96 protein-coding genes, 1 tRNA gene and 1 riboswitch (2 of these 98 only partly in view) are annotated in these 115,343 nt (G+C 39.1%); of the genes, 65 read left to right on the top strand and 32 right to left on the bottom strand.

The features are described from left to right. The 6 genes from argH to H5092_RS01130 form a co-directional block, all read left to right on the top strand. Nucleotides 1-1,653 carry the 3' portion of an argininosuccinate lyase gene (argH, locus tag H5092_RS01155; RefSeq protein WP_149602222.1) on the top strand. Its footprint begins 213 nt before the window's first position, so 1,653 of the gene's 1,866 nt are visible here — the last part of the coding sequence; its start codon lies off the left edge, out of view; its stop codon occupies nt 1,651-1,653. Nucleotides 1,654-1,912: 259 nt separating this feature from the next. Continuing rightward, nucleotides 1,913-2,110: a hypothetical protein gene (locus H5092_RS01150; RefSeq protein ID WP_182732748.1), complete on the top strand. Its 198-nt coding sequence runs from the start codon at nt 1,913-1,915 to the stop codon at nt 2,108-2,110. 16 nt (nt 2,111-2,126) lie between these two features. Then, on the top strand, nt 2,127-2,660 hold the full coding sequence (locus H5092_RS01145; RefSeq protein ID WP_182732747.1) for a hypothetical protein: 534 nt from the start codon (nt 2,127-2,129) through the stop codon (nt 2,658-2,660). Nucleotides 2,661-3,624: 964 nt separating this feature from the next. Next, nucleotides 3,625-4,149, top strand: a complete 525-nt coding sequence (locus H5092_RS01140) for a hypothetical protein (RefSeq protein WP_182695710.1) — start codon at nt 3,625-3,627, stop codon at nt 4,147-4,149. A gap of 503 nt (nt 4,150-4,652) precedes the next feature. Beyond that, on the top strand, nt 4,653-5,180 hold the full coding sequence (locus H5092_RS01135; RefSeq protein WP_182732746.1) for a hypothetical protein: 528 nt from the start codon (nt 4,653-4,655) through the stop codon (nt 5,178-5,180). A gap of 1 nt (nt 5,181) precedes the next feature. Continuing rightward, nucleotides 5,182-5,700 carry a hypothetical protein gene (locus H5092_RS01130; RefSeq protein ID WP_182732745.1) on the top strand — a complete coding sequence of 173 codons (519 nt, stop codon included), beginning with the start codon at nt 5,182-5,184 and terminating at the stop codon, nt 5,698-5,700. A gap of 32 nt (nt 5,701-5,732) precedes the next feature. On the opposite strand, the gene coaD is transcribed toward H5092_RS01130, so the two are convergent. Then, a complete protein-coding gene (gene coaD, locus H5092_RS01125) occupies nt 5,733-6,224 on the bottom strand; it encodes a pantetheine-phosphate adenylyltransferase (RefSeq protein WP_182716086.1) in 492 nt (163 codons plus the stop codon). Between the two features lie 198 nt (nt 6,225-6,422). Between coaD and H5092_RS01120 the strand changes: the two genes are divergently transcribed. Together H5092_RS01120 and thiI are read left to right on the top strand one after the other, a co-directional pair. Then, nucleotides 6,423-7,088: a TetR/AcrR family transcriptional regulator gene (locus H5092_RS01120; protein ID WP_165744837.1), complete on the top strand. Its 666-nt coding sequence runs from the start codon at nt 6,423-6,425 to the stop codon at nt 7,086-7,088. Between the two features lie 375 nt (nt 7,089-7,463). After that, nucleotides 7,464-8,921 carry a tRNA uracil 4-sulfurtransferase ThiI gene (thiI, locus tag H5092_RS01115; protein ID WP_024595947.1) on the top strand — a complete coding sequence of 486 codons (1,458 nt, stop codon included), beginning with the start codon at nt 7,464-7,466 and terminating at the stop codon, nt 8,919-8,921. A 25-nt stretch (nt 8,922-8,946) separates the two neighbouring features. Here thiI and H5092_RS01110 read toward each other — a convergent pair whose 3' ends face one another. Then, the gene (locus H5092_RS01110; protein ID WP_182732744.1) at nt 8,947-9,849 is read right to left on the bottom strand and encodes a ketopantoate reductase family protein; all 903 of its coding nucleotides are present in this window, start codon (nt 9,847-9,849) and stop codon (nt 8,947-8,949) included. Beyond that, on the bottom strand, nt 9,842-10,195 hold the full coding sequence (locus tag H5092_RS01105; protein ID WP_002958754.1) for a VanZ family protein: 354 nt from the start codon (nt 10,193-10,195) through the stop codon (nt 9,842-9,844). Before H5092_RS01105 ends, H5092_RS01110 begins: the two co-directional genes overlap by 8 nt. A gap of 152 nt (nt 10,196-10,347) precedes the next feature. Between H5092_RS01105 and H5092_RS01100 the strand changes: the two genes are divergently transcribed. The 3 genes from H5092_RS01100 to H5092_RS01090 all read left to right on the top strand — a co-directional run bounded on the left by H5092_RS01100 (nt 10,348) and on the right by H5092_RS01090 (nt 13,915). Next, nucleotides 10,348-10,830: a YajQ family cyclic di-GMP-binding protein gene (locus H5092_RS01100; protein WP_002958753.1), complete on the top strand. Its 483-nt coding sequence runs from the start codon at nt 10,348-10,350 to the stop codon at nt 10,828-10,830. Nucleotides 10,831-11,018: 188 nt separating this feature from the next. After that, nucleotides 11,019-11,813 (top strand): hypothetical protein, encoded by a 795-nt coding sequence (locus tag H5092_RS01095; RefSeq protein ID WP_024595949.1) that lies wholly within the window; start codon nt 11,019-11,021, stop codon nt 11,811-11,813. A 54-nt stretch (nt 11,814-11,867) separates the two neighbouring features. After that, nucleotides 11,868-12,052, top strand: a riboswitch (cobalamin riboswitch). Between the two features lie 36 nt (nt 12,053-12,088). Further along, nucleotides 12,089-13,915 (top strand): TonB-dependent receptor domain-containing protein, encoded by a 1,827-nt coding sequence (locus H5092_RS01090; protein ID WP_182732743.1) that lies wholly within the window; start codon nt 12,089-12,091, stop codon nt 13,913-13,915. A 77-nt stretch (nt 13,916-13,992) separates the two neighbouring features. On the opposite strand, the gene msrA is transcribed toward H5092_RS01090, so the two are convergent. The 3 genes from msrA to H5092_RS01075 all read right to left on the bottom strand — a co-directional run bounded on the left by msrA (nt 13,993) and on the right by H5092_RS01075 (nt 18,769). Beyond that, nucleotides 13,993-14,529 carry a peptide-methionine (S)-S-oxide reductase MsrA gene (msrA, locus tag H5092_RS01085; RefSeq protein ID WP_182732742.1) on the bottom strand — a complete coding sequence of 179 codons (537 nt, stop codon included), beginning with the start codon at nt 14,527-14,529 and terminating at the stop codon, nt 13,993-13,995. Between the two features lie 85 nt (nt 14,530-14,614). Then, on the bottom strand, nt 14,615-17,713 hold the full coding sequence (locus H5092_RS01080) for an efflux RND transporter permease subunit (protein WP_024603401.1): 3,099 nt from the start codon (nt 17,711-17,713) through the stop codon (nt 14,615-14,617). Nucleotides 17,714-17,716: 3 nt separating this feature from the next. Continuing rightward, nucleotides 17,717-18,769, bottom strand: a complete 1,053-nt coding sequence (locus tag H5092_RS01075; RefSeq protein ID WP_002958748.1) for an efflux RND transporter periplasmic adaptor subunit — start codon at nt 18,767-18,769, stop codon at nt 17,717-17,719. Between the two features lie 246 nt (nt 18,770-19,015). Between H5092_RS01075 and H5092_RS01070 the strand changes: the two genes are divergently transcribed. The 6 genes from H5092_RS01070 (at nt 19,016) to H5092_RS01045 (ending at nt 24,460) form a co-directional block, all read left to right on the top strand. After that, a complete protein-coding gene (locus H5092_RS01070; RefSeq protein WP_024596874.1) occupies nt 19,016-19,720 on the top strand; it encodes a DUF2982 domain-containing protein in 705 nt (234 codons plus the stop codon). A gap of 22 nt (nt 19,721-19,742) precedes the next feature. After that, nucleotides 19,743-20,075, top strand: coding sequence for a hypothetical protein (locus H5092_RS01065; protein WP_024596875.1), 333 nt, complete (start codon nt 19,743-19,745; stop codon nt 20,073-20,075). Between the two features lie 69 nt (nt 20,076-20,144). Further along, nucleotides 20,145-21,794, top strand: coding sequence for a DUF1566 domain-containing protein (locus tag H5092_RS01060; RefSeq protein WP_182732741.1), 1,650 nt, complete (start codon nt 20,145-20,147; stop codon nt 21,792-21,794). A 9-nt stretch (nt 21,795-21,803) separates the two neighbouring features. After that, entirely contained in the window at nt 21,804-22,322 is a 519-nt protein-coding gene (locus tag H5092_RS01055) for a DUF1566 domain-containing protein (protein WP_024596877.1), read from the top strand. Between the two features lie 165 nt (nt 22,323-22,487). Further along, nucleotides 22,488-23,405: an ExeA family protein gene (locus H5092_RS01050; RefSeq protein WP_024596878.1), complete on the top strand. Its 918-nt coding sequence runs from the start codon at nt 22,488-22,490 to the stop codon at nt 23,403-23,405. A gap of 11 nt (nt 23,406-23,416) precedes the next feature. Next, entirely contained in the window at nt 23,417-24,460 is a 1,044-nt protein-coding gene (locus H5092_RS01045) for a general secretion pathway protein GspB (protein ID WP_182716091.1), read from the top strand. 53 nt (nt 24,461-24,513) lie between these two features. Here H5092_RS01045 and H5092_RS01040 read toward each other — a convergent pair whose 3' ends face one another. Next, a complete protein-coding gene (locus H5092_RS01040) occupies nt 24,514-25,707 on the bottom strand; it encodes an HD-GYP domain-containing protein (RefSeq protein ID WP_182732740.1) in 1,194 nt (397 codons plus the stop codon). Between the two features lie 118 nt (nt 25,708-25,825). Further along, the gene (gene putA, locus H5092_RS01035; protein ID WP_024596881.1) at nt 25,826-29,629 is read right to left on the bottom strand and encodes a bifunctional proline dehydrogenase/L-glutamate gamma-semialdehyde dehydrogenase PutA; all 3,804 of its coding nucleotides are present in this window, start codon (nt 29,627-29,629) and stop codon (nt 25,826-25,828) included. 168 nt (nt 29,630-29,797) lie between these two features. Between putA and H5092_RS01030 the strand changes: the two genes are divergently transcribed. After that, nucleotides 29,798-30,280, top strand: a complete 483-nt coding sequence (locus H5092_RS01030; protein ID WP_024596882.1) for a winged helix-turn-helix transcriptional regulator — start codon at nt 29,798-29,800, stop codon at nt 30,278-30,280. Between the two features lie 80 nt (nt 30,281-30,360). On the opposite strand, the gene H5092_RS01025 is transcribed toward H5092_RS01030, so the two are convergent. The 7 genes from H5092_RS01025 to H5092_RS00995 all read right to left on the bottom strand — a co-directional run bounded on the left by H5092_RS01025 (nt 30,361) and on the right by H5092_RS00995 (nt 38,191). Further along, nucleotides 30,361-31,350, bottom strand: coding sequence for a sensor domain-containing diguanylate cyclase (locus tag H5092_RS01025; protein ID WP_165723570.1), 990 nt, complete (start codon nt 31,348-31,350; stop codon nt 30,361-30,363). Nucleotides 31,351-31,534: 184 nt separating this feature from the next. Continuing rightward, nucleotides 31,535-31,915, bottom strand: coding sequence for a DP-EP family protein (locus tag H5092_RS01020; protein ID WP_165723569.1), 381 nt, complete (start codon nt 31,913-31,915; stop codon nt 31,535-31,537). Between the two features lie 20 nt (nt 31,916-31,935). Then, nucleotides 31,936-35,190, bottom strand: coding sequence for a winged helix-turn-helix domain-containing protein (locus H5092_RS01015; RefSeq protein WP_182732739.1), 3,255 nt, complete (start codon nt 35,188-35,190; stop codon nt 31,936-31,938). A gap of 167 nt (nt 35,191-35,357) precedes the next feature. Then, nucleotides 35,358-36,194: a mechanosensitive ion channel family protein gene (locus H5092_RS01010; protein WP_002958733.1), complete on the bottom strand. Its 837-nt coding sequence runs from the start codon at nt 36,192-36,194 to the stop codon at nt 35,358-35,360. Between the two features lie 38 nt (nt 36,195-36,232). After that, nucleotides 36,233-36,976 (bottom strand): LrgB family protein, encoded by a 744-nt coding sequence (locus tag H5092_RS01005; protein WP_182720282.1) that lies wholly within the window; start codon nt 36,974-36,976, stop codon nt 36,233-36,235. Then, nucleotides 36,969-37,322 (bottom strand): CidA/LrgA family protein, encoded by a 354-nt coding sequence (locus H5092_RS01000; protein WP_010553207.1) that lies wholly within the window; start codon nt 37,320-37,322, stop codon nt 36,969-36,971. The genes H5092_RS01005 and H5092_RS01000 overlap by 8 nt, the downstream gene beginning before the upstream one ends. A gap of 71 nt (nt 37,323-37,393) precedes the next feature. Continuing rightward, complete coding sequence (locus H5092_RS00995) at nt 37,394-38,191, bottom strand: crotonase/enoyl-CoA hydratase family protein (RefSeq protein ID WP_182732738.1); 798 nt, start codon at nt 38,189-38,191, stop codon at nt 37,394-37,396. A 367-nt stretch (nt 38,192-38,558) separates the two neighbouring features. Between H5092_RS00995 and H5092_RS00990 the strand changes: the two genes are divergently transcribed. Genes H5092_RS00990 through H5092_RS00980 form a run of 3 tightly spaced genes read left to right on the top strand, consistent with a single transcriptional unit; the run spans nt 38,559 to nt 40,242 of the window. Further along, nucleotides 38,559-38,879: an HI1450 family dsDNA-mimic protein gene (locus tag H5092_RS00990; RefSeq protein ID WP_002958729.1), complete on the top strand. Its 321-nt coding sequence runs from the start codon at nt 38,559-38,561 to the stop codon at nt 38,877-38,879. Between the two features lie 42 nt (nt 38,880-38,921). Further along, nucleotides 38,922-39,734 carry a DUF481 domain-containing protein gene (locus tag H5092_RS00985; protein ID WP_024597159.1) on the top strand — a complete coding sequence of 271 codons (813 nt, stop codon included), beginning with the start codon at nt 38,922-38,924 and terminating at the stop codon, nt 39,732-39,734. A 25-nt stretch (nt 39,735-39,759) separates the two neighbouring features. Next, complete coding sequence (locus H5092_RS00980) at nt 39,760-40,242, top strand: hypothetical protein (RefSeq protein WP_002958727.1); 483 nt, start codon at nt 39,760-39,762, stop codon at nt 40,240-40,242. A 42-nt stretch (nt 40,243-40,284) separates the two neighbouring features. Here the strand turns inward: H5092_RS00980 and H5092_RS00975 are convergent, their stop codons facing one another. Beyond that, nucleotides 40,285-40,770 (bottom strand): peptidylprolyl isomerase, encoded by a 486-nt coding sequence (locus H5092_RS00975; RefSeq protein WP_002958726.1) that lies wholly within the window; start codon nt 40,768-40,770, stop codon nt 40,285-40,287. 12 nt (nt 40,771-40,782) lie between these two features. Next, nucleotides 40,783-41,694, bottom strand: a complete 912-nt coding sequence (locus H5092_RS00970) for a folate-binding protein YgfZ (RefSeq protein WP_002958725.1) — start codon at nt 41,692-41,694, stop codon at nt 40,783-40,785. 164 nt (nt 41,695-41,858) lie between these two features. On the opposite strand from H5092_RS00970, the gene H5092_RS00965 reads away from it, so the two are divergent. After that, nucleotides 41,859-42,110 (top strand): succinate dehydrogenase assembly factor 2, encoded by a 252-nt coding sequence (locus H5092_RS00965; RefSeq protein WP_182732737.1) that lies wholly within the window; start codon nt 41,859-41,861, stop codon nt 42,108-42,110. 55 nt (nt 42,111-42,165) lie between these two features. Further along, complete coding sequence (locus H5092_RS20565; RefSeq protein WP_024597157.1) at nt 42,166-42,522, top strand: hypothetical protein; 357 nt, start codon at nt 42,166-42,168, stop codon at nt 42,520-42,522. Here the strand turns inward: H5092_RS20565 and nadB are convergent. Next, on the bottom strand, nt 42,497-44,107 hold the full coding sequence (gene nadB, locus H5092_RS00960; RefSeq protein WP_154903488.1) for an L-aspartate oxidase: 1,611 nt from the start codon (nt 44,105-44,107) through the stop codon (nt 42,497-42,499). The genes H5092_RS20565 and nadB overlap by 26 nt on opposite strands. 245 nt (nt 44,108-44,352) lie before the next feature. Here nadB and rpoE point away from each other — a divergent pair, with 245 nt between their 5' ends. The 10 genes from rpoE (at nt 44,353) to pdxJ (ending at nt 53,062) form a co-directional block, all read left to right on the top strand. Next, nucleotides 44,353-44,934: an RNA polymerase sigma factor RpoE gene (rpoE, locus tag H5092_RS00955; RefSeq protein WP_002958721.1), complete on the top strand. Its 582-nt coding sequence runs from the start codon at nt 44,353-44,355 to the stop codon at nt 44,932-44,934. Nucleotide 44,935: 1 nt separating this feature from the next. Next, nucleotides 44,936-45,553, top strand: coding sequence for a sigma-E factor negative regulatory protein (locus H5092_RS00950; protein ID WP_002958720.1), 618 nt, complete (start codon nt 44,936-44,938; stop codon nt 45,551-45,553). 4 nt (nt 45,554-45,557) lie between these two features. Beyond that, nucleotides 45,558-46,508, top strand: a complete 951-nt coding sequence (locus H5092_RS00945; protein WP_024594972.1) for a MucB/RseB C-terminal domain-containing protein — start codon at nt 45,558-45,560, stop codon at nt 46,506-46,508. Between the two features lie 20 nt (nt 46,509-46,528). Beyond that, nucleotides 46,529-46,978: a SoxR reducing system RseC family protein gene (locus H5092_RS00940; RefSeq protein WP_182732736.1), complete on the top strand. Its 450-nt coding sequence runs from the start codon at nt 46,529-46,531 to the stop codon at nt 46,976-46,978. Nucleotides 46,979-47,253: 275 nt separating this feature from the next. Beyond that, complete coding sequence (lepA, locus tag H5092_RS00935; protein ID WP_002958717.1) at nt 47,254-49,041, top strand: translation elongation factor 4; 1,788 nt, start codon at nt 47,254-47,256, stop codon at nt 49,039-49,041. Nucleotides 49,042-49,057: 16 nt separating this feature from the next. Next, nucleotides 49,058-49,993, top strand: coding sequence for a signal peptidase I (gene lepB / locus H5092_RS00930; RefSeq protein ID WP_182711521.1), 936 nt, complete (start codon nt 49,058-49,060; stop codon nt 49,991-49,993). 2 nt (nt 49,994-49,995) lie between these two features. Further along, complete coding sequence (gene rnc / locus H5092_RS00925) at nt 49,996-50,673, top strand: ribonuclease III (protein WP_002958715.1); 678 nt, start codon at nt 49,996-49,998, stop codon at nt 50,671-50,673. Next, nucleotides 50,663-51,595: a GTPase Era gene (gene era, locus H5092_RS00920; RefSeq protein WP_002958714.1), complete on the top strand. Its 933-nt coding sequence runs from the start codon at nt 50,663-50,665 to the stop codon at nt 51,593-51,595. Before rnc ends, era begins: the two co-directional genes overlap by 11 nt. A gap of 20 nt (nt 51,596-51,615) precedes the next feature. Then, nucleotides 51,616-52,308, top strand: a complete 693-nt coding sequence (gene recO, locus H5092_RS00915; RefSeq protein ID WP_002958713.1) for a DNA repair protein RecO — start codon at nt 51,616-51,618, stop codon at nt 52,306-52,308. A 22-nt stretch (nt 52,309-52,330) separates the two neighbouring features. Beyond that, nucleotides 52,331-53,062: a pyridoxine 5'-phosphate synthase gene (gene pdxJ, locus H5092_RS00910; protein WP_002958712.1), complete on the top strand. Its 732-nt coding sequence runs from the start codon at nt 52,331-52,333 to the stop codon at nt 53,060-53,062. Between the two features lie 81 nt (nt 53,063-53,143). On the opposite strand, the gene barA is transcribed toward pdxJ, so the two are convergent. Then, a complete protein-coding gene (gene barA / locus H5092_RS00905; protein ID WP_182696100.1) occupies nt 53,144-55,918 on the bottom strand; it encodes a two-component sensor histidine kinase BarA in 2,775 nt (924 codons plus the stop codon). A gap of 109 nt (nt 55,919-56,027) precedes the next feature. Here barA and rlmD point away from each other — a divergent pair, with 109 nt between their 5' ends. The 5 genes from rlmD (at nt 56,028) to eno (ending at nt 63,526) form a co-directional block, all read left to right on the top strand. Beyond that, nucleotides 56,028-57,353, top strand: coding sequence for a 23S rRNA (uracil(1939)-C(5))-methyltransferase RlmD (gene rlmD / locus H5092_RS00900; RefSeq protein WP_182711524.1), 1,326 nt, complete (start codon nt 56,028-56,030; stop codon nt 57,351-57,353). 8 nt (nt 57,354-57,361) lie between these two features. After that, nucleotides 57,362-59,518 carry a GTP diphosphokinase gene (relA, locus tag H5092_RS00895; protein ID WP_182732735.1) on the top strand — a complete coding sequence of 719 codons (2,157 nt, stop codon included), beginning with the start codon at nt 57,362-57,364 and terminating at the stop codon, nt 59,516-59,518. A 2-nt stretch (nt 59,519-59,520) separates the two neighbouring features. Continuing rightward, a complete protein-coding gene (mazG, locus tag H5092_RS00890; RefSeq protein ID WP_182732734.1) occupies nt 59,521-60,318 on the top strand; it encodes a nucleoside triphosphate pyrophosphohydrolase in 798 nt (265 codons plus the stop codon). A gap of 162 nt (nt 60,319-60,480) precedes the next feature. Then, nucleotides 60,481-62,115: a CTP synthase gene (locus H5092_RS00885; RefSeq protein WP_033020682.1), complete on the top strand. Its 1,635-nt coding sequence runs from the start codon at nt 60,481-60,483 to the stop codon at nt 62,113-62,115. Nucleotides 62,116-62,227: 112 nt separating this feature from the next. Then, nucleotides 62,228-63,526, top strand: coding sequence for a phosphopyruvate hydratase (gene eno, locus H5092_RS00880; protein WP_002958706.1), 1,299 nt, complete (start codon nt 62,228-62,230; stop codon nt 63,524-63,526). 193 nt (nt 63,527-63,719) lie between these two features. Here the strand turns inward: eno and mutH are convergent, their stop codons facing one another. Continuing rightward, nucleotides 63,720-64,391, bottom strand: a complete 672-nt coding sequence (gene mutH, locus H5092_RS00875) for a DNA mismatch repair endonuclease MutH (protein ID WP_165723564.1) — start codon at nt 64,389-64,391, stop codon at nt 63,720-63,722. A 530-nt stretch (nt 64,392-64,921) separates the two neighbouring features. On the opposite strand from mutH, the gene rppH reads away from it, so the two are divergent. The 17 genes from rppH to H5092_RS00790 all read left to right on the top strand — a co-directional run bounded on the left by rppH (nt 64,922) and on the right by H5092_RS00790 (nt 81,320). Beyond that, entirely contained in the window at nt 64,922-65,440 is a 519-nt protein-coding gene (rppH, locus tag H5092_RS00870) for an RNA pyrophosphohydrolase (RefSeq protein ID WP_002958704.1), read from the top strand. Between the two features lie 30 nt (nt 65,441-65,470). Continuing rightward, entirely contained in the window at nt 65,471-67,735 is a 2,265-nt protein-coding gene (gene ptsP, locus H5092_RS00865; RefSeq protein ID WP_182732733.1) for a phosphoenolpyruvate--protein phosphotransferase, read from the top strand. A 90-nt stretch (nt 67,736-67,825) separates the two neighbouring features. Beyond that, nucleotides 67,826-68,635 carry a sulfite exporter TauE/SafE family protein gene (locus H5092_RS00860; RefSeq protein ID WP_182732732.1) on the top strand — a complete coding sequence of 270 codons (810 nt, stop codon included), beginning with the start codon at nt 67,826-67,828 and terminating at the stop codon, nt 68,633-68,635. A 13-nt stretch (nt 68,636-68,648) separates the two neighbouring features. Continuing rightward, nucleotides 68,649-69,452 (top strand): prolipoprotein diacylglyceryl transferase, encoded by an 804-nt coding sequence (lgt, locus tag H5092_RS00855; RefSeq protein ID WP_002958701.1) that lies wholly within the window; start codon nt 68,649-68,651, stop codon nt 69,450-69,452. 13 nt (nt 69,453-69,465) lie between these two features. Next, on the top strand, nt 69,466-70,317 hold the full coding sequence (locus tag H5092_RS00850; protein ID WP_182716104.1) for a thymidylate synthase: 852 nt from the start codon (nt 69,466-69,468) through the stop codon (nt 70,315-70,317). Nucleotides 70,318-70,340: 23 nt separating this feature from the next. After that, complete coding sequence (gene galU / locus H5092_RS00845) at nt 70,341-71,219, top strand: UTP--glucose-1-phosphate uridylyltransferase GalU (protein WP_002958699.1); 879 nt, start codon at nt 70,341-70,343, stop codon at nt 71,217-71,219. Between the two features lie 698 nt (nt 71,220-71,917). Continuing rightward, on the top strand, nt 71,918-72,601 hold the full coding sequence (locus H5092_RS00840; protein ID WP_024594911.1) for an SPOR domain-containing protein: 684 nt from the start codon (nt 71,918-71,920) through the stop codon (nt 72,599-72,601). Nucleotides 72,602-72,970: 369 nt separating this feature from the next. After that, a complete protein-coding gene (locus H5092_RS00835; RefSeq protein WP_182720294.1) occupies nt 72,971-73,525 on the top strand; it encodes an SPOR domain-containing protein in 555 nt (184 codons plus the stop codon). Between the two features lie 115 nt (nt 73,526-73,640). After that, a complete protein-coding gene (locus H5092_RS00830) occupies nt 73,641-74,243 on the top strand; it encodes a DUF4402 domain-containing protein (RefSeq protein WP_170071817.1) in 603 nt (200 codons plus the stop codon). A gap of 3 nt (nt 74,244-74,246) precedes the next feature. Then, nucleotides 74,247-74,729: a DUF4402 domain-containing protein gene (locus H5092_RS00825; RefSeq protein ID WP_182694323.1), complete on the top strand. Its 483-nt coding sequence runs from the start codon at nt 74,247-74,249 to the stop codon at nt 74,727-74,729. A gap of 9 nt (nt 74,730-74,738) precedes the next feature. Next, nucleotides 74,739-75,569 (top strand): molecular chaperone, encoded by an 831-nt coding sequence (locus H5092_RS00820; protein WP_182694324.1) that lies wholly within the window; start codon nt 74,739-74,741, stop codon nt 75,567-75,569. Between the two features lie 34 nt (nt 75,570-75,603). Next, nucleotides 75,604-78,501, top strand: coding sequence for a hypothetical protein (locus tag H5092_RS00815; RefSeq protein WP_220492427.1), 2,898 nt, complete (start codon nt 75,604-75,606; stop codon nt 78,499-78,501). Beyond that, a complete protein-coding gene (locus tag H5092_RS00810) occupies nt 78,470-79,141 on the top strand; it encodes an SPOR domain-containing protein (protein ID WP_310736000.1) in 672 nt (223 codons plus the stop codon). The genes H5092_RS00815 and H5092_RS00810 overlap by 32 nt, the downstream gene beginning before the upstream one ends. A gap of 56 nt (nt 79,142-79,197) precedes the next feature. Next, nucleotides 79,198-79,791 (top strand): FlgO family outer membrane protein, encoded by a 594-nt coding sequence (locus tag H5092_RS00805; protein WP_182732731.1) that lies wholly within the window; start codon nt 79,198-79,200, stop codon nt 79,789-79,791. A gap of 13 nt (nt 79,792-79,804) precedes the next feature. Further along, nucleotides 79,805-80,497 carry a FlgO family outer membrane protein gene (locus tag H5092_RS00800; RefSeq protein WP_024589981.1) on the top strand — a complete coding sequence of 231 codons (693 nt, stop codon included), beginning with the start codon at nt 79,805-79,807 and terminating at the stop codon, nt 80,495-80,497. Between the two features lie 7 nt (nt 80,498-80,504). Continuing rightward, complete coding sequence (locus tag H5092_RS00795) at nt 80,505-81,173, top strand: FlgO family outer membrane protein (RefSeq protein ID WP_182732730.1); 669 nt, start codon at nt 80,505-80,507, stop codon at nt 81,171-81,173. Between the two features lie 72 nt (nt 81,174-81,245). Next, nucleotides 81,246-81,320 (top strand) — tRNA-Arg (locus H5092_RS00790). 77 nt (nt 81,321-81,397) lie between these two features. Here the strand turns inward: H5092_RS00790 and H5092_RS00785 are convergent. The 4 genes from H5092_RS00785 to H5092_RS00770 form a co-directional block, all read right to left on the bottom strand. Continuing rightward, nucleotides 81,398-81,991, bottom strand: coding sequence for a DUF4303 domain-containing protein (locus H5092_RS00785; protein ID WP_024598731.1), 594 nt, complete (start codon nt 81,989-81,991; stop codon nt 81,398-81,400). A gap of 120 nt (nt 81,992-82,111) precedes the next feature. Continuing rightward, nucleotides 82,112-83,044, bottom strand: coding sequence for an exopolyphosphatase (locus H5092_RS00780; protein WP_182711531.1), 933 nt, complete (start codon nt 83,042-83,044; stop codon nt 82,112-82,114). Nucleotides 83,045-83,189: 145 nt separating this feature from the next. After that, entirely contained in the window at nt 83,190-84,638 is a 1,449-nt protein-coding gene (locus H5092_RS00775) for a dihydrolipoyl dehydrogenase (RefSeq protein ID WP_182732729.1), read from the bottom strand. An 81-nt stretch (nt 84,639-84,719) separates the two neighbouring features. After that, a complete protein-coding gene (locus H5092_RS00770; protein ID WP_182692706.1) occupies nt 84,720-85,448 on the bottom strand; it encodes a glutathione peroxidase in 729 nt (242 codons plus the stop codon). 113 nt (nt 85,449-85,561) lie between these two features. On the opposite strand from H5092_RS00770, the gene H5092_RS00765 reads away from it, so the two are divergent. Then, complete coding sequence (locus H5092_RS00765; protein WP_024595781.1) at nt 85,562-86,464, top strand: LysR substrate-binding domain-containing protein; 903 nt, start codon at nt 85,562-85,564, stop codon at nt 86,462-86,464. Here H5092_RS00765 and H5092_RS00760 read toward each other — a convergent pair. Continuing rightward, a complete protein-coding gene (locus H5092_RS00760; protein ID WP_182696555.1) occupies nt 86,448-87,641 on the bottom strand; it encodes a flagellar assembly protein FlgT in 1,194 nt (397 codons plus the stop codon). The genes H5092_RS00765 and H5092_RS00760 overlap by 17 nt on opposite strands. A gap of 140 nt (nt 87,642-87,781) precedes the next feature. On the opposite strand from H5092_RS00760, the gene H5092_RS00755 reads away from it, so the two are divergent. The 3 genes from H5092_RS00755 to H5092_RS00745 all read left to right on the top strand — a co-directional run bounded on the left by H5092_RS00755 (nt 87,782) and on the right by H5092_RS00745 (nt 91,032). Next, nucleotides 87,782-88,240: an LPP20 family lipoprotein gene (locus H5092_RS00755; protein ID WP_024593173.1), complete on the top strand. Its 459-nt coding sequence runs from the start codon at nt 87,782-87,784 to the stop codon at nt 88,238-88,240. 129 nt (nt 88,241-88,369) lie between these two features. Continuing rightward, complete coding sequence (locus tag H5092_RS00750; RefSeq protein ID WP_182692702.1) at nt 88,370-89,077, top strand: transglutaminase-like cysteine peptidase; 708 nt, start codon at nt 88,370-88,372, stop codon at nt 89,075-89,077. After that, nucleotides 89,077-91,032 carry a LapD/MoxY N-terminal periplasmic domain-containing protein gene (locus H5092_RS00745; RefSeq protein ID WP_182732728.1) on the top strand — a complete coding sequence of 652 codons (1,956 nt, stop codon included), beginning with the start codon at nt 89,077-89,079 and terminating at the stop codon, nt 91,030-91,032. Before H5092_RS00750 ends, H5092_RS00745 begins: the two co-directional genes overlap by 1 nt. A 19-nt stretch (nt 91,033-91,051) precedes the next feature. On the opposite strand, the gene H5092_RS00740 is transcribed toward H5092_RS00745, so the two are convergent. The 4 genes from H5092_RS00740 to H5092_RS00725 form a co-directional block, all read right to left on the bottom strand. Beyond that, complete coding sequence (locus H5092_RS00740) at nt 91,052-91,639, bottom strand: response regulator transcription factor (protein WP_138488691.1); 588 nt, start codon at nt 91,637-91,639, stop codon at nt 91,052-91,054. 22 nt (nt 91,640-91,661) lie between these two features. Then, nucleotides 91,662-93,083: an HlyD family type I secretion periplasmic adaptor subunit gene (locus tag H5092_RS00735; RefSeq protein ID WP_182693280.1), complete on the bottom strand. Its 1,422-nt coding sequence runs from the start codon at nt 93,081-93,083 to the stop codon at nt 91,662-91,664. After that, nucleotides 93,080-95,218 carry a type I secretion system permease/ATPase gene (locus H5092_RS00730; protein ID WP_182732727.1) on the bottom strand — a complete coding sequence of 713 codons (2,139 nt, stop codon included), beginning with the start codon at nt 95,216-95,218 and terminating at the stop codon, nt 93,080-93,082. The genes H5092_RS00735 and H5092_RS00730 overlap by 4 nt, the downstream gene beginning before the upstream one ends. Before the next feature lie 108 nt (nt 95,219-95,326). Further along, nucleotides 95,327-97,303, bottom strand: a complete 1,977-nt coding sequence (locus H5092_RS00725) for a TolC family outer membrane protein (protein WP_182732726.1) — start codon at nt 97,301-97,303, stop codon at nt 95,327-95,329. 240 nt (nt 97,304-97,543) lie between these two features. On the opposite strand from H5092_RS00725, the gene H5092_RS00720 reads away from it, so the two are divergent. Continuing rightward, nucleotides 97,544-110,791 carry an Ig-like domain-containing protein gene (locus H5092_RS00720; protein ID WP_182732725.1) on the top strand — a complete coding sequence of 4,416 codons (13,248 nt, stop codon included), beginning with the start codon at nt 97,544-97,546 and terminating at the stop codon, nt 110,789-110,791. Between the two features lie 91 nt (nt 110,792-110,882). Here the strand turns inward: H5092_RS00720 and flgN are convergent, their stop codons facing one another. The 3 genes from flgN to flgA all read right to left on the bottom strand — a co-directional run bounded on the left by flgN (nt 110,883) and on the right by flgA (nt 112,411). Beyond that, nucleotides 110,883-111,314 (bottom strand): flagellar protein FlgN, encoded by a 432-nt coding sequence (gene flgN / locus H5092_RS00715; RefSeq protein ID WP_182732724.1) that lies wholly within the window; start codon nt 111,312-111,314, stop codon nt 110,883-110,885. Then, on the bottom strand, nt 111,307-111,627 hold the full coding sequence (flgM, locus tag H5092_RS00710; protein ID WP_002959436.1) for a flagellar biosynthesis anti-sigma factor FlgM: 321 nt from the start codon (nt 111,625-111,627) through the stop codon (nt 111,307-111,309). The genes flgN and flgM overlap by 8 nt, the downstream gene beginning before the upstream one ends. Before the next feature lie 76 nt (nt 111,628-111,703). Next, nucleotides 111,704-112,411, bottom strand: coding sequence for a flagellar basal body P-ring formation chaperone FlgA (gene flgA / locus H5092_RS00705; RefSeq protein WP_007581857.1), 708 nt, complete (start codon nt 112,409-112,411; stop codon nt 111,704-111,706). A gap of 140 nt (nt 112,412-112,551) precedes the next feature. Here flgA and H5092_RS00700 point away from each other — a divergent pair, with 140 nt between their 5' ends. The 5 genes from H5092_RS00700 to H5092_RS00680 all read left to right on the top strand — a co-directional run. Then, complete coding sequence (locus tag H5092_RS00700; RefSeq protein WP_182732723.1) at nt 112,552-113,484, top strand: chemotaxis protein CheV; 933 nt, start codon at nt 112,552-112,554, stop codon at nt 113,482-113,484. 20 nt (nt 113,485-113,504) lie between these two features. After that, nucleotides 113,505-114,335, top strand: a complete 831-nt coding sequence (locus tag H5092_RS00695) for a protein-glutamate O-methyltransferase CheR (protein ID WP_138488696.1) — start codon at nt 113,505-113,507, stop codon at nt 114,333-114,335. A 145-nt stretch (nt 114,336-114,480) separates the two neighbouring features. Then, nucleotides 114,481-114,888, top strand: coding sequence for a flagellar basal body rod protein FlgB (gene flgB / locus H5092_RS00690; RefSeq protein ID WP_002959431.1), 408 nt, complete (start codon nt 114,481-114,483; stop codon nt 114,886-114,888). Between the two features lie 5 nt (nt 114,889-114,893). Then, nucleotides 114,894-115,325: a flagellar basal body rod protein FlgC gene (flgC, locus tag H5092_RS00685; RefSeq protein WP_002959429.1), complete on the top strand. Its 432-nt coding sequence runs from the start codon at nt 114,894-114,896 to the stop codon at nt 115,323-115,325. Nucleotides 115,326-115,338: 13 nt separating this feature from the next. Further along, nucleotides 115,339-115,343: the beginning of a flagellar hook assembly protein FlgD gene (locus H5092_RS00680; RefSeq protein ID WP_002959427.1), read on the top strand. Its footprint extends 676 nt past the window's final position; the window shows 5 of its 681 coding nt (coding positions 1-5); the start codon lies at nt 115,339-115,341; its stop codon lies beyond the right edge, outside the window.

The raw sequence follows: 115,343 nt of genomic DNA, 5'->3' as shown, positions 1-115,343 counted from the left end.
GATCCACAATCAGTTGCTACTTCAGGTGCAGAAGACATTCATTCACATGTTGAAGCTGCTCTAATTGAAAAAGTAGGTGATTTAGCTAAAAAATTACATACAGGCCGAAGCCGTAATGACCAAGTTGCCACCGATTTTAGACTATGGTGCCGTGATACAGCCGATCATTTACTAGATGCCATTGCACAGCTAAAAGGCGAGTTTGTAGCGCTTGCAGAGCGTGAGCTTGGCACAATATTACCAGGTTACACGCATTTACAGCGCGCACAACCAGTATTGTTTAGCCACTGGTGTATGGCGTATGTAGAAATGCTAGAGCGCGATGAAAGCCGCCTGCAAGATGCTAAAGCGCGCATGAATTTTTGCCCATTAGGCAGTGGTGCATTAGCTGGTACAGCTTATCCGATTGATCGCCAAGCATTAGCCCACGGATTAGGTTTTACAGCGGCTACAAAAAATAGCCTTGATGGCGTATCTGATCGTGACTTCGTGTTAGATCTTTTAAGTTGTGCGTCTATTTCGATGATTCACTTATCTCGTATGTCTGAAGATCTGATTTTTTATAATTCGGGTGAAGCCGGATTTATAGAGCTTGCTGATAACGTCACGTCAGGCTCATCGCTCATGCCTCAGAAAAAAAATCCTGATGCACTCGAGCTTATTCGCGGTAAAACCGGACGTGTATTTGGTGCATTTAGCGCTATGATGATGACATTAAAGGCACTGCCACTTGCATACAATAAAGATATGCAAGAAGACAAAGAAGGCCTGTTTGACGCTATGCCAACATGGCTTGCATGTATTCATATGGCGCAAGCATGTATTAAAGGCGTAAAAGTAAATGGCGATAAAACGTTAGCAGCGGCAAAAGGCGGCCACGCTAATGCCACCGAGCTTGCTGATTACTTAGTTGCTAAAGGTGTGCCATTCAGAGAAGGGCATCACATTGTGGGTGTACTTGTACAGCTTGCGATTAGCGAAGGTAAAACGCTTGAGGAGCTATCACTTGAGCAGTACAAATCAGTAAACACTGTATTTGAAGACGATGTTTACCCAGTACTTGAAATTGATGCGTGTATAAAAGCGCGTCAAGCGCTTGGGGGGACGTCTATTGAGCAAGTAACTAATGCTGTTAAAGAAGCCAAAAAAAAACAGCAAATAACGGTACGTGATGCAAATTTAGATGATGTAGAGGCAATAGCCACACTTATACAGCATTGGGCAACGGTAGGCGAAAACCTACCTCGTGCAAAAAGCGATATGGTGCACTCTATTAACGAGTTTGCAGTTACTGAAATAAATGGAAAAGTGTCGGGCTGTGCATCGTTATACATTTACGATACCGGCCTTGCTGAAATACGCTCATTGGGTATAGACCCAAAAAGTAAAGTGACGGGGCAGGGTAGACAGCTTGTAGAGCACCTACTTGCTAAAGCCAAAAAATTGGCACTTAACCGAGTTATTGTATTGACCCGTGTACCCGATTTTTTTGAACAACAACGTTTTACTTTTTGTAGCAAAGACTCTTTGCCTGAAAAAGTAATGAAAGATTGTGAACTTTGCCTTCGTAAAGAAAATTGTGACGAAGTAGCAATGGAATATATTTTGAAGCTAAGTACACGTGCGGAGATCCCGTGTAAATACGTAGCTTAAACTCCCTGGATACAAAAAACGTACGGTTATCCCTGTGCGTTTTTTTATATTTGCAGTAAACTGGTCGGAGTTGTTTGGTTGGGTTATATTTTTTGAGTGAATTTTAATGTGTCAAAAAAAGTTGGCACATTGATTGCTATGTATAAGATAGGTAGCAAAATAGCTATCACTGCTTAAAACAGGTAATGCATTTATCTACATAATAATGTGGTTAAAAGTTGCACCAAATATAATTAAAACTTTTACAAGGATCAATCACATGCAAGTTTCAGCTAATAGCCAATTACAAATGCAAGCATACAACAAAACACAACAATTAAAGCCTGCAATGGAACAAACTGCTAGCCCTAAAACCCTGCAATCTGATACAGTAAGCTTCTCTCAAGATGGTATGAAAGCTGCGAGTGCTGATTTACAACGTAATGGCGCACCCATCATTGTAGTTAAACCAAGATGATAATTTAAGGTTTTAAATGTTGTTAACTGAGTTTTTTGGGTTGTTCTCTTTGTCAGCTTTTTTGATGTGGGGATTTTTAATGGCATTCCTTTTTAATGTTTTTGTATACACATTAGATGTCAAAAGAAAAACAACTCTATTACTCAGTTCGTTTATAATGATGGTATCTTATACTTTATCAGATTTAGTCTTTACATGGTTATCCATAAAAAACTCAATATACTTAGATTGGGCTATTTATGATATCGTCACCATTTTAGCTCTAATATTTGCCCATAAAGCCATAAGGATAACAACACCATCCTTTTTATATTTAGTTACTGGATTATCGATAAATTCAACCTTCTTTTTTTGCATGTATTTAGATATATATATATTAAAAAATAAAGAACCATGGCTTTTTTGGGAAGTTTATACATATACAGTGAACTTTATAGATCTAGTTATGATTGTTGTATTAATTATCGATAGAGACTTTCTCGGTCTTCATAAATTAAAAAATAAAACTATCAACTACTTCAAGTCAAACGATACCAACAAAGTAACCTAGCTCAAATGTACGTTACTGAACCCCTAATGGTTTATGTACAAGCCTTCACTCAGTGGGGCTTTTTAATGGCCTTTCTGTATTGTTTGACCTCTACGATAAATAAAGAAAATAAGTCTCCTGTTTATTTATCTGCGCTTATGCTCTGCTCATATGTTTCTAGTGGTTATATAGACTTATTAGAAGGTTTATATTTAAACTCGATGCTCTACGATTTTGTTACTATTTTAGCTTTATTAATTTTAGAGTACTTTAAAGTACTTCACCGCTCTATGGCTTTTCACTTCATCATCTTTGCGTTAATAATAAATGCTGTGCTTACCTTAATATTACATTACGATCTATACGTCTTGTATAACTATGAGCCTTGGTGGTATTGGAGTGTTTATTCTGTTGGTGTAAATATGTTCGATGTTTTAATGATTCTGTCACTAGTATTCAACAAAAATCTCAAAAATAATGGATAATATTCTAGTTAATCCAGCCATTTCTTTTTACATAGGTGCATTTGTACAGTGGGGCTTTTTAATGGCTTTTTTGTACTCATTAGTTATAAGTATTAACAAACCTAGAAAAGAAGCTGTATGGTTATCATTTGTTATGTCAATTTCTTACTCCTCAAGCCTGTTTATAGATATACAACACATATCGTATCTTCAGCTCTTTTTGTTTGATATAACAACTATTTTCGCCATTATTATTTTAAGGTTGTTCATTATTGAAAATCTTATATCGATCTACTTGTTGTTAGGGTTGATTATAAACTCATCATTATTTCTTGGTATGTATATAGATGTGTCAGTTTTTAATAATTACGAACCTTGGTGGTTTTGGTTTTTTTATTCAATTGTTGTTAATTTAGCCGACTTTATGATGCTAGCTATATTTTTTATAAACAAAGATTTTTTAGCTTTAGCTGCAATTAAAATATGGTTCCACAATAGTATTATGAAAAGGAATAGAAGTAGTGGCTGATATACTTTGGGGTCTGGTAGATTTAGGATACAACGTAGCAATACTATTTACATGGTTCTTCCTAATCGCATTTTTATATAATCTATCAGCGAGTATTAATAAAAATGATAAAAGTAGAGCGCATCTTTCATTTATAATGATGGTTTCATATATATCTAGTCTTTTTATGGATCCACTGATTGAAAATCCTCACCTAAATTACTTCTATTATGATCTTGCTACTATTAGCGCCCTGATACTTTGGCGATTTATATATAAAAAATTAGTACCAATTGCTTTTGACTATTTAATTGTAGGGCTTTTTATTAATGCATGTTTATTTTTAGGTATGCATTACGATATTGAAATTGCAGGTACTCTTTACTATTGGTGGTTTTGGACAGTTTATATTTTTGGAATGTATTTTGTCGACTTTACAATGGCATTGGTATTAATCATCAATAAGGATATTTTAGGTTTGTATAAACTAAAAGGGTGGTTGCGAAATAATAAATTCATAAAGGGGCATGATGGCTGAAATACTGTGGGATCTGGTAGCGATTAGAGATTATGTAGGTATATTTATTACATGGTTCTTTGTAATTGCATTTCTTTATAATTTGTCAGCAAGCATAAACAGTCCCTATAAAAATACAATGTACCTTTCTGGTATTATGATGATTTCGTATACCTTAAGTACACTGTTCGATATGGTTATAGTGTCTCACTTAAACTATTTTTACTTCGATATTGTAACTCTAATTATTATTTTTACGTTTCGGTACTGCAGTTGTGGCCCAATTCCTAACGCATTTTATTATCTTGTTTTTGGTTTGAGTATTAACGCATCTTTATTTTTAGCTATGCATTACGATATAGAGATTTTAGGTACTCTATATTATTGGTGGTTTTGGAACGTTTATGTATTTGGTATGTACTTTACAGATTTGATAATGCCATTAGCGCTTATCTTTAACAAAGATTTTTTAGGTCTAGTTAAGCTTACTAAATTTTTAACTGAAAAATTTAAAAGGTCACGCAATGCTTGATTTTTTATGGCAGCTGGCTGGTTTATACGACTATATAACCATTTTTACTACATGGTCTTTTGTACTCGCTTTTTTATATAATTTGTCTGCAAGCATTAACAAGTCTGACAAAAGCTGCACACAGCTTGCATTCATTATGATGGTATCTTACACCTCTAGTATTTTTATGGATCCCTTGAGCAACACACCCCATTTGACCCTTTTTATATTTGATATCGTAACTATATTTTTTCTGATTATATGGCGGATATACTTTAGTAAAAATCTCCCCGTAGCCTTTTATTATCTTTTAGTCGGACTTAGCTTTAACGCATTTGTTTTTTTTGGAATGCACTACGACAGTATTGTTTTAGGAAATTTAGACTACTGGTGGTTTTGGGCCTTATATGCAATAGGGCAAATAATTTTTGATTTAACGATGCTTTTAGTTCTCCTAATTAATAAAGACTTTTTAGGTTTGGTTTCATTAAAACGGTATTTGCTTAATCGTAGAAAAAGCAATCATCAAAAGGTTGAATAGAATGGAGGATCTATTTTGGCAATTAAATTCAATTAACGTGTATTTTGGAATACTTATTACATGGCTTTTTGTTTTTGCTTTTTTGTTCACTCTATCAATTGCCATTAATAAGCAAGATAAAAGCCGAGTTCACCTTAGCTTTATTATGATGGCTTCGTACACATCTAGTTTATTTATGGACATAACTACTGCAGCTCCGCATTTAAAGATGTTTATATTTGATGTACTAACAATTGCCGTTATTTTTATGTGGCGTATTTTTTTAGGACGCAAAATACCGTACGGATTTTATTATCTTATTGTAGGGCTTGGTATCAATGCCTCACTGTTTATGAGCATGTATATTGATAATACTCTTTATGGCAATTGGGACTTTTGGTGGCTGTGGATGCTGTATGGTTTTCTTATGCCTATTATTGATATTACGATGGCACTAATATTAATTATCAATAAAGATTTGCTAAAACTTGTTTGGTTAATTAAAAAATTAAAATCATCATCTATACAAAAGCCGAATTAGCGCATACAAGTTATGCGCTAATTCGGGAAGTGTTATTGGGCACCACAGCCCAATTTAGTTTTTAGCGCTTTGACAATTACAGGGTCTACAAACTCGCTTACATCACCATTGTGACGTGCTACTTCTTTAACGAGCGTTGATGAAATAAATGAATTTCGCTCTGCGGGTGTTAAAAATACACTTTCTAAATCAGGATTCAGACGGCGGTTCATGTTAGCTAATTGAAATTCATAGTCAAAATCAGATACAGCCCTAATACCACGAATAAGCACATTAGCATTGTGGTCGCGCGCAAGGTCAGCCAATAAGCCAGAGAAACCAATGACCTTAACATTATCTAAGTGACTTAAAATAGAGTTTGCAAGTTCAACACGTTCTTCAAGGCTAAAACAGGGTTTTTTACTTGGGTTGTTCGCAACCGCAACTAATACAGTATCAAACATTTTAGCTGCACGTTGAATAAGATCTGTATGACCATTGGTTAGTGGATCAAAGGTGCCGGGGTAAATTGCAATAACTTTCATAATGTTCACTATTTATGATTTTAGCGCTAGTTTAACAGTGTTTATGCTACAAAGCAGCCTAGCGAATAGAGCATATAAACACTTACTTTCTTTGAACAGGTCAGTCCAAGGTTTGAGTGTTTTAATGATTCATATTTGTTTATACTGTTTACCTCTTTTGAGTGTAATGTAGCCTATAGATAATTTGAGTATTAGCATATGAATACCAAGGATAAAATAATACACACCAGTATTTTGTTGTTTAATGAAAATGGTGAGCGTGCAATAACGACAAATCATATTGCATCGAACTTAGGGATGAGCCCGGGTAATCTTTATTATCATTTTAAAAATAAAGAAGACATTATCCGTCATATTTTTGCGTTGTATCGCGATCATTTAAATACTCACTTTAAACCTATTAATAAAGATGATGATGCATTTAATCATTTAACGGCTTATTTAGATTCGTTATTTGAATTGATGTGGCGTTACCATTTTTTTTACGACAATCTTGGCGATATACTCGCCAGAGACACTGAGCTTAAACAAGCTTACATTGATTTTCAGTTAGAGTTATTAGAGCAAGTTCGCAAAATTATTCTAGGTCTTCGCGATAGTGAAATGATTGCTATTGATGAGCAAGATGTGATTGATTTGGCCCATACACTAAAGTTAACTGTTAGCTTTTGGACGCCTTATATTAAGGCTCGTAGGCCAAGCGGTACCCTTGCTGAGCAAGATATATATCACGGTATTTTAAAAGTACTTACATTATTTAGAGCGTACAGTACCGATAAAAGCATTGATAAAATGAACCTGCTACGCGAAAAATACACCGAGTTAGCACAACAAGCCTTAGGGGCTGTGACCCTTCAAGATTAAAATTTTTCAATCTAGGAGCGATTAAATCGCGATGCGAGATTTGTAAGCCAGTAGGGTAACTGCTCCTGCGTTACCTTACTGACTAAATCTATGTAGGCAACAAAGAGTTAATTGCCCTAAGGCAGAATCCTTCGAGCAGCGTATGTTTAGCATTTATGCTACGTTATCGCCTATTTATAGGGAATAACCACGCTACATAGGCTCTGCCTTGCTTAAATACCAAACACACTGCTGCAAATTTAACCTCCAAAGATAAACCGGCCCTCGCGGTTGCTTAGTCGATAATTATTGGTTGTTTCCTAGACGCTGAATTTTTTGCTATAATCGCGCGCCAAATGCCTGGGAGCGCGAATTCCCGCAGTCTAAGAGTGAACTATGCTTAAATTTATCGTCAAACTACATCCTGAAATAGCCATCAAAAGCCGTTCGGTCCGTAAACGCTTTACTAAAGTGTTAGAAAATAACATTAAAATTGTATTGCGACGTCTTGACGAAAAAGTACAAGTAAGAAATAACTGGGATAATATTTCAGTTGTTACAAAGCTTGAAGATGCACAAGTTCGCCTTGATTTTATCGACAGCCTTAAACGCATACCTGGTATCGTTCAGTTTATTGAAGTAACTGAGACGCAATTTGAAACTCTCGATGATATCTATCAAAAAACAATAGCGTTAGTGGGTCACACAATTGTGGGTAAAACTTTTTGTGTGCGTGCTAAGCGTATAGGCCAACACGACTTTACCTCGACTGATTTAGAGCGTTATGTTGGTGGTGGGCTAAATCAACATATTGAAGGCGCAAGCGTTAAGCTTAGCCGTCCAGAAGTAACAATACGCTTAGAAGTAAAAGACGATAAAGCTTATATTGTTTCGCAAACGCATTTTGGTATGGCGGGCTTTCCACTACCAACGCAAGAAGACGTGCTTTCACTTATGTCGGGTGGTTTTGACTCTGGCGTAGCAAGTTACCAAATGATTCGTAAGGGCGCACGTACGCACTTTTTATTCTTTAATCTAGGTGGCGCAGCGCACGAGATTGGTGTTAAGCAAGCGAGCTATTTTTTATGGAAAAAATACAGCTCAACACATAAAGTGAAATTTATAACAGTTGATTTTGAACCTGTTGTTGCTGAAATTCTAGAAAACGTTGAAAACAGCCAAATGGGTGTTGTGCTTAAACGTATGATGATGCGAGCTGGAAGTGTAGTGGCTGAAAAGTTAAACATTCAGGCGCTTGTCACTGGTGAAAGTATTGGCCAAGTATCTAGTCAAACATTAGCGAACTTAAGCGTGATTGACCGCGTTACTGAAACGCTTATTTTACGCCCGCTAATTCAAAATGATAAACAAGAAATTATTAATCTTGCTCGCCAAATTGGTACAGCTGAAATGGCTGAAACGATGCCTGAATATTGTGGTGTTATTTCTAAAAAACCGACAGTTAAAGCCAAAATTGAAGTAATAGAAGCCGAAGAAGAAAAGTTCGATTTTGATGTGCTAGATACCGTAGTAAATAACGCGCGCATAATGGATGTACGCGATATTGACGTAGAAGCAAAGCAAGAGCTAAAAGAGGCTGAGTCGGTTGCTGATTTACCTGCAGGCTCTGTAGTAATTGATATTCGCTCACCAGAAGAAGAAGAAGCTGCACCGCTTGTAATCGATGGTGTTGAAGTGGTGCATTTGCCGTTCTTCCGTTTAGCTACTAAGTTTGGTGATTTACCAAAAGACACTGACTACTATTTATATTGTGATAGAGGCGTAATGAGCCAACTACAGGCACTTATGCTGCACGAACAGGGCTTTGAAACTGTAAAAGTTTATCGCCCGTAAAGTTAAAAGCTTATATAAGCGTGGTTTATACCACGCTTTTTTTTGCCTGAATTTTGACTAACAACTCATCGTTGTAAGGCGTTGGAATACTGTAAAGTTTACCTTGTTGGCTAATATAGCCACATATAGCTGATATTTCAGTTTCTCTATTGTGAGCTATATCTTGCTGCATTGATGAGTAATTATTTGCGGTTAACTCCATTATTTTATAAGCGGTATTGAGAGCTTTAATTAATGGGATATTAAGCCCTTGAGCCTTTGCAATATTGCATGCTTCAGTGAGTGCATTAAAAATTATTGTATTGTACTTAGGTGCACGTAATTCGCCATTTTTTACATTACTTAAAGCGCTTAATGGATTAATGGCAATATTGACGAGTAGCTTTTCAAAACGAAGCTGCTGAATGTTATTAGTAAACTTTAGGTTGGGTATTACTTTAAAAATATCAGCTATTGGCGCGCTATTTTGAAGTGCAAGCTCATTACAGCCACCAATAATGCTTTGTCCTTCACCTGTGTGTTGCACAATATATTGGTTTGATTTAAAGCCCGCTATGCTTGTCGTTAAAAAGTAGAGTGCTTGATGGGTGTTTAGCTGGTTATTTATCTCATCAACGTTGCCCATTCCATTATGCGAAAGTACAACAGAGCAATGTGTCGGTAAAAATGGCTTTATTTGAGAAAACGCATCAAGCACTTGAAAAGCTTTAACGGTAAATAAAATTACATCAAATTCAGTTGCTTTATCTAACTGATTTAATGAAATAAATTTTGCGTTAATTTTTTTTGATGCACCCTTAGCTCTGCTGTAAAAGCGGGTGTTTGTTGGGTTTTTACGAGTTAAAACACTGACATTATGCGATGCGCTCAAAAAGTGGCTCAGCAATAAGCCAATAGCGCCATCGCCAACGATTAAAATATTAGCCATGTGGGTTCTTTTTTCGAGGTGTAAAAATTACTCTAAGTAAAAAGTAGCTTGCAGCACCTGCAAAATCAGCAAAAAAATCACCAAGTGATGCTTGCCTATAAGGAAGTGCGTCTTGCATTATTTCTATCGAGGCGCCATAGCCTGCTAATAAGAGTATTTGAGCATATAAAGGAAGCTTAAAAGCCTTATCCATTATTATGGCTAATATAAAAAAAATCCCAAAATGGGCGACTTTATCAACATGAGGGAATAAATTTACAACGCCACCTTTTATTTCTTTAGCAAATAAAAAGGTGAAAGCCACTATGCTGATTAAAAAAACTGCTTGATAAACACGCCTTGTCACGACAAATCCTAAAATCGCTTAAAAAAGAGGCGCAAGTATATCAAACTAATTTAGTATCGCACCTGAACAAGATGCAGAAAAATGTAAAGATTTATAATTTTAGCGTTATAATTGCCACATAAAATTAAGATTAAATAGTTAGGAGTATACTAATGCCTTCATTTGATATTGTATCTGAAGTAGAAATGAACGAAGCTAAAAATGCGGTTGATAACGCAAACCGTGAACTAGAGACTCGCTTTGATTTTAGAGGCGTTGATGCATCTATTGAGCTAAACGATAAAACAATTAAGCTTAAAGCAGAAGCTGATTCTCAAGTTATGCAGTTGTTCGATATTTTAGCGGGAAAAATTTCAAAGCGCGGTATGGATGTAGCTAGTTTAGAACTTCAAGATATTAGCCGTGCAGGAAAAAATGTATTTCGTAACGTTGGGTTAAAGCAAGGTATCGAAAAAGACATGGCCAAAAAAGTGGTTAAAGCCATTAAAGATTCAAAAGTTAAAGTACAAGCCGCTATTCAAGGCGAAGAAGTGCGTGTGACAGGTAAAAAGCGTGACGATCTTCAAGAGGCAATGCAGGTAGTACGCAGTGCCGATTTAGGTCAGCCTTTTCAGTTTAAAAACTTTCGCGACTAATTTATAAACTGTTTTTAATAAAAATGCTTTAATTTGTCTATATTTGCAGACAGATTAAAGCTACTTAATTTTTTACAACTTTCCCACCTTATCCTCTCGTAGTTCTGCATGTATTAATCCACCTTTTGATATTTAAGCTATTATATTTAATTGAATATAATAAAAATTTCACTCTAGAAGGTATTAAAATGAGACCCCATCAATTATTTCTGTTATTTGTTTTGCTTATATTTACCAAGCCAAGCTTATCAAAGCCAGTTGATATTGATGTATTGGTCGAAGATGGCTACTTTCCGATTATTATTAACGCGCAAAAAAAGCAGGGCTTTGCTCCTGAGTTTATTAATATTTTAAACGACGCACAGGAGGAATTTAACTTTATACTTATTTCTTTACCTGTAAAAAGGCTTACTTTGTCTGTTGAAAAAAATAACTTCGACGTTTTATTTTTAATGGCAATGCAATGGCTGCCAAAAACAACGCAGAAAAACATTGAAAAAACTGAATTTTATACCATCACCAAAAACGAGCTTTATACACTCAAAGAGAATGCATCAGAACAAACTTATTTTGACAATCTGGACAAATTAACCAAAGTTGGGGTTTTAGGGTACTCGTATCAATTTGCAGGATTTAATACAAATGCCGAATACTTGAGAGAAGAGCACCAGGTAAGCCTTACAATCGATGAATTCAATGTAGTTAAAATGCTGCTATTAAGGCGCGCTGAAGTCGGGGTTTTAAACAGTATTGCTTATCAGTATTTTAAAAAGCAGAATATCTTAAATATGGATTTACTATTTAAGAGTGACGTACCAGATGCAGTGTATGAAACACATTTTTTGATTAACTCACAATCAAATAAAATATCTAGTCGCAAAATGGATGAAATATTAAATTTACCTACTACACAAATGCAACTTCAGAAGCTACTTGATAAGTACGGTATTCCTTCAAGCTATAATAATACAGCACTGAACTGAAATAGCTTTTAGCTATATAGACGTCCATTGACATTTGTAAACAAAATGCTCACAATGACGGCATATTTTCAAGGTGCTTGCTAGCCACTTCATGTAATGATTTTTTTAGCAGGATAATCGGGAAGTTGGTGCGTTTTCATGATGACTACAAGCCCAACACTGCCCCCGCAACGGTAGAGTATTGCATGTTTTTATGTGCTTACTGAGTCCGGAGACCGGCCTTGATGCAATCTTACTTACTTAAATCTTTGCGGTGGGCAAAGGTAGGGGATCTCATGTTAAACAAAACAACTCTAGGCGTTGCAATTTCTGCTGCGCTTTCATTTTCTGTGTCTGGTGCAGAGCAATCAATTGAAAAAATAACCGTTACAGCTAATAAGTTTGAGCAATCAATTAACGACGTTTTAGTGAGTGTAAATGTTATTGAACGTGCTGAAATAGAAGCTAGTAACGTACGCGATTTACCTACACTTTTAAGCACGCGAGTGGGTTTTCAAGTTAATCCAAACGGTGGTTTTGGTCAAAATACAGGTGTGTCACTTCGTGGTACAGGCTCTGGCGATACGTTGATTTTAATTGACGGTGTACGTACAGGCTCAGCAACACTTGGTCAAAAAGCACTAAATAATGTCCCTTTAAATAGTATTGAACGCATAGAAATTATTAAAGGCTCTCGCGCGGCTGTTTATGGCTCTGATGCACTCGCTGGTGTTATTAATATTATTACGCGTGAGTCAGATAACTTATCCCTAAGCGCTACATTTGGTTCTGACTCTTATCAAAATTATCAAGTTGCAGGTTCTGTAAAGTCAGATGATATAACAACAGCATTTAACGCAGGCTTTGAAAAAACAGATAACTTTGATGTACTGCAAGGCGTAGCACCTGATGAAGATGGCTATGAAAATAAAAACCTTGGGTTTAAAGTAAACTACACCGATGCACATTACGGCGACTTTAAGTTATTAGGCCAATACAGTGAAGGTTATGCAGATTACGACAGTAGCTTTAGCCCAGTAGATAGTACGATTGAACGAGATGACTTTAAAAACTATCAACTTTCTGCAGGTTGGAGCAAAAACTACACTAACCAAACGCATAGTATTGATTTAGCGCTTTCAACAGATGATTCAGACAATACATATGTCGATTTTTCAGTTGGGCCAACAACAAGTACCTTTATAACTAAACGCACACAAATTGATTATAACGGCCAGTACCTGTTATCTAATGAACTTAACATTAGTGGTGGTATTAATTGGTACAACGATGATGTGTCGCATAGTTCGCAACCATTTGTTGAAGACAGCCGCGATGTACTTGCTGTGTTTGTAGGTGCTTACTATGATGCAGATAAAGTACTGGCTAATTTAACTGTTCGCCAAGATGATGATGAGCAATTTGGCGACGAAACAACGTATACAGCCGCTGCAGGTTATCATTTATCTGAAGATGCAACATTTCGTATAAGCCAAAGTACTGGCTTTAAAGCTCCTACATTTAACGATTTATATTATCCACTTTATGGTAACCCTGATTTACAACCTGAAAAATCAGTAAACCGTGAGTTAGGTTTGAGTGTAGATTTTGATATCGCGCAAGTTGATATTGCAATATTTAGAAACGATATAGAAGATAAGATTGATTACGATGCAAACTTTGCATTGGCTAATATCGATGAAGCACGTTACGAAGGGGTTGAATTTAGCTTATCTCAGCAGTTTTTTGGTTTTGATAGCAACCTTAACTTTGCTTACTTAAGCGCTGAAGATGAAGAAACGGGCGCAGAGTTGCGTAATGTTGCTAAACGTACTTTTAACTGGGAACTTGCAAAACAGTTTGGTGCTTTTGATGCAAGCTTAGACATGCAATACCGTAGCGACCGACAAGGTGCTGTGACGCGCTTAGGCTCTTATACACTCTGGAACCTAGCGGGTAATTATCAAGTAAATGAACATATTGAAGTTTCACTTCGTGTAGAAAACTTATTTGATAAAGAATATAACGCTGTTGATTCAAACACTGATTTTACAACGGGTGAAGTGTATTACTACAACACGCCAGAGCGTCGCTTTTTTGCAGGCGCAAGCTACCAGTTTTAACGGTATTTATTAATATTAAAAAGCCCGACTTATGTCGGGCTTTTTAATGTGTAGCTAAGTTTAACTACTAAAATTAGCTAGTCAGCTAAGAACTCTTTAAATACGGTTTCAAACTTGTGTAACTTAGGTGCTATTAAAATACTACAGTAACCCTGCTGTGGGTTTTCGTTATAGTAATCTTGATGATAATGCTCTGCTGGATAATACGTAGTGGCAGGGCTGACTTCTGTCACAATTGGCTCAGCGACATGGCTTTGCAGTTGAGCTATCATTTCGTTGGTTTGCTTAAGTTGAGCTTCATCGTGATAGTAAACCACACTTCTATATTGTGTGCCTATATCGTTACCTTGGCGATTCAATTGTGTTGCATCATGCAGTGTGAAAAACATTGCTAAGAGTGTTTCAAAGCTAACTACAGTCGCGTCAAATTCAATTTTAACAACCTCAGCGTGACCGGTTGTGCCTGAGCATACAGAATCATATGTTGGGTTATTTGTTTCACCGCCGGTGTAGCCAGAGCTTAAGGTTAGTACGCCATTTACACGTCTAAATGCAGCATCTATACACCAAAAACAGCCGCCACCAAATGTTGCTACTTGCGTTGTTGAGCTCATAAGTATTCCTAAAATGTATATGGGGTTTAAAGGCGAGCATAAATTGTATGCGCCGCAACAACAAGGTTACGGCGCAATTAAGAGGCTAGATCTCTTCGAAAGGTTTTTCAGCGGCTTGTTTGTCTAATTTTTGCTGTAAAAATTCAGGTGATTGAGTGTTACGTGCAAGTGCATAATATGCAGCAGGTACAACAAAAAGAGTTAGTAGGGTCGATACAATAACCCCAGTAAACACGACTACACCTATCACCATACGGCTTTCAGCGCCCGGACCTGAAGCAAGTACTAAAGGTACCGAACTCATAACCGTAGTCAGCGAGGTCATAATAATAGGGCGCAAACGCTGAGTTGCTGCTTGCAAAATAGCTTCACTAAATTCAACGCCTTTATCGCGTAGTTGGTTAGTAAATTCTACAATCAAAATACCGTTTTTAGCACTTAGCCCTATGAGCATGACAATACCTATTTGGCTGTAAATATTTAAGGTAAGTCCTGTAGCCCAAAGTCCGAACATAGCGCCCATTAAACCAAGTGGTACGGTAAGCATGATGACGAACGGATGCATAAAGCTTTCAAACTGTGCTGCCAGTACTAAAAAGGTAACAGTGAGTGCAAGTATAAATACGTAGGTCATCGCTGATGCGCCTTCGTAATAAAGCTGCGACTCGCCTTTGTAATCTACGGCGCCATCTATATCGTTTTCTTGCGCGGCTACTTCGTTTAAAAAGTTAAGCGCTTGCTCAAGCGTATAACCGTCGGCTAAGTTGGCGCTTAATGTAATTGCGCGCATACGGTTGTATCGGTTTAAGCGCGATGCGGTTGCTTCTTCTTTTAAGCTGATAAGGCTATCAAGTGGGACTAGTTCACCGCTTCGTGATTTAAGATATATATTTGAAATGTCAGTAGGGTTAGTAAAGTCTTCTTTAGTCCCTTTTAAAATTACATCGTATTCTTCACCACGGTCAATAAAGGTTGTAACACGGCGCTGGCCAAGCATTGTTTCAAGTGTACGGCCTACATCAGATACTGAAACGCCTAAATCAGCGGCCTTGTTTTTATCTATGCTGACTAAAAACTGCGGGAAGGTTTCTTTATAATCATGATCGATTCTTACTAAACCTGGGTTTTGTTCAGCACGCTTAATTATACGGTCACGCCAATCGGCAAGTTGTGCATAATCATTACCTTGTAATACAAACTCAATAGGGCGAGATGAACCACCACCGCCAATACCACGGCGCATAATGGCAAATGCACGAACATCGGTAACTTCTTGCATTTTACCGCTTATTTCGTCCATTACTTCCCATGTTGAGCGTTTGCGTTTATCCCAATCGGCCATACCAACAATAGCAACACCGCCGCTGCCACCCCAGCCAGGTACTCGAACAAGTACGCGACTTAGCTCACCTGCTTGCGAGTAAGGCATTAAGCGTTCTTCAATTTTAGCCATATTAGCGGCATTATTTTCATAACTTGCGCCCTCAGGGCCGCTCATCATAATAAAGAACGTGCCACGGTCTTCTTTTGGCGTTAGCTCAGAGGGGACTTGTAAAAACAACGAGTAACTAACAAAGCCCGCTAATAATAGGCTCACCATTAAACCCCATTTACGGGTTATGTTGGTGGAGAGTGAATTACGGTAACTTACTTCAATTTTAGTAAACTGGCGGTCCATCCATTGGCTAAATTTATTTGGTTTGTCTGATACTTTAAGTACTTTAGAACACAAGGCTGGTGCGAGAGTCAGCGCTGTAACACTTGAGAAAAATACGGCAGCACTTACCGCCATTGCAAACTCAGTAAATAATGCCCCTATACGGCCATCCATAAACACCAATGGCACAAACACCGATATTAGTACAAGCGTGGTTGCGACAATGGCAAAACCAACTTCACGCGCACCTCTATATGCAGCTAGTAATGGCGGCTCACCCAGTTCAATACGACGGTGAATGTTTTCAAGCATTACAATGGCATCATCTACTACTAAACCAATAGCCAGTACTAAGGCAAGTAAAGTTAGTAAGTTGATTGAGTAGCCCATTGCTAATAAAAACATAAAGCTACCAACAAGTGCGACCGGTACGGTAACCGCAGGAATAAGCGTTGCTCGTATATTGCCTAAAAACAAAAATATAACGAGTACGACTAAACCCATAGAGATGGCAAGTGTGCTGTAAACTTCACTAATTGATTCTTTAATAAATACAGACGAATCGTAGCTGTCTTGAATTGTGGTGCCTTCAGGTAGGTTACGTTTGATTTTTTCAAGTTCACTGCGTGCGTTATCTACTACGGTAAGCGTGTTTGCTTTAGCTTGTTTTACAATTCCTAGGCCAATCATGTTGCGCCCGTTACCACGAAATAAGCTTTCGTCATCGGCAGCTTCTAATTTTACGTCGGCAACTTCACCTAAACGCACTAAATAACCTTCTTCACCACGTTTAATAACAAGGTTTTTAAAATCGCGCTGATCTTTATAACTACGTGCAGTACGCACGGTAAAGTCGCGATCTATTGATTCTATTTCGCCGGCAGGTAATTCAACGTTTTCTGTACGCAGTGTATTTTCAATATCGCTTGAGGTAATGCCGCGTGCAGCCATTGCTTGGCGGTTTAGCCAAATTTTCATGGCGTATTGGCGCTCACCACCAATACGCACGTTAGATACACCATCTACTACGGCTAAGCGGTCAACAATAAAACGCTGCGCGTAATCAGAGAGCTGTAACGAGTCCATTGTTTCACTGTTTAATACAAACCATGCGATTGGGCTTTCATCACTATTTGATTTTGACACTTCTGGTGGGCGTACCTGATCAGGCAAACTATCAAGTGCACGTGCTACACGTTCGCGTACATCGTTAGATGCGGCATCTATATCGCGGTTAATATCAAACTCAATGGTAATGTTTGAACGCCCATTACGACTAGATGAGTTAATACTTTTAATACCTTCAATACCGGAAATTCGATTTTCTATTATTTGCGTTATTTTGGTTTCTATAATTTCGGCAGAAGCACCTGTGTATTCAGTGCTGATATTTACTATTGGTGTTTCAATATCAGGGTACTCACGAAGTGGCAGCATAGTAAATGCAACCAGACCAAAAGTAAGAAGCAGTAAATTAATTACTATGGCAAAAACGGGGCGTTTAACGCTAGTATCAGTAATTTTCACGTATTACCCCTTTACGCTTACTTTACTACCAGAGCGAATTTTTATTAGCCCTTCAGTAACAATTTGCTCGCCATCATTTAAACCTTCATCGATAGCAACCCAGCCATTATTTCTGCCAGCAACATGCACTTCAACCTTATTGGCTACTCCGTCTTGAATTTGAAAAACAAAGTGTTTGTCTTGTAAAGGGATAACCGCTTTTTCTGGCACCATTAAAGCTTGGTTACTGCTTAGCTCAAGTGCTGTATTTAGTAACATACCAGGGCGAAGTAATCCTGATTTATTAGCAAAACTTGCAGTTACTTCAACACTGCGTGTTACCGAATCAATACGCGAGCTAATATGCGTTACCTTGCCGTTAAATGTCTGCCCTGGGTAGGCATCGTTTTGGGTAAGTACTTTCATACCTATGTTTAATTGTGCTAAATATTTTTCAGGTACTTTGAAGTCAACTTTAATAATACTAATATCATCAAGTGTGGTGATTATTGTTGTGTTGCTTACGTAGGCGCCAACTGATATTTCACGCTTACCTAACAGGCCTGAAAATGGCGCGGTAATAGTCATTTCATTTAACTTTGTTTTAGCGCTTTCTAGTTGAGCTTCAGTGGCATCAACACGAGATAATTGTTCTTCAAGTAATGACTTTGCCGTTGATTGCGAGCGTGAAAGTTCGGTAAGGCGATCTAACTGGCGTTTTTCCTCACGTAAGTTAATACCGAGTTCTTTAACTGCAAGTTGCTCTTGTTGGCTTTGTAACTGTACTAATTTTTGTCCTTTACTGACTAAGTCGCCATCTTTAAAATATATATCTGTGACATAATCGTTTTGCGCACTTTTTATATAAATAGCTTGGTTTGCACGTGCACTACCGATGGCCTCTATCATCACTGCGTTTTCCTCAGAGGTAACAGTATGAGCCGTTACTTGGGTAGACATTTGTGATGAATCGGCTTGTTCGCCGTGGCTAGCGGGTAAATATAAATAAACGCTAAATATTAGAAGTAACGTAATAATAAATGGAAAAAGTGCTTTACCTGATTGTCTTGAGTACATTGATTTCATACCTGAAAATGAATTGTAAGTATTGTACGAAATAAGACCGTGAAAAGACGGTTATGTATCTCATAAATTTGTGCGTTAAGCGTAAAAGTAAATAAGATTTATTCATTGTTCCTATTTTGTTGAGGAAAAAGCGGTAATGTATGAAATTTAAAACTAGCTGTAACTTATGTATAACAACAAGAAAGGTCATAATTTGGGGCATTATTATGTTTGTTTTTTATATGGTGTTTTACCAATATGGATAAATCTGACAATGTCATTAAGTTTCGGGCACAGGGCGCGCGAAACGCAATTGAGGCGATTGTTGTAGGTGCTATAGGCTTAGTCTTTATTATGTTATTTAATTTACTGAGGCCGGGTGAGATTAGCATACTTGAAATATTTTTAGTGAGCTTGTGCCTTGTGGCTATTTTTATTGGATTTTTAAAATCTCAAGAACCATACCATAGCCTTATATTAAGCGAATCTGAGCTCGTTTATTGCCACAAGTACGGAGCTTGGTGTATGCCTCATAGTAACTTTCATCACAGTGGAATACCCAAAGTAGAAGACGGCTTTGACTATTTAGAATTAAATGCGGTTGGCGTTAAGGTAAATGATATAGACGACTTTTTATCAAGCATAGCGCCTAGAATTGCAGGGAAATTATTAATAGAGCAGCGTAATTTATTTATGCAAGTCGTTCAAAAACATTGCAAAAATGGCAATTGCCCATCAGAATGGTTAATAGAAGATACACATTACACATCCCATAAAGGGATAAGCTATACTGGGCTTATAGCCATGTTTGCTAATAGAACTAAGCACCTTCAGCAGCTAACAGGTTACGATTTATTATTGCCTGCCAGCGTGTTAGATAGAGATATTTGGGCATTTAGTGCTAACTTAAATAAGTGGAAGCGCGAGCCTAGTCAGTTTATAGCGTCGCAGCTTAGTAATTAAGCTACGACTGTAGGAAAGAAAAATGAGTCAAGAGAGAGCCTTTTTAAAAAGTGGTCGAAACACCATAATACATAAAGATAAAAAGCATGATTTAGTGATTGTAAACTCTGAAATTCATCCTCGAATTAAAGTAACGCAACATGGTCTGGAGCCATTTAAAGAAGAATTACCTAAAAACCGCCGTGATGCAAAAGAGCGTTATTTAGAAATGGTTTATGTAAGTAGCGCTGATGTATTTGGCGAAGAAAAGCAGTTGCTGTTTATTCAAGCTCTAGACGGGCGTGAATACAAAATAGATTACAGTAAAATCGGTACGAAGTTGTTTGTACGTATTCATCAAGACACATATATGTAGTACTTTAATGGCATCTTTATTGCTAGTGATTACACTATAGTAATTATTTGACATAATAAGGTGCTGCGTATGAAAGCGTTTGCTTTAATCCCCCTCATTTCTTGTAGTTTACTGAGTGCGTGTGGAGGCGGTGGCGGTGATAGCGATAATACAGTTGTTGAAACGTCTGTTAATGCTGGAGCCGATTTACAAATTATCGAAAAATCTGAATTTACCATCACAGCACAAGGTTCCCCCGCTGATGGTACGTTTTCATGGCAACAAGTTAGTGGCCCAAGCATAGAAGGTTTCCCCCTTGAAGGCGCTGAGCAAACACTTACTGCACCTGACGTAAAAACTGATAGTGAAATAATATTAAGAGTGAGCTATCAAAGTACAGGTAGTAGCGCTGTTAGTGACGACATTTCTATTTCAGTGAGCTCTAATAACCAACTACCTCTTGCTGTTGTTACACAAACATCTCCTGAAACACTTCCCTCTGTATACAAAGATACAGTGACTTTGAGTGCCCTAGAGTCGAGCGATCCTGATGATAATGGCCAAATTGATAGTTATTTGTGGCAATTTCTATCGGGTCCTGATTTAGATATTGAGAGTTTTAATGAATCAACTCTTAGTTTTTCTCATCCATTACTTGAAAGTAACGTGAATTTATCTTGGCAGCTAACTGTCACTGATGATGAAGGTGGCGAGGCGAGCACTCAATATTCAATGACACTCAACAAAACAAATGAGTTAGTGGATGCAAATGCAGGCGCTGATCAAAATGTCGAAGAGTTTGAGCAAGTAACGCTTGATGCTACAAATAGCGAAACAGTTACCGATACCTATAAGTGTGAATGGCAACAACTTACCGGTAATAGCGAAACATTAAGCAATAGCGACCAATGTACAACGACATTTTTTGCCTCAGATGTTGATACTGAGTCTACATTGAGCTTTGAAGTCACGGTAACCGACTCAAAAGGACGCACAGATACAGACTCCTTATTTGTTGATGTATCACCCAAAGCACTTGGATTCATCAACGATAGTGGTGTTGGTGAGTGTTATAACAATACTCAACGTATTAATTGTGAGAGTGATGACTTTCCAGCGCAAGATGCAGAGCTTGGACGCGATAGCTATGCAAACCGCTTAGATAAAGTTGGCAAAGGTAATTTAGCGTTTGATTACACTAAACTTAATCAGTTTGCTGATGAAGTTGGTGATGATAGTAGTGACTTTACCTGTATACGCGATAATGTTACTGGGCTTGTATGGGAGGTGAAAAGTGTGGCATCTGGCACGGTACCAAATACTTCGCTACGTGATGGTCAAAATCATTACTTTTGGGATGTAGGGAATACGACTTTTACCGATACCAGTACAGCCAATTCAACGTGTCCGGACAATACAAGTTGTGGAGTACAAAGTTATATAAACGAAGTTAATGATTTAGATTTTTGTGGTGGTACTAACTGGCGATTACCTACTTATACAGAGCTTTTGGGCTTAATTGATTACGGTAAACAAGGGCAAAGCATATTAATTGATGAGGCATTTTTTCCTAATATGCCAAGTGAAAGTGCATTAAGCCATTTACGTTACTGGACCTCACAAACAGCAGCTGATGGTACCAGTTTATCTCAAGCGTATATCATTGATATGAGTGATGGTAACGACCTTGCTTATCCAAAAGAAAATACTGCTTATGTACGTTTAGTTAGAAGTCGTTAGGAGAAAATAATGAAATTTAAATTACTCTATGCACTAGCAACTATAAGTTTGAGCTTTAATATTGCAGCGGCGCAAACGTGCTACGACGGTGCAGATACCACAACACCGACAGATAGATTTACCATAAATGCAGATGGCACAGTGTCTGATAGTGAAACAGGCCTTATGTGGCAACGCTGTAGTTATGGGCAAACTTATAATACAGAGACACAACTTTGTGAAGGTTCAACACCTTCTCTTACTTGGCAAGAGGCACTACGCGGTGCTAAAAATGATACAACCGCAGATTACGATGATTGGCAAATGCCTAACATTAAAGAATTGGCGAGTATTTTAGAGCACAGTTGCACAGAGCCGAGTATTAATGAAGACGTATTTTTGGGCACTAAGCTTCAAAACTATTGGTCAAATACATCGGGTGTAAGCACGATGAGCTCAGCGTGGGTTTATCAATTTGATAGTGGGTTGAATAGCTTACATGCTAAAACCAGTAATGTGTATTTACGATTAGTGCGCTACGAAGAGTAAAATGCATACTAAGATTAGACAGACAAAAGTGCAGCCTTAAAACAGCTGCACTTTTTTGTTTTACATAAATTTACGTTATTTCAATAATAAAGCGCTTACAACGTTGTCACTCAGCGCATTTTTTTGCCATTATAGGCCGTGATTTAATTACGAAGGAACATCACGGTGTATTTAAGCTATTTTGGCCTGAACGAAAAACCTTTTTCGATTTCGCCCAACCCTCATTACTTATTTTTAAGTGAACGACATAAAGAAGCCTTAGCACACCTTACCTATGGATTAGGTGAAGACGGTGGTTTTGTATTATTAACAGGTGAAGTAGGTACAGGTAAAACTACAATTACCCGCAGTATGTTGGAGCAGCTTCCTGAAAACACTCAAGTAGCGATGATCCATAATCCAGCGCTTTCAGAGCTGGAGTTATTAGCCAGTATTTGTGATGAGCTCAACATTAGTTACGATGTTCATAATGCGACGCTTAAAAGTCTTACCGATATTATAAAAAAGCATTTAGAGACTAATAATAAATCGGGCGGGCACACTATACTTATTATTGACGAAGCACAATTACTTGCCCCTAACGTGCTTGAGCAATTACGTTTGCTGACAAATATAGAAACCGATCATAAAAAATTATTACAAATAGTATTGGTTGGTCAACCAGAGCTGCAAGAACTTTTGAAGCGCAACGAATTAAGGCAACTTGCCCAGAGGATAACGGCTCGTTACCATTTATTACCACTTACGCAAGGCCAAACAGTCGCTTACATAAAGCATCGGTTACATATTGCAGGGTGTGATAAAGGAATCTTTTCGATGGATGCCATGCAAGCTGTTCATCAATTAACTGGCGGTGTGCCACGATTAATGAACTTGGTCTGTGAGCGTGCTTTAGTTGGGACTTTTGCAAAGCAGCAGTTGATAGTTGATAGCGATATAATAAAAAAATCAGCCCATGAGTCATTACCCATGGATTTTGTCGCACCGGTTAACGAAGCTAACAAAGCAACGTCATTTGTACCCTATAGCCTTGCATTCGCTGCTTTATTTGCCGTAGGCATTGGGCTTTCATTTATTTTATAGTTAGGTAAGTTATGTCTTATTTATTAGATGCGCTAAAGCAGTCGCAGCAATCAGATATGAGTGCTGAACAGTACGACTTACAATCTGAGCAGTTAAAGCAACAGCAAGCACTTAAGCGTTATAGACGATTAGCATTAGTATTTGGTACAAGCTTAGCTGCTTTTATTGCGGTAGCGGGTGGCTTTACCGCCGGAAAGTGGTTTCAAAGTACGACTTTATTAAACGCAGCGGAACCCGCTGTAATTAAGGTGGTGGAAAGCGAAAAATCATCGCCTAACAAAGACGTTAAAGAGGAAGATGCTGAAGCTGAAGCTGAAAAACAGCAAGTAGCTAAGTTGGAGCCTGCTAAAGTAGCTCCAACAAATACTGCAACGATTGAAGGGCAACTTGTGCATGTGCAAACCCCCAATGGTGTACAGCAAATGTTATTAACCCCAAATGGTCAGTATATTCCTATGCCGTCGAGCCAGGTCACGAGCGCAGCAGGTTATAATCAGCAAAACATGCAACAAGTAATGCCTGTTCAAAATTATAATCAGCCAGCGTTTAACCCACAAAGTAATTACAATCCAAATAATGCACAAAACACTGCGGTATTTGGGCAAAATCAAAATACCGCATCGGCTCAACTTGATATGAGTAAATATAAAGTATTGGGTAAGCCAATTAATGGCAGCACCCAATCTCAACAGACGAGTGACCCTGAGCTTGATGCTGTGCCTACAACTCTTAAAAATGCATTTGCGCAAGCTATACAAGATGTCGAAAAAAACCAAGATTATGAAGTTACTCAAGCGTCAAAAACGTCATCACGTGTTGAGCCTGTTGAGTTATTACCTGATGGTTTGCAATCAATGTTACCTAGTATTAAATATCAAGCGCATATATATTCATCGAGTGCTGATAAACGTTGGATCAAGCTAAATGGCCGAGAATTACACGAAGGAGAAAGCATAGGAGCTCTAACAGTCACAGAAATTACACCTGAGCAAAGCGTGCTAGATTTTGATGGTTATGAGTTTAGCTTAAAAGCTTTGCAAGACTGGCCGCAGTAAGCGCTTAGTTATCATGTTGAGAGCTCGGTAGAATATTGAGCTCTCAATAGTGCTTAGGATAATATTGAATTTTTATAAAAGCGTTCTAAATCAATGTTATATTCTTTAGGTTTAATCGCTGACTCAAGAGTGTCTACAGTTTTTTTATTAGATAAATCAATATCTTTTACTTCGGTGTAGCGGCTATGCTTAGCGCTGTAAAATGTTTTAACGACAGGTTTTAGTGGTGCCCCCGGATTACTCTCGGTGACCAAACCCACTCTTTGACTCGATAACCTTACAAGCGTTCCTACCGGATGGATGCCAATACATTGAATAAATTTATTAAGCAGCACAGGATCAAAGCTATCAGGGCACCCGTCTTTTAATATTTTAAACGCCTTTATTGGCTCCATGCCTGCTTTATAAACACGTTCTGCGGTAAGTGCATCATAAACATCTACAATTGACGCCATACGCACATACTGACTTATCTCGTCACCTTTTTTACCAAACGGGTAGCCTTTACCATCGAGTCTTTCGTGGTGCATACCTGCAATATCTACCGCGATCCCTGTTAACCCAGAGTCTTCTAATATCTCTTTACTGAAAAGCGAATGCATTTTCATTATTTTAAATTCGTCGTCTGTAAAGCGCCCAGGTTTGTTTAGCACTTCATCAGGGATTTTTATTTTACCAATGTCGTGTAATAGTGCGCCGGTAGTCAGCTCAACAATAGTGTCTTTCTCTATATTTAAGTGTTTTGCAAAAATACCCATTAATATTGATACATTAATTGAGTGCTCAAGTAGGTAGGCATCTTTTTGGCGCATTTGCGTAAGGCAGGCTAGGGCATCTTGATTTCTAAAAACAGAATCCATAAAGCCACTTGCCAGTTCTCTAAACGTTGCTATATCTATATCACGGCCAGCTTTTATATCTTTAAATGCTTTTATTTGCAGTGTTTTTGCTTCGTCATAAAGCTTTTTTGCTTTTCCCATTTCTTGCTCAGCGCTGTTTATTTTTTGCCAAGGATCACGCTTTATTTTTGTTGTAGGTGTAGCGATAGGATCTTTTTCAGGGACTGAATCAATGAGGGTTTTATCTGGGTCAATTTCTACTTCTAAAATACCTGCTTTTATCAGGTTATTAATACCAGCTTGAGTTTTAACCCAGCCTTGGTTTTTAATTTTAATACTGCCAGTTTGTTTGGTAACGCTTTGCACAAACATACCTGGGACTAACTTAGTAATAGGAATGGTTTTCAATTTTACGGCTTCAGTTGTTAATCTACTTTTAAACTAACAAACTTATACGTAACGACCAAATAAAAAAGGCACTTTACAGTGCCTTATTTTATTTTTTAGTAAAAAAGCATTAGCTTAATTATTCATCATCTTCAACAAGCGTCATTAGCGAGGTATTACCGCCTGATGCTGTTGTATCAATACTAATTGTTTTTTCAGTAATTAAGCGCTTGATTAATGTATCGTAATACTCAGAGCTAATTACCGGTAAAATTGCGCCTTTACGCTGTGCAAGCTGTTGGCTAAAGTAGCCTAAACGAGACGAGCGAGCAGCAACTACCGCACCAGCTAAATGAGGGTGAGCCAAGATAGCTTGTAACTGATTAGGTTTAGCTACTTGGAAAACACCTTCAGCAACACCTGTAGAGATAAATTTATCTTTAAAGGCAACAGCTTCATCGTAAAACAGCTCAGACGCTACAGTAATTACCGTATTACCTGCGGCAATAGCGGTAATGATAGACAATGCCCAAAAGTTAAATGATGTGCTCTTATCTGCATAACACACTACACAACCACGCGCTTCTAGATGAAGTGTATTAGACTCACCCGTTGGCCCTGGCAGGGTAGTAAATTTACGCATGTGCTTTTCAAGGCGGTTAAGCTGTGCACGAGCTTCTGATAATGTTAATGCTAAATCGTCTGCTAAATCGTCGATAATTTCTACCGTCGCGATTTTAGCAAGCAACTGACGCACAGCCGAAACACGGTCGTTTAGTGGTGTTGCACGCCAGATTTTTTCATCGCGCATTGAGTTAGCCATTAGCTTTTTAACTTGCTCATTTGCACCGCTGTAGTGGTGTAAATCAAGCTCATCTGGCGTCAGGTTTGTCATTTGCACGTTATCTGGTGATGCCTTTTCTTTTACTAAACGTTGAAGGTAGTTAGGGCCACCGGCTTTAGGGCCAGTACCTGATAAACCACGGCCACCAAATGGTTGCACACCAACAATAGCACCAATCATGTTTCGGTTAATGTAAACATTACCCGCACGTGACATTTTAGCAAGGTACTCACAGCGCTCTTCAATACGTGAATGTACACCCATTGTTAAGCCATAACCTGTGTTGTTAATTTGATCCATCACATCATCAAGTTCGCTCGATTTAAAGCGAACAATATGAACACATGGGCCAAATACTTCACGCTTAAGTACTGATAAGTCTTTGATTTCGTATAAACGAGGTGCAAAAAAGTATGCGCCATTTTGCGTGTTATCCGGAATTTTACACTCGTAATGAAGTATAGAATTACCTTTTAAGTACTCAACGTGCTCGTTTAAGTTTTTAAGTGCTTTTTCATCAATTACCGGACCAACATCAGTTGATAGTAACGATGGGTCGCCAATGTGTAGCTCAGCTAGGGCACCTTTAAGCATTTCGATAATGCCATCTGCTACGTCATCTTGAATGAATAAAACACGAAGAGCAGAACAACGTTGGCCAGCACTTTGAAAACCAGAACTGATCACATCGTCAACTACTTGCTCAGGAAGCGCCGTTGAGTCAACAATCATACAGTTTTGGCCACCTGTTTCTGCAATTAACGGTACTTGAATATCGTTACGTGCAGCAAGTGTTTGAGAAATTAATGTGCCTGTTTCAGTAGAGCCTGTAAACATAACCGCTTGAATGCGCTCATCAGGAACAATTGTTTTGCCTACTTCTGAACCACGAGCAATAACCGGTTGAACAACATGCTCAGGTAAACCAACAGACAGCATTAGTTCAATAGCACGAAGGGCGATTAAACTTGTTTGCTCAGCAGGCTTTGCAATTACAGTGTTACCTGTAACAATCGCAGCGGCAACTTGGCCTAAGAATATTGCAAGCGGGAAGTTCCACGGGCTAATACATAAAATAACGCCACGGGCTTCAAAACGCTCATCTTGCGATAGCTCCTCAGCGCGCGCCGCGTAGTAACGGCAAAAATCAACCGCTTCACGTACTTCATCAATACCATCTTGCGCTACTTTACCTGCTTCTTTAATACAGATAGCAACAAGTTCGTCGTGATGACGCTCTAAGATATCAGCAACTCGACGCAGTAAGTTAGCTCGCTCTCTTACTGGTGTTTGTGACCATGACTCAAGTGCAGCTTCAGCGTTAGCCAGTAATACTTTCATCTCTTCGCCAGTTTGCAATTTAACGTGGCCAATGATTTCTTTGTGATTTGCTGGGTTTTTAACAGCTAATGAGCCTTCAGGTACTTGGCTTTGCTCAATTAAGTGCTCGTTAAACCATGTTTCAAGATTCTCTTTGAAAGGGGTAATAACGTTAATGTCGGTTAAATCCATGCCTTTAGAGTTAGCACGTTCTTCACCGTATAAATCAATTGGCATTTTGATTTGCGTATTGTACTTGTTACGCAAGCCTTGCAATGTTTCTACAGGGTCTGGTAGTAGTGATTCAACAGGTTTTGTTGTATCAACAATTGCGTTTACAAATGATGAGTTAGCACCATTTTCTAACAAACGACGAACGAGGTACGCAAGGAGGTCTTCGTGTTGACCAACTGGGGCATACACGCGGCATTGAATTTTTTCTTCGTTAACGATTTGGTCGAATAATGACTCACCCATACCGTGCAAACGTTGAAATTCGAAACCTGTGTTGTCGCCTTTGGCTACTTCTAAAATAGTTGCGGCAGTGTAAGCGTTATGTGTAGCAAATTGCGGATAAAGCACATCGCGCGCTTCAAGCATTTTAATAGCACACGCTTTGTAAGAAACGTCTGTGGTTGCTTTACGGGTAAATACAGGGTAGTGATCTAAACCATCTTGCTGTGTAGTTTTGATTTCAGTATCCCAGTATGCGCCTTTTACTAGACGTACCATCATCTTGCGACCAACGCGGGTTGCAAGGTCAGTTAGCCATTCAATTACAAAAATAGCGCGTTTTTGATAGGCTTGAACCGCTAAGCCAAATCCTTGCCAATCACCAAGATCTTCATCACTGAATACCGCTTCAATTACATCTAATGAAATATCTAAACGGTCTGCTTCTTCTGCATCAACGGTAAAGCCGATATCGTATTTTTTAGCGGCAAGAGCAAGTTCTTTTAACTTAGGGACTATTTCTTCCATCACACGGTCTTTATGAGTGAACTCATAGCGCGGATGAATAGCAGAAAGCTTAACTGAAATACCAGGGCTCTTAATTGGACCACGACCATTAGCCGCTTTACCAATTGAGTGTATAGCATTCATGTAGCTGTCAAAGTAACGCTTCGCATCTTTCATTGTGCGCGCGCCTTCGCCTAGCATATCGTAAGAATACACATAACCTTTTTGCTCTGTTTCGGCAGCACGTTCAATTGCTTCGTCAATGGTACGACCCATTACGAATTGCTTGCCCATAATTTTCATAGCAAAGTTTACAGACTTACGAATAACTGGCTCACCTAAACGACCAATGGTCTTTTTAAGCATGCCGAACTGTTGTTCTTTAGTTTTGTCTGTGTAGTTAACCATTTTACCGGTAACTAATAATCCCCAAGAAGATGCGTTTACAAATAAAGAATCGCTGCTTCCTAAATGAGAGCTCCAATCACCTTTGGCTAATTTGTCACGAATAAGTACATCTTGAGTTGCTTTATCTGGTACGCGAAGCAGTGCTTCGGCCAAACACATTAATACAACGCCTTCTTCACTAGAGAGTGAAAATTCATTTAAAAGCGCATCAACACCGCCTTGCCCATCTTGCTCTTTACGAATGTTCAAAACAATCTGGCGGGCTCTTTCCCAGGCACGACTTCGTGCTTTTACGCCTACTTCTGCAAGCGGTAAAATATGATCAATAACTGCATTTTCATCTATGCGGTAGAAGTCACGGATTCTTTGTCTGATAGGACAAGTAGTAGTTAAATCGCCGTTGAATAACATAAGCAACCCTCAGGATGTTAAGAATTAAAGTAAAATTAATTACCAATAAATTACCAGTGATATTGTGAGTGCATTCTAATTAAAATTCAGCAGAATATGCTGGTTAAATTTCGCGATTTACGATAATTTACAGGGTATAAATTTAACTTATCCGCATAAAATTCTGTTATGACAATTCCAAATAGATTACGCATGCTAGATCGCATTGATTTAGCCATACTAGACGTTCTTCAAAAGAACGGCAGAATTTCTAATGTTAACCTCGCAAAACAGGTTAATTTGAGTGCCAGCCCGTGCCTAGATCGTGTTAAACGATTAGAGCAAGAAGGGTATATTGAAGGCTATTATGCCAAGCTTAGCGAAGCTAAACTTAATCAGAGCTTAGTAGCGCATGTTCAAGTATCGCTTGTTGCTTCAAATACAGCTGTATTTAAAGTATTTAGAGAGCACATATTAAGGATAGAACAAGTAGTCGAATGTGACATGGTTGCTGGTGGTTATGATTACTTATTAAAAATTCGCGTTTCTAATATGGAAGAATATAGACAAGTTCTTGGCGACTTAGTAGATATTCCCGGCGTGGGTACTCATCATACTTATATGGTGATCGAAAAGATTAAAAAGGATGAAGGATTGTTAATCGATATTTAAGCTTTTCTCAAGTCATAAAAAAACCGCAATTGCGGTTTTTTTATTTTAGTAGATAAATGCTATACCAAATAGTTAGTACATCACCTTATACATAATTTATTACGACCTTCCGACTTCGCTCTGTATAAGGCAGTATCCGCCGCGCATATTAATGCCTCAGATGTTCTGTATTGATTATTGTATTCACACGCTAAACCCTGACTTACACTTATTTTTACATTCGCTGGTAAACCGAGATCTCTAAAATTAATGTTGAGTATTTTTTCTTGAATACGCTTAGCAATCATTTGTGCATTTGAAATGTGCGAACGAGGCAGCACAACAGCAAACTCCTCACCACCATAGCGTGCTACTAAACTGTCTTTAGATGGTAAGCACTCTTCAATTGTACGAGCGACTTTTTGAAGGCACTTATCACCTTTTACATGGCCAAAGTTATCGTTAAATAATTTAAAGTAATCAATATCAATAAGTATAAAGCTAAGAGGCTGCTTGTTAACTATGCACTCTTGCCAATTTTTAATGATGGTTTTTTCTAAAGTACAGCGATTAGCGATACCAGTGAGATGATCAAGTCTGGCTACGTTTTCCAGTACTTTGTATTTTTTAACGTGCTTTGAAATATCATGCATTATACAAATAAAAAGTGGGGTACTTGCGACTACCGATTCGGGTAAACATGATATAGATAACTCAACATCTAAACAGTTACCATTGTTTTTTCTTATTTTAACTTCTTTCGGACCATGATTGAGTGGTGTTTGATAGTTGTTTTTCCAACTTTCAAACATGTAAGCATAGTCATCGCGATACTGTTCTTGTAAACAATCTTGCCATTTTTTACCTATTAATGAATCAGACGTTACATTGAAAAAACGTGCTGCTACGGGATTTACTGATTCAAACACCCCATCTGCATTAACAATAAAAATAGCATCGGCCATGACATTAGTGACATTAATAATTGCGCTTATTTTTTCATTGTTAACGGTATTAGAAATGCTGCTGATTAATGCAGATACAGCGCTGTCGGTGTTGTTTGCTTTGCTATTTTCATTATTGTTAGACATGGTGTTGCTCATTTTTATTGTTAATGAAACTTTATGTCTAGCAGTTTATTCAATTTATCGTTTTTAAACCTTTCGGTAACCTTCTGATTTAAGTTGTTGTTATTTAAGTTTATTTAAGGGGCGTTTTTAAATAAATTACACCGCAATTAATATGCCTGTGCAATTTAAAAATAAGCATTACTAATTAGAGTTCTTTTTCATTCTTAACTTGAGGATCAGCGCTTTCATATTTATTGCCATTACACTCAACGTTAAAGATTAAGCATACAGAGCCATTATTTTCATCTGTGTCGGTAATGATAATTGTGTGGCCGTTGTCACTTACTTTATAGCTGAAGTCTTGGGCGCATGGTTTTTGTGTGTCGATATTGGTGATAGTAGCGCCAGTAAATACGAAACCATTTTGAATTGTGGCATCGTCTAAATTGTAGTTGCCAGCGGTTTCAGTTCTTACAACACCACCGCCAGTAGCGGGTTCGCCATTTTTTGTATAGCTAAAAATAGCTTCACCGTTGTTAAGTTCAATATTTACTTGAAAGTCGACATTTTCTAGGGTGTTATTCATATCATTTCCTTTATGAGTAATTATAGTTGGAAGTTCGTAATGCCTAATTTAACTAGGCTTGTTTTTATTTCTGATATCTCGTCTTCTCTGTTTAAACAGGTATAAGCTTGTACTAGTGGGTATGTTATTTTTACGCTCTGACTTATTTTTGCAGCTTCAGAAATTGCTTTGATAGCACTTAAGCAAAATTGCTCTCGCTGTTTATTAGTTGTAGCTAAGTTTGCTTTGATTAAGTTTATTCTTGTATATACTAAGTAATCACCAGTTTTAGTTAGGCTGGCTAATTGATGTTTGTAGTTTTCATTATTCTCAAGCTCAGTTAATAACTCCTGCGCTTTGAGTGGTGATTGTCTATTTATAAAATATTGAATCAGTGTAATTTGTGTATTAATAGTGCTGGTATTTTTAAAATTTTGAGATTTTAAAAAATTAATTATTTTTTCAATTGTTGAGTCAGTAGCTTCATCAGTAGATAGCATTAGTGAATGTGCTAAAGAGCGATAATACATAAGCTGAAATTTATTGTTTTTTGGATCTTGTACTAAAGCTTCATTGATAACTTGATTAGCCAAGCTGGCTTTTTTATGGGCCATCCGTTTATCACTCAAATAGCTCAGTAAATAACTTTGTTGCATATATAGGTTTGCTGACGTGTAAAAAAGGCTTGCATCACTAGGGTAGTCAGCAATCAATTTTGTGATTACGTCAACTGCACCTTCCAATATATTAACTGCTTCATTAAAGTTACTTAGCTTCTCTTCTGTTTTTGCAAGCCAACTAATCGTATCGGATTTATCTCGAAGTAAATCTTTGTTATTAGGTTTCAGTTTAAGCGCTTTATTTTTAAGTAAAAGTGACTCTGCAAAGTTCTTTTTTGCAGCGCTGTAGTTGGATTTTTCTATGTATAAAGAACCTAAAGAATTAGATGAATACGATAATTCCATAATGGAGTTAAAATCATTGGCTGCCAGCGCATACATTTTTTTACTGTAAGCGTGGTATTTTTTAAACATTTGCTCAGTAGCTTGATGATCATTTTGATCATAAGCTAATTGACCAAGCCAAAAGGCATTGGCACCTGCAAGCGTTAGTAGCTCTAAGTTATTAGGCTGTATTTTTAATAATGCCTCAAGGCGGGTGCGGGCGTTTTCAAAGGCGGTAAAGGCTTCATCAGTTTTACCTCGGGAATAAGCTACTTCACCCATTGCTTCGAGGGTTTGTGCGTACTGAAAACGGTTGTTAAATTGTGCTTTATTATCGCTAAAGCTAAAAAGTGAACTTGAATCGTCAGTTTGATTAGTAAAATACTCAAGTGCTTTATTACTAATACCATCAAGTAAGTCCATACGTTCAACGCTACGTAATTTATCGGCAAAGTCGCCGACCATAAACCCTAGTAAGCTTTCGGCCTCAAGCTGCTTGTTTTGCGCATGCTGTTGGGCTTTAAAACTAATGAAGCTCATCAATAACGCGGTAAATGTAAGTAAGCACAATAAAGCAACGGTCACTCGTTTTGCTCTTATTTTTGTTTTTATTTTGTTTACAGAGCTTTTGATAAGAGCATGCTCGTTATCATCTAATTTAAACAGTTTGTCGTTAAGTAATAGCTGCGCTTCTTGTAGTGGTTTACCTGGCGCTAGGAGGTAAGCACTACTTTTGCCTTCATCTACCCAATTTCGTGTTTGATGTTGTAAACGACTTTTTATTGCTAAGGCATCTTTATGGTCATTAATCCATTGTTTTGCGCGCGGCCATTGACGCAATAATGCCTCGTGAGCAAGACTAAAACAGGCTTCTTGGTTTTGTAAATGCGATACAAATAAACGGCTATCGACCATGGCTTGCACAAGCTCTTTTTGACTTGTGTTGGTTAATGTTTGCCAGCGGGCAGCGCGGCTCGTAATGGTTTTACCATCTGGGTTTAAAGTGATCAGTTGTGATAATACGCTTTTTAGTTGCTGCTGTTGCTCATTACTAAGATCAATAAATATATCTTCTGCTTTTTTGCCTATGGCGCCCTCAATACCCCCGAGTTTTGTGTAAACACTGTGCAGTAGCTCGTTATTATCACTGCGCTGTAAGTACAGCTCTTGCAATGTGTATTGCAGCATGGGCAATGCATCGGGGTTATTGGCGGTATCGGCGCACAATATTTCATCCAGTGGTGTTTGGGTTTGTGGGTCATTGGAGAACGTTAAATTAGCGGTTAACGCTGGCAGGCGAATAATTTGTTGGAGTTCTTGGCGGTTTGGCGGTGTTAAATCGTAGTGCGCGCCATGAGCTTTGCCTGCCATTAAACTTGGTTGTTCAACCACTAAAGGATAAAAGTCGTTACGACACGCACTAAATACAATCACAGCTTTAGAGATTGCTAAGCGTTCAATAACCGATAAAAAATGGCTGCGTGTTTCGCTACTAAATATAGGAGAAGAAAGCAGTACTTCTAAGCGGTCAATAAATAAAAATAACTGGGGTGTTTTAAGTTTTGTAGAGGCTTTACTAAGTGCAGCTTGTATGGCGTTAATTACGCCATCTATTGCCAATTCTAGTTGCTCTGCAAGTGTTTGCGCGCTTAATCCTTCAAACACAGGCTGGTCGTTTATATCCCAATCAAGTAATGCAGAAGCTAAGTCTAGAAAAAGTCTATTTTTATGCACATCTGCAAAGTCGATCTGGGTGTAGGAAATAACACCGATGCCATTATAGCCTCGCTCATCTAGCAGTTTTGGTAAAATTCCAGCATTAACAAGCGAGGATTTACCTGTACCACTAGGGCCAAGTATTAAGCAAAAAGCACGACCGTAATTTACCTGGCTAGATATCCTTTCCAGCAGGGTAGCTATAGATTGGGTACGGCCAAAAAAAACGTGGGTATCATTTGGGTTATATGCACGCAGGCCTAAGAAAGGGGATCCTCCCTGCCATGTACTTTTAGTGCTTGGGATAGGATCTGCTAACGGAAAAGATAATTTTGCAATAATGCGGTAGCCACGTTTACGGATAGTTTCAATATAATGTGGTTCATTGGCTTTATCACCGAGCGCTTTTCTTAGCTGAGTGATAGTTTTATGTAATGGATTATCGCCAATATCAGTATTTTTCCAGCATTTATTGAGCAATTCATCGCTGCTTATAATGTCGCCATTTTGTTGACACAAATGCAATAAAACCTCCATCGCTTTGGGCTCTAACTGTTTGGCTTTACCAGTGAGTTGAATTGAGTTAGTTGAAGGTGTTACTTGCCAATCGCCTAGGTAGAAGGGGTTGCGCATCATCATTACTCATTATTGTTTTTTTATTATTAAAATTAAGTGCGTATTGATATTTATTAACACTATTTATATGGCAAATAAATCTATAACACAACTATTTGAGTTTATTCTGAGCAGAGGGGGTAGGAAAGGATGAGCTTGCAGATGTGCAAGCTCACTATAAAAATAAATTAGCTTTCTAGGTCGGCTTTGTTAATTGTAATGACGCGTTGAGGGAATGGAATTTCAATATCAGCGTTATTAATTGCTTTATAAACACCACCGTTAATAGCCAGTTTGGTTTCGATAATTTTAGTAGTAGGCACCCAATATCGGTAGCTTATTGTAACACCGCTATCGGCAAAGCGTTCAATACCCACTTGTGATAACGGATTTTGTGCGACTAATTCATGTGCTTTAAGTACGTCTTCAATGAGGCTAATCGCGTTATCAGAGCATGCACTATAAGCTATATCTATTTCACCTTTGACCAATGAGTAACTAAATGAGTTATGAAGTATTTCACCCACTATGTGCTTATTTGGAATGGTGATTTCTACTTTTTCTTCATTGATTAAAATAGTGTAGCCAAGCTCAATTGTTTTAACTTGGCCGCTTACATTTTTAACTTCAATAGTATCACCAACAACAAAAGGTCGCGTGGCTATAATGGCAAGGCCTGCACCATAATTAGAAAGCATTCCTTGCAGCGCTAAACCAGCACCTAAAGATGCAGCACCAATGGCTGCTACAAATGGTGTAACGCTGATACCTATTTTGCCAAGTGCAATAATTATAACCATTACAATGAGCAGTACTTTTACCACGCTACTGACAAAGTTAGTGAGCGTAATGTCAACATTATGGCGGGTCATTAACGCGGCTACAAATTTGGCAAGCTTTTGTGCTATCCACAAACCAATGAGGACGATAAAAATAGCGCCAACAATTTGCATACTGTAGGTAACCATATACTCAGTAAGCATGGTGTAATATTTTTCAAACTGTTCGATTTCAGAACTGATCATAAAGCGCTCTATGTTAGGGCTATGTTGTATTTTTCCAACTATAGCAAAATGTTGACTAAAAATGGATATAAGAGCGGCACTATAATCGCTGTTAATAAAGCACTTAGTGCCATTGCAACTGATGAGTAAGCGCCTACTTTTGGATGCTCAGCAATAGCAGCAGCGGTCCCAATTGCATGGCAAGCTGTGCCCATGGCAACGCCTTGAGATTCGTGATTAAAAATATTAATGAGTTTAAAAAGCATAAAACCAAATAAAGCGCCTAATAAACCAATAAAAATAACTAAAGCCGCAGCAAGTGAGCTAATCCCTCCTAACGAGTCGGTAACAATTAAAGATATTGGGGTCGTCACACTGAGTGCGGCAACAGATGCACTTAGCTGGGCAGGTGCGTTAAATAATATGCTTAGCAAAAATGCCACAACGGTTGCGTTAACAATGCCTAAGCTACATGTTGCGACTATGAGTAATAGATTTTTTCGTACGTGTGTAAACTGCTGATATAAAGGAAGCGCTAGAGCCACAATTGCGGGCTCTAATAACCAGCTTAGTAATTTGCTGTGCGTGGCAAATTGCGTATAAGGCAAATTTAGATTAACGAGTAATAAAGCAATAATACTAATACTTAAAAATACGGGGTTGGTGAGCGATTTAAATACGCTGCTTTTTATACTTTGGTTTACGGCCCTTAGCGCTAAAAATAATACAATAATGAAAGGAATACTTAGCCACCATAAATTAGGCTGTAGCTCTGAAATAGCGGAAAAAGTAAAATTAGTCATTATTTTCTCTTCCCTTAAAGTACGCAATTACACTGCTAACAAGCAATAAGGTAGTTATAGGGACAAGCACCACAACTGATGCTAAAAATGCCCAGTGCGATTTTATAAGGCCGAGATGCTCAATAAATCCCACGCCAGCTGGAATGAAAAAGATAGGCATAATATTTAAAATAGGGGAGGCGCATGGTTTTACATGTTGCTCTTTTACAATACCCGATAAGAGTAAAACTAATAAAATAACCATAGCGAGTAGCGGTGCAGGAAAGCTTCCACCAATAAAGTGCATAATGAGTTTAGCGCAGGCTAAACATAGTAATATAATAGCGCTACTGAGCAGATATTTCATCAAAGTGGCTCACAGAAAAGATAAGAGCTTAACTTTAACAAATCAAACTCTTTTATGCATTGTGCAATAGTCTACCAATGCTTTGTATTTGCGTAGGTTATATCCGCTTTTCCTTTTCCTTTTGCTTTAGCAATTGCTTTTTTAGTGTTTGGGTTTAGCAGTAAGCGAATTTGGCTGAAAGTTTCTTTAGCGAGTATTTTTCGTTGGTTTGGTTTATAGCTAAGTTGTGTAACACGTTTAATAGCAGCAAGCGTATCGGGTGAGCGCTCAAGTAATGTATTGAGCATGTTTTGCGTGGCTTGTTGAGTATCATCGGTAAGCTGAGTAACTAAACCTAGCTCATTTGCTTGTTGTGCTGTGATTGGGTTTGCGTGGCTTGCAAGCCAAAGTGCTTGGTCACGCTTAACTAAACCGCTCATCATTACATTTGCGCCCATATCGGGGCACAAGCCCCAACGCGCTTCCATAATGGCAAGCTTGGCATCAATATGAACAATCCTGTAATCAGCACCCAGCGCTATTTGTAATCCTCCCCCTAAACAGTTGCCATCAATTTGTGCAATAACAGGCACGCTCAGTGACTGCCAGCCTAATACTACTTTTTGCGCTAAATTTTGATTGCCAGGTAACCATTTAAGCAATAATTTTATAATATTCAATGGTGCCGCCATTACGGCTGATATATCAAGCCCTGCACAAAAATGCTCGCCATCGCCTTTTATTACTACAGCACGAATACTGCGATCTCTTTTTATGTTTTTAATGGCTTTGTTTAGCTCTACAAACATTTCAAAGCTTAATGCGTTTTGTTTTTTTGCTCTGCTAAGCGTGACGGTTGCAATGCCATTTTGTTTTTCTAGTTTTATCATTACACACTCCTCTGACCTGTTAGTTGAGCTTATGTTGTTATAAGAATTAAGTAAAGTGACGGTATTTTTTAAATAAATGGAATTTATTGCTAAAGCTGTAGTCTTAAAGGGTTAGATTTAGATGAGAAAAAGCTAAACAATTAGAACTTGAGATAATAAAATTTTTTACGTTGTTATTTTAAGCTTAAATTAAAAAAGTAATCTTGATATTCAATGGGTTAGTTAAATTGTTATTTATTGTTTGAGCTGTATGCTGAATAAAGCATGACTCAGTTACAAAAAAGTCAGTGTTTTACGCTTTTTTTTATCAAAATGATGATGAGATTTGATAATATAGCGCAACTTAAAAGCTTAAGGTTAAGCACATATGTCGGGTCCACGTTTATATACGGTAGAAGAAGCTACTCACCAAGCTTATGATATTTTTTTAGAGCTAGCGCCAAATAACTTGAGTGATAAAGATGTTGAAGACTTTAATGAGTTTAGAGAAGACCTAGGCTTTATCGAAGAAGACGAGCCAGACGATCAGTGGCAAGATTTTGTTGCCCTTGAGATTGAGCCAGAGCACTTTATTCAGGTGCTAGTTGGTTTAGAATTTGAAAATGATGATGTTTTGTTTGCTAAAATTTTGATTAGTCGTGATAAAGATGCTCCGTTTTGTCATATTTTATGGAAAGAGAGTGAATAAGCAATACCGCTTATTTTTATAATTGTGTGCAGAGAGAGTGTTGTGCGTAAGTATTTATTTTTAATTTTTTTAATAATTAGCTGCCCAAGTTGGGCTGTTGATCCATTTGAAGATTTTCATGAATATGGCAAGCTCTCTGATGAAGAAATTCATGAGTTACACAAAGGTGATATGCTTTACGGTGATACTGAATTTGGTTTTATTCTAAGTAAAGGTAACACCAATTCGACCAGTTTTAAGCTCAAAGGTAATTTATACCAAGATTTTGAAAAGTGGCGTAACCAATTTAAAATAGACTCTCTTTATAAGCGTGATGAAAACGATGAAAGCGGTGGCACTGATGTTACAGCTAATCGTATTTTTGTATCAGCGCAAGGTAACTATAAAGTAGGTGTTAAAAACTCCTCATTTTTTATTTACGGTGATTACGAAGAAGATGAGTTTAGTGGACTTGATTTTAAAAGCACGGTGGCGACAGGCTATGGTGCGCGTGTATATCAAGGCTCTAAAAACAAAGTAGATATTGATATAGGACCTGGTTTATACCGTTCAGTCGCCGATGAAGATTCGGATGTGAGCGAAGATGAAATTGATAAAACCGGTTATTTAGTACGTGTTGCAATGCAGTGGGAACGTTTGGTCTCTAAGCGTACTCGTTTTAATCAAGATGTGAGTATAGAGCAGTCGCTTTCAGGTCTTAATTCTCGCTTAAAATCGGAAACCGCACTGATAAGCCAAGTGATTGGCGCGGTATCACTCAAATTTACCTACATGTATCGTTATAATTCAAAACCCGAAGATGATAAACTCAAGTTTGACTCAGAGCTGAGTGCTACATTGGTATACAGCTTTTAAGTATTTATTTAATTTAGAGAATATTATGTATCAGCATAAACAGTATGCGGTGTTTATCTTTTTTGTATTAGCGTGGATTGGCGGTTTTGTGGCGCTTGCGTGGAACTTGTTAGGCGCTGATGGACCTTTAATAATATTTACTGGGATTTTAGTGCTGGTGGGCTTTTTGTTCCATGGCCTAACAGTAAAAGTAGATGATAAAAATATTAGCTGGGCGTTTGGTCCAGGCGTTGCTGGGCAAAGTATTGAGCTTAGCGAAGTAGCAGAAGCAAAAGCAGTTCAAAACTCTTACAGGCACGGTATTGGTATGCGAATTACTCATGATGGTTGGGTATATACAGTATCTGGCTTTAGTGCAATACAGTTAACGCTCAAAGATGGCACCTTGTATAGAGTTGGTACAAACGATCAAAAAGGTTTACTAGCTGCTTTAAAAGAAAAAAACGTATCTATCGCGCTGCCTAGTAAGCCAAAAGCTGAAACGGTTAAGCGTAACAATATGATATAAAAAAAGCGCCTAAGGCGCTTTTTTTATCTGTTTAGCAGTGCATTAGTGGTCGTGGCCACACCCACCTTCGCCATGTACGTGGCCGTGAGTTAATTCATCTTCTGTAGCATCACGTACTTCTAGTATTTCTACATCAAAGTTAAGTGTTATACCTGCAAGTGGGTTATTACCATCTACAATCACTTCTTCATCTTGAATATCGATGATCATTACTGATTGGTCACCATCATCTGTTGATGCACGAAATTGCATGCCAACTTCAATTTCCATACCTTCAAACATTGATTTAGGTACTGCTTGCATTAGGTTTTCGTGGCGCTCGCCGTAACCTTCTTCAGGTTCAACCTTTACGCTAAGCGTGTCGCCTGGTTGCTTGCCCAGCAAAGCATTTTCTAGGCCTGAAATTAAATAGCCTGTGCCAATGATAAAGTGTAGTGGCTCACCACCGAACGAGTTATCAATGCTATTGCCATCATTATCCATTACTGAATAATGCATTTTTACCACTTTGTTTGCCGCAACGATCATAGTCATTCCTATTTATTCATCTTCAAGAGAGTAGGGTAGAGGCAGAATGCTTAGCTCCACCTGAGGTGTGTGTTTTGCACGAAGTACCTGAGTTACATCAGTATCGTTTGGCAACACAACGAGGCCTGTTAATTTATTTGTTTGCTCATCAAAACTTTGTGCGATAAGTTTACCTGCACGGCGCCAATTTTCGCCTAATTGGGTTTCTAAATCAGGCTCTGAAAGAATCCCTTCGCTTTGCCCCGAAACGATATACATTGCACGTTTATTTTTACCAAGGTACTTCATACGGGCTACGGTTTCTTGACCTGTATAACACCCTTTTTTGAAACTTATACCGCCAATAGCATGTAGGTTTACCATTTGAGGAACGTACTCGCCAATTGCATCTGCACTTAGCTGAGGCTCACCGGCAAGCATCGCTGCTTGTTGCCAAGGGGCTTCGTTATCAAGTGTGGATACGTTATCAGGCATGCTAAATTGGTTATCAACCATTATTAAAACACGGTTATCAGCTAATTTTAGCGCTTTACCATTCGTAAAATCACACGCGCTTGCATCGCCTTCAAAGCTAATATCAAGTTGTGCCAGTACATCCGATAAATCATCACCAATTAAACCAATTAAACGCTTTGAGCATTCAGTAATATCAACTTTTGCAAATACAGCGTATTTTTTAAGTTCAGCTAATGATTTTTCAACTTCAGCTTGGCTACCCGCAAGGTAGTAGCTATCTTGGTAAGAAAATAATTTAAATACACCCCAAAGTTTACCTTTGGCGCTGCAATGGCCAGCCCACAAATAATTACTGCTGGTTAATTTATTTAGATCTTGAGTGATTTGTCCGTGCAAATAAGATAATTTATCAGCACCGCAGAGGCTAATAAGTTGATGAGATAACGGACATGCATAAACGCTCGACATAAAAACCTTCTTTGCAATATAAATGAAGTGACATAATAACGCAGTTGTTACGTATGGTACAGACAAGCGCTTATTGGTGCGGGTTTATTATTTAATGAGAGATTAATAGCTGCTAAATAGGCTTGTGTTTGTTAAACTCGAGTCAATTAAGTATGAGGTTTAAAATGGTTGAAATTCATAGTAAAGCACGTATTCGTTGGGCTTGTCGTCGTGGCATGTTAGAGCTAGATGTTTTGTTTATGCCGTTTGTGGAAGAAGCATACGACTCGCTTAATGCAGAGCAACAGGCTATCTTTCAGCGTTTGCTAACAGAAGAAGACCCTGACTTATTTGCATGGTTTATGGGTCATGAAGAATGTAAAGACGAGCAGTTAAACGGTATGGTTTCGCTGATCTTAGACCGAGTTCGTGTATAGGTTTACGGTTACAAATAATAAAGCTGACCACAAACCAATTGTGGTCTTTTTTTGTATGCTCAGTTTTATATTATGTTTATTTTTAGATTCACTATTAGCCATGCTTTTTTGTTTAATACTAAATGCACTAGCTGGCTTGATAATGTGGCGCAAAGTATTAGCAATCCACCCAAATGAGGGAATTATAATATTAGAACCAAAGTTATTTAGATTTGAGGGCGAGAGCTTAAAAATTCAGGGTGAAATAAGTAACAAAAGCCGATTTTATGGTAATAATATATGGCTTCATATTAAAGGTTTTAGTAACAACCATTGGCTTATAATTTCAGCCAATGGCGTTAATGAGCAAAGTTATGCGCGTCTAAAACGTGCCACTGTCGGCGCAATTAATTGCGTTTTGGAGTCAAAATAGTCGGCGTTGGGTTTTCACTTTGTTCAGGGTAATCAATAGTGTAATGCAAGCCTCTGCTTTCTTTTCGCTCCATAGCACTTCTAATAATTAGCTCTGATACTTGCACTAAATTACGAAGCTCAAGTAAGTTGTTACTTACTCTAAAGTTTGCATAGTAATCGTGTATTTCTTGCTGTAGCAACTCAACTCTATGCAGTGCTCGTTCTAAGCGTTTAGTAGAGCGTACAATACCTACATAATCCCACATAAATAAACGTAGTTCATGCCAGTTATGGGTAATAACAATTTCTTCATCTGAGTTACTAACACGGCTCTCATCCCAATGAGGAAGCGCTATCGGCTCTGGTGCATGTTCAATTTTACTTAAAATATCTTTAGCTGCAGCGTGGGCAAATACAATGCACTCTAATAGTGAATTACTTGCCATACGGTTTGCACCATGTAAGCCTGTGTAAGCAACTTCACCTACAGCATATAAGTTATCGAGATCTGTTTTGCCGTTAAAGTCAGTCATTACACCACCACAGGTGTAATGCGCAGCAGGCACAACTGGGATTGCTTCTTTCGTTATATCGAGGCCTACACTTAAGCATTTTGCGTAAATAGTAGGAAAGTGCTCAATAATAAAGTCTTTATCTTTGTGGCTAATATCTAAATAAACACAATTGGCGCCTAAGCGCTTCATTTCAAAATCGATTGCGCGTGCCACTATATCGCGTGGAGCAAGCTCTTCACGGCTATCAAAGTCTTTCATAAACCGAGTTCCATCAGGGCGCTTTAAATAAGCCCCTTCACCGCGCATGGCTTCGGTAATTAAAAAGTTTTGTAGCTCTGGATGATAAAGACTTGTTGGATGAAATTGATTAAATTCCATGTTGGCAACTTTACAACCTGCACGCCAAGCCATTGCAATACCATCACCACTTGATACGTCTGGATTGGATGTATATAAATACACTTTACTTGCACCACCGGTTGCAAGAGCAACAAATTTAGCTGAGATGGTTTCTACCTTTTTAGCTTTTTTGTTCCACACATACATGCCTTCAATGTGTGAGCCTGTTTTTCCGGCGCTTTTATCTGTGATTAAATCAATGGCGTTGTATTGCTCTAAAAGCGTTATATTTTTATGAATTTTAACTTGGCTGATAAGTGTTGTTTGCACCGCTTTGCCTGTTGCATCGGCTGCATGCAATATACGACGATGGCTGTGACCACCTTCACGTGTTAAGTGAAAACGCTCTTTTCCTTTGCTATCAAACTCCATATCAAAGGGTACGCCTTGGTCGATTAACCACTGTAGGCAATCGTGGGCATTGCTGGCGGTATAATGAACAGCGTCTCTATCGCATAAACCGCCGCCTGCATCGAGTGTATCTTCAACATGAGATTCTATGCTGTCGTTTTGTTTATCAAATACAGCAGCTATACCGCCTTGGGCATACAAAGTAGAACCTTCGGTAAGCGCTCCTTTACTGATCACGGTAACGTTACAATAATTAGCTAGAGATAATGCAAGTGATAAGCCTGCTGCGCCGCTACCTATAATAGCGACATCTGCAATGTGATGTTTATTTTGGTTCATGTCAGAGGTACTTTGCGGTTACAATGCTCATATAGAGCAATATTTGTTTTTAATATCTGTAGTTGTATCATATTTGTCATACTACTACGTAGTGATTTTAAAGGCTTAGCGCCGTTATTATCATCTATTTTATAAAAAAATAATATTAAGCAGAACTTTTTATTCATAAAGAGGTCAGAGTATTTGTGAACAATGACGACAATATGAATAACAAGCAAAAATCAGACATAGGAGTACCGGCTCGAATGAGCGAGCAGGAATTAGATTTAGTGCTAGTAAAAAGGGTCCAGCAAGGAGATAAAAACGCCTTCAACCTATTAGTAAAGAAGTATCAAAACAAAATTGCAGGTTTGATCTCACGTTATGTATCTAACCAAGGCGATATTGCTGATGTAGCACAAGAAGCTTTTATTAAAGCTTACCGTGCACTTCCTAACTTTAGAGGTGACAGCGCCTTTTACACGTGGTTATACCGTATTGCCGTTAATTGTGCTAAAAATTACTTAGTAGCCCAGGGGCGTAAGCCGCCAGCAAATGATATAGACGCTGAAGATGCCGAGTTTTATGATTGTGCAGATTCAATGCGATCGAATGCATCTCCTGAAAACCTACTTTTAAGCGAAGAAGTACGCGCTGTTATTTTTAATACGATTGATAGTTTGCCTGAAGATCTTAAAACCGCAATCACCCTTAGAGAAATAGAAGGGATGAGCTATGAAGAAATAGCAGTGGTAATGGATTGCCCAGTCGGGACTGTGCGTTCGCGTATATTTCGTGCCCGTGAAGCAATAGATAACAAATTAAACCCATTAATAGGCGAGTCTTAGTATGACAAAAGCACACCTTAACAAGTTAGATAACGAAGCGTTATCGGCATTACTTGATGGCGAGCAACATCTAACTGATGCAAAAATTGCAGAGCAAGATGTAACTACGTTTGGCCGTTATGCGTTAATTGGTGATGCGATGCGTGCTCAAAAAAATAATAACGACATACATATTGATATTAGCGATCGCGTTGCATTAGCACTAGAAAGCGAGCCTGTTTATGCTGATTTTAGTCAGTCAAAAACACAGCCTCAAGCAATCACTGAAACAGTACAAGATAATAAAGTAGTCGCTTTTAATTGGCGCAAACCAGTTGCTCAATTAGCTATTGCAGCAAGTGTAGCGATGTTTGCTATTGTGGGCGTTAATACGCTTCCTCAAAGTAACAATGAGCAGCAAAGTGAAATTCCATTACTGCAAACCACACCGCTAGCGGGTATGGCCTCGCCAGTAAGTTATTCGTCTGAGCCTGCGCTTGAAAATGCTGAGCAAGGTTTACGTGAACTACAGCAACAGCGTATTGGTGCGTTAGTTCTTGAGCATCAACGCCAAGCACGAGTTGCGAATTCTTTAGAAACAGCGCAAACTAATACCAAAGCGTCTGAGGAAAAAAACTAATTAAATGAAAGTAATCACTTTTGTTCTGTCGTTGGTAGTAAGCTTTAATGCATTTGCCAACGACACAAATCCTGCCAAAGATTTATTACTCAAAATGGCTAATGCCGTTCACACCCGTAATTTTGACGCCTCGTTTGTGGTTGTCAAAGGTAAAACAATGGAACCCTACCGATGGGTGCATGCTTTACAAGGTGACACCGAACTTGAGCATTTAAGTTTACTTAACGGTGCTGGGCTTGAAATGGTCCGTATCGATAATCAAGTTACTTATTTTGAACCTCAGTCTGAACCATATTCTCTAAAAACAGATTCAATAGCAGGTCCAATCCCTGAAGTACTATTTAAAGATATAGACCGCTTAAGTGCGCACTATGATTTTGTACTAGGCGGAAAAGGGCGTATTGCAGGGCGTGCAGCGCAACTTGTTCGCATTGAATCTAAAGACGAGTATAAATATAATTACTGGATTTGGTTGGATATGGAATCGTCGTTGTTACTAAAAGCCGCGTACGTTAACCATGAAGGTGAAGCCTTAGAGCAGTTACAGCTTACACATATTAGTGTGACAGAGCAGCCAGCCGGTATGCTAGTTGAAGTGCTCAATCGAAACTTTCCAACGCCTTTGCCAAACAATGCACTTATAAATGAAGATAGTACTGCCACTAATTGGAAAATCAGTTGGTTACCAGATGGCTTTGAGTTGCTAAAATCAGACAGACATAAGCTCGATTTAAATAACGAATTAACTGATTATTACTTGTTCTCTGATGGTTTTGTTGAGGTTTCTGTATTTATTCAGCGCCCATTACCAGGTAAGCGTTTAAGTGGAGCACTCACTTCTGGTGCAACGACAGTATATGTGCATAATGGCGGTAATTTTGATGTATCGGTTGTTGGTAATGTACCGAGTATGACAGCAAAAGCGATTGCAGAGTCAGTTACCCGCGCACTATAGACGATTCCGTAAGGATTGTTATGATTGAACAAACCCTCACTGTTGTGGCCCTCGATGGCCACATTGCTCATTTAGAAGCACAGCAAAAACAAGCTTGTGAAGGCTGCAATGGTCGTTGCGGCTCACAAGTGTTTAGTAAATTATTTGGCACTGCAAAAAAAACCTTTCCTTATAAATTTGAATCCTCAGTAGAAATAGGGCAAAAGGTCACTTTGTCACTAGATGATAGTCATGTTGTTAAGCATGCTTTTGCGGTTTACATGCTACCGCTCCTTTTGAGTCTTGTTTTTGCATTTATTGCGGCGCAATTGTTTATAGCTTCCGAAGGCTGGCAGATTTTAGCTGCTGCTCTAGGTGGCGTTACTGGCTTTTTTATAGCTAAAACTCGCGTGAAATCTCTAAAGCACGATATAAAAGTTATAAAAATTCACCCAATTAGTATCCCTTTAACTCAAATAGATGGTGATTGACGCCAATTAAATGTAAAATTGCCGTTTTATACCAAAGTAACTTGGAAATACAGGGAACCGTGGTTTTTTAAATTATTTTATCTGGCTGAATTATTTAAGTTAAGTAAATATAACTTATTGTTATTCAATACATAAAATGGTTGTAACCCATCTTAAAAAGCATAAGTACAGTTTGTTATATACAAATTTAGCTTATGGCATCCTAAAGCAAGTATTTTCAAGTCACTTAGGTATTCATATTTAGTCCATTAAAATAGAAGTATAGAATCCAGTTTATGAAGCATATCCGTAATTTTTCGATCATCGCCCATATTGACCATGGTAAATCGACCCTTTCAGATCGTTTGATCCAAGTTTGTGGCGGTTTAACCGACCGTGAAATGCAAAAACAAGTTTTGGATTCAATGGATATTGAGCGCGAACGTGGTATTACCATTAAAGCGCAAAGTGTAACGTTGAATTACAAAGCGAACGACGGCGAAACCTACCAACTTAATTTCATTGATACTCCAGGACACGTTGATTTTACGTATGAAGTTTCACGATCTTTAGCTGCTTGTGAAGGCGCGTTGCTTGTTGTTGATGCAGGCCAAGGCGTTGAAGCACAAACACTAGCTAACTGTTACACCGCTATTGAAATGGAATTAGAAGTAATTCCAGTACTTAATAAAATCGATTTACCGCAAGCGGATCCTTTACGTGTTGCAGAAGAAATTGAAGAGATTATTGGTATTGATGCCCTTGATGCAGTGCAGTGTAGCGCTAAAACAGGTGTAGGTATTGCTGAAGTTCTTGAAATGATTGTTAAAGATGTACCGCCGCCAGTAGGCGACAAAGATGCACCTTTACAAGCACTTATTATCGATTCTTGGTTTGACCCATACCAAGGCGTTGTATCACTAGTGCGTATTAAGCACGGTGAATTACGCACTGGCGACAAAATAAAAATAATGTCGAACGAGCATATACATACTGCCGACCAAGTAGGTGTGTTCACTCCTAAGCAAACCAACACCGGTATTTTAAGAACAGGTGAAGTAGGGTTTGTTATTGCTGGTATTAAAGAGATACATGGTGCGCCAGTAGGTGACACTATTACTCATCAAAAAAATGCAGCTCCACTTCGCTTACCTGGCTTTCAAAAAATTAAGCCTCAGGTTTATGCGGGTATGTTCCCAATTGCATCAGATGAGTATGAATCGTTCCGTGATGCACTTAATAAATTAAGCTTAAACGATGCGTCGTTATTCTTTGAACCAGAGAATTCAACTGCACTAGGCTTTGGTTTCCGCTGTGGCTTTTTAGGTATGCTACACATGGAAATCATTCAAGAGCGTTTAGAGCGTGAATACGATATTGATTTAATTACAACAGCACCTACGGTAATCTATGAGATAGTTACTAAAGAAGGTACATTTCAGATTGATAATCCATCTGATTTGCCTGCAGTAAACGATATTGTAGAGATTCGTGAGCCGATTGTTGAAGCTAATATTTTGGTACCACAAGAATACCTAGGTAACGTTATTACTTTGTGTATTGAAAAACGTGGTAGCCAAACAAAAATGACTTATCACGGAAAGCAAGTAGCTGTAACGTACGAGCTACCTATGGCTGAAGTGGTGATGGATTTCTTTGATAAATTAAAATCAACTAGCCGTGGTTTTGCGTCGCTTGATTATAACTTTAAACACTTTCAAACATCAGATATGGTGCGTGTTGATATTTTAATCAATGGTGAGCGCGTTGACGCACTTGCGATAATTGTTCACAGAGATGGTGCACAGTCTCGTGGTCGCCAGTTAGCTGATGCGTTAAAAGAGCTTATCCCACGTCAAATGTTTGATATAGCGATTCAAGCTGCTATCGGACAACATGTTATTGCCCGTACCACGGTAAAACAATTACGTAAAAACGTAATTGCTAAGTGTTACGGTGGTGATGTGAGCCGTAAGAAAAAGCTACTTAAAAAGCAAAAAGATGGTAAAAAACGTATGAAGCAAGTAGGTAATGTTGAAGTGCCTCAAGAAGCGTTTTTAGCTATTTTAAAAGTTGGCAAATAAAAACAAAGGATTATAAATGGCTGGTTATTTTTCAGTTTTATTGGTGTTATTAACTTTAGGCTCAGGCTTAATATGGTTAATAGATCACTTAATGTATGCACCTAAAAGACAGGAGCGCTTAGCGATAGCGCAAACGTCTGCTGGAGCTCCGTTAGATGAAGAAACTGCGGCATTAATTGCACCAGAACCAGTACTAACAGAAACAGCAAAGTCGATTTTCCCGATGATTGCAGCAATTACTATTTTTAGATCATTTATCTTTGAACCGTTTCAAATTCCATCCGGTTCAATGATGCCTACATTATTAGTAGGTGATTTTATTTTAGTACAAAAGTATTCATATGGAATAAAAGACCCTGTTTGGCGTACTCAATTAGTTGAGATTGGGCAGCCTGAGCGTGGTGATATTGTTGTTTTTAAATACCCTTTAGATGAAAATGTTGACTATATTAAACGTACAATTGGTTTACCTGGCGATAAAATTGTTTATCGCGATAAACGTTTATATATTCAGCCAAATTGTAAAGAAGGCGAAACCCAGCAGGGTGAGCTTTTATGTAATGAATTCAATAAAATTGATTTTAAACTAATTAATGATAACGAATTTAAACAAGGCCCAATGCCTCTAGCTCGTGTAAATGAAAATTTAACAACAGTTACGCATGATATATTAATCAACCCACAAGCGCCTGAGAGAAAAGGGCGTTACTACCAGCAACCGGGCACGCCTTCTGATGAATGGACTGTTCCTGCTGATCATTATTTTATGATGGGTGATAACCGCGACAACAGCCAAGATGGTCGCTTTTGGGGCTTTGTACCAAAAGAAAACTTGGTGGGTAAAGCTGTCTTTATATGGATGAGTTTTGAATTTGAGAATGGCCCTGATGATATTTTACCAGGATGGGTTCCAACTGGTGTTCGCTTTGAGCGCCTAGGTAATATTCAGTAACGATGAAAAAAAATGTAACAGAATTATATAAAAAAATTGGCTATGAATTTGCCGATCAAGGTTTACTTGAGCAAGCAATGACGCACCGCAGCCACAAAGGCCAGCATAATGAGCGACTAGAATTTTTAGGCGACTCTATTTTAAGCTTTGTGATTGCCAATGCACTTTATGCCAAATTTCCTAAAGCGCGTGAAGGCGATTTAAGCCGCATGCGCTCAACGCTTGTGCGTGGTCAGACACTTGCCGAGTTTGGTCTTGAATTTGGCCTAGGCGATTATTTACGCTTAGGGCCGGGCGAGCTTAAAAGTGGCGGATTCCGTCGCGAGTCAACGCTTGCTGATGCAGTAGAAGCTATTATTGGCGCTGCATTTTTAGATTCAGGTATTGATAGCTGTGGCGATCTTATATTGTCATGGTACGAATCACGATTAGATGCTATTTCACCAGGGCTTAACCAAAAAGATCCGAAGACCCTGCTGCAAGAGTATTTGCAAGCCCGTAAATTATCTTTACCGGGTTACACTGTGGTTGATACCAAAGGCCAAGCACACAATCAAACATTCACGGTCGAATGTATTGTTGATGGAATGGATAGCATAATTTCTGTAGGTAGCTCGCGCCGTAAAGCCGAACAAAAAGCTGCTGAAAAAGCATTGAAGATACTTAAAAATGAACCTTGATACCCTAATACAGCCTCATGAAGGTGATGTAGATACGTTTTGTGGAATGGTTGCTATTGTAGGGCGCCCGAACGTAGGTAAGTCGACTTTGCTTAATGAAATTATTGAGCAAAAAGTGAGTATTACCTCACGTAAACCACAAACCACGCGTCATCGTATTATGGGTATTCATACCGAAGGTAAACACCAAGCGGTATACATAGATACACCAGGTCTACACGTTGAAGAAAAACGTGCGATTAACCGTTTAATGAACCGTGCCGCGTCTAGTTCTATCGGCGATGTTGAGCTTATTATTTTTGTAGTTGAGGGCACTCATTGGAATGCCGATGACGACATGGTACTTAATAAAGTATCGCAAAGTGGTAAGCCGGTATTATTGGTTATTAATAAAATAGACCAAGTTAAAGACCGTGACCTTGTGTTGCCTCATATGAAGTGGTTAAGTGACAAGTTTGATTTTGTTGGAATTATGCCAGTATCGGCAACGCAAGGTAAAAATGTTGATTTAATCAAAGCAGAAGTAACTAAACGCTTACCTCCTTGCGAATTTTACTTTCCGGAAGATTATGTAACTGACCGTTCAATGCGCTTTATGGCAGCTGAAGTAATTCGTGAAAAACTAATGCGTTTTATGGGCGAAGAATTGCCGTATTCTGTAACTGTTGAAATTGAGCAGTTTAAATGGCAAGACAACGGTATTTGGCATATCAACGGGTTGATTCTTGTTGAGCGTGAAACACAAAAACGCATGGTTATTGGTAATAAAGGCGAAAAGCTAAAAACCATTGGTCGTGAAGCCCGTAAAGACATAGAAGAAATGCTTGATAACAAAGTATTCTTAGAGCTTTGGGTTAAAGTTAAGTCGGGTTGGGCTGACGATGAACGTGCACTAAGAAGCTTAGGTTACAGTGAAGACTAGACCAAGCAGTAGCTTAGTGAATGGATAGCGACTTCTACACCGCGTATTTATTACATCGGCGTCCTTATAGTGACTCCCAAGTAATGTTAGATATGCTTGTAGAAGGCGTTGGTCAGTTAAGAATGCTGGCCCGAATTAGTGGTCGCCAGGCCACTAAACATAAAGCACAACTTCAGCCGTTTCAGGCACTGCTTGTTAATTACAGTGGCAAGTACGATTTAAAATATATCAATAAGTTTGAACTGCATGGGAACTCGCACTTTTTAAAAGGTGATGAGCTTTATTGTGGTTTTTATTTAAATGAGCTTACAAATCGTATCGTTCCTGTTAACGAGCCAATTGAACAAGTATTTGAGCTATATAAAACTCATCTATCAAACCTAAACAGCGGGGCTAATTTACAAGAGGTGCTTCGCTCATACGAGTTTCAACTATTGGAATTACTCGGTTATGGCGTGGATTTTAGTTTTGACGCCAGTGGTGAACCAATAGATGAAAAGCAGACGTATAGTTATTTCCCCGAACTTGGTTTTTTAGTACAAGAAGATACACGTTCTGGATTTAGTGGCAAACAACTCAACGCCATAGCAAATCATGACTTTAGCCAAAATGATGTGCTATATATGGCAAAGCAATTAAGTCGCTATTTATTAAAACCCTTATTAGGTAGTAAACCATTAAAAAGCCGCGAGCTATTTATGGCCTCTCAATAAACGTAATTTTACAGGTAAGAAAATGAAAGATATTCTTTTGGGTGTAAACGTAGATCATATTGCAACACTTCGCCAAGCGCGTGGAACAAGCTATCCAGATCCAGCTCATGCAGCCAGTGTAGCAGAGCATGCAGGCGCAGACGGTATTACGATTCACTTACGTGAAGACAGACGCCATATTCAAGATCGCGACGTTTATGTAATGGCTAAAACCATTCAAACTCGTATGAATCTTGAAACCGCTGTTACCGATGAAATGATAAAAATCGCGCTTGAAGTAAAACCTGAGTACGTGTGTTTAGTACCTGAAAAGCGCGAAGAATTAACAACCGAAGGTGGCTTAGACGTAGCCGGTAATATAGATAAAATTAAAGCAGCAACAAAAACGCTTACCGAAGCGGGTATTAAAGTATCGCTATTTATTGATGCAGATAAAGCACAGTTAGATGCAGCCAAAGAATGTGGTGCTCCTTATGTAGAAATACACACAGGCGCGTACGCTGATGCCACAAATGATACTGATTTACACAAAGAGTTAGAGCACATTCGTGAAGGTGTTAAATACGCAGCAAGCTTAGGTTTGATTGTTAACGCTGGCCATGGTCTTCATTATCATAACGTGAAACCAATCGCTGCAATGCCTGAGATTTATGAGCTAAATATTGGTCACGCTATTATTGCTCGTGCAGCGATAGATGGGCTCGATAAAGCCGTACGCGACATGAAACGATTAATGATTGAAGCAAGAATGTAAGATAAGCAAACATAAGTATTTAAAAAGCTTAATAAAAAAACGCGGTAAATACCGCGTTTTTTTGTATCTAAAATTCAAAGCTTATCTTTGCAGTTCGGTCACACTTGCATCTGCAAGTAGGTTTTCAAGCTCATCTTGTAACTCAAATAATTCAGGTTCAATATTCTCTAACAAGCATTTATTTTTAAGCGATGTTTCGATTGTTTCTGCGAGTGATTTAAGTTTTGGTACACCAGTGTAACAACATGCACCATGAAATTTATGAACAATACTTAACACTTGCTGGCAATCGTTACTCTCTATTGCTTTAGCAAGTAATGTAAGGGTCTCAGGGACACTTAAAAGTAGCATGTTAAGCATCTCTAGCGCTAACTCGCTCTTTCCGCCAGCACGCTGCAGGGCTTGTGCCCAATCAATTCGACTACTTTGAAATGGTGCAGGACTTTGTGGTATATCTGTTTTAGCTTTGTCACGATTAACAGGAGTCTGTGGACTATGGTCGCTAATAATTTGTTTAAGCATATCTTCATCAATAGGCTTAGTTAAATAGCCTTTAAAGCCATCTTTTAGTAGTTGCTCTTTTTCGCTTTGAAGGGCGTGTGCCGTTACAGCGATAATGGGTGTGTCTTCATTAAGTGATGATTCTTGTATAAGCTTACATGCGGTTATACCGTCCATAATTGGCATTTGTATATCCATAAAAATTATGTCGTATTTATGACTTTTACTTAAACTGTATGCCTGTGAACCATTATGAGCCGTTTCTATTACTTCAATCTGTTCACTTAACAAAGTATGGAGAAGTTTTAAATTAGCATCGTTATCATCAACAACCAATACTTTTAACGGCAGTAGAGCTTGATCGTTTTGTTCAATATTATGAGTCGGGTGGTCAAGTCTGTAAGGTGCTGCAAGTACTTCACATAACTTACGGTGATTAAGTGGCTTACTTAAACATGCATCAGCTCCGCTGCCTATAAAGGCTTCTCGCATATTGTGCGATACAGTATTAAGCATTAAATATAAGTAATCAGTAGATTCACGCACGGCTTTTACATAGCTTTTTAGTTGCTGCATATCATCAACTGATGCCATATGGCCAATTAAGCAAACGTCATATTTATGTTCAGTATTTTTTATAGCGTCTAAAAAGCTAGTTTCGTTAAAGCATGCCGTAACGTTTGATTCCCACTGGGTTAATAACGAAAGTACGGCATGGTGCGTATGCTCATGTGGCTCTAAATATAAGATACGCTTACCAATGAGCGATTTAGTCGGTAAGTCATTTGTAAATACGTGATTTGGCAAACTAAACACACTATTGAATGTAAAGCAGGTACCGTTACCAGGCGCAGAATTTAACGTTATACGACCACTCATTGCTTCAACAATATGCTTGGTAATAATAAGACCAAGGCCTGTACCACCAAACTTACGTGTAATGCTTGAGTCTGCTTGCCCAAATGGAGTGAATAAAGAGTCTTGCTTATCCATAGGTATACCCACGCCAGTATCTGTTACTGACACAAGTAAAGAAGTGCGTTCGTCGTCGAGTAACCGATGGCTTATGTCGACCTTAATAGAGCCTTTTTCGGTAAATTTAATCGCATTACTTAACAGGTTTATTAAGACTTGTTTAAAGCGAGTGGGATCGCCTGTTAAGTCATCCGGTACTTGTTGGTTAATGTAAATGGATAGCTCTAATTGCTTATCGTGTGCGCTAGGAGCGAGTAGTGTCATTACTTCATTTACAGCATCACGAAGTTGAAACTGAATCGACTCAAGCTCCATTGCCCCCGCTTCTAGTTTGGAGAAGTCTAAAATGTCGCTAATAATAGTCATTAAACTATTTGCTGAGAGCATAATAGTGTCGAGGTAATCTTTTTGATGTTTATTCAGCGGTGTTTTATAAAGCTGGCGTGTAAATCCAATAACACCGTTTAACGGAGTACGAAGCTCGTGACTCATTTTAGCTAAAAAGTCTGATTTTACACGGTTAGCATCTTGCGCTTCTTTTTTTGCAAACGAGAGCTCTATATTTGACGTTTCGTATTGCTCTAGTGTTTCGCGGTAGTCGCTTGTTGCTTGATCAATATTTTTTTGCATTTCATCTTTTTGCATCACCATAGTGTGAGCAATGGTGTTTAAGCCTTCTCGAAGTAACTCAAACTCACCAATCATGTTGTCGTTAAGGCCAGTACTTCTTTTACCTTCAACTAACTTGTCGGTTGCAAGTACTAACTTATTAAGCGGCGTCATAAACATGCGGCTTAACTTTAAAGCTAAAATTGCTGCAAACACCAATGATAAAATAATTACAATACCGCTAATTAATAAAGCTCGTTGTTGCCCTATAACTGCTTGGTCTTTGTTTAGCTGTATAATAACGGTGCCCAAAGATGACTGAAAAGCCGATGGATCCCATTTAGAGTCGTGACTTGTATGGTTAATAATGGGCGTGAAGAATGTAACAAGCTCATCTGACTTTTGCACACGGGTCGTTTTTAAATTTATGAGCGTTTTTTGATTAATTAACTTTTCAAATGAGCGGTGATAATTACTGGTCATTAATAGCGCATTATTTTTATCAAAAATTGCAATCGACTTAATTGTAGGGGAGTGCTTGTTATGTGTGTAGCTTATAAGACGATTCAATAGCTGTTTGTTTTTTTCGAGCATGGGTTGCTCAAGCGCAATAGCAAGTGGCTCAGAAATAGTAGTGCCTTGCTGATATAAAATTTCATCAAGCTCAATGTAACGATTTATTGTAAAATAGCCACCAAGTAGTAATCCTATGATCACCGTTGGGATCAGGGTCAGTGTTAAAACAGAATCGCGTAAGCCTAATTTGGTCATAATGAGAGCGTTTTATCGTTATTAGTATGACTTGAGTATATACGGTTCAACACGCATTCTAAAGCATCTAAATATAGGTGCTTCATAAATAAAGTTAAGGTAATGCCTAATGGCGCAAATTTTTAAAGCGAAAAAAAAACCGTTAAAGCAACAAACACTAGAATTGACTATAACGGGAATGGATCATCAAGGGCGTGGCATTGCTAAACATAACAATAAAGTATGTTTTGTAAGCGGTGCATTACCAAACGAAACAGTCAAAGCAACACTCGTCGAAGATAAAGCTAAATACAGTAGTGCAAAAGTAACTAAAGTTATTCAAGCGAGTGAATCAAGAGTAGATGCTTTTTGTGAGCACTATAATCAGTGTGGTGGTTGCCAATTACAGCATTTAGAAGTAAGCCAACAAGTTGTAGAAAAACAAACTGCAGTTACTCAGTTATTTAGTAAGTTTGCTAAATTAAACAGCTTAAACTGGCAAACCCCATTATTAAGTAAACCTGTGCATTACAGACGCAGCGCTCGTATAGCTGTTATGTTTGATAAAGCAGCTAAAAAAATGCGCGTGGGTTACAGAGCAAGTGGCTCAAAAAATATTGTGAGTATTAATAAATGTGCAGTACTTGATGAAGTATTTACAGATGTTTTCACACTTTTTGATGATTTAATTAATCAACACAAAGCACTGCACAGTATAAGCCATTTACAGTTATGCCAAAGTGATAAACAAAACTTTGTTGTTATTCGTCACACTAAAGCAATTAATGATGATACAAAGGCTTTGGTTGAGCACATAACAAAAAGCCAGCAGTTTAAAATTGTATGGCAAAGCGAGAGCGATGCAATAGAACATTCACACTTAGCCATGCCATTTTATTATCTTAAAGAATTTGATCTAAAATTTGAATTTGGTTTAGGTAATTTTATTCAGGTAAATGCGCAAGTTAACGAAGCTATGTTAAAGCAAGCTGCAAATTGGCTTGATTTAAAAGGTGATGAAAATTTATTGGATTTATTTTGTGGGATTGGTAATTTCTCATTAGTGTTAGCAAAACAAGCAAAATCTGTAATTGGTGTAGAAGGTGTGACTTCAGCGGTTGCAATGGCTGCTCAAAATGCGCAAACTAACTCTATTACCAATGCGCAGTTTCATTGCTTTGATTTAACCCAAAGCATACAGAGCGCCCCATGGTTTAGCAAAAACTTAGATGTGCTTGTACTCGATCCTTCGAGGACTGGTGCTATGGCTGTATTAGAGGAATTACCTTTAAAGCAGTTTAAAACTATTTTATATGTCTCTTGTGACCCTGTTACTTTAGCCCGTGACAGCGCAATTATTTCACAAGCTGGCTTTGATCTTAATAAAATTGGGCTAATGAATATGTTTCCTCATACAGGGCATATTGAAACTATGGCGTTATTTCAACGGAGGTAGAACGCATTATGGTAGCTACACGACAATCACATCAACAAGATGAGACAACAGATTTTAGCACTCGGCTTTCATTTCTTGCCTTGTCTGAAGAAAAAACAGAGCTACTTACTAAAGCCCAAGCGCTCTGCGTAAAATGTGATAGTGAAAGCAGGCAAACTACTGCAATCGAAATGGTTGAAATTTTAGCTGAGCTAAATCTCGACCCCGAATCGTTAGCTACTGCGTATTTAACCCCGTATTTTTTAAACGACTTAATATCGCTTGAAACCATCGAAGAGCAGCTTGGGAATAACATAGCCATGCTGTTAACTGGGGTTGCACAAATGGCCACTATTAGTACTTTATCGCATCAAGGTAAAGGCACTATGCAAGTTGATAATATTCGAAAAATGTTATTAACCATGGTTGAAGATGTGCGCGCCGTGGTCATTAAGCTTGCCGAGCAGGTATGTCATTTACGCAATGTAAAAAATGCGGATGAAGAAGACCGCGTCATTGCCGCTAAAGAAACGGCTGATATTTTTGCACCATTGGCAAACAGATTAGGAATAGGGCAATTAAAATGGGAACTGGAAGATTTATCGTTTAGATATTTGCACCCAGGCACCTATAAAAGCATAGCCAAACAACTTGACGACAAACGTCTTGCACGCGAAGCCTACATGGAAGATATGGTTGAGCAAGTAAAAAATCGTTTAAGTGAAGCGGGCATAGAGGCCCAGGTTTATGGCCGTCCTAAGCACATTTACAGCATTTATAAAAAAATGCAGCAAAAAAACTACGAGTTTGATCAGCTTTTTGATATTCGGGCAATGCGTATCGTCGTTGAACGATTGCAAGACTGCTACGGTGCGCTGGGCATTGTGCACACCAATTGGCGTCATCTTAATAAAGAGTTTGACGACTATGTAGCAACCCCAAAACAAAACGGCTATCAGTCAATTCATACCGTGGTATTTGGACCTGAAGGTAAAACGGTAGAGATACAAATTCGTACCAGCGACATGCATCAAGATGCTGAGTTAGGGGTGGCTGCACACTGGATGTACAAAGAAGGTGCATTACCAGGGCGCGGCTCGGGTTATGAGCAAAAAATTAGCTGGTTGCGTAAACTACTCCAATGGCAAGAAGAAGTGGTTGATGGTGGCGATTTAGCAGAAGAGCTTAAAAACCAAGTAGTAGAAGACCGCGTATATATATTTACCCCAAGCGGCGATATTATTGATTTACCACTTGGCGCTACACCGCTTGATTTTGCTTACTACATCCACTCAAATGTGGGGCATCGTTGTATTGGTGCAAAAATATTCGGCAAAATAGTGCCGTTTACGCATCAACTTACAACAGGGGATCAGGTAGAAATACTCACCCAAAAACAACCAAATCCAAGTCGTGATTGGTTAAACCCGTCATTAGGATACATTAAGTCATCCCGTGCTAGAGCTAAAATCCACCACTGGTTTAAACAGCTCGACCGCGACAAAAACTTAAGTGCGGGGAAAGAAATTCTCGACAGCGAACTACAAAAGCTCAATTTAACATATAAAGATTTAGAGCCAGCCATTAAGCGTTTTAACTTTAAAGAGCTGGATGACTTAATGGTTGCGATTGGTGCGGGCGATGTTCGCCTCAATCAAATGCTTAACTTTGTAAGTGATCGGACAGAAGATGAGCCGGTTATTCGCATTAAAGCACCAAGTAAAGTAACTGGTGATAAAAACGGCATTGTGGTTGATGGTGTTGGCAGCTTAATGAGCCATGTAGCCAAGTGCTGTCGCCCAGTACCTGGCGATGAAATAATAGGTTATATAACCCAAGGTCGAGGAATAGGTGTTCATAAGGAAGACTGTGATTCGTTTAATAACTTAAAAAACCAGCATCCTGAGCGTGTTATTTCGGTAAGTTGGTCAGATGATATTAACGGCTCGTACGCACTAAGTATTAAAATAGAAGCCACCGATCGTTCAGGGTTGATACGCGATATAAGCTCAGTACTTGCTAACGAAAAAGTAAATGTTTTAAACATGAACGTAAATACGGTTGAAGATAATCAGTTAGCTATATTTACAATGCAAATAGAAGTACATGACTTATCGGGTACTAACCGTGTTCTTTCTAAATTACACCAAATTGAAGGTGTACATGATGCCAAGCGTGGTCATTAATCATGAATGATAATACAGCGCTTACACAACTTCTTAGCATAATGAAAACACTGCGAGATCCCAAGGGCGGTTGTCCGTGGGATCTCAAGCAAGATTTTAAATCTATTGTGCCGCATACGCTAGAAGAAGCGTACGAAGTTGCCGACTGTATTGAATCAGGCAACTTAGATGAGCTTAAAGGTGAATTGGGTGATTTGCTATTTCAAATAGTTTTTTATGCGCAACTTGCACAAGAGCAAAATCTATTTGATTTTAATGATCTAGTAGAGCAATTAAACGATAAGCTTACCCGTCGTCACCCGCATGTGTTTGGTGAAAAAAAAGATTTAACAGACGATCAATTATCGCAGCAGTGGCAAGCAATCAAAGCACAGGAGCGAAGTGCTAGAGCGCAAACCGAACCCCCTTCTTTTTGGCAAGATATTCCTGGCAGTATGCCAAGCTTAAGTAAAGCCAAAAAAATTCAACAACGCGTGGCTTCCCTTGGCTTTGATTGGCCAACGTATCATGGTGCACTAGATAAAGTGAGTGAAGAAGTGCTTGAAGTAAAAGAAGCGATTGAGCAAGACCCGCTATCTGATCATACAGCGGAAGAGCTCGGCGACTTACTTTTTGCCACTGTTAATGTTATACGCCATGTTAAACGAGATCCCGAACAACTGCTTCGTAGCGCTAATGATAAGTTTTCAGCGCGTTTTGAAAAGGTAAACGCTTATTTGCATGCGCAAGGTAAAAGCTTAGATACAGCAACCTTTGAAGAGATGGATAGTGCGTGGGATGCGATTAAAAAAGTAAAATAGGCTTAATGTTAAATAGTGCACATTTTTTGTGCGCGTATTAGCTAATTTTAGCTGGATTGATAAGCAGTGTTTTGGTACAATTTCGCCCCGTCTTGATGATATACCCTTAGGCTCTTCTTTGGGTGTTATATTCCTTTTAATTCCTGATATTCTAGGGTTCGCATGAGTACAAAATTTATCTTCGTTACTGGCGGAGTTGTTTCTTCGTTGGGTAAAGGTATTGCCGCAGCTTCACTGGCCGCTATTTTAGAAGCCCGTGGTTTAAATGTTACCATTTTAAAGCTGGATCCTTACATCAACGTTGACCCAGGCACAATGAGCCCAATTCAACACGGTGAAGTTTACGTTACAGAAGACGGCGCAGAAACTGACCTTGATTTAGGTCACTACGAGCGTTTTATCCGTACCAAAATGACTAGTCGTAATAACTTCACACAAGGCCGTGTATATGAAGACGTATTACGTCGTGAGCGCCGTGGTGAATACCTAGGTGCTACTATTCAGGTTATTCCACATATCACTAACGATATTAAGCAGCGTGTATACGACGGTGCTGAAGGTTATGATATTGCTATTGTAGAAATTGGCGGCACTGTAGGTGATATTGAATCACAACCGTTTATTGAAGCAATTCGTCAGATGGGAACTGAAATTGGCCGCGAACGCGCGCTATTTATTCACTTAACGCTAGTGCCATTTTTAGGCCCTGCCGGTGAAGTTAAAACGAAACCAACTCAGCACTCTGTTAAAGAGTTACGCTCAGTAGGTATTCAACCAGATATTCTTATTTGTCGTTCAGACCGTAAACTACCTAATAATGAGCGTGCAAAAATCTCATTATTCACAAACGTAGAAGAAAAAGCGGTTATTTCACTACCCGATGTAGACAGCATTTATAAAATTCCTGCGTTATTAAAAACACAAGAATTAGATAACTTTGTATGTCGTCGTTTTCACTTAGATCCACCAGAAGCTGATTTAGCTGAGTGGGAACAAGTACTTTATCAAGAGTCTAACCCAACGGGTGAAGTGACCATTGGTATGGTTGGTAAATATATTGAATTACCAGATGCGTACAAATCGGTTAACGAAGCATTAAAGCATGCGGGTCTTAAAAACCGCCTAACAATCAACATTGAATACGTAGATTCACAAGACTTAGAAAGCAAAGGTGTTGAATTACTTTCACACTTAGATGCTATTTTAGTACCGGGTGGATTTGGCGGACGTGGTGTTGAAGGTAAAATTTTAGCAGCTAAATATGCACGTGAAAATAAAGTACCATACTTAGGTATTTGTTTAGGGATGCAAGTAGCATTAATTGAATATGCACGTAATGTTGCAGGTTTAACGGATGCAAACTCTACAGAATTTAATGCAAATTCAGAAGCGCCTGTAGTTGGCTTAATTACTGAATGGCTAGATGCTGAAGGTAATGTTGAAACACGTAGCGAAAAATCTGATTTAGGTGGCACTATGCGTTTAGGCGCACAAAAGTGTCATTTAACGCCTGGTTCTAAAGTACATGGAGTATATGGCAGCGACGAAATTGTTGAACGTCATCGTCATCGCTACGAAGTAAATAATAACTTCGTAGAAATACTTGAAAAAGCAGGCTTAAGCTTTACTGGTTTATCAGAAGATAAAAAACTGGTAGAAATTATCGAAAATAAAGATCACCCATGGTTTATTGCCGCGCAGTTCCATCCGGAATTCACGTCAACGCCACGTGATGGTCATCCGTTATTTGAAGGGTTTGTAGCAGCTGCGCACATCCACCAAAAAGCGAATTCGTAATTTTAAAAGCCGTGCATATTGCACGGCTTTTTTGTTTTAAGGGCTGACTAAGCTATATAAAACGTAGTAAAGTTAGCTGAACTCACCATTTTGGGAATATAGAGGAATCAAGATGTCAGAAATCGTAAAAGTAATCGGTCGCGAAATTATGGACTCGCGTGGTAACCCAACTGTTGAAGCAGACGTACATTTAGCAGATGGTTCTTGGGGTCGTGCAGCAGCACCTTCAGGCGCATCTACTGGTACTCGTGAAGCATTAGAGTTACGCGACGGTGATAAATCACGTTACTTAGGTAAAGGCGTATTAAAAGCAGTTGGTTATATTAATAAAGAAATTGCTGATGCTTTAGCTGGTCAAAATGCATTAGATCAAAACGCTGTTGATAAAGTGATGCTAGATTTAGATGGTACCGAAAATAAAGAAAAATTAGGTGCAAACGCAATCTTAGCTGTATCACTAGCAACTGCGAAAGCAGCTGCACAGTCTAAAAAAGTTGAGCTTTATGAACATATTGCTGACTTAAATGGCACACCAGGTGTTTACTCTATGCCACTTCCAATGATGAACATCATCAATGGTGGTGAGCACGCAGATAACTCTGTAGATATTCAAGAATTCATGATCCAACCTGTTGGCGCTAAAAACTTCCGCGAAGGCCTACGTATGGGCGCTGAAGTATTCCACAGCCTTGCTAAAGTGCTTAAAGCTGATGGTCATTCAACAGCGGTTGGCGATGAAGGTGGTTTTGCACCTAACCTTGCATCTAACGAAGCGGCTCTTGCTGCAATCAAAGTAGCTGTTGCAAACGCAGGTTACGAGCTAGGTAAAGATATTACTTTAGCGATGGATTGTGCTGCATCTGAGTTTTACGACAAAGAAGCAAACATCTACGATCTTAAAGGTGAAGGTAAAAAATTCACTTCTGAAGAATTTAACTTCTTCTTACAAGATCTTACTAATCAGTACCCAATCGTTTCTATTGAAGATGGTCTTGATGAGTCTGATTGGGATGGCTTTGCACACCAAACTAAACTAATGGGTGATAAAATCCAATTAGTAGGTGATGATTTATTTGTAACTAACACGAAGATTTTAAAACGTGGTATCGACAACGGTATTGCTAACTCAATCTTAATTAAGTTTAACCAAATCGGTTCTTTAACTGAAACTTTAGCTGCAATCAAAATGGCTAAAGATGCTGGTTTTACTGTTGTTATTTCTCACCGTTCTGGTGAAACTGAAGATTCAACAATTGCTGATTTAGCAGTGGGTACTGCTGCAGGTCAAATCAAAACAGGTTCACTGAGCCGTTCTGACCGTGTTGCAAAGTACAACCAATTGCTACGTATTGAAGAGCAATTAGGTGATAAAGCACCGTACAACGGTCTTAAAGAAGTTAAAGGTCAGTAATTCTATTTTACATAGAATATAACTTTTAATTTTAGATGATAAAATCCTCGCCTATGCGGGGATTTTTTATGCCTGATACTTTTTCCAAAGAGATGAAAATAAATTGTATGCTTTAAGCTTGTTGATGTACGCAGCACTAAAGAGTGGAGCACAAAAGTATAACGCTTTACTCATGCTTTAACTTCTTACGCACTCATAGCTGAAACTGCTGCTTTAAAATATCACCTGTAAAACTGGTTTTTAAATAAAAACCACGGGGTAGGGTTTTAATTATTTGCCCATTTGGGCCAATAGCATCAGTGACTATTTTACTATGAGCAGCTTTGGGGCGTATTTGCATAGCATCGCCTAAATGGCCTGATATTTCGTCGACTCTACCTAGCGCAATTAGCTCCATTTGCTCTTCCCAGTCGCGTTGTAACAAAGCGTCTTGTTCAGGTGAAGGCTGCCACAAAAAGCCGCTGCCGATAGTTCTGTCAAACGGCGCAATATCACGTTCGCTTAAAATTGGCAGCCATAAAACATGATTTAGTTTTTTACGCACAGAGCTGGTATGCCACGTCATTCCCGTTACGTTCATTAAAGGTGTAACCGATACAAACGTAGTTTCCAGTGGCCTACCTTTATAAGAAATAGGCAGTGTTTTTAGCTCAATTCCTAAATCTTCAAAATCGGGGAGGGGTTTTGAGCCTGCAGTAGCGCCTAGTACGTATTCAATGAGTTGCCCAGTCCAGCCTTTTTCACGTAGTAAGTCATCAGGTGTTTTAAAATGGTAGTGGTTTGCAAGTTGTCCTAGCGTTAATCCGGCAATACTGTTAACGCGCTGCATTAAGTCGTTTATTGAGTGTGGTTTTGTAGGTCGCATATTCTTAATTTCGGTTGTATAAATACCATAGCCATGATAGCAAATAGGCTAAGCCGTGGATATCTTTAGGGTTGTACGTTTTTTGCTCGCTTGTTGTTTGTGTTAATTTTGCACATATTGAAATTAAGCAACTTTACTTTAAGTTACTGACTCTGCAGGTTTTTTTAAATGTGCACGTTCAGTTTTGATTAAGCCATTTAAAAGTTGTAAGGATAAATACAACTATATGAACATGTTTATCCACAGAATCTGTGGAGAAGCTAAGTTTTAAGATCTAATATTGTGGATTTGTTTGCAAAATGAGCGTGTTTTACAAAAGTTATGCACAAACTGTGAGTAACTAGAGGAAAACAAGAACCGCAATAGCTTTGCTGAGTTATTTTCTAAATATTTACCTATTCTCTATTAATTTATCAACATACTAAAAGCTCAAACTTAGCTCACTAATTGGCTTGGGTATAATAGTATTTGCCGTATTGCGGCTAATGTGGAACAATCATTAAAAATCGACTTACAAATGAGGCACTAAGGTGATTGATGCCGAAGGTTTTCGTGCCAATGTCGGAATTGTGATTTGCAATAATCAGGGACAGGTTTTTTGGGCCAGACGTTATGGTCAACACTCTTGGCAATTTCCCCAAGGTGGTGTTGATGATGGCGAAACTGCAGAACAAACCATGTACCGTGAATTACACGAAGAAGTAGGGTTGCGACCAGAAGATGTAGAAATAGTCGCAAGCTCAAAACATTGGTTACGCTATAAATTACCCAAACGATTAATCCGCCGAGACTCTAGTCCGGTGTGTATTGGGCAAAAACAAAAATGGTTTTTACTAAAATTACGCTGTAAAGACGAAGATGTAAATTTACTTAAAACCCATCATCCAGAGTTTGATGATTGGCGCTGGGTAAGTTATTGGTATCCTGTACGACAGGTTGTATCGTTTAAACGGGATGTTTATCGACGAGTAATGAAAGAGTTTGCTCCTTTCGCCATGCCTTTTAATAAGAGAGAACAACATAAAGATCATTGGCGAAGTAAAAGGTAGTAATTTCTCGATACAATAAAGGAGCAGGGTATGCTGGCTACACTGAGATCTATTGCGGAGTCTGTATCGCGACAAGCGAATTTAGACAGCGCATTAGTGTGCTTTGTGCAAATGGTTAAAGATGCCATGAAAACCCAGTGCTGCTCCATTTATTTTGCAGATTACAGCCAAGACAATTTTGTACTTATGGCAACCGAAGGGCTAAACCCCGATGCGGTAGGTAAGTTTAGAATTGGTTTTACCGAAGGTTTAGTTGGCCTAGTAGCGCAACGCGAAGAACCTATTAATATTGCATTTGCTAAATCGCATCCTCGTTTTAAGCTCTCCCCCGAAGTAAACGAAGAAGGCTACAACGCTTTTTTATCTGTACCCGTTGTTCATCAAAAAAAAGTACTGGGTGTTATTGTTGTTCAACAAAAAATGGCACGTGTATTTAGCCAAGACGAAGAGTCGTTTTTAATAACGCTTTCTGCCCAGCTTGCTTCACAGTTAGCGCATGCTGAAATTAAAGAAATACTCCGCCAAGATGAGTCATCTCATCAAACGTCTGTTTTAAAAGGCGTATCGAGCGCGCCTGGAATAGGTATAGGGCAAGCATTTGTTGTATTACCAAAACTCGATTTTAAATCTATTGAGCTTTTAAAAGACAGTGACGTTACTGAGCAGCGCCGTTTGTTTACACAAGCCGTAGCTGCAACGCGCAAAGAATTTAATACCCTATCTATGACGCTAAGCGATTCTATTCCGCACGAAGCTCTTGCGGTATTTGATGTGTATCAACAACTGCTTGACGCTAAAAGTTTAGGGCATAATGTTGAAATGCAATTACAAGAAGGCTGGTGTGCTAAAAGCGCCCTAAAAATTGTAATAGAGCGTTTAATATCTCAATTTAATGCCATGCAAGACCCTTATATAAAAGAGCGTGCTGTTGACGTTAAAGACATTGGTCTTCGCGTATTACACCATCTTGTAAATACCGAGCACGCTGTTAAAAATTATCCGGCCAACACTATCTTAATTGCTAATACCTTAACACCCGCCATGCTAGCTGAGGTGCCAAAAGGTCACTTAACAGGCGTTGTAAGCGTAAATGGCTCTGCAAATAGCCATGCTTCTATATTAACGCGTGCGATGGGGATCCCTGCCATTTGGGGTATAGAAGATTTACCTCTACTGCAGTTTAATGGCAAACCGATGATTTTAGATGCATTTGCTGGGCGTTTATATATATCGCCTTCGCAAATGTTGATGGATGAATACACAGAGTTACAGCATCAAGATAACCTACTTAATAACCGCTTTTTAGCTGAGCAAGACTCAGAATCAATTACGCTTGACGGTGAGCATGTTAGCTTATTATTAAACGCAGGCCTTGAGCTTAATACCGAGCAAAGTAGCGCGCATATTTGTGACGGTGTGGGGCTTTATCGAACCGAAGCGTGGTTTATGCAAAAGGGTCAGTTTCCTTCGCAATCAGAGCAAGAAAATTGGTACCGAGAAGTACTAACTAGCTATCATCCTAATCCTGTGGTTATGCGTACATTGGATATTGGGGGCGATAAGGTACTCGATTACTTTAACATTACCGAAGAGAATCCATTTTTAGGTTGGCGTGGCATTCGTATTAGCCTTGATCACCCAGAGTTATTTTTAGATCAACTAAAAGCGATGCTTAAAGCCAATATTGGTTTAGGCAATCTAAAAATAATGCTCCCTATGATCAGCGGCACTGAAGAAGTTGATGAGTCACTTGCGTTATTTGAACAGGCTTATTTTGAGTTAAGTGAAAAATACCCAGAGCAAACCATAGAAAGACCCGACATAGGGATAATGCTAGAGGTACCTTCAAGTGTATTTATGCTTCCAGAGTGGTCAAAAAAAGTCGATTTTTGCTCAGTAGGTAGTAACGATTTAACACAGTATTTATTAGCAGTAGACAGGGCTAATGCACGAGTTGCCGAACTTTTTAACCCTTATCACCCGGGCGTACTCAGGGTACTAAATAAAGTAGCGCGTGAATGTGAGCAATATGAACTGCCATTTAGTTTGTGTGGTGAACTAGGCGGCGATCCTGAAGGGGCTATTTTGCTTATTGCCATGGGTTACAGGCGCCTTAGTATGAATTTATCATCGCTTAACAAAGTTAAATGGGTACTTAGACGTTTAAATGTCAGTGACATGGAACAACTATTAAATGAATGCTTAGCGCAATCCACAGCCAAACAAGTACTACGTTTAACGCGAAGCTTTATGCTAGAGCATAAATTAGGTGATTTGTTTTACACTCCTAAATAAGCTTATACGCCTAATTAATTGCAATACACAGATGCTATTAGTTTTATAATCCTTTAATATATAAACCTTAAAAGGGTATTTGAGATTACTATGTATGACTTAGGTTTGTTAGTCGCAAGCTGCGCACTACTAGGCTGTATTGTTGGGTTTTTAGCTGGGTTACTAGGCATTGGTGGCGGTTTAATTATCGTTCCAGTTCTAAGCACTCTGCTACTGTCATTTAATGTAACGTCGGCTGATCATGTATTAGTAATTGCTATTGCAACCTCACTCGCTTCTATTTTATTTACTTCAACGTCTTCAGCGCTGGCTCATCATAAAAATGATAACGTGCCTTGGAATATTGCCCCATGGGTTATGTCGGGCGTGGCTTTAGGTGCACTTATTAGTGGCTTTGCAGCAAGTTTAATCCCTGAACAAATATTGCGTACAGTGTTTGCTATAAGCGTTGTCTTTATTGCAGCAAGAATGGTGCTATCCGCGCGTAATAAACCGATGTCAGATAAACCGTTACCAGCAGGTCCTATTTTATGTGGATTTTCTGCGATAATGGGCGGATTATCAGGTTTAATTGGTATTGGTGGTGGTGCTTTAATAGTACCTATGCTTAATTATTTTTCGGTTGATATAAAAAAAGCAATTGGCTGCGCAGCCGCGTGCGGAATTGTTATAGCATTATTTGGCTCTATTGGTTACATCAGCGCAGGCTGGCATGTTACCGATTTAGAGCATGGTTTTGCTGGGTTTGTTTATTTACCTGCATTATTTGGAATTGTTATTACCTCGTGGTTTGTTGCGCCTATTGGCGCCAAAGCAACTCACTATTTACCTGTTAATACAATTAAGAAAGTTTTCGCGGTGCTGCTTGTAGTTATCGCAATTAAAATGGTTTTTAGCTAAAGGTTTATTTTTTATGGCACTTGAGTTTCCTCAAATTGATCCAATTATTTTTTCTGTTGGACCGCTAAGCGTACGTTGGTATGGCTTGATGTATTTAATAGGTTTTGCATTTGCGATGTGGTTTGCAAATCGTCAAGCATCAAAGCCAAATTCGGGTTGGACTAAAGAGCAAGTAAGCGATTTACTGTTTTACGGCATGTTAGGGGTAATACTAGGCGGGCGTATTGGCTACGTATTGTTTTACCAGTTTAGTTACTTTATAGAAAACCCACTGTATTTATTTAGAATAGACCAGGGCGGTATGTCGTTTCATGGTGGAACACTTGGCGTTATAACTGCCGTCGCAATTTTTTCGTGGACGCGTAAAAAGTCGCTTCTTCAAGTGGGCGACTTTGTTGCACCACTGGTTCCTGTAGGGCTTTTAGCTGGACGTATTGGTAACTTTATAAACGGTGAATTATGGGGGCGTGTTACCGACGTGCCATGGGCAATGGTATTTCCAACGGGCGGTCCGCTTGCGCGTCACCCATCGCAATTATACGAAGCATTTTTTGAAGGCTTAGTGCTGTTTTTAATCCTGCAATGGTTTATTAAAAAACCACGTCCAGCAGGCAGCGTAGCCGGTGTATTTTTATTAGGTTATGGCGTGTTTAGATTCTGTATTGAATATTTCCGCCAACCCGATGCACAATTAGGTTTATTTGCCGACTTTATATCAATGGGACAAATACTTTCGTTACCTATGATTGTAGGTGGTTTAGGCTTATTAATTTGGGCATATAAACAACCTAAACAAATAACCACAGCTAAAGCATAATAAGAAGTAACGCATGAAACAATATTTAGAATTATGTCAGCGTATTGTTGACGAAGGGCAGTGGGTCGAAAATAAACGTACAGGTACGCGTTGTTTAACCGTTATCAATGCTGATTTAGAATACGATGTGGCTAATAATCAGTTTCCGATGATCACTACACGCAAAAGTTACTACAAAGCAGCGATTGCTGAATTGCTAGGCTATTTACGCGGGTACGACAGCGCTGCGCAATTTCGTGAAATTGGCTGTAAAACGTGGGATGCTAACGCAAACGATAACAATGCATGGCTTAATAATCCTAACCGTAAAGGTGAGGATGACATGGGGCGTGTTTACGGCGTACAAGGTCGTGGTTGGCAACGACCAGATGGCTCAACGCTTGATCAGCTTTCCAAAGTTATTAATAACTTAAAAAATGGCATTGATGACCGTGGTGAAATAATCACGTTTTATAATCCAGGTGAGTTTGAGCTTGGTTGCCTGCGCCCGTGTATGCATACACACACTTTCTCCTTACTTGGTGATACGCTATATTTAACGTCATACCAGCGAAGCTGTGATGTGCCACTTGGCCTTAATTTTAATCAAATTCAGTGTTTTGTGTTGCTTGCGCTAGTGGCTCAAATTACCGGCCACAAAGCGGGTAAGGCGTATCATAAAATTGCTAATGCACATATTTACGAAAACCAACTTGAGCTGATGCGTGATGTGCAGTTAACGCGTAAGCCATTTGCATCACCTCAGTTAAAAATTAATCCAGAAATTAAATCATTAAAAGACATAGAAACGTGGGTAACACGAGACGACTTTGAAGTAACAGGCTATCAATGCCACGAAGCGATTCAATATCCATTTTCAGTATAATAAAAGATTAAGGAAAACATAAAATGAAAGCAGTGATCCCAGTAGCAGGCCTTGGTACTCGTATGTTACCAGCCACTAAAGCAATTCCTAAAGAAATGCTGCCAGTGGTAGACCGTCCTTTAATTCAATATGTAGTAAACGAAGCCGTTGCTGCAGGCATTAAAGAAATAGTGTTAGTAACTCACTCAAGTAAAAATTCAATCGAAAATCACTTCGATACGAGCTTTGAACTAGAAGCTACTTTAGAAAAGCGTGTAAAGCGGCAACTACTTGCCGAAGTGCAAGCAATCTGCCCTAAAGACGTAACCATTATTCACGTACGCCAAGGTGAAGCAAAAGGCTTAGGCCATGCTATTAGTTGTGCTGCGCCTATTATTGGTAACGAACCGTTTGTAGTTATTCTACCGGATGTAATTATTGACGATGTAGAGAGCGATCTTAAAAAAGATAACTTAGCAGAAATGATCGCTAATTTTGAGCAAAACAAGCATAGCCAAATAATGGTTGAGCCAGTACCAATGGATGAAGTAGATAAGTTTGGTGTGGTTGATTTAGGCGATGTTGACTTAAAACAAGGTGAAAGCTCGCCAATTTTTAACATGGTAGAAAAACCGCCAGTAGACGAAGCGCCATCTAACTTAGCTGTAGTGGGTCGATACGTATTAAGCGAAAACATATGGCCGTTACTTGCAAAAACTCCGCAAGGAGCAGGCAATGAAATTCAATTAACTGACGCAATTGCGATGTTAATGGAACACGAAAAAGTAGATGCATACGCTATAAAAGGCCGTAGCCACGATTGTGGAAGTAAAATTGGTTATTTAAAAGCGACTATTGAATTTGCACTTCGTCGCGATGAATTTGCTGATGAATTAAAGTCATTTATTAAAAAACTGATTTAACAGTTAATGTAAATCATGAAAGGCGCCTATATCGGCGCCTTTTTTATGAGTTTTATCAGGCCTGTTTATCTTTCGAGGCTAAATTTGCAGCAGGCTGTTTGGTATTTAGGCAAGGCAGAGCCTATGTAGTGTGGTTATTCCCCATAAATAGGTGATAACGTAGTATAGATGCCAAACATGCGCTGCCCGAAGGGTTCTGCCTCGGGGCAATTTACTCTTTGTTGCCTACATGGATGTAGGTAAGGGGCGTGAGCAGGACGCGGAAGCTTTACTCGGTTTTTACTTATTCTTACAGGGATGTAAGTCAGTAGAATAACGCAGGAGCAGTTATCGAGCCCACTAGGTTACAAACCTCGCGCCGCGATTAAATAGCCCCTAGATTGAACAAGTTTTAATCCTGAAAGGTCAACAGGCCCTAGAGTAAAATAAGAAAGGAGCCTCTTTAAAAATAAAATTTTTAGGTCATTACAGACATATTGTTATTTATGTTGTAAAGTTTGTGTTAACTGGCATTAAATTTGTATTAAATAATGCTCTCAAGGAAGGGTGGGAGTATGCAACGTTGTGTTTTACAAAACACTGACAAGCATGCGAAGAGCTAAGTTTTATAGCTCACAGCTTAAATAAAGTTAAACGCTTTCTTGTGAGAATGTTTAACTGAAATGTAGTGAAAACACTGCTTTCAGGACAGCAAATACATGTTTATATATAAAAAAAATAACATTGGGCTTTTACTTAGCTTGCTAATGCTTTTATTTGGCACAGCATGCAGCGTTACGCCTGAAATAAAAACCATTGACGAACAACCTCAAAGTAACTCGCCTGACTACGTCTCAATTACAGCCTTGGAGCTTGCTCAGCTAAAAGATGCTGCAATGCAGTGGCAACAAGCACGCGAAGGTATAGAGCGAATTTTAAGATTAGAAAAAGAAATAACTTATCTCGTAAATCATATTGATATTATAAACAGCAAAGCTATTGCGCAGTCTAATCAAGGGTATAGCAGCAAGTCTGTACGCTCACCTCGAAACACACGTAATGTTAAATCACGCCAACAAGTTAAACAAAACTACAGCAATAAAAAACAAGCTGTAAAATTAAATAAACCAAAACATGTATTTGCTTTGCAGGTAGCTTCGGTTGACTCAGAGCAAGGTGTGGCTAAAGCATGGCAAGAGCTAAATACTAAAGCAGCACCGTTGTTTAGAGACAAAATATTGACTAACGTAGAAACCGCCAAGATAAACGACAAAATGTTTTATAGACTAAAACTAGGCTCTTACCAAAACTTTAAAAATGCAAAAGCAGATTGTGACGTATTCAAGCTGTATAAACTCGATTGCATAGTAAGTAACTACACCGATAAGCCAGTAAGGCTGTAGCCCGTATTACGTAATATCAATCTGTAATAATACCTAATCAATCTTGGGGATTAAACCTGACGCAATTATCGCTAATAATTTTGATATACGAGTGCACGGAGGCAGTAGCTAGAGCAATACAGCAATAACTAGTGATAGTAATTAAATAATGCAATTTTGTTTTGTTATCAACTCGGTTTTCTTACTTCAAAATAGACTACTTAATTAAAAAGTTGCTATAAATTGGCGCAAAATTTGCTTTGATTTATTATCTTGGTTAGTAGAGTGCATTTTGCAATGCGGTATTTGAAGTCTTGTCATTTAATATCAGTTTTATTCTTATCTTTTTATTTATATGGATGCAGCAGCGCAACTGTAAATAACGAGAGCGTGCAGCATTCTTTAATAACTGATAAACAAGTAAAAGAGTATGTTTCGCAGTGGCACTTACAGCAAGAAAGCATTGGTCGTTTAACTGCTATGGAAGATGATTTACAGCTATTAATTATGGCGTTATCGTCTCAAAGTGAATTAACTGAAAACCCTCCTTTACTCATGCAAAGTAAAACCGATATCACCTATGGTAATCAGCCTTCACAGAATTTGGAACCGACGGCACTAAATAACACTCCCGAAGTAAAAACACCAAACTTACAAAATTCAGAACTCACCTTAACAGATGAAACTAAAATTGGAGCACAGCTTGGTTGGTATTTAAAGCCAGAGCTTGTTAGAGCAAGAGTCGAAAGGCTTAAGCAATTATACCCTAGTGCATTTACTCAATTTAATTTTACTATGTTTGAACGTAAAAATAATAATATGACTTTGTATGGATTACGTGTAGGTCCATTTAAAAACGATGCTCAAGTAAGTGCGTTTTGTTATTTAGCTAATCAGCTTGATCAAGTATGTAATATTGCTGCTTTTGTCGGAAAACCAATATAATTAATAAATTAGGACTTTTAAACTTATATAGTATTAAAGTATTTGTACTAATAGTCGATACTAACTATAGTTGGGCAAATATTTGATAAAGCCCATTTTCTTATAAGGATTTAGCATGAAGTTTTATTTATCTGCATTAGCTGTAGCCACCGTGGTCAGCTCGTTTAGCACTTATGCTGCTACAGAGTCATTTGAAGCGAAAGTAACAGTACAAAATGCTGTAGTACTCACAAAAGATAACGATTTAAATTTTGGTACTATTCGTGCTATTTCAGATCCATTAGGCGCCGAACAAGCAACGCTGACAGTTAATCCTGATCCAGCTGCGAGCCCTGTTACTTCACAAGATAATCCAACTGGTAACGCTGCGAGTATCTCAATAATTGAAGGTGGTGAAGCGGGTGCTTTCAGTGTGTCAGATGTAGTACCAAACTCTATTTTAACCATTAGCGACCCAGTAAATACTTTGATACTACCCTTAGCTGGCCAAGGCTTAAATGAACCTGATTTTACTGTAGATGCTTGGACTTACTTTATAACGAGCGGAACAAATGCAGGAGCGCTTTATACGCAGGGTACTCCTAACCTACAAGCTGGTGCTGATGGCGCTGTATCATTTAATATAGGCGCGACTCTTTCTACTTCATCAAACGCATCAAGTGTGGATTACCCTGATGGTGAGTATTCTGGTAGCTTTAATATTGAAGTGTCATATTAATTAGTGTTTAAACAAACAATGCGCTTTTTGTATGTTTCTGCTTGGCTTTCGTTAATGTTTAGCGAGCAAGCCTATAGCGCAAGCATACAACAAGAAGCGCTTAATTTTGGCACTTTAGTTATCCCTCAAAATAATACTTTAAGCTCTATCACGATTAACCACAATGGTGAAATAACCACATTTGGTAGTATTTACGTATTAACTGAGGGGAATCCCGCAGAACTTTTATTTACCGATTTACCTCCGCTTACTCAAATATCGTTTAATAAAATGAGTGACTCTACATTGCAAAGTGAAGTACTTGGAGCTAATAGTGCCAAGTTTACGGTTGTATTAGTGGATTTACCAAGCACGCAAACTAGCGATGAATTTGGAGATCTTTTACTCAAAGTAGGTGGCCGTTTAATAACGACAGGGACTAGCCAAAGTTACTTAGATGGTAGTTTTATTACTGACACCCAATTAGAAATTACGATTGATTACTAAAGGAAAAACATGCTTTATAAAGTTTTAGTGCTGCTCGCACTGAGTGTATGTATTTTAGGAAAAAATGCATACGCAAATTTACTTATCTCTCCAACCCGTATTAGTTTTGATGAACGTCAACGAACCGCTAAAGTTACCGTAATTAATACGGGGGATGAATATCAAACATATCGTGTTTTATGGAGTGAGAAGCAAGCGCAACCTAGCGGTGGCTACATACAGTTGGCAGAGGCTACAAGCGAAAGTTTAAGTTCAATGGCACGTTTGTCACCAAAACAAATGCGTTTAGCACCTGGTGAAAAACAAACAGTAAAAATAGCAATACGTAAACCTAAAGGTCTAGCTTCTGGTGAGTACCGCTCTCATCTTCTATTTCAAGCATTGCCTGGTGAAAATACTAATAAAACAAGCTCAATAAAAGTTAATATGATTATGAGCTACAGCATTCCTATTTTGTTACGTAAAGACATGAAAGAGCCAGAAGTTGCCATAGAACAAGCTAAGCTAGTGCTAAATGAAAGCAATCAACGTCCTCAGTTTTTATTGAATATAAAACGAGAAGGTAAGTTTAGTAGCTACGGTAAATTAAGTGCTTACTTTGTTGATAGCAATAACGAGCAAGTTAAAATTGCAGAAATTGGTAATTTAAGTATTTATCCAGAAGTGGATAATGCGTTTGTAACCCTTAGTTTATTTAGTGACAAAAATTTAGATAAAGCAGGAAAAGTCATTTTTAAATATGAAGGCAGTCAAGAATATAAAGACCTTACATTTGCACAATACACTCTGCCTTTAACCTCACAATCACTTAATGTTTTAACTGTGAATGACGCTAAATAATTTATTGTATGCACTATTACTAAGCATAAGTAGTTTGCTTAGTAATAGTGTAATAGCTAATCCTAATTCTTCCGTGGGGGATGCTTTAACAACACTACGCGCAATTGAACTAAAGCTAACTAAGCCCGTTGAAGTAATTGATTATAAAAACAAAGAAAATCAGCAACAGCGAATCGCCACAGGCGAGTTATTAATACTTTCGCTTTATTTAAACTCATACTACTTAGGTGAAGTTGCAGCAATTAAAAGCGAGCAAAGTGTACAAGTTAGTTTAAGCGACTTATTTGATATTCTACAATTTGCAATGAATGTTGATGCTAGCAATCGAATTGCTCAAGGTGTTGGAGCAAATCAACAACCTCTTTTTCTAAATGCAGCGGTTACACCCGCTGTATTTACTAGTCCTACACAGAGCTACTTATTAGCAAAAAATCAAGTTACCATTGAAGATGATATTTATGTAGATATTCAAAGTTTACATAATGCTTTAAATCTAGAGTTTAATATTGATTACCCAGATTTAGAATTACTTATAAGCTCAGAGATCCCCTTACCGGTTGAACAACAAAGATACAGACAGTCGCGCAACCTAAAATCACCTAACAAGAGATCGCCACCTACGCTCCCATGGAAAGCTAGCCCATATAAAGCGCTATCTTCTCCGGTTGCCGACTTACAACTAAATTTTACCGCGAGCGATGATAGACATTCTACGAACTATTCACTTTTAGGCACTCAAGACTTTGCGTATTTATCTGCAGAGTATTTTTTGTCTGGACGAAGTACTGACTTACTTACCAACTCTAGGTTAACGTTTACAAAGCAAAACTTAGACAAAGAAATAAAAAACAGCTTCATGCCTACTGAAATATCTTTTGGTGATGTTATCGCCACGCAAGTAGGTAATAACTACAGTAGTCAGTATGCCCGAGGTGTTAAAGTTTCTAATAATGTAACCAGTAGAAAAATAGTTAATAACCAAGTTAACTTAAGCGGTGCTATACAGCCAGGTTGGGATGTAGAGCTGTATCGTAATGAAATATTAATAGACCAACAGCTTAGCCTCGCAGATGGGCGTTATATTTTTGATAATATAAACCTATTATTTGGAGCTAATAATTTTGAGCTTATTTTTTATGGGCCTCAAGGTCAAGTTGAGCGTAAAAGTGATTATTACTTTGTGGACGGAAATCAACTTAAGCAGGGACAAGGTAACTATGAATTGTCGGTTACTGAACAAGGCAAGCAGTTACTAAATAACAATGTTTCAAGCTCGCAGGGGCAGGGTTGGCAAGTTGCGGGTAGATATGAGCAAGGGCTTACAGATAATATATCTGTATACACTGCTACATCAGGTCAAAAAAATACGGATGACGATCTACTTAAGTATGCATTTGGTACCAACATAAGCTTGTTTGACCGATTATTATTAAATGCGAATGTTGAAAAAAATAATAACAATGAACAAGAATTTGAATTTACAGCCCGAACTCAAATTGCCGAACAATCACTACTTTTTAGCGCTACAAATCGTACCGACGAACAGCAGCAAGATTTTAACAGCTACCAAATAAATTTAGCTGGTGGGCTAATGAATAATACCTATGGACGCCTTTCTTATCAAAATAACGTATTATATGACGATAGTGATATTAGAGGGCGTTTTAAACAAGTACGCAACCAGTTCAACTACTCATACTCAGGATTTGCACTAAGTAACCAATTGCTGTGGCAACAAGACGATAGCTCTAAGAGTACTTTTGGAACAACACGTTTTCAAAAGCGCTTTGGGAGAACCTACACAAGGTTTGGTATAGATTATAGTATATCGCCAGTAAGTGAGCTTGTTAGTTACGAGGCTGAGTTTAGCCGCAACTTGGGCCGAGATTTACAAGCCGAACTGACTATAACTGATTCCCTTCGTAATAATATTCAATCGGCCGAATTAGGACTCAATTGGCAAAGCGACAAGTTTAGTTTAACGAGTAACTTAAACTACAACAGTAACGATGATTGGCGGCTCGGTATTTATAGTCGTTTTAGCTTAGGGTTTGATGTTGAACACAACACATATTTTGTCTCTAAGCGCAGCTTAACTAACACGGGTAGTTTAATGTTACGCGTATTTTTAGATCAAAATAATAACGGTATTATGGATGATGATGAGCACGGTGTTGGCGGCGTAAAGGTAAAAGGCGTTCACAATTATCGTCAAGCAATTACAGACGAACACGGCGTTGCGCTATTAACTTCAATGCCAGCAAATCGTACAACAGATATAATACTAGATAGAAATAGTTTTGAAGATCCGTTTTTAATACCAGCTAATGAGGGTTTTTCTATTACACCAAGGGCTGGTTTTGTAGAGTATATGGACTTCGCATTAAATAATGCCAGTGAAGTGGAGGGAGTTGTTTATCAACAAAAAGGTGATACAACACAGATCCAGCCCTTTGCAAATATAGCGCTATTGAATGAGAAAGGGGATCAAGTTGCACAAACTCAAGCAGCATATGATGGCTATTATTTATTTACAGACCTTAAACCGGGGCAGTATAAAGCAGTAATTGATGATGAATATAAACAACGCAAGCAGCTAAACAACACTCAAAATATAACAGTTAATTTATCGCCTCAAGGAGATGTAGTAATGGGCGTTGATTTAACGTTAAAGGCGCTCAGTGCAACAACAGGAAGCATTGCCAATGCCGGAAGTTTTAGTTCGTTAAATATCTTAAAAATTTATTACCGTTTAATAGCACCACGAATAGAGCAGCAAGAAGCTTTTTATATGTATGATAAAGCTAAAAATAAATTTATTTTAGCCTTAGCGTACGCAACAAATAGTTCGCCAAAGCTTATCTCTGTATGCGACTCAGTAAAAGCGCAAGGATTAAAGTGTGTTATTGAAACACATGAAATACTTCATTAAAGGAATTAGGATGAAAAGAGTTCAATGTATATTTTTAATCAGTGCAATGTTGCTAAGTTATGGTTGTGCGAATAATAAAGCAATTGATAATAGTATTACTCAGACGGAAATAGCTGACGAAAAAAGCTACGTAAAAATAACAAAGCAAGAACTTGAAGCTCTAAAAATGAGCTCCCAGCAGTGGCAAAATATGAGGCCTGAACTTGCGCGTTTATTACTTATTGAAGAAGACTTAAGTTTACTAATATCGCAACTTAATACAATTGCAAAAGAAAATGAGCAGAAAAATGCACCAGTAATAAAAGCAGAAATCGTTAATACCAACACAATTAATAACTCGAATATACAAGTAACAAAACCAGTTAATCCCAAATTTGCTTTACAAGTGCTTTCAATAACGCAAAAAGAACAACTCTCTTTAGCTTTTAGGCAACTACAGAAAAAGCTTCCTAACTTACTAGGCGATAATTTTGTAATGAATGTTGAAACAATAAATGTAAAAGGAGTTATGTATAACCGCTTAAAGCTAGGCGCATACATAGACAAAAAAAACGCTATGGCTGACTGTCAAAAATTAAAGAGCCAAAATATAAATTGTTTAGTTAGTTATTACGTAGATCAGCCTTTTACCGCACAATAGCTAAGTCGGCATACAAATTGCTTTATCCTCAGTATGTTTTGAAGAGGATGGCAATTATGCGCCTTTTACTGCCTTTACTATTTTTAAATTTAGCTGCTTGTAACTTGGTGCCACCGCCAGAACCAAGTGTGCCTACAGATGCACCTAAAGCAGCCATGGCTCCTTTTACGGTTAATGACTATGTAGTTAATTTAACGTCGCAACTTAACCACCTAAACGGAGCATTAAATGCTAATGCACGTGTTGGCGTTAGTAGCTTCTTTTATGCAGATGCACTAGATACAAAATTAGTGACAGGGCAGGCCTCAGGCTTAAGTCAGCAGATCCAAGAAAGTCTGCTTACGCAATTTACTCAACTAGGTTATCACACCGTTGAGTACAGACTTGGGAATAACCTTTCTTTATCAGAAAACTCAGACAGTATTTTAAGTCGCGATTTAGGTAAATTACGTAATCGCCAAAATATTGACTTGGTTATCACAGGAACAGTGACTCGCCAGCAGCATGCATACATAGTTAATGCACGGCTTGTGAATATAGAAAATAAACAGGTGCTCTCTGCGGGAAGTACCGAGATCCCAATTAATGTAATGTGGGGCAATGAGAAAATTCAGCAGCGTGACGGACTTTTATACCGAAGCGAATACTAATTTGGAGCACAAAATGAAAAACCTATTAATTACATTATGCTTACCACTGGGCTTTGGTTGCTCTCAAATACTAGGCACAATGAATACAGACACCGCAACACCACAAAGTGAGCAAAGCAATCAACTGGTGAGTAACCAACGCGACGTTGCAGCGCCTGTTTCTGACGATAACTTATTTCAGTCAGGAATGGCTCCACAAGATAACTACACAAAAGCAACACCGCCAATGCGTAAAAATATTAACCATTATGTGCGCGGCATAATGCAAGACATGGTTGAAAACTTACAGTACGTAAGTGAACAAACACCATTAGCTGTTTCGAGTTTTATTTTTTTAGATGAAGACTACAACGATGGTAGCTTACTAGGGAATCAAATTGCAGAAAGTTTCATGCATGAATTACACAGCTTTGGTGTACCCGTTATTGATTTTAAAACAACTGATTATATGCGCGTTACCTCAACAGGCGACTTTGTATTTAGTCGCGACTATTTAGAGCTAAATCAAGATCAAAACTTTAAGTATGTACTAGCCGGTACGCTTGTAAACCATCAAGGTGGTGTACTTGTTAATGCACGTATTGTTGGGCTAGAAAGTAAGGCCGTAGTAGGTTCTGCACAAGGGTTTATTCCACAGTCGGTTGTTGATGCGCTTAATAGTAGCTATCGCACTGATGGCATAATGTTAAAACAAGCAAGCAAGTGAGATAATTATGTATAGTAAATTATTAAACCGCTTTATCGTTTTTTTTGCTTTAGCTAATTTAACTGGTTGTGCCTTTACTCAAAATAATGAAAGTGCTGAAATGAATGCATCTTCAACCACACAAGTAAATTATGACTTAGCAAGCATGCTTAAAACAGCTGAGCAAAAATCAACTCAAGACGATGCTAACGGCAATCAATTTACACCACTTCAGCACCATAAAACACTTGCTAACTATGTAGAGCAAATGGCACTTGATTTGGTTGATACGCTTGAGTTTGAAAGTGATACCGACACCAATATTAATATTGCCGTTACTACCTTGGTCGATCTTGATTCATCGCTTACTAAAAGTAATCAATTGGGTAATCAAATTTCTGAAACATTAATTCATCAGTTACAAAAGTTTGGTTATGGCGTGGTTGATTTTAAAACAACCCAAACAATAGATGTAAATAGTCGTGGTGATTTTGCTTTTTCGCGTGATATTGAAAAGCTTAGCGAAGAGCAAATGGCGAGCCATGTATTAGCGGGTACATTAATTTATCGCAGTGATGTTGTTGTTGTAAATACACGTGTAATTAACGCGCATACAAAAAAAATCGTCGCGAGTAGTCGAAAACTAATCCCAATTTATGTACTAAATAAAGAAGATATATACTTATCAAGTAATTAAGTTCAGTTGTCGCTTGATATAAAAAACCAGATGCCGTTATAATTCACACCTCTAAGCACACAGCTTATTTGTGGCCTCTTAGTTAAATGGATATAACGGCCCCCTCCTAAGGGGCAGTTGCAAGTTCGATTCTTGCAGGGGCTACCAATTAAATCAATGAGTTATATTTTAACTTCCCTTCCTTATACTTTGTGTATAGCGTATATGTAGTAGTGCTGCACTTTTTAATTAAAGGCGTTTAAAGCTTCTTGCTCACATTTTTCACGCTCTGAAACCATGGCTTCAAAGTCGGCTTGAATTTGTGCTAGAACAGTTGGTGGGTTAAGTCGTTTGATTCTTTTAAATTGAATGCTTTCTTCTTCATCATAGGCGAGTATTGCTAAAGTGATTTTTTCGCGTTCGATACCATTTGAAAATATTCCTTCGGCATCTAATTGTATGAGCACTTTTTCCATTGTCGTAAGCCATTGATGCCAATTATCCATTGCTTCTATATCTGATTGAAACAAATCAATGCTGTCTTCTAGTTTTTGGCACTCTAGAGTTGTTTCATCAAAGTATTCGGAATAATCCTCAAGCATCGGGTAGTCTTCTGGATTCCATTTAGCCATGTAAAAGCTACTTACATCGTTGTTGTACTCTGCTTCAAATACTTTTTTTAAATCCGATAAGGTATTAAACATTGGCAGTAGTGAGTAGCTACCTGTGTGGTAAAAGCCCATTACATAAAGATCGTTACCGTATTTTTGTATAATGTTTTTAAATGCTTTTTTGGTATCTTGGTAAAGTGTTTTTTCGAAGTTTTTAGTATCTAACATGAGGTCATTATTTCTTTTATTATTACAGAAATTTATATGAAAAAGAGAGCGATTAAAACTCACTCTACTAAAATGAAATAACCAGAGCTATTATATAACTCTGGTTATTGTAAGTTAATATTAACCATCACTTGTAATAGTATCAATTAATTCACTAAGAACAGCTTCTGCTTTACTTGTTTCTACTTGGCAAGTGCCTGCATTTAAATGGCCGCCGCCGCCGTATTTAAGGCACAGTTCGCCAACATTGGTGTTTGAACTGCGGTTAGTTATTGATTTACCTATGGCATACACTACATTTTGCTTTTTAAGGCCCCACATTTTATGAATCGAGATATTGCAGTCGGGGTACATGGCATAAATAACAAATCGGTTTGTGGCGTAAATTGTTTCTTCCTGAGTTAAATCAAGGACTACTAAGTTTTTATGAACGGTAGCGCATTGAGAAATTTGCTCTTTGGCTTTTTCGTTATGCTCGTTATATAAAGCAACACGTTCGGCTACGTCTTCCATTTGCAGGATTTCTTCGATGCTCTGATCTTTACACGCATCAATCAGTTTCATCATTAATTGGTAATTTGAAATTTTAAACTCGCGAAAACGGCCAAGTCCAGTTCGCGCATCCATAATAAAGTTCATTAATACCCAATCGGTTGGGTTTAATATTTCGTCTTTTGAAAACTGAGCAGCATCGCCTTTGTCTACCGCGTCCATCATTTCAACAGAAATATTTGGAAGTTTTTCAGCGCCGCCATAATAGTCATAAACTACGCGAGCTGCTGATGGGGCTTTTGGGTCAATAATATGGTTTTTTATGTCGCTTGAGTTGCGAACGGTTTCGCTAAGGTGATGATCGAATGCTATATGACAGCCTGCAACGTAGGGGAGGTTGGTCGTAATGTCGTTTTCGGTAATGTCTATTTTGCCATCTTGCATGTCTTTTGGATGAACAAATAAAATATCGTCAATTAGGTCTAAGTCTTTGAGCAATACGGCACAAACTAAGCCATCAAAATCGCTGCGAGTGACTAGTCTAAATTTATTATTGGGCATAGCTATTCCATCTTTTTAATTGAATTATCAATTAAGTGTAACAGCTAAATTTTTTTTTGAGAGGTTAGCTTAAAAAAATTATAAAAAAAAGCCAAAACGTTAGTTTTGGCTTTTGCTTAGCAAGTTTGTATGTGTGGCAAATAGGCTATGCGCCTGGGCCACATTCCATACATGAATTTACAATGTCTGGGCCAAATTTAAGTTTGGCGTTTAAGTCGCGAAGAGCGGTGCGTAACCCTTCTTCAATTACTGGGTGGTAAAATGGCATGTCAAGCATTTCTGGTACGGTCATTTTGTTTTGTACAGCCCAAGCTAATAAGTGAGCGATGTGTTCGGCTTGTGGGCCAATAAATTCTGCACCTAAAAATAAGCCTGTGCCTTGCTCTGCATATACACGCATATGACCTTTGTTTTTAAGCATTACTCGGCTACGGCCTTGGTTTTCAAAGCTTACTTCGCCTACTTCAAAACAACCGCATGGGCCTAATCGGTCAGTAATTTGCTTGTAGCTTTCGCCTACCATTGCTATTTGTGGGTCGCTAAATACAGCTGCAATTTTTGCTCTGCGCAGACCTATACGTACATCTGGGAAGCGCCCTGCATTTTGACCTGCAATAGCACCTTGGTCAGATGCTTCGTGTAACAATGGGAGCATGTTACTTGCATCGCCTGCTATAAATATGTTCGACTCACCACACTGCATTGTATGTGTGTCTGCGTGCGGTACGCCGCGTTCATCAAGTTCAATGCCTGTGTTTTCAAGGCCTAGTTTATCTACGTTAGGTACTCGGCCTGTGGCTGCAAGTACGTAGTCAAACTGTTCGGTGTGTTTTTCACCTTGTTTGTCGGTGTAAGTTAGCTGTGCTTTGTCGCCAACTTGCATCATGTCAGATACGTTTGAGTCGGTATCTACAAAAAATTCTTCAGCAAAAACAGTATTTGCGTAGTCTTTTACTACTGGATCTGTAAGTGGGCCAATTGCGCCGCCTACACCAAATAGTTTTACATTTACGCCTAGTCGGCTAAGTGCTTGGCCAATTTCAAGACCTATTACACCAGGGCCAAATACAGCGACTGATTCTGGTAGGTCATCCCAATCAAATACGTCGTCGTTTATAATAAGTTTGTCACCAAAGTTATTAAATACGCCAGGGTATGAAGGGCGTGAACCGGTGGCAATTACAAAGCGTTTTGCTGTAATAATTGTATGGTCGTCTATTTGTACGCGGTTTGCGTCTAAAAATTTAGCGTAACCACGAATTTTATCACCCTCTGGTAATTCATCTACGGCTTCTACTACGAACCCTGCAAAACGATCTCGTTCACTTTTAACGCGTGCCATAACTGCTTTGCCATCAATGACAGGCTTTGAGCTATGAACACCAAATGCAGGTGCCATTTCAATTGCGTGTGCGGCTTCGGCGGCTGCAATCAATAACTTGCTTGGCATACAACCAACACGTGCACATGTGGTGCCGTATGGGCCTGATTCGATCATTAATACATTTTGTGTGAACTGTTTAGCATTACGATAAGCACTTAAACCAGCAGTGCCAGCGCCTATAACAACAACATCGGTTTGCAATTCTTTCATAGTGGTATCCTTTATTATTTTCAATCTAAGCGATGAGATTGATATAGAGGGGCGCGTACGCCCCTGCTATTTTTTACTTAATTAAGCAAAGTATTTTTCTAAGTCGTCTGAACCACCGATGTGCTTACCACCAATGAATATTTGTGGAACAGTGTCACGACCAGATACAGCTTTTAGACTTGTTAGTGATGCGCCTGCACCCATAACAATCTCTTCATATGCGAAGCCTTTTTCTGCAAGAAGCTCTTTTGCTTTTTTACAAAAAGGACAGCCAGGTTTAGTAAAGATGCTTACAGGTTCTGGTTTAGCTTGCTTAGGGTTGATGTAATCAAGCATTGTGTCTGCGTCAGATACTTCAAACGGGTCACCTGGTAAATCTGGTTCGATGAACATTTTGTCAACCACGCCATCTTTAACAAGCATAGAGTATCTCCAGCTGCGCTTACCAAAGCCTAGGTCGTTTTTGTCTACTAACATGCCCATGCCGTCAGTAAATTCGCCGTTGCCGTCTGGTAATAAAGTAATGTTTTGCGCTTCTTGATGCTCAGCCCATGCGTTCATTACAAAGGTATCGTTTACTGATAAACATACAATTTCGTCAACGCCGTTTTGCTTAAGTACGCCTGCTAATTCGTTGTAACGTGGTAAGTGAGTTGATGAACATGTTGGTGTGAATGCACCAGGTAGTGAAAACACTACAACCGTTTTACCTTTAAAAATTTCATCTGTTGTTACTGATTTCCATTCGTTATTTTGACGAGTTGCAAATGTAACACTTGGGACTGTTTGACCTTCGATATTGTTTAACATAGTTTTTTATTCCTCTTGATTTGTTGATAGCCATTATGGCGAACAATTAAATATAGTTCCAATCGTTTGTTTGTATTAAACTGATAGTTATAAACTATCATGTGGAGCTGAATATGAACTTAAAAGATTTTGAATATGTAAAAGCAATAGCGCAATACAAGCACTTTCGCAAAGCTGCCAATGCATGTTTTGTAAGTCAGCCTACATTAAGTGGCCAAGTAAAAAAACTCGAACATGAGCTTGGCGTTACTTTATTTGACCGCTCAACTAAACAAGTTACGTTAACAGCAAAAGGTGAACGTTTGTTGACGCAAATAGAGATTATTTTAGAACAAACGCAAATACTCAAAGAACTTGCTGCTACTTCTAATGAGCCTCTACAAGGTAAATTAACTATTGGTATTATTCCTACCATTGCGCCTTACTTGTTGCCTGCGTTATTAACATCAATGAAAGCGGCATTTATTGATAGTCAGTTTTCGTTTATTGAGATGCAAACAGCAACAATTTTAGAAGCTTTAAATAATGGCGAACTCGACTTTGCTATTTTAGCCGATGTGCCAGAGCTTATTAATTACCATACGGTTGCTTTATACAAAGAAGATTTTTTAGTGGCGGTATCACAAGATAACGCGCTTTCTAAGCATAAAAAAGTGGCGTTGAACGACCTTCAAGGATGCAGCCTACTAATGTTAAGTGATGGTCATTGCTTTAAAGATCAAGCCCAAAAGTTTTGTTTTTCTGCGGGAGTCGATATATCTAATCAGTATAAAGGTAATAGTTTAGAAACATTATTAGCGTTAGTGGCCATGGATGACGGTATTACATTTGTACCAAAACTGGCATGTACCGACCGTGTAGGGATTGATTACTTGCCTATATTCCCTAATCAGCAGCGTAATGTGGTGTTTGCATGCAGAAAGCATTATCCGCATTTATCGGGTGTAGAACAATTGGGCAAGTGGTTATCGGCTCACCCTAATTTAAAAGCTAAATTAACTAAAGATCTTGGCTGATTATTTCTACTACATCGTTAATTTGCACGCCAGGTAGTGGTTTGTCATCAATACTGACAGCTACTGCAGTTTGCTGATAAAGCTGCTCAACGCGAATTTTATTAAGCGTGGTGATGGTGTGTGGCATAACATTACCTGCCGCGTCGGTTAAATAGTTATGGTGCGCAATGCTTAGCATCTGGCCTTTTTTCAACCCATGAGCTTTACCTAAATTAATAACAATTTTGCTATTTTCCATGTGCATTATTTTGCCTTGAGTTGGCAAACACGCCATGGCTGCTTGAATGTCATAACTTACTGCTTGGTTGATATCGGTTATGCTTTGCCCATAAGGCGATTGCCAAAACCTATCACTATTAACGTCAACTATGGCTGTTTTTTCAAATGGCCAAATTGCTTGAGTATGGTAACTATTTTGCCAAAGTTGCTCATAGGTAGTGCCATCAAATAATACAAATTCAATGTTGTAACTGCGCTCGTACGCCTCGTCTTGCCAAAATGCATAATCGTTATTGAGTTTGTCGCTAGTTGAAAGGCTAGTTATTTGGCTAAGCAGTACATATTGAGCGTTACTGCGCGAAGATATTTCTTCTAATTGGGCATTTGAATAGTCGTGCTGCTGCGAAAAGTACTTATCAACGCTTATTGCATTATTATAGTAAGCAATAGGTACTGCGCTCATTTTTGATTTTTGCAGGGAAGTAAAAATATTTTTGCTAATCGCTTTGCTTACGTCAAATATTTGACCCATTTTGGCGTGTTCACGGTGAACAAGTTGGCTTTGTGTAACGGCCACAAACTTATTAAAACTATTTTGTGGGCATTGCTCTGTTTGAGAAAAAATATCGAGCCGTAATGTAACGGCAAATTTATTGTCGTATTTATTTTCGCTGACCAGTTCAATTTTTTGAATTTCTCCGTGGCTGCTAATTTTTAGCTGATCTTGCATCAACACGCCATCTACCAACGTTTGCACAGAGCTAACCCGTGCGCCAGAGAATACTAATGCCTGTGTAATCGCATCTTTTATAGCGGCAGATTTAGCCGCGCTTGTATCACCATTTTGGACGTTCGCGTGACCCGTTGATTCATACCACTGTGCTTTAGTAAAAGGGGAGAACGTTAATAATGCCGTTGCACTTAATCCTGCAAATGCCAATGATAAAAACGACTTCATACTTTTACTCCAATTAAACGTTAGCTATTAACTAGGTAGAGCAAGGACTGTACCAATGTTTTTTGGTAATTATTAGTAATGCCATAAATGGCATTAAACGTGCATATGTACTGCTAATTACTATACAAGGGCTAAATGCTATGCGAGCAATTTCATTACTTATTACACTTGGGTGTTTAACCTTAGGTGGTTGTAGCAGCGTTTTTGATAAGCATGTTGAATATAAATATGTAGAGCCAAATAATTACCCCGTTTTAAAAGCGATAGGGTATGCACCTATTAGCTTGCAAAAAGGCGCTAACCTTTCGCAAAAGCAACTTATGGCCATTAAGGCTTCTAAGCTTGAAGCTTACCGGGAGCTTACTGAGCAAGTATATGGGCAAAAAATTACCGCAGGAACAACGGTGGAAGGCTCAATTGCTCAAGACGATTACTTAGAAAGTAAAGTGCAGGGGCTTATTAAAGGTGCACAAATAATTAAAACTTACGCAGTAGATGACACTTACGTGACCGAGCTTGAGCTTAATATGAAGCGTGTGCACGATTTATACATAGGTGAGGTAAAACCACGCGAAGTTAAAAAAGTAACGTACTACTAAAAAAGTTATTCAAAATATCTCATCCTCCTATATTGAGTGCTATGCTGTTGTTAGGATTAATTTTAAGCAGATTGCGTAGTGCTCAACAGATGTATTTTATTGCCACTTATATTAACAGTGGCTCTGTAAATGGCGATTAAGCCAAGTCATTTAAATCCTCAATTATTTATATGGTGCAAAGCCAATTTGCGCTACCTATTGCTGTTTTTTGTACTCTCCAGTGGTGTGCTTGCAAGTCGACTAACTATTCAATTTAATACCTTTATAGAGCTCATGGGTCAAAAATACGGGCCTGCGCGAGCGGCGGTTGCACGCAACTGGCAAAGCATGTTGGTGCAAACTCAAAACAAGCCAGAGCAACAACAAATTCTTATTGTTAATGATTTTTTTGCGCGTAATTTACGCTACCAAACAGATATTTTGCTTTGGAAACAAAACGATTATTGGGCAACCCCTTTAGAAACATTAGGCAGAGGCCTCGGTGATTGTGAAGATTACGCAATAGCAAAATATATAAGCTTAAGAGCGTTAGGTGTGAGCGACGACAAGTTACGCCTTATTTATGTAAAAGCAAAAATTGCGGGCACTAACAAAACACAAGCGCATATGGTGTTAGGTTATTTTGCTACACCAAACGCTCAGCCACTTATTTTAGACAGTTTAATAACAAAGGTTTTACCTGCTGCAAAACGTGTAGATTTAAGCCCTGTTTTTAGCTTTAACAGCCAAGGTTTATGGGCTAATAATTCAACCAAAAGTGTAGCCAGCCCAACAGCAAGACTTTCACGCTGGCGTAAAATTTTGGAGCAGACAACCCAAGAAGGAGTTATGTGGTAATGGCATCATTTTCCTTATCTAAGTATCTTAAAAAACGAAAAATAACACTCAGGCAAGAGCTATGGATTGCATTATTAATTGTTATTTTTGTGGGCTTTATAAGTAGTGTTTTAATTAGTACTAATTCGGCTAAAAGTTATTTTTCGACCCAGCTGTACTTAAAAAATGTAGATAACGCCAGCTCACTTGCGTTGATGATCAGTCAATTAGACAAAGACCCCGTTGAGCTTGAATTATTAGTTTCAGCCACATTTGATACCGGTCACTATAAGCGAATAGAGCTACAAAACCCGAATGGTGAGGTGATTGTTAAACGCACATTTACCGATGAGCTTAAAGCGACGGCTCCTAAGTGGTTTAGGGCAATGTATGGATTAAATGTTCAACCAGGAGTTGGGCAAGTAAATAATGGTTGGCAGCAATTTGGAACTTTGTTTATAGAAAGCCATAGTCAATATGCTGAGCAAGCCTTATGGGAAAGTGCGCTTAAACTATTTTTTAGTTTTTTAATTGTCGCTTTTTTTGCTTGTATAGTTAGTGCTTACTTTTTAAGTAGGATATTAAAACCGCTAGATGATGTTGTGTATCAGGCTAATGCATTTGGTGAAAAACGTTTTATTAAATCCACCGTCCCTCGTACATTTGAGTTTGCACGTTTAGTGCAATCTATGAACCAATTATCTACCCGTTTTAGTCGTATTATTAAAGAAGATAGTAAACGTTTAGAAGAGCTTAGATTTAAATCACAACATGATGAGCTAACTGGTTTAGCAAATAGAGAATACTTTGGTGCAACGCTTGAGGCCCACTTACAAAAATCGAAAGATCATGCCCATGGCGCCTTGTTTTTATTTCGGGTTGTAAACCTAGATAAAATGAGCGAACAAATTAGCCGTGTAGAAATGGTTAATTTCTTACGTCGTTTTTCGCAGGTTTTAATCGAGTTTTTAGAATCAAATGAAGCACACTTTTCAGAAAACTACATAGCCCGAATATCACATAATGACTTTACTGTACTGTTTAGTGATACTGATGATATTGAACTATTGAGTGAAAAAGTAGTTAGGCTCCATGAATCTTTTATTGAAGAGTATAAAAATATTGAATTAGCTATACCGCATAGTTGCACTTACATACAAAAGAATGACACGCGGTTTGATGTATTAAAACGAGCCGATGAACTTTTAAAATCAGCCGATAATAAACCAGGTGTTCAAGCAAAAGTAAGTGACAATAAACAAAAAAGCGAGTTATTTGATGATGCAACGAGTTGGCAAAAGGCAATAGAAGAAGCCTTAGATAACAAAACACTCGAAATTAATGCGTTTCCAGTAACGAGCTTTTCAGGGCAGTTAATGCAAAATCAATTAGGGCTGAGCCTAGAACTTGGTGGGCAAGTATATCGTGCAAGTTATTATTACCAGTGGGCTAATCGACTAAAGTTATTAGCGCGTTTAGATTGGGGTTTAATCAAGGCGTTGGTTGCTCAGTATAGTATTGAGCCACCAAGTGAGCTGATTTCGGTTGAGTTATCTGCCCAAACATTACTTGATGATGCTGCGCTTGCTTCAATTCTTACCTATCTATCGGCATTTCCTGATTTAGCCTCTAAAATTTGCTTTGATATACGAGAAAGTATTGCCGTCAGCGAAATTAAAATATTTAAAGGCTTTTGTGAAGATGTAAGGTGTATGGGCGCTAAGGTGGCGTTAAAACGTGTAGGTCCTGAATTTACTAAAATTGAAAAAATTCAGGAGTTTGGGCTTGAAATGATTAAGATTGATAGCGTTTATGGGCATAATATTAGTTACAGCCAAGATAACCAAACATTCCTGCGAGGGGTGTGTACGTTAGCGCACTCTATTGGTATTAAAGTGGTCGCACAAGGTGTTACCAGTCAAGATGACCTCGATACACTTATTAACTTAGGCTTTGATGGGGTTATTAAAGAGTAAAAGGGCATTAACCGTGCGGTTAATGCCCTTTTACAACTAACATTAATTGGATGCGGTCGCGTACTTTTAGCTTATTAAATATAGAACCCATATGCTCTTTAATCGTACGCTCTGTAATATTTAAAGATTCTGCAGCCTGTTTATTAGTAGCGCCAGTTACAACAATATCAACTACTTGGCGTTCTCGTTTTGTGAGTAACTCAAGCTCGCATGTACTCGCATATTTAAACGGTGTATTTGATAAAGCTCCCACTAAATTAGATAGTAATTGTCCTGGTAACCATATTCCGCCAGAACAAATAGTCTCAAGTACTTGTTCAATAATTACTTTAGTGGCGAGTGCTTCTACGTATCCTTTAGCTCCTGCTTCAAGCGCACTCCTTAGTTGATTTATTTCTAGTTCGTTGGTCATAACAATAACGAGTAAACGTTGTTGCGAATACTTTTTAACGAGCTCAAGCCAGTTCGGTGTACCGGCTAAAACCCAAATAATACTTGATGCCGTTACTCTGTTTGGTTCTTTTGTGCATATTAAACAACCAGGAAACGCTGCACGCCAGTGCTTCGATTCAAATTCAGGCTGTGTAATAAAAATACTTTGGCGCATTATTTCTCCATTTATTAAATGCTTAACGCTCTGTCATTGCTTGCGATGTAGCTCTAAGAACTGGTTTTAAAAGATACTCAAGTACGGTTTTTTTACCGGTAATAATATCCACTTGAGTGGTCATACCTGGAATAATAGTCAGCTCTTTTGAAAAGTTATTTTTGGTGGTTTTTAGTTGCACCAAATAAAAGGTATTCTCACGGTCATCTGTAATGGTATCGGCGCTAATATGTAAAACCTCTGCCTCAAGGCCTCCATATACGGCAAAGTCGTAGGCACTAAATTTTATCATCGCAGATTGCCCAGGGCGTAAAAATGCAATGTCTTTAGGAGGAATTTTTGCCTCTACTACAAGTTGATCGTCAAGCGGGACAATTTCCATAACATCGCTACCGGGCTGTAAAATACCGCCAACAGTATTAACTAATAATCGCTGTACAGTGCCTTTAACAGGAGAACGTATTTCGGTTTGTGTTACTTTATCGGCCAAGCCAGATTCAGTTTCTTTAATTGAATCTAGTCGAAGTAGCGCTTCGGATAGTTCATTGTTCCAACGGTTAATCATAACGAGTTCAACTTCGGTTACTTTATTTTTAGCTTCGTTAATGGCCGAAAGGCTCCTATTTATAACTGCCTTGGTTCTGTTTATCTCGCCGTTTAGATCAACTATTTGGCGCTCTAAACGAATAATATCTATATCTGAGATAGCGCCCGTGCGTAACAATGGGCGAGTAACAGAGAGCTCTCTGTTTGTTAAGCGCAGCGCGCTCGTATGCTGCTCAAGTGCCGCTTTGGCTTCAATGTAATCTTGGTGTCGCTGCTCTAGTTGGCGTTTGTGAATACTTACTTGTTGCTCTAATTCTTGGCTGTTACTCAAATAAAGAGAACGTTCATGTTGCACAACTCTAGGCGCATTTTTAATAACAGACTCACTAAATACGAGCTCCTTTTTTTGAGTGAGTGCTCTGAGTCTCGCTACTTTTGCGCTTAACGACTCAACTTTGGATTGGTTTTCTCTAAAGCTAGAAATAAAGCGGGTAGGGTCTATTTTAATGAGTACATCACCCTCATTTACTATTTGCCCCTCTTTTACATTTATTTTTTCGACCATACCACCATCATAAGATTGAATAAGTTGTAATTTATTGGAGGGAATAACACGCCCCTCACCACGAGCAACTTCATCTAAATTAGCAAAACCAGACCACACAATAAGGCATATAAACGTTAAACAAATTAAATAGAGCAATAACCTAGCGCTTGCTGGCTCCTGTTGCATTTTTTCCCACTGCGCATCGACTACCCAGTCTTGGCTATTAGGCGGAGAAATCCATCCTTTAAATAGTTTATTAAATATTGATGGCTTGCCTTGTTTTCTTGCTTCTATTGCTCTGCTAACAGATTCAAAGGAGCGCTGTTCAAGTGGTTTTTTATTGTCACTCATGAGGCTTGCTCCACTGTCTTATTATTTAACGCTGCAATTACTTTTTGTTTTGGTCCATCAGCAACTACTTTTCCGTTATCTAAAACTATAATTCGGTCAACAAGCTCAAGTAATGATGAGCGGTGAGTCACCACGATTAAGGTTTTATCTTTAGAATAACCCTTTAAATTGTTAATAATTTTACTTTCACTATTATGATCTAGCGATGAGGTTGGCTCATCTAGTAATAGTATTGGAGGGTCGTTAATTATGGCTCTTGCCATACCTACAGCTTGGCGCTGGCCACCTGATAATTGACGACCTTGCTCGCCTACTTGTAAATCAAATCCGTCTGGGTGCGAATTAATTAAATCAAATAATTGGCTTCGCTCACAAGCTTCAATAATTTGCTCGTCTTTGGCATGCCAAGCACTCATGGTGAGGTTGTCTTTCAAGGTTCCATAAAACAGGGCAACGGTTTGTGGTAGGTAGCCAATATTATGACGAAGCTCAGCTGGGTCAATTTGATGTATATCATTATTGTCCATCAAAATTGATCCTGAAGAGGGTTCGTATAGTCCTAAAATAAGCTTTTCTAATGTACTTTTACCTGAGCCATTACGTCCTAAAATGGCGACTTTTTCACCGGCTTTAATTTTAAAACTAACGCCGTTGAGCGCATTATGAGATTCGTCAGAGTATTTAAAACATACATCTTTAAATTCTATATCGCCCTTTAAAATAGGGTGGCTTAACCAATGCTTACCAGGTGGACGCTCGACCTCTTTTTCCATAATCTCGTTCAGTGATTGCATTGCTATTGCGGCATGATGATATTGTGCTAAAACAGCGGCCGACTGCCCGATTGGGCCCATAGCACGAGACGATAATAGGTAGGCTGCAATTAACCCGCCTTGAGTTAGCTTACCTTCAATAACGAGGTGTACGCCTATTATCATTATTATTACGCCTACGCATTGCTGTATCCATGATGCTGTATTTGATATAGAGCTAGAAACGAGTCGGCTATGTGCGTTTACTTGTGCAATGTAAATGGTCGACTTTTCCCATACAGACTGTGTTTTACACTCTGAGTGAAAGCTCTTTACATCTTCAATATTGGTTAAGCTTTCGACTAATACTGCATTTCGCATTGAGCTTGCTTTCATTGTTTGTTCTGAAAGAGCCTCAAGTTTGCGGTGTGCGGCTATAGCGTAAGCTAATAATATAAGTGCGCCCGCGATAATAGGTAAACTTAGAGGTACGCCAATAATCGCAATAACAATTAAATACAAAACTACGAATGGCAAGTCTACTAATGCGACAAGTGTTATGGAGCTAAAAAAGTTACGTACAGCTTCAAATGATTGAATGTTGCTAGCAAAGGAGCCTGCGGACGATGGGCGGTTTTTTAGTTTCATACCTAATACCCGCTCCATTATTACAGCCGATACTTTGACATCTATTCTACTGGCAGCAAGCTCTACAAAGTAGCCCCTTACTAAGCGCAAAACAAAGTCAGCAGTGAGTGCTATTAAAATGCCAATGGCAAGTACCCATAAGGTTTCTGTTGCGTGGTTGGGCACTACGCGGTCATATACGTTCATTACAAATAAAGGCATAGCAACCGACAAAAAGCCCAAAGCAACAGCCGAAATAATTACGTCTTTATAAAGTGAGCGGCATTCTTTAATTACTCCCCAAAACCATCCATCTTTTGATAGTTTTTCAAGTACAGGTGTTCGCTCATCAAATGCAAACTCTGGTTGAGCATAAATAACTAAACCTACACTGTTAGCAGCTAACTCATCAATGCTTTGTTCGATAACTGATTCTGTAAGTTCTGGGTAAATTACACTCACCAACTGTTTATCGTAATCAATAGAATTAATAACACAGGCTTGGTTATCTTTTAAAATTAAGATGGCAGGTAGCAGTGCTGTATTAATTTTTTGTAATGGCTTATTAACTACTTTTGATTTAAAGCCGATGCGCTTTGCTGCGCGCGAAAAACCTGATGGAGTAAGATTTCCATCAGTTAGAGGAAGTCCATTTAATAGTGCTTCTCTTGAAAACTCTTTACCATGATGACGACATAAAACTGCTAGGCAGTCAACGAGGATGCCACCATGATCAAGTACATCGTTTAATTCCATACACCATCCAATGTTATGTAGAACTGCATAGGATTGTTACTAGTAAACCTAAACTCGACTTAAATATTTCATGCCGAGTTTAGGTTATTTACATAACGTTAATTGTCTTTAGGTATCAGTAATTACAGCTTCGATACGTCGATTCGCAGCATTTGCTCTTACTGATATTTCGTTTACACGTGGTTGATCGATGCCATACCCGAACGATTTAACACGTTTAGGTTCTACATCGAATTGCTTAATCAGAATTTCAGCTACGGCAAACGCACGTTTTTCTGATAGTTTACGGTTATATTTACGGTCTCCATCTAAAGAGGCATGACCTTGTATTTCAACCTGTTTAGTTGGGTTCTCTTTTAAAAAATCTGCAAGCCGACTAATTTCTTGAATATATTGAGACCTTACATCGCTTGAGTCAGCAGAAAAAGGAATACCAATTTCTATATTCGAGGTTGATGCGCTATAAATTGTGCAACCAGATAAATCTACATTTGTACTCAAAGGTGTGCTTGGGCAAGTGTCTTGCTCATTTGGTACGCCGTCACCATCATCATCGGTAAAGCTGCTTGCTGTCGTGTCGGTTTCCAGCGGTATATCTAAGTACCTTGGCATAGCCGTTACACTCATGTATGCATTATCTTGCTTAGCTTTTTTTTGAAGAAATGCCTTGCGGCTAAAAGTGGTTGCTACATCGTAACTCGGACAGATATTTTGTGCGCTATGAACAATAGGGTCGTCAGTTAGCTCTTTTAATGTAGGGTATTTATCTGACATCACGTTAAGTGCTGGCAGTAATTTCCCCATTTCTTTTAGCATAGTTAAAATAGCTGATTGACGGTCGTAAAGCGCCACTATGTATGAACGTGTTGATTGAAATGACTCGTTTTCGGCATCAAGTACGTCTAGTAGAGTTCGTTGGCCTATATCGAATTGATCCTTATATGCAATTTTAACTTTAGTTGATGATTCGCGGTGTTGATCAAGCGCCGGTAACTTTTGCTCTAATATAGTGACGTTGTAATAAGCAATTTGCAGACTCTGACGAATATCAATACAAGACTGATCGCGTTGATATTTTGCAATGTTTATATCCTGATAGGCTTGTTCTAAATTGGCATTATCAAGACCACCATTATATAAATTATAGCTAATATCGATGCCGACTCGCGCTTCTGTTCTGGTTTCATTTTGACCAAGTTCATCTCTATCTTGGCTACCGTAGCGGGCAGATAAATCTACGTTAGGATGAAACGCTGCTTTTTGTGCTTTTGCGTTCGCTTTTTGTGCTTCAATATTATACAAAGAGGCGTAAAATGAAGGGCTATTTTTGTAAGCGACGTCTAGCGCTTGATTAACTGAAATTGGTATATTTTTTTCATCAAGGTCAGCTTGCTTTATATCGTTCATAGGAAGCTCTCCTACAACCCTTAAGTAGCGAGCGCTTACATCATGTAAATTTGAGTACTCCGTTAATACGTTAGATTGTGCTAAAGATAAGCGCCCACTAATTTGTTCTAGATCGGCAGCGCGCGCTACACCAGCTCCTACACTTTGTTCTATTTGTTGATATACAGACTCGTGCTCTTGTAAATTTGCTTCTGCAAGTTGTACTAACTCTTTGAATTTTTGTACGTCGAGCAGGGCTATTGAGGCTTCAAGTGCTGTTTGTTCTGTTTGAGAAATAAGCTCAAAGTACCTAATGAGTTGAATGCGTTTAAAGCGATCAACCGTATTCGAGGTCCTAAAACCGTCATAAAGCATTTGAGTAACACTTAACTCGGCTGTATTACGGTTATATTCTTCTTCAACACCGTAATTTCTTCTTTCATAGCCCGCGCTTGCTGATACATCAACACTTGGTAAATAACCTGAGCGGGCAGCATCTACTCCATAAATCGAAGATTTAAAAGCATGCCATGCTTCTTGTACTTCAGGATTGTTTTCAATCGCTTTACTTGAGACATAGGTAAGTGGCATTGCTGATTGTTCATTTGCATGCACATAGTTTAGTAGAGTTGCGGCTGTAATCGTTAGTCCGATTAACATAGTCTCTTGATGTTTCTTAAAAGTGTTTTTTGTAATCATTTCTTCCTCTTAGATCCTGTTAAGACCGTAAATACTCCCTTAAGTATTTAGTAAAGGAATACTATTTTTGCAAGTAATCGTTTTGGTTAGCATAAAAAAAATTTTCTACCACTTTCTTGTTGATTTTTTATTTTTTGAATTTTTCTTTTAAACCTGTACTTGAGTACAGTATCTATGTGGCTTTTTTGTCCTACCTTTAACTTATTAGATTGTTATTTTAAAAAGTTTGAGGGTACCAAAATGGAAGCAAATCAACTGGTAGTTATTGATATTCAAGGTTCGGCAGGTGTGGTGCTGGATGATGGGTCAATAAGAGCATTAAATGTTGGTGACATTATCACCGTGGGTGATTTAGTTGTTACTGCTATTAAATCGTCTTTACAAATTGATGTGCAAGGTGAAACCTTATCTATACCCGCAAATCAAAAGGTAAAAATAACACCAGACTTATTAGCGAAAGAAGCCAGAGATTCTAGCGAAACAACTGTTTTTGATGAAAGTTTAGATGAAGCAATTGCAAGCTTAGATTTAGGGGCAGAGCAAGACCCATCAACAGCGGCTAATTCTGATGTAACAGATTTTTTAGATGCGTTAGAAGGTGATGGGGACATTCTAGATAATTTAGAGGCAACAGCCGCTGGTGGGGGTAACGCTGCGGGTGCAGATGGAGGCAGTTCGTTTGTACAGCTAACCCGAATTTCTGAAAGTGTTGATCCTAGTAGTGTTACTTTTGATTCATCTTTTGAGCAAGGCGCTACTGAAGCTTTTAATTTAAGAGATACCTCTGACGGTATTGTGCCTGATTCAACTACTGCATCTATTTCACTTAATGAGCTAGGTATTACTAACTCATCACAACCCACAATCACCGGTAAGAGCGAAAACTTAATCGGCGAAACGGTTAATGTAACGGTAACTGATGTTGATGGAAACTCTCAAGTAGTTAGTGTTGTAATTGGCCCTGATGGTACCTTTGAAATAACCCTACCAACACCAATTGCTGATGGCCCTGTAACGGTTGTTGTTGAAGCGACGGATCCTGTTGGTAATCCTATAAACGACACTATTTCAATTGAGGTTGATACAACACCTCCACTTATTGCTATTGATCCTGTTGCCGATTCTGCTTCGCAAATAGTGACAGTGACAGGGACAGTATCTGGTTTGAATACTGGGGATAATGTATCAGTCACGTTAACGGATAGTGCAGGTACGGTACAAACAATAGTTACTCAGGTTGATGCTCAAGGAAATTGGGTAATTACTACCACCTCACCTTTATCTGAAGGGGAGTTTAACGTAAGCGCTGTTGCGATTGATGCAGCTGGAAATCAAGCTATAGACCAAGCTTTAGCGAATGTAGATTTAACTGCTCCGGTAATCACCGTAAATGTAACTGATGAAACAAATAACTCAACACCACCACTTGTTGGAACAACAAATGGTGTTCCTGAGGGCACTCAAGTAACAATTACTGTTACAGATAGTGCAGGACAAATACAAACATTAACTGCAGTTACCCAAGCCGATGGAAGCTGGAGTGTAGAAGTAGGGACTCCTTTACCTGAAGGTGATTTTACTGTTGATGCACAAGTAAGCGACAGTGTAGGAAACTTAGCATTAGCAAGTGATTCAGGAGTAATTGATTTAACGGCGCCTTCGGTACAAATTAATAATATTAACGACACTCAAGACACCACGCCAACGATTACAGGTAACGCGCAAGATGTACCTGCAGGCTCTATTATTAGTGTGGTTATTACCGATTTTGATGGTCAAACTCAAACATTATTAACCCAAACTAACGCTGATGGGGATTGGTCTATCGACGTAACTACGCCATTGGCTGAAGGGCAGTTTGAGGTTGATGCAAGTGTAAGTGATGCTGCAGGTAATCAAGCCCAAGCAAATAACCAAGGTGTTGTTGATTTAACAAACCCTGATATTACCGTTACTGCAATTGCTGATACTAACGATACTACACCAACATTTGTAGGTAGGGTAGAAGACGCTCCAGCGGGCTCTGTAATTACAGTATTAGTAACCGATATAAACGGTAACGTACAAACTTTAACTACTTTATTAAATGAAGATGGCACATGGAGTGTTGATGCTAGTGAAATCTTGCCAGGTGGTGAATTTACCGCAACTGCGTCAGTAACCGATGCTGCGGGTAATGAGGCATCTGCGCAAACAAACGGCGAAATAACGTTTGCTCCTATTTCAATTCAAATCGATGCAATTGCTAATACTAACGATACCACTCCATTTTTAAGTGGTAACACCGGTAATGTGCCTGCTGGTACAACCATTACTTTAACTATTACTGCAAGCGATGGCAGCACATTTACATTACTAGCAGTGACGCAAGAAGATGGTTCGTGGTCTGCACAAGTAACAACCCCTCTGCCTGAGGGCGACTTTACAGTAGTTGCTGCTGTTATAGATGACTCGGGTAATGAAGCGCAAGCAAGTGCAGTAGGTAATGTTGATTTAACTGTAAGTATTAATTTTATTATTGATACTAACGATACAACACCAACAATTAGCGGCTCTACACAAGACGTAGAACCTGGTGCGGTAGTAACCGTTACATTTACAGGAAGCGATGGCGTAGCAGAAACCGTGCAAGTAGTTACTGGTGCTGACGGAAGCTGGTCAGTTGAGGCAAGTAATGAATTAGTTGAAGGCCAGTTTAGTGTGGTTGCAACTGTAACTGATGCTGCGGGTAATACAGCTTCTGCAAGTGAAACTGGAGAAATTGATTTAACAGATCCTGCAATCACGATTAATCCTATTGAGGATACGAATGATGTAACCCCATCTGTAAGCGGTAATGTAATTGATGTACCTGCAGGGACCGAAGTTACATTAGTAATAACTGACAGTGAAGGTAATGAACAAACACTTACAACAACTACAAATACAGATGGTACATATACAGCGGATATTATTGCAGATCTCAGTGAAGGAGATTTCACAGTAACAGCGAGTGTTAGCGACACTGCAGGCAATAGCAGTACGGCAACTGTTACAGGTACGGTTGATTTAACCGCACCAAGTGTGACTATTAACAATATCGCAGATACAAACGATACAACACCTACTCTTACAGGCTCTACCCAAGGATTAGCATCGGGCAGTGAAGTGACTTTAACTGTTACTGATAATCTAGGGGCTGAGCAACAGTTAGTTACTACTATAAGTGCGGATGGTACTTGGAGTATTGAGGTTCCAACTGCTTTAAGCGAGGGGGATTTTACCGTAACTGCTAATGTATCTGATAATGCAGGTAACGCAGCTCAAGATTCACAATTAGGCACAGTTGATACCACCCCTCCTTTAGTTGCAATAAATGACTTTGCTGATTCAAACGATACAACGCCTACATTTAGCGGAACAACAAGTGATGTAGCTCCGGGTAGCCTTGTTAGTGTTTTAGTTACTGATGCAAATGGTGAGTCACAAACATTGACGGCGGTTGTGTCAGAAGATGGAACTTGGCAAGTTGGTGCAACTCAAGCTGTTGCTGAAGGCGATTTTACAATTACAGCAACAGTAACAGACGCTGCGGGTAATGAAGCAAGCGATACTGTTAGTGGAACAATTGATTTATCAGCTCCAATTATAGCAATTAATACAATCCCAGATAGCGCCGATACTACTCCAACAATTTCAGGTTCTGTACAAAATGTACCAGCCGGAACAACTGTTACGTTAATCGTTACAGATGCTGGTGGTAATACACAAACAATTACAACACAAACGCTAGCCGATGGTAGCTGGACAGTCGATACTACTAATGAGCTAGTTGAAGGTGACTTTAGTGTTAATGCCATCGTTAGTGATGAAGCAGGTAACCAAAGTGAAGCTTCTGCACAGGGAACTATTGATAATACCGCACCAAATATTACGATTGATGCACTGACGGATAGCAACGATACAACACCAACTATTTCAGGCACCGCAACGGGCGAACCAGAAGGCACGGTTGTTACTATTATAGTTACGGATGAAGCAGGTAACCCACAAAGCATAACCACAGAAGTACAAGCCGATGGCACATTTAGTGTTGATGTTCCAAATGAATTAAGTGAAGGTGAATTTACTGTTGAAGTATCGGTTACCGATACAGCAGGTAATGAAACTACCGCAACAACAACAGGCGAAGTTGATACTGCCGCGCCAACAGTTATTATTGACCCAGTAGGTGATACTAACGACACCACCCCAACCATTTCAGGCACCGCAACGGGTGAGCCAGAGGGCACAGTTGTTACTATTACAGTAACTGATGAAGCTGGTAATCCACAAACTATCACCACTGAAGTACAAGCTGATGGTACCTTTAGTGTTGATGTACCAAATGAATTAAGTGAGGGTGAGTTTACGGTTGAAGTATCGGTTACCGATACAGCAGGTAATGAAACTACCGCAACAACAATAGGCGAAGTCGATACTGCCGCGCCAACAGTTATTATTGACCCAGTAGGTGATACTAACAACACCACCCCAACCATTTCAGGCACCGCAACCGGTGAGCCAGAGGGCACGGTTGTTACTATTACAGTTACTGATGAAGCAGGTAATCCACAAACTATTACCACAGAAGTACAAGCCGATGGCACCTTTAGTGTTGATGTACCTAACGAATTAAGTGAAGGCGAATTTACTGTTGAAGTATCGGTTACCGATAACGCAGGTAATGAAACCACAGCCACAACAACGGGAGAAGTTGATACCACAGCGCCAATAGTTACTATTAATGCACTAGGCGATACGAGTGATACAACACCGACCATTTCAGGCACGGTTAGCGGGGAGCCTGCTGGTTCAACCATAACTTTAACAGTGACCGATGCTAATGGTGCAGTACAAACAATTTCAGCACAAGTAATTGCAGACGGAAGTTGGACAGTAGAAGTACCTGCGGCTTTAGCTGAAGGGGCCTACTCTGTAGATGCAAGTATTAGCGATAGCGCTGGTAATGAAGGCACAGCAAGTGCTTCAGGCACAATTGATACAAGCGCATTGACTATTACCATTGATGTTATTGGCGAAACTAACGATCAAACACCTCAAATAAATGGTGATACTTTTAATGCACAAGTTGGCTCTCAAGTTGAAGTTCAGATCACTGACTCAGCGGGTGGAATAATTACTTTAACTACGGTTGTTGATGAAAACGGACTCTGGAGTGTTACTCCGCCAGCCGATTTGGCTGAAGGCACCATTTTAATTAGTGCGACAGTAACAGACATAGGTGGTGGAAGCGCAAATGCAGAGCTTGATGCTGTAATTGATATTACGCCTCCAACCATACAAGTAAATGAACTAGAAACAAGTAATGATACAACACCGGTTATTTCTGGTGACACAACTGACGTAGTTGCAGGCACAGTTATAAATTTAACGGTTACTGATTCTCAAGGGGTTGTTCGCACATTTAGCACAACAACAGATGCAGATGGTAATTGGAGTGTTGAACTTTCCCAAGAGTTGGCCTCGGGCGATTATTCTGTAGAAGCTGAAGTATCTGATGCTGCTGGAAATAGTGCTTCAGATACTGCTACAGGCATTATAGATACATCAGGACCTAGCTTAACCGTTAACTTTGATACTGTAACTAACGACTCAACACCTACTATTTCAGGCACTAGTGATGCAGACGTTGGTACCAGTATCACAGTTGTTATTACAGATGATAACGGGGTTGAACAAACACTTACCACCACAGTAGATGCAAATGGTAACTGGGAAGTAACTCCACAAACAGATTTAAATGAAGGTGATAACACCATCGAAGTGAGTGTATCTGACGAAGCAGGAAATACGACAACAGTTACAGATACAATTACGTTAGACACGCAAGCGCCAATACTCACCATTCAAAACGTAGGCGATGTTAGCGACTTAACACCCGAGCTGCAGGGCACCAGTAATGAAATTGGTGGCACTGTTACACTCACCATCACCGACAGCGCAGGCGCTGTGCAAACCATTGAGACCCTAGTTGGCAGCGATGGCCACTGGAACATTGAGATTCCAGGTGCCCTTGCACAAGGTGACTTTACTGTAAGCGCGAGTATTACTGATGCGGCAGGCAACGAGAGCACAGCAAACAGCAGTGGTAATGTGGATACTATTACGCCAATCGTCACCGTTGATGCACTGGGCTTGGGTAACGACAGCACCCCAGTGATTAGTGGTACTTCAACAGAGCCTGAAGGCACCGTTGTAAACATTGTTATTACTGACAGCAACGGTGATGAACACCCAATCACCGCCACCGTGGATGCAAACGGTGATTGGCAAGCAACCAGCCCTGAATTACCGGATGGAAGCTACACCGTGCAAGCCAGTATCACCGATGATGCAGGCAACACCGGCGGCGCGACACAAACGGGCAACCTAGATACCTTAGCGCCAACACTGACGTTAGACACAGTCGGTGCCACGAATAACAGCACGCCAACAATTAGCGGGACATCGAACGCGCCAGCAGGCACGGTTATAACGATTAACGTCACGGATGCAGATAATACAGAAACGTTTACTGCAACAGTACAAGCCGATGGCAGCTGGTCAGCAGATGTACCGAACGCGTTAACTGATGGTCCACTTACTATCGAAGCAAGCGTTAGTGATAACGCCGGTAATACCACTACATTAAGTGAAACCGCAACACTCAACACCACGGCCCCAAGCATCAGTATTAATACACTGGTTGACACCAACGACACCACCCCAACCATTAATGGTACAAGCGATGCGGCAGATAACACCACCATTAGCTTAACGTTTGAAGACAGTACAGGGAATATTACGACGGTTGATACGACCGTAACGGGTGGAGTATGGAGTGTCGATGCACCAACTGACTTAGCCGAAGGCGAATATACTGTCACCGCACAGGTAGATGATGGTCTAGGTAATATCGGCAGCGCCACCGAGACAGGTCAGATAGACCTTACTGGCCCGAGCCTTGTTATTACAGACAACGGTGTAGGGAACGACACCACGCCAACGATTGCAGGTACCAGCGATGCACCGCAAGGCAGTGAAGTAACGATTGTTGTCACCGACAGCAGCGGCGCAGCGCAAGCAATGAGCGCCACCGTACTAGCCAATGGCACGTGGTCAATCCCTGTACCGGTAGCACTTGCAGAAGGTACATACACTATTAGCGCGAGTGTTGAAGATACCGCAGGCAACGACACCACCGCCACAGGCGCAGGTGAAATAGATACCACTGCACCGACACTTGTACTTACCAGCCCAGGCTCAAGTAATGACATCACCCCGACACTCAGTGGAACAAGTGATGCCGTTGAAGGCACGGTTATTAACTTCACGATAGTGGACGATCAAGGCAATACACAAACGTTTACCACCACTGTGGATGCCGATGGTAACTTCTCTGTAGAAGTACCGACTGCCTTGGCAGAAGGACCATATAGCATCGAAGCAAGTATTAGCGATGTGGCAGGTAACAGCACCGATATTACCGGCAACGGCACCATTGATACCACAGCACCAAGTGTGAGTGTAGATGCGCCATTATTAACAAATGACAGCACGCCCACAGTGACAGGCACCAGTGATGCACCTAACAGCACCATCACGGTGACGTTTACAGATGCAGCAAATGCCACTCAAAGCATTGATGTACAAACCGATGTCAATGGTAACTGGAGTGCGACACCAACAGGCACATTAGCCGAAGGGAATTATAGCGTTAGCGCCAGCATCACCGATGCCGCAGGCAACACAGGTACCGGCACTGACAGTGGCGAAGTGGATGTAACTGCTCCTGAACTTGAAATTATTCCATCGTTTTTATTAGGTAATTTAGTTTCTCTTTCGGGGGATTCTGATTTACCGGGAGGCTCTGTAATCACTATTACAGAGTACCTAGTTGGTGGGTTAGTTGGCGCAACTTATACAGCAACGACAAATCCTGATGGTACCTGGGGGCTTGCAAACATAACAGTACCTTTACTAAACCTTGCCTATGTGATTGCCAGTGCAACGGATGCCGCTGGTAATGTCAGAACAATCAATACACTTGATTTTGATAACGTAGCACCAGAATTAACCGTTAGTGTTGATGCTTTATCTAATGACAGTACGCCAGTAATTAGCGGCACCACCGATATGGGGCAAGGCACTGTAATTAATATAACCGTGACTGATAGTGAAGGAGAAAGCCAAGCGTTTACTGCGACAGTTCAAGCCGGTGGCGACTGGTCAGCAGATGTACCAGCAGAGCTAGCGCAAGGTCAATACACTGTTGTTGCAGAGGTTAGAGACAGTGTTGGTAATTTAACAACGCAGCAGGCTCAAGGTGAAATAGATAGCGTTGCTCCTACATTAATTGTGAACGAAGTTAACGCGACAATAGATACAACCCCTACAATTTCAGGCACGAGTAATGAGATTGGTGCTGATGTAAGCATTATTATTGGTGGTCAAACACTAACAGCAACTGTGGGTACTGATGGCAATTGGCAAGTAGATGTCCCCGTAGCACTTGTTGATGGTGATTATACGGCTCAAGTAAGTGTTACCGATGACGCTAATAATATCAGCAACACGACAATTAATTTAACAATTGATACCCAAGTACCTGTTATTGTACTTAATGATATAACTGTATTTAACACTGAGACACCAATTATAAGTGGCACTACAACTGAACCACAGGATACGGTGGTCGATATAGTTATTACAGATAGCAACGGTGATATACATACTTTAACCGCAATAGTTGATACTAACGGCGATTGGCAAGTTACGGCGCCAAGCTTGCCTGATGGTAATTATGATGTAGAGGTAAGTATTACCGATGATGCTGGCAATCAAGGTGTGGATACAGGCTCGAGCTTTATTGATACTCAAGCACCAAGTATTACTATAAACGCATTAGGTACAATTAATGACAGCACGCCAACTATTTCAGGCACATCCAATGAACCTGAAAACACGAGTATTACAGTAACTGTGACCGATGGAGATAGTACCGAGACTTACACAACTGTTGTTGGTGCAGGTGGTGCTTGGACTGTAGATATTACAGATGCACTGACTGATGGTGAAGTTACAGTTTCTGCAAGTGTTACTGATGCCGCAGGGAATGAATCAGTTGCAAATAGTACCGCAACGTTAAATACCAATGCGCCTACAATTAATATTAATACAATTGTTGATACAAACGATCAAACACCAGCAATATCAGGCACAAGTAGTGCGGCAGATAACACAGAAATCACGGTTGTCATAACTGACGTTAATAACGTTTCACATACTGTAACTACAACTGTGGTAGGTGGGATCTGGAGTGTTGATGCGACAGATATTCTACCTGAAGGTGAATTTACTGTTTCGGCAAGTGTAACTGAAGGAGGCTTAACGAGTAATACAACAGGTAGCGGTGTTATCGATTTAACTCCACCAGCACTTAATATTACACCGCTTACAATTTCAAATGATACAACGCCAACAATTTCAGGCACAACTACAGCTCCACAAGGCGCCATAGTCGCTATTTTAATTACAGATAGCTTAGGTGTAGAGCAAACGGTTAATGCTACTGTTGGTGCAAATGGCACATGGTCAGTCGCTGCAAGTACAGAGTTGAGCGAGGGCACTTACACGGTTTTAGCTTCAACAACAGATACTGCAGGTAATCCTGTAAACACAAGTATTACAGGGGAAGTTGATATAACAGCACCTGTTGTGACTATTAACGATATTGCTGGAAGTACCGATCTAACTCCAGGTATTTCAGGAAGTGTGACAGGTGCTAATGTGGGTGATGCTGTTGCAGTGGTATTCACTGATGCACAAGGTAATGAGCACACTGTAAATACAACTGTTCAAACGGGTGGTATATGGTCTGTAGAGGCAAGTAATTCTCTTTCACAAGGAGATTATTCAGTTGAAGTATTTGTTACTGACAGCGCGGGTAATACCGGGGACGCAACAAATACAGCAACCATTGATACAATTGCTCCCGAAATTAGTATTAATCAAAGTTCATTAATACTTACCCAAGACAGCACGCCATTAATTAATGGCACATCAAACGAGCCAAATACAAACGTTTTAGTTACGTTTACGGACTCAGCTGGTGCATCGCATCAAATGACCGTTCAAACCGATGTGAATGGAGACTGGCAAGCGGCTGCTGATAATATTTTAGCAGAGGGGGTTTACAGTGTTAGTGCAACTATTAGCGATGCTGCGGGCAATACTTCAGTCGACAATAAAACCGGTGGTGAGGTTGATACTGTGGGACCAGAGCTAACAATTGTGCCTTCCTTCCTATTAGGTCAGTTGGTTTCTTTATCTGGTACATCTGATTTGGGCGAAGGTAAAACCGTTACGGTTACTCTAGAGCTTGCAGGTGATTTACTCGATTTAACATACGATGTAACCACAGATGCAAATGGTGATTGGGAGCTATTAGGCCTAGCAGTTAATGTTATTGGCTTATCGGTTGTTGAAGCTTCTGCAACTGATGATGCTGGTAATACAACCACTATAACTACGGCTGATGTAGACGCTTCAACCCCAGTACTGAATGCGGTGGTTGACTTTGTAACTGGAGAAGGCGATTTACCAATAATTAGTGGTACGACCGACCAAGCACCAGGCACTGAAGTGCTAGTTAGAGTGGTGGATAGCGAAAATGTAGTACAAGAGCTTACTGCAATAGTACAAGATGACAATACGTGGGTAGTACAGGTACCTCAATCATTGGCTGAAGGTACATTTAGCATAACAGTTGACGTATTAAGTGAGGTCGGCATTACTACCACGCAACTACTTGACGGAGTTGTAGATACAATATCGCCGACACTTGGCTTACAGGTTATTGGTACAACATCGGATTCAACGCCAATTATCCAAGGTACCAGTGATTTAATTAATGGTGTTGTTGAAATACAACTTGATGGTGGTTCAGTTTTAACCACTACGGTTAATGCAGCTGGATTATTTTCACTCGAGGTAGATGTACTAACTGAAGGGCAACATGTGGCTAATGTAAGCATTACAGATGAAGCAGAAAACGTAGTTACTGATACGCTTGAATTCGTCGTTGATACGCTAGTGCCAGTGGTTGGAATTTTACCACTGAGCATTAGCAACACTGATATATTAACAATTTCAGGTACATCGGAAGAAACACCCGGTACAGACATTGACGTAACAGTTATTGGTAGCAATGGTGATGAAACAGTATTTGATGCTGTAGTTGGTAGCGATGGCACGTGGTCATTAGTAACCACCAGCTTATCAGATGGTGTTTATGATGTGTATGCGAGTATTACTGATGCCGCAGGTAATACTGGGCAGTCAGTCATTGAACAAGTAACTATAGACACCATTCCACCAACGTTAGAAATAGACGCCTTTGGTGTACTTAATACATTAACGCCTACTATTACTGGCACCAGTGACGAAGAAATAGGTAGCTTAATTACGGTTAATGTTACCGACTCTACAAACACACTTTATGAAGTTACCACAACGGTATTAGGAGATGGCACGTGGTTTGTTGTTACCCCTTTACTTGCTGAGGGCGATTTAACCATAGAAGCTATTAGTATTGATGATGCTGGAAATATAGCCACAGTAACGCAAACTGGCACTGTTAGTACCACTTTACCGAGCCTACTAATCAATCCAATAATAGATACAAGCGATACAACCCCTACTATTAGTGGTACTACCGATGTAATAAACGGTAATGTAGAAGTCGTTATTACTGACAGTGACGGTACCGCTACCACTTATAATACAACGGCTATAGCAGGTATGTGGACTCTAATACCTACAACACCATTAGCTGAAGGCGCCTTTACTGTAAGTGCTACAGTTGAAGACTTAGGGCTTTCAAGCTCTACAAGTCTTGGTGGAATAATTGATTTAACACCACCAACAGTTGAAGTTGATCAATTATCTGTAACCAATAACCCGCTACCGACTATAACAGGTATAAGTGATGCACCAGCAGGTACAAATGTGAGTGTTGTTATTACTGATGCTAATAACGATTCACAAACTATTACCGCTCAAGTTTCAGGAAATGGCACATGGTCAGTAACAGCTACCACCGCGCTTAGTGAAGGTGGTTTTAGTGCTACTGCGACAGTGAGTGATGCTGCGGGTAACTCATCAAGCGATACTATGGTTTCAAGCACAGACTACACAGCGCCAACTGTAGTCATAGATCCAATATTGGTAGGGCAAGATACAACGCCTACTGTTACGGGGTCAGTTACTGGAAGCTTTGCAGGTGCAGCGGTTATAGTTATGTTTACTGATTCAGCTGGTGCCACTCACAATGTTCAAACAACAGTTGGAGCTGATGGGACGTGGAGTGTGACATCAGCAGAAGTACTTCCTGAGGGCAACTACAGCGTAGATGTAAGCATTGCTGATGGTGCAGGTAATATCGGTACGCAATCATCAAGTAGCGCAATTGACTCAGGTATTACAATTGACTCGGGGTTAGAGCTAACCGCAGATCAAACACCGCTTGTTACGGGGACTGCCGCTCCAGGTGAGTCTGTAACTGTTACCTTTAATGGTCCAACTGAAAGTATTGTATTAATAAAAACTGTTAATGCATCGGGTGTATGGAGTGCTACAGCTAATACTGACTTAGCTGATGGGGAGTACACAGTAACAGCCGTAGCAACTGATACATCAGGTAATACAACTTCAAGCGGTAGTATATCTGGATTGGTTATTGATACCACGCCAATAGGTTTTGAGGTTACTGATTTTAGTTCAGGAATATTAGGTATTGTACTCCCATCAGTTGAAGGGACAACAGAGCCAGATACTGAAGTATACATTATTGGCTCTTCGTTATTAGGCATTGACTTACTCGGTCTAGATTTAGATGTATTAGAACTTTCAAGGAGCTTTACTTCAGATAGCAATGGAGATTGGGGAGGGTTTTTAAACTTAGCCAACCTAAACATTGGTGGAGGGGAGCAATATTATTTTGTTACTGTTGATGAAGTCGGAAACTACTTGATTAAAAATACGGGTGACGAGGTAGAGCAGTCCGGCAATATTTACACCTCTGAATCAGGCTCAGGTGCTGGCGACATTATGCCAGCGTCATTTAGCGAAGAGTCAGCATTGGGTGATACGCAAGGTGATGAAGTGTTAAACACCGAAACCATTAATTTAGCAAATGTAGGAACAATAGCAAGCACGCCAGAACAGGTGGTAGGAGTTAGTGAAGCAGAACCACTAAGCATAAACGATGTAATAATTGACTCTGAAACAGAGCAGTTAGTTGCTTTAAATAATCTACTTGATGAAGAAGGCTCTGCAATTGCTTATACTCCAGCTCAAAGTGGGGGAAGCATTGATGCAGCAGCGCCTGCGGTTGATGTACAAAATCAATCGGAAGAGATGATTAAACACTTAATTGAAAGTAGTAATAATCAAACGGATATTTAATCTCAATAAAGCCCTCTTAATTATTAAGGGGGCTTACATTATTAAGAAAATTGATATTATTTATAACGAAATTTAATGTCAAATTTTGGGCTTACGCTTTTAAATTACGAACCAGTTTACTCTCGGTATTTACAGATTTACCGGCTTGATCGTAGGTCATTGACGTTGGTGCGCCAATTAATATCTCTTTTAATTGTTTAACACTTAGTTGAGCTTGGCGGGCAGCATGAGCATTAACGTTATTTTGTTTTTGGCATTGTGCAAGTTGAGTTTTAACTTGGCTTATTAGCTCAGATATTTCAGGATTTTGTGAGTCGTTACTAGCAATTAGCTTACTTAGCTCTTTATCAAGAGTGCTTAACTTAGTTAAAAAAGACATTTTTTGTTGGGCAATTTCTTTTAAACCAGCACCACGTCGTGAGGCAATAGCAGTAAGCTCATCGTTTAATAGCTTGTGTAAAGAGTCTAAACAACTTACTTGTTGGTTTAGTTTTACGCTAATTAAACTATTATGATCAGCCATACACGTTAAACTCAAAATCAGCTAAGTTTTTAGCAAGCTTTTCACTATCCACTTGGTATTTACCTTCAGTTATTGCTTTTTTTAGCTCAGCAACTTTATCGCTGTCAAAGCCAGGCGATTGCTGCGCTTTATCTTGAAGCGTTTTTAATTGCTGTGCCTGCGGCGTTAAACTTACAGAATCACTAGCAGCTTTAGGCGAAGGGGCCTGAGCAGCTTGTGTATTTGCGTTATCTTTTTTTAAATCAACTTGTTGCTGCTTTGCATTTGTAAGCGCATTAGCTTGTTGATTACTGCCATTAACTTGATTAACCATAATAATAAACCCGTATATTACCCAACTTATGCCATGTTATCGGCATATACGTGGGATACTTTAGTATAAATCTAAATTAAATATTCACTTGAACAGACTCTACACCATCTACTCGCGCATTTAAAACTTTACCTGATTTTTTGTTTTTTATTTGTATCTGTTCGCCCAAAGTACCGTCTTCTAAAGCAATACCTGTGGTTTTAATTCTAAGGCCTCTGAGATTAGCGTAAATATTAACAGAGTCACCTTTACACACCATACAAATTTGGTTTAGTAATACTGGCATACCACTTCTAATATTTCGTTTACTTCTGCTGCCTATTAGCATTGTAGGGTCATCTAAGTACTGAATTCGTACAAAGTGAGTTGGTTTCATTTCAATACTTAAATGCGATTTAGTTATTACTTCACCACGAGTTAAATTAGCAGTGGCAACAACAACTGGGGCCATTTCAACAACTCTTACATGAACGTATTGAGCCCACGTTTGCGCATCATTGCACTTGGCTTGTAAGGTTACTTGGCGGTTAAATGGTGGCTCATCGGATGTTGATAATTCAAGCTCTGTATTACAGACACGATCAGGAATGCGACTGTCTAAAGGCAGAGCACTTAATTGAGTATTAGTATTTTGTAATGTACCAATTTGCTTAGCTATGTAAGCAACGGCCATGTCTTGTAATAAATCTTTACTAAACACTTTAGCTTGCAAAGGGAATACAAAGCACAAGCTAGTAACAAAATAAAAAACACTGTATCTTCTGATTTTTTTTAACAAACTCATAATGTTTCGACTATGCTTATGGTTTCAAACAGGGTATAAATATTTTGCGTCAAAAAGTAGACGCACCCGCGATGTTATGTAGCTTTATAAATAGAAAGCAATTATCGTTCCGTATTATTTGTTTTCTTTAGGAGATTTGAATGGCAGGCATTTTAGACTCAGTAAACCAACGCACACAGTTGGTTGGGCAGAACCGCCTAGAATTACTTTTATTTAAGCTCAGAGGGCGTCAGCGTTTTGGTATTAATGTATTTAAAGTGAGAGAAGTGCTGCAATGTCCTCCACTAACAAGCATGCCAAAATCTAATCCGTATATTCGTGGTGTTGCACATATTCGTGGTCAAACTATTTCAGTAATCGACTTATCGATGGCTGTAGGTGGGCGCCCAATCGACAACATTAAAGACAGCTTCATAATCATTGCTGAATACAATCGCTCTGTACAAGGGTTTTTAGTGGGCGGAGTTGAACGTATTGTAAATATGAATTGGGAAAAAATAATGCCACCGCCATCAGGCGCCGGACGTTATTCATATTTAACGGCAGTGACCGAAATCGAAAATGAATTAGTCGAGATTCTCGATGTAGAAAAAATTCTCAACGAAATTTGTCCAGTAAACACAGAAGTAAGTGCTGAAGTTGCACAAAGTGGCGATATTCAAAGAGATTTAGGCGAACGTATCGTATTTATTGCAGATGACTCTGCTGTTGCGCGTAATCAAGTTAAACGAGCCTTAGAGCCGCTAGGTGTTCAAACAGAGCTTGCTAAAAATGGTAAGGAAGCTTTAATTAGGCTTAAAGAAATAGCAGAGCTTGATTGTAATAATGATATTACAGAGCGAGTAGCATTACTGATCTCAGACGTTGAAATGCCAGAAATGGACGGCTATACCTTAACAGCTGAAATAAAAGCAGATCCCAAACTTGCACCTTTGCATGTTATTTTGCATACCTCTTTGAGTGGTGTTTTTAACCAAGCGATGATTGAAAAAGTAGGGGCAGATGACTTTATTGCTAAATTTAACCCAGATGAATTAGCAACAGCGGTTAAAAAGTGGGTTCATTGTGATTAACAAAAATAGGTGCTACTAACTTGAATAATAAAGATTTGCAGCAAAGTGAATACGACCAGTTTCGTTCGTTTTTAGAGCAGCAATGCGGCATTGTTTTAGGTGAAAATAAACAGTATTTAGTTAAAAGCCGACTTGCTCCGTTAATGACTCGATTTAATGTGGGATCTTTATCGGAATTGGTTAGTAAAACTCTTGGGCCTCACGAGCGGCAATTAAGAGCCGCTGTGGTTGATGCAATGACCACCAACGAAACTTTGTGGTTTAGAGATCAATACCCATTTGAGTTGCTCCAAAACAAGCTTTTCCCTGAATTTAAAGATTTAAGAAGGCCTTTAAAAATTTGGTCTGCTGCCAGTTCGTCAGGCCAAGAACCTTATTCAATAGCTATGTCGGTTGCTGAATTTAATGCTAAGCAACCAGGTGTGCTTCGTATGGGGGCACAAATTATCGGTACCGACATATCTAATACCATGCTTGATATGTGTAAAAATGCAGAGTATGACGCGCTGGCACTTGCCAGAGGGTTATCTGCAGAGCGTCGTAAAAAGTTTTTTAAAGACAGCGGCAACGGTATGGCACAAGTAAACGATACAATAAAAAAACAAGTTAGTTTTAGGCATTTAAATCTGCTTGATTCTTACGCGTTAATGGGCAAGTTTGATATTATTTTTTGCCGAAATGTACTAATTTATTTTGCGCCTGAAATAAAAGCTAAAATTATTAACCAGTTTGCACAAGCGTTAAATCCAAACGGTTACCTATTTTTAGGCGCGTCAGAGTCCCTAACTGGCCTAAGTACTGAGTTTGATATGGTTAGGTGCAACCCCGGTATTATTTACCAAAAGAAGTAATTAAGCTAACTTCCTTCCCTAAAACGACGCACCTAGCGTCGTTTTTCTATTTAGATACATAGCCTTATAAAAATATAGCAAGCCCTAATATTAATGGCTTATTTTTTGCTTTATTAATGGGTAAGTCAATTTTTTGGAGAAGGTTATGGCTATCAGTTTTGATAAAGCATTAGGTGTGCATCCGCAAGCCATGTTGATCCGTTCACAGCGAGCAGAATTAATTGCAACTAATATAGCTAACGCTGATACGCCTGGCTATAAAGCAAAAGATATTGATTTTGCCTCTGCTTTAAAAGCGGCAAGGTCAACCCAGCAAAGCGGCAATACTATGGTAAGAACTAATGATAAACACATTGGTGGAGGTACTCATAGTATGGGCAGTTCAGAATCATTTCGTTTGCCAAATCAATCAGATACTGGTGATGGTAACTCGGTTGATATACAAGTGGAACGAAACTTGTATACACAGAATGCTATGGAGTATCAGGCCAGCTTGCAATTTTTAAGTGGCAAATTTAAAGGCCTGAATAAAGCTCTCGGTAGTCAAGGATAAAAATTATGAGTTTATATAATGTTTTCGATATTGCAGGTTCGGGTATGAGCGCACAAAACGTTCGCTTAAATACTACAGCTAGTAATATTTCTAATGCTAATACCATTAGTTCATCTCAAGACAAAACGTACCGAGCGCGCCAACCTGTATTTGCGGCTGAGCTAACAAAGGCTTCAGCATCAGTAAGTAACCAGCAGGGCTCCGCAGTTGGTGTTAAAGTTTTGGGCATTGTTGAAAGCGATGCACCATTACAAATTGAATATAACCCAAACCATCCAAGTGCGGATGAAAATGGCTATATCTATAAACCCAACGTTAATGTTGTAGAGGAGATGGCAAATATGATTTCTGCCTCTCGTTCTTACCAAACAAACGTGCAAGTTGCTGATGCAGCTAAGCAAATGCTAAGTAAAACACTGTTGCTAGGGCAGCGGTAACCGAGGGTAGGTTATGAG

The organism is Pseudoalteromonas sp. SR41-7 (genome assembly GCF_014163935.1).
Lineage (GTDB): Bacteria > Pseudomonadota > Gammaproteobacteria > Enterobacterales > Alteromonadaceae > Pseudoalteromonas > Pseudoalteromonas distincta.
Note: the sequence above shows the minus strand (reverse complement) of the source record. Positions and strands in the feature narration are given on the sequence as shown.

Bases quoted from the DNA above. Each gene is read 5' to 3' on its own strand.
- H5092_RS01150 (WP_182732748.1), top strand. From the start codon at position 1,913: ATGCAAGTTTCAGCTAATAGCCAATTACAAATGCAAGCATACAACAAA.
- H5092_RS01145 (WP_182732747.1), top strand. From the start codon at position 2,127: ATGTTGTTAACTGAGTTTTTTGGGTTGTTCTCTTTGTCAGCTTTTTTG.
- H5092_RS01135 (WP_182732746.1), top strand. From the start codon at position 4,653: ATGCTTGATTTTTTATGGCAGCTGGCTGGTTTATACGACTATATAACC.
- H5092_RS01130 (WP_182732745.1), top strand. From the start codon at position 5,182: ATGGAGGATCTATTTTGGCAATTAAATTCAATTAACGTGTATTTTGGA.
- coaD (WP_182716086.1), bottom strand. From the start codon at position 6,224: ATGAAAGTTATTGCAATTTACCCCGGCACCTTTGATCCACTAACCAAT.
- H5092_RS01120 (WP_165744837.1), top strand. From the start codon at position 6,423: ATGAATACCAAGGATAAAATAATACACACCAGTATTTTGTTGTTTAAT.
- thiI (WP_024595947.1), top strand. From the start codon at position 7,464: ATGCTTAAATTTATCGTCAAACTACATCCTGAAATAGCCATCAAAAGC.
- H5092_RS01110 (WP_182732744.1), bottom strand. From the start codon at position 9,849: ATGGCTAATATTTTAATCGTTGGCGATGGCGCTATTGGCTTATTGCTG.
- H5092_RS01100 (WP_002958753.1), top strand. From the start codon at position 10,348: ATGCCTTCATTTGATATTGTATCTGAAGTAGAAATGAACGAAGCTAAA.
- H5092_RS01095 (WP_024595949.1), top strand. From the start codon at position 11,019: ATGAGACCCCATCAATTATTTCTGTTATTTGTTTTGCTTATATTTACC.
- H5092_RS01090 (WP_182732743.1), top strand. From the start codon at position 12,089: ATGTTAAACAAAACAACTCTAGGCGTTGCAATTTCTGCTGCGCTTTCA.
- msrA (WP_182732742.1), bottom strand. From the start codon at position 14,529: ATGAGCTCAACAACGCAAGTAGCAACATTTGGTGGCGGCTGTTTTTGG.
- H5092_RS01075 (WP_002958748.1), bottom strand. From the start codon at position 18,769: ATGTACTCAAGACAATCAGGTAAAGCACTTTTTCCATTTATTATTACG.
- H5092_RS01070 (WP_024596874.1), top strand. From the start codon at position 19,016: ATGGATAAATCTGACAATGTCATTAAGTTTCGGGCACAGGGCGCGCGA.
- H5092_RS01065 (WP_024596875.1), top strand. From the start codon at position 19,743: ATGAGTCAAGAGAGAGCCTTTTTAAAAAGTGGTCGAAACACCATAATA.
- H5092_RS01060 (WP_182732741.1), top strand. From the start codon at position 20,145: ATGAAAGCGTTTGCTTTAATCCCCCTCATTTCTTGTAGTTTACTGAGT.
- H5092_RS01055 (WP_024596877.1), top strand. From the start codon at position 21,804: ATGAAATTTAAATTACTCTATGCACTAGCAACTATAAGTTTGAGCTTT.
- H5092_RS01045 (WP_182716091.1), top strand. From the start codon at position 23,417: ATGTCTTATTTATTAGATGCGCTAAAGCAGTCGCAGCAATCAGATATG.
- putA (WP_024596881.1), bottom strand. From the start codon at position 29,629: ATGTTATTCAACGGCGATTTAACTACTACTTGTCCTATCAGACAAAGA.
- H5092_RS01030 (WP_024596882.1), top strand. From the start codon at position 29,798: ATGACAATTCCAAATAGATTACGCATGCTAGATCGCATTGATTTAGCC.
- H5092_RS01025 (WP_165723570.1), bottom strand. From the start codon at position 31,350: ATGTCTAACAATAATGAAAATAGCAAAGCAAACAACACCGACAGCGCT.
- H5092_RS01020 (WP_165723569.1), bottom strand. From the start codon at position 31,915: ATGAATAACACCCTAGAAAATGTCGACTTTCAAGTAAATATTGAACTT.
- H5092_RS01015 (WP_182732739.1), bottom strand. From the start codon at position 35,190: ATGATGCGCAACCCCTTCTACCTAGGCGATTGGCAAGTAACACCTTCA.
- H5092_RS01010 (WP_002958733.1), bottom strand. From the start codon at position 36,194: ATGATCAGTTCTGAAATCGAACAGTTTGAAAAATATTACACCATGCTT.
- H5092_RS01005 (WP_182720282.1), bottom strand. From the start codon at position 36,976: ATGACTAATTTTACTTTTTCCGCTATTTCAGAGCTACAGCCTAATTTA.
- H5092_RS01000 (WP_010553207.1), bottom strand. From the start codon at position 37,322: ATGAAATATCTGCTCAGTAGCGCTATTATATTACTATGTTTAGCCTGC.
- H5092_RS00995 (WP_182732738.1), bottom strand. From the start codon at position 38,191: ATGATAAAACTAGAAAAACAAAATGGCATTGCAACCGTCACGCTTAGC.
- H5092_RS00990 (WP_002958729.1), top strand. From the start codon at position 38,559: ATGTCGGGTCCACGTTTATATACGGTAGAAGAAGCTACTCACCAAGCT.
- H5092_RS00980 (WP_002958727.1), top strand. From the start codon at position 39,760: ATGTATCAGCATAAACAGTATGCGGTGTTTATCTTTTTTGTATTAGCG.
- H5092_RS00975 (WP_002958726.1), bottom strand. From the start codon at position 40,770: ATGATCGTTGCGGCAAACAAAGTGGTAAAAATGCATTATTCAGTAATG.
- H5092_RS00970 (WP_002958725.1), bottom strand. From the start codon at position 41,694: ATGTCGAGCGTTTATGCATGTCCGTTATCTCATCAACTTATTAGCCTC.
- H5092_RS00965 (WP_182732737.1), top strand. From the start codon at position 41,859: ATGGTTGAAATTCATAGTAAAGCACGTATTCGTTGGGCTTGTCGTCGT.
- H5092_RS20565 (WP_024597157.1), top strand. From the start codon at position 42,166: ATGCTCAGTTTTATATTATGTTTATTTTTAGATTCACTATTAGCCATG.
- nadB (WP_154903488.1), bottom strand. From the start codon at position 44,107: ATGAACCAAAATAAACATCACATTGCAGATGTCGCTATTATAGGTAGC.
- rpoE (WP_002958721.1), top strand. From the start codon at position 44,353: ATGAGCGAGCAGGAATTAGATTTAGTGCTAGTAAAAAGGGTCCAGCAA.
- H5092_RS00950 (WP_002958720.1), top strand. From the start codon at position 44,936: ATGACAAAAGCACACCTTAACAAGTTAGATAACGAAGCGTTATCGGCA.
- H5092_RS00945 (WP_024594972.1), top strand. From the start codon at position 45,558: ATGAAAGTAATCACTTTTGTTCTGTCGTTGGTAGTAAGCTTTAATGCA.
- H5092_RS00940 (WP_182732736.1), top strand. From the start codon at position 46,529: ATGATTGAACAAACCCTCACTGTTGTGGCCCTCGATGGCCACATTGCT.
- lepA (WP_002958717.1), top strand. From the start codon at position 47,254: ATGAAGCATATCCGTAATTTTTCGATCATCGCCCATATTGACCATGGT.
- lepB (WP_182711521.1), top strand. From the start codon at position 49,058: ATGGCTGGTTATTTTTCAGTTTTATTGGTGTTATTAACTTTAGGCTCA.
- rnc (WP_002958715.1), top strand. From the start codon at position 49,996: ATGAAAAAAAATGTAACAGAATTATATAAAAAAATTGGCTATGAATTT.
- era (WP_002958714.1), top strand. From the start codon at position 50,663: ATGAACCTTGATACCCTAATACAGCCTCATGAAGGTGATGTAGATACG.
- recO (WP_002958713.1), top strand. From the start codon at position 51,616: ATGGATAGCGACTTCTACACCGCGTATTTATTACATCGGCGTCCTTAT.
- pdxJ (WP_002958712.1), top strand. From the start codon at position 52,331: ATGAAAGATATTCTTTTGGGTGTAAACGTAGATCATATTGCAACACTT.
- barA (WP_182696100.1), bottom strand. From the start codon at position 55,918: ATGACCAAATTAGGCTTACGCGATTCTGTTTTAACACTGACCCTGATC.
- rlmD (WP_182711524.1), top strand. From the start codon at position 56,028: ATGGCGCAAATTTTTAAAGCGAAAAAAAAACCGTTAAAGCAACAAACA.
- relA (WP_182732735.1), top strand. From the start codon at position 57,362: ATGGTAGCTACACGACAATCACATCAACAAGATGAGACAACAGATTTT.
- mazG (WP_182732734.1), top strand. From the start codon at position 59,521: ATGAATGATAATACAGCGCTTACACAACTTCTTAGCATAATGAAAACA.
- H5092_RS00885 (WP_033020682.1), top strand. From the start codon at position 60,481: ATGAGTACAAAATTTATCTTCGTTACTGGCGGAGTTGTTTCTTCGTTG.
- eno (WP_002958706.1), top strand. From the start codon at position 62,228: ATGTCAGAAATCGTAAAAGTAATCGGTCGCGAAATTATGGACTCGCGT.
- mutH (WP_165723564.1), bottom strand. From the start codon at position 64,391: ATGCGACCTACAAAACCACACTCAATAAACGACTTAATGCAGCGCGTT.
- ptsP (WP_182732733.1), top strand. From the start codon at position 65,471: ATGCTGGCTACACTGAGATCTATTGCGGAGTCTGTATCGCGACAAGCG.
- H5092_RS00860 (WP_182732732.1), top strand. From the start codon at position 67,826: ATGTATGACTTAGGTTTGTTAGTCGCAAGCTGCGCACTACTAGGCTGT.
- lgt (WP_002958701.1), top strand. From the start codon at position 68,649: ATGGCACTTGAGTTTCCTCAAATTGATCCAATTATTTTTTCTGTTGGA.
- H5092_RS00850 (WP_182716104.1), top strand. From the start codon at position 69,466: ATGAAACAATATTTAGAATTATGTCAGCGTATTGTTGACGAAGGGCAG.
- galU (WP_002958699.1), top strand. From the start codon at position 70,341: ATGAAAGCAGTGATCCCAGTAGCAGGCCTTGGTACTCGTATGTTACCA.
- H5092_RS00840 (WP_024594911.1), top strand. From the start codon at position 71,918: ATGTTTATATATAAAAAAAATAACATTGGGCTTTTACTTAGCTTGCTA.
- H5092_RS00830 (WP_170071817.1), top strand. From the start codon at position 73,641: ATGAAGTTTTATTTATCTGCATTAGCTGTAGCCACCGTGGTCAGCTCG.
- H5092_RS00820 (WP_182694324.1), top strand. From the start codon at position 74,739: ATGCTTTATAAAGTTTTAGTGCTGCTCGCACTGAGTGTATGTATTTTA.
- H5092_RS00805 (WP_182732731.1), top strand. From the start codon at position 79,198: ATGCGCCTTTTACTGCCTTTACTATTTTTAAATTTAGCTGCTTGTAAC.
- H5092_RS00800 (WP_024589981.1), top strand. From the start codon at position 79,805: ATGAAAAACCTATTAATTACATTATGCTTACCACTGGGCTTTGGTTGC.
- H5092_RS00795 (WP_182732730.1), top strand. From the start codon at position 80,505: ATGTATAGTAAATTATTAAACCGCTTTATCGTTTTTTTTGCTTTAGCT.
- H5092_RS00785 (WP_024598731.1), bottom strand. From the start codon at position 81,991: ATGTTAGATACTAAAAACTTCGAAAAAACACTTTACCAAGATACCAAA.
- H5092_RS00780 (WP_182711531.1), bottom strand. From the start codon at position 83,044: ATGCCCAATAATAAATTTAGACTAGTCACTCGCAGCGATTTTGATGGC.
- H5092_RS00775 (WP_182732729.1), bottom strand. From the start codon at position 84,638: ATGAAAGAATTGCAAACCGATGTTGTTGTTATAGGCGCTGGCACTGCT.
- H5092_RS00770 (WP_182692706.1), bottom strand. From the start codon at position 85,448: ATGTTAAACAATATCGAAGGTCAAACAGTCCCAAGTGTTACATTTGCA.
- H5092_RS00765 (WP_024595781.1), top strand. From the start codon at position 85,562: ATGAACTTAAAAGATTTTGAATATGTAAAAGCAATAGCGCAATACAAG.
- H5092_RS00760 (WP_182696555.1), bottom strand. From the start codon at position 87,641: ATGAAGTCGTTTTTATCATTGGCATTTGCAGGATTAAGTGCAACGGCA.
- H5092_RS00755 (WP_024593173.1), top strand. From the start codon at position 87,782: ATGCGAGCAATTTCATTACTTATTACACTTGGGTGTTTAACCTTAGGT.
- H5092_RS00750 (WP_182692702.1), top strand. From the start codon at position 88,370: ATGGCGATTAAGCCAAGTCATTTAAATCCTCAATTATTTATATGGTGC.
- H5092_RS00745 (WP_182732728.1), top strand. From the start codon at position 89,077: ATGGCATCATTTTCCTTATCTAAGTATCTTAAAAAACGAAAAATAACA.
- H5092_RS00740 (WP_138488691.1), bottom strand. From the start codon at position 91,639: ATGCGCCAAAGTATTTTTATTACACAGCCTGAATTTGAATCGAAGCAC.
- H5092_RS00735 (WP_182693280.1), bottom strand. From the start codon at position 93,083: ATGAGTGACAATAAAAAACCACTTGAACAGCGCTCCTTTGAATCTGTT.
- H5092_RS00730 (WP_182732727.1), bottom strand. From the start codon at position 95,218: ATGGAATTAAACGATGTACTTGATCATGGTGGCATCCTCGTTGACTGC.
- H5092_RS00725 (WP_182732726.1), bottom strand. From the start codon at position 97,303: ATGATTACAAAAAACACTTTTAAGAAACATCAAGAGACTATGTTAATC.
- H5092_RS00720 (WP_182732725.1), top strand. From the start codon at position 97,544: ATGGAAGCAAATCAACTGGTAGTTATTGATATTCAAGGTTCGGCAGGT.
- flgN (WP_182732724.1), bottom strand. From the start codon at position 111,314: ATGGCTGATCATAATAGTTTAATTAGCGTAAAACTAAACCAACAAGTA.
- flgM (WP_002959436.1), bottom strand. From the start codon at position 111,627: ATGGTTAATCAAGTTAATGGCAGTAATCAACAAGCTAATGCGCTTACA.
- flgA (WP_007581857.1), bottom strand. From the start codon at position 112,411: ATGAGTTTGTTAAAAAAAATCAGAAGATACAGTGTTTTTTATTTTGTT.
- H5092_RS00700 (WP_182732723.1), top strand. From the start codon at position 112,552: ATGGCAGGCATTTTAGACTCAGTAAACCAACGCACACAGTTGGTTGGG.
- flgB (WP_002959431.1), top strand. From the start codon at position 114,481: ATGGCTATCAGTTTTGATAAAGCATTAGGTGTGCATCCGCAAGCCATG.
- flgC (WP_002959429.1), top strand. From the start codon at position 114,894: ATGAGTTTATATAATGTTTTCGATATTGCAGGTTCGGGTATGAGCGCA.